Source organism: Rhodococcus sp. AG1013, assembly GCF_003350365.1.
Classification (GTDB): Bacteria; Actinomycetota; Actinomycetes; order Mycobacteriales; family Mycobacteriaceae; genus Prescottella.
Genome location: NZ_QQAT01000014.1, coordinates 1 through 115,343, shown reverse-complemented (window position 1 = coordinate 115,343; position 115,343 = coordinate 1). Strand labels below are relative to the sequence as shown.

Sequence of the window (115,343 nt, the reverse complement as noted above, 5' to 3'; positions counted from 1 at the left end):
CCGTCCTCGGCGACATCCGCGTAGACGACGTCCGCGCCGAGTTGCGTCGCGGCGCGGCACAGATGGTCGCGTTCACGCCCGGCCGGAACCGATGCCGAGTCGACGACCACGTGGTCGACACGGAATTCGGGCGCGTGCTGGCACAGTACGTGCAGATGACGTTCCGCGGAGAATCCTGCGGTCTCGCCGGGTTCGGGCGCGAGGTTGAGGATCAGCACCTTCCGCGCAGACGAACGCATCAGACCGTCGAGCAGGTCCGGCACGAGAACGTGAGGAATCACACTCGAAAACCACGAACCGGGTCCGAGCACGGCGACATCGGCATTCTCGATCGCGGCCAGGGCGTCGGGGCACGCGGGCGGGCTCGCCGGCAGCAGCCGCACGCGGCGCACCTTTCCCGGTGTGGTCGCGACCGCGACCTGTCCGCGGATGCACCGGCTCACCCGTGGATCGGACTCCAGTCCGACGACGTCCGCCTCGATCTCCAACGCCACCGGTGACATCGGCAGCACCCGGCCCTCGACGTCGAGCAGTCGCGCCACGGTGTCGAGCGCCGCGACGGTGTCGCCGAGGACCTCGGTGAGACCGGCGAGAATCAGGTTCCCGACCGAGTGGCCCGCGAGGGCGCCCGTGCCGCCGAAGCGGTGCTGGACGGCGTCCGTCCACGTCTGGACCTGTGGTTCCCGCGACGCGAGCGCGGCCAGTGCCATCCGCAGATCGCCCGGCGGGATCACGCCGAGTTCACCGCGCAGCCGTCCCGAGGAACCTCCGTCGTCGGCGACCGTGACCACCGCGGTCACGTCCGAACTCAGCCGCCGCGCGGCGCTGAGCGTCGCGTACAGACCGTGGCCTCCACCCAGCGCGACGATTCGGGGTGTGCGGCCGTTGCCGTGCAGTCGATCGTCGCTCATTCGCGCCCCACATCACGGTGCACGACGCGGACGGCGAGGCCGTCTTCCTTCTGCAGACGCGCCGCGAGCGCCTCCGACATGGCAACACTGCGATGCTTGCCGCCGGTGCATCCGACCGCGATGGTCATGTAGCGCTTTCCCTCCCGGCGGTATCCCGCCGTCGTCAGTTCCAGCAGGCGCAGGTACGTATCCAGGTACTCCTGGGCCTCGTCGCGGGACAGGACGTAGTCCCGAACCGCCTCCTCCAGTCCGGTGTGCTCGCGCAGTTCGGGAATCCAGTGCGGATTCGGCAGGAACCGCACGTCGCACACCAGGTCCGCATCCATCGGCAGACCGTGCTTGAACCCGAACGACTGCACGGTCACCTGGATCTCGGAGCTGCCCTCGCCGCCGAAGGCCGTCTCGATCTTCTCGCGCAGCTCGCGGACCGCGAGCGAGGACGTGTCGACTACCAGGTCGGCCGCGGCCCGCACCTGAGCCAGCTTCGCCCGCTCGGCGGCGATCCCCTCCGAGAGGGTGCCTTCCTTGCTGTCGCTCTGCAGCGGGTGGCTGCGTCGCACGTGCTCGAACCGGCGGATCAGGACCGAGTCGTTGGCCTCGAGGAACAGCACCCGGATCTGCACGGGCATCGCCTCGAGCGCGGTCACGACCCGGCCCAGGTCGCCGGAGAACGGGCGGCTGCGCACGTCCATCACCACTGCGAGCCGCCGGATCGGCGGATCGGACTCGACCCCGAGGTCGACCATCCGGGCGATGAGCTCGGGCGGCAGGTTGTCGACGACATACCAGCCGAGGTCCTCGAGGACCTTCGCCGCCGTGCTCAGCCCCGCACCGGACAGTCCGGTGACGAGCGCAACCTCCATGCCTTGCCCACCAGAATCCTGCAGGTCGTTCACTCGCGAGTGTGTCCTGTTCGTTTCGAAGCGCCGATGTCCGTCACATCATCCCCCACGACGGCGCTGCCCGCAGCGACATCCGATCCGGCATCGCCCGGTGCAGGCGCCGGATCGGCCGCCGGATCGGACCCCGCGAGCGCCTCGAGGACCGCCTGTGCGGTGGCGGTGCCGATCCCCGGAACGGCGGTGATCTCCTCGACGGTCGCGCTGCGCAACCTGGCCACGGACCCGAAATGGGTGACGAGTGCGGTCCTCCGGGTCTCCCCCAGCCCGCGCACCGAGTCCAGGGCCGACGCGGTCATCCGCCGTGATCGCTTGCTGCGGTGGAACGTGATCGCGAAACGGTGCGCCTCGTCGCGGACCCGCTGCAGCAGGTACAGCGATTCGCTGGTCCGGGGCAGGATCACCGGATCCTCCTCCCCCGGCACCCACACCTCCTCGAGGCGCTTCGCGAGTCCGATGACCGCGACATCGGTGATGCCGAGCTCGTCGAGCACCTCCGCGGCGGCCGCGACCTGCGGGGCACCGCCGTCCACGACGTACAGGTTGGGCGGGTACGCGAACCTACGGGGCCGCCCGGTCCGGGGGTCGAGCGCGGCCTCCGGCGCGAGATCGCCACCGTCGGCCCCGTCACCGTCGATGTCGGCGCCGGGGTTCGCCCCCGCAGCGACGTCCCGGTTGTGCCGCAGGAACCGGCGACGGGTCACCTCGGCGATGCTCGCGACGTCGTCGGAGCGGCCGTCACCGGCGGCCTCCTTGATCGCGTAGTGGCGGTAGTCGGACTTGCGCGGAAGACCGTCCTCGAACACGACCAGCGACGCGACGACGTCGGTGCCCTGGACGTGGCTGATGTCGACGCACTCGATCCGCAACGGGGCCGAATCCAGGTCGAGCGCCTCCTGGATACCCTGCAGCGCAGCCGATCTCGACGTGAAGTCGCCGGCACGCTTGAGCTTGTGCTGCGTGAGCGCCTCCTTGGCGTTGCGCTCGACGGTCTCGGCGAGCGCCTTCTTGTCGCCGCGCTGCGGGACCCGCAACTGCACGGATGACCCGCGCAGCGTCGAGAGCCACCGCTGGATCTCTTCGGCGCCCCGCGGCAGCACCGGGACGAGCACCTCCCGGGGAACGGCGTTGGCCGGCTGGTCGGTCTGTGCGCCGCCGTCGCCCAGGGCGGCCTGCTCGCCGTAGAACTGGGTGAGGAACTGCTCCACCAGGATCGCCTCCTCCGAGGCGCCGGGGGCGCCGGCGGCATCGGCGGCATCGAGGGCGACCGCGTCCCGCTCGATCACGTCGCCCGCCTTCTCGACCACCCAGCCGCGTTGGCCCCGGACCCGGCCGCCGCGGACGTGGAACACCTGCACCGCCGCTTCGAGGTCGTCGGACGCGAACGCCACCAGGTCGGCGTCGGTGCCGTCACCGAGGACGACGGCCTGCTTCTCGAGCGCCTTCTTCAGTGCACCGATGTCGTCGCGCAGCCGAGCGGCGGTCTCGAAGTCGAGTTCCTCCGCGGCGTCCTGCATCCGGACCTCGAGCTGGCGGACCAGCCGATCGGTGCGCCCGGACAGGAAGTCGCAGAAGTCCTCGACGATCTCCCGGTGCTCCGCGGCACTGACCCGGCCGACGCACGGCGCCGAGCACTTGTCGATGTAGCCGAGTAGGCACGGCCGGCCGATCTGGCTGTGCCGCTTGAATACTCCGGCCGAGCACGTCCGGGCAGGAAAAACCCGCAGCAGCAGATCCAGCGTCTCGCGAATGGCCCAGGCGTGCGAGTACGGACCGAAGTAGCGCACTCCCTTGCGGCGCGGACCGCGGTAGACGAACAGTCGCGGGAACTCCTCGTTCAACGTCACCGCGAGGACGGGGTACGTCTTGTCGTCGCGATAGCGGACGTTGAACCGTGGATCGAACTCCTTGATCCAGTTGTATTCGAGCTGCAGTGCCTCGACCTCGGTGCTGACGACCGTCCACTCGACACTGCCCGCGGTGGTGACCATCTGCCGGGTCCGCGGATGCAGCGACGAGACGTCCGCGAAGTACGAGTTCAGTCGCGACCGCAGACTCTTCGCCTTGCCGACGTAGATGACCCGGCCGTGCGGGTCGCGGAACTTGTAGACACCCGGCGCCGCCGGGATGGTTCCCGGGGCGGGGCGATACGTCGAAGGATCAGGCACGATTCAAGGTTAGTCGGCGGTACCGACGGCACTCAGGCGGCGCGCGAGCCCGTGTACTTCGCTTCGAGCTCGCGGAACCGGCGGACCGCCCGCACCGCGTGCTCGCCGTCGTTGGCCTGGATCGCCATCACCGGCACGTACTCGTCGTCGGGCAGCTCGATCCGGGCCCACGGCGCCCCGTCCGGGAACGACATGCCCTCATCCAGATCCCAGTCGACGATGCGCTCACCGAGGATGTTGCGGACCGCGATGCCCCGCGGACCGACCCGCAGGCGCGGACGGGTCAGCAGCAGCACGCCGCCCGCCAGCAGGATCCCGATGCCCGCCATCGCGAACTGGTCCACCACCCGGAAGTACACACCGGTCGCCGACGTCCGGAGCAGGACGCCGAGCGTCACGTGCACCACCACCAGCACGGCCGCGGCGATCATCGCGTAGCGCGGCGACTTCTTGGAGCGGACCTCGAACTCCCAGTCCTCGTTCGCGCTCATCGGGTCGACTGCTCCGTCCGCATGCGTCGGAGCTGCGCGAGCGTGACCGCGGTGTCGATCGCCGCCGCGCACGCCTCGCCGCCCTTGTCCTCGACCGAGCCGGGCAGGCCCGACCGGTCCAGTGCCTGCTGCTCGGTGTCGGTGGTGAGCACGCCGTTGCCGACCGGGGTGCCCTCGTCGAGGGACACCCGGGTCAGGCCGGCCGTCACGGCGTCGCACACGTACTCGAAGTGCGGTGTGCCGCCGCGGATCACGACGCCGAGCGCGACGACGGCGTCGTGCGAGCGCGCCAGTTCCTGCGCCACGACGGGCAACTCGATCGCGCCCGCCACGCGGATCAACGTCGGCTCCTCGATCTGAGCCTGCTTGGCGACGCGCCTGGCGCCGGCGACGAGCGCCTCACTGATCTCGGGGTGCCACTGGCCGGCGACGATCGCGAGCTTGAGATTCTTGGCCATGCCGAGCTGGAGGTCGGGGCGTCCCTCGCCGCTCACAGTGCGTCCCCGGCCTCGAACTCGTCCAGACCGATCATGTCGTGGCCCATGCGATCCCGCTTGGTGCGCAGGTACGTGAGGTTCTCGGCGTTCGCGCGCAGCGGCATCGGAACCCGGTCGGTGATCTGCAGGCCGTAGCCGTCGAGGCCTACTCGCTTGGCCGGATTGTTCGTCAGCAGCCGCATCGACTTGATGCCGAGGTCGACGAGGATCTGCGCGCCGATGCCGTAGTCGCGGGCGTCCGCCGGCAGGCCGAGCTGCAGGTTCGCGTCGACGGTGTCCGAGCCCGCGTCCTGCAACTGGTACGCCTGCAGCTTGTGCATCAGGCCGATGCCGCGGCCTTCGTGTCCGCGCATGTACAGCACGACACCGCGGCCCTCCTGCGCCACCATGTCGAGTGCGGCATCCAGCTGGGGGCCACAGTCGCAGCGCAGCGAACCGAAGACATCGCCGGTGAGGCACTCCGAGTGCACGCGGACCAGCACGTCGCTGCCGTCGCTGTCGGAGAGGTCGCCGCGGACGAGCGCGACGTGCTCGACGTCGTCGTAGATGCTGCGGTAGCCGACGGCGGTGAAGTCACCGTGACGGGTGGGGATCCGGGCCTCGGCGACACGCACGACGTGCTTCTCGTGCTTGCGGCGCCACGCGATGAGGTCGGCGATCGAGATCAGGGCCAGATCGTGGTCGTCCGCGAACACCCGGAGTTCCTCGGTCTGGGCCATGTGGCCCTCGTCCTTCTGGCTGACGATCTCGCAGATCACGCCGGCCGGACGCAGGTCCGCCATGCGGGCGAGATCGACCGCGGCCTCGGTGTGACCGGGGCGACGCAGGACGCCGCCCTCCTTCGCGCGCAGCGGCACGACGTGGCCGGGACGGGTGAAGTCGTTCGCACCGCTGTCCGGGTCGGCCAGCAGACGCATCGTCGCGGCACGGTCGGAGGCGGAGATGCCGGTGCCGATGCCCTCGCGCGCATCGACGGTGACCGTGTACGCGGTGCCGTGCTTGTCCTGGTTGGTCGCGTACATCGGCGGCAGGCCGAGACGGTCGCAGTCCTCGCCGTCGAGCGGGACGCAGAGGTAACCCGAGGTGTAACGAACCATGAACGCCACGAGTTCGGGGGTGGCCTTCTCCGCCGCGAAGATGAGGTCGCCCTCGTTCTCGCGATCCTCGTCGTCGACTACGACAACCGCTTTACCTGCGGCGATGTCAGCGACTGCGCGCTCGATGCTGTCGAACCTGGTCACGTGCTTGGGCTCCAAATTCTTGAACTGGTGTGCTCGAGTATGTCCCGGCGCATCGCTTCAGATGCACCTCAACAGTACGACCTCGCGATACGAGGTCGTTATTCCGGCTATCGGCCGCCGGCGGTGTGCAGGCGTTCGACGTACTTGGCGATGACGTCCACCTCCAGGTTGACCGGGGTGCCGGGCTCGGCCGAGCCGAGCGTGGTCAGGCCGAGGGTGGTCGGGATCAGGGAGATCTCGAAGTACTCGTCGCCGGGCTGTCCGCCCAGCGCGGACACGGTCAGCGACACACCGTCGACGGTGATCGAGCCCTTCTCGACGACGTACCGGGCGATGCTCGACGGCAGCGAGATCCGCACCACGGTCCAGTTCTCGGACGGGCTCCGGCTGATGACCTCGCCGGTGCCGTCGACGTGGCCCTGAACGATGTGCCCGCCGAGCCGGCTGTTCACCGCGGCGGCACGTTCCAGGTTGACCCGGCTGCCCACATCGAGGGCGCCGAGGCTCGACCGCACGAGGGTCTCGCGCATCACGTCGGCCGTGAACGATTCCCCGTCGAGGACGTCGACGACGGTCAGGCAGACGCCGTTGACGGCGATCGAGTCGCCGTGCCCCGCATCGGAGGTGACCAGCGGTCCGCGCACGGTGAACCGAGCGGCGTCCGCCAGGTCCTCCTTGGCGACGATCTCGCCGAGTTCCTCGACGATTCCGGTGAACATGTCTTCGCTCACTCCTTCGGATCCCGGAGGGATCGGTTCAACGGTGATCCCGGAGGGATCGGTTCAACTTCGGATCCCCCGCGGGATCAGGTTCAACAACAGGTCGTCGCCGATCGTCTCGACGCTCTCCCGCCGAAACCGTAGCGCCTCGGCGATGGTGTGGACCCCCGCGTCTTCCACTGCGTGGGACCCTGCGCCCAACACGACGGGCGCGAGGTACGCCTGGACCCGATCGACCCGTCCGGCGGCGAGGAACGCCCCGGCCAGCCGGGGGCCGCCCTCGATCAGGACATCGTCCTGATCGGCGAGGGCGACCAGCACGTCGTCGACGTCGTGGGTGCGCAGTACCAGCGTGGGGGCTGCATCGTCCAGGACCTTCGCGGTGGGCGGGATCTCGCGCGTCCCGACCACTACGCGCAGCGGCTGGTGCGGGGCGAGCGAGCCGTCGGGCAGGCGCGCGGTGAGCCACGGATCGTCGGCCAGGACCGTGCCGGTTCCGACGACGATGGCGTCGAGCCGCGCCCGGTCGGCGTGCACCCGTGCCCGCGCCTCCGGCCCGGTGATCCACTGGCTGGTGCCGTCCGCGGCGGCGCTGCGACCGTCGAGGGTGGCGGCGAACTTCCACGTGACGTGCGGACGTCCGTGACGCTGCCGGTGCAGCCACGCGCGCAGTGGGCCGTGTTCGACGTCGTCGGCCGACAGGCCCGCCGACACCGTCACGCCCGCTTCCCGGAGCCGCTGGGCGCCGCCCGCCGCGGCAGGGTTCGGGTCGGACACGGCGTAGTGCACGGCCGCGACCCCGGCGTCGATCAGCGCCTGCGAGCAGGGACCGGTGCGGCCCTGGTGGTTACACGGTTCGAGCGTGACGACCGCCGTCCCTCCGCGGGCCCGCTGCCCGGCCTCGGCGAGCGCGACGACCTCGGCGTGCGCACCGCCCGGGGGCCGGGTGGCGCCGATACCGACGACCGCGCCCGACGCGTCGAGGATCACGGCGCCGACGGGCGGGTTGGGGCTGGTGGTGCCCCGCACGCCGTGCGAGGCGTCGATCGCCAGCCGCATCGCGGCCTCGAGGGCACGCGCAGAGGTCGTCACGGACGGGTCCGTCAGATCGACAGCGTCAGGTGCGGGGACGCCTTGGCCGCCTGCTCACGCAGTCCGCGGACTGCGGCGGCGGGGTCGGCGGCGCCGTAGACGGCGGAACCGGCGACGAAGCAGTCGATGCCGGCCTCGGCCGCCTGCTCGATGGTGTCGACGTTGATGCCGCCGTCGATCTCGACGAGCAGACGCAGTTCTCCCGCGTCGACCAGTTTGCGCACGGCCCGGGCCTTGTCGAGCACGGCCGGGATGAACGACTGGCCGCCGAAGCCGGGCTCGACGCTCATCACGAGCAGGGTGTCGAAGCTCTTGAGGATATCGAGGTACGGCTCGATCGGCGTGTTCGGCTTCACGCTCAGGCCCGCCTTGGCGCCGGCCGCGCGGATGTCGCGGGCGACCGCGACCGGATCGTCGGTGGCCTCGGCGTGGAAGGTGACGTTGTGGGCACCTGCCTCGGCGTACGGCGGCGCCCAGCGGCCCGGATCGTCGATCATCAGGTGGCAGTCCAGCGGAATGTCGGTGGCCTTGAGCAGGCTCTGCACGACGGGCAGGCCGAGCGTCAGGTTCGGCACGAAGTGGGCGTCCATGACGTCCACGTGCAGCCAGTCGGCGCCGGCAACGGCGTCGGCCTCCTCGGCGAGGCGTGCGAAGTCTGCGGAGAGAATGGACGGAGCGATCATCGGGGTTGCCACGGCAGCGAGTTTAGTTGTTGCCGCGTGGGGTGGGTGTGCGCGGTTCGGGTGAGGGCCGCAGGGGTTCCGGCAGTGCCGCAGGGGTTCTGCAGACGGAGAACCCGTGCGACGGCGGGAGAACCCCTGCGACAAACACTCCCGTCTCGCCATCGGGCCACCGACACACCGGGAGCATCCACCCACGTCCGCGGGATCACCGCACGATCATCCGCCGCTCCCCCGCCGCGCGGGCGCCCGCCCCGGCGGCTGGGTCACGACCGGCCCCGCCGGCGGATGCACGGTCGGCATCACCCGAACATCGTTGCGGCGCAGCGTGATCGGGGTTCCGTCGTGGTACAGGGTCAACTCGTCGCCCTCCGCCAGCCGGTACCGCGTCTCGACCCGGTCGATCTCGACGCGCAGCCGGCACCCGGCGGCCGCCACACCGAACGCGAGCCGATCGATCCCCCGTGGCAGCGCCGGCCGGAACGTCAGCCCGGCTCGCCGACGGCGGGCACCGCCGAAGCCCTGCACCAACGCGATCCAGATGCCGGCCAGCGACGCCAGGTGCAGCCCGTCGCTCGTGTTGTGTTCGAGATTGAGCAGATCGATCAGCGCGGTCTCGCCCAGGTAGGCGTACGCCAGGTCCAGTGCGCCGACGTCGGCGGCGACCACGGCCTGGCTGCACGCGGACAGCGACGAGTCCCGCACCGTGAGCCGTTCGTAGTAGGCAAAGTTGCGTGCCCGCTCCTCCGCGGTGAAGGCGTCGGGCACCCACTGCATCGCAAGCACCACGTCGGCCTGTTTGACCACCTGCTTGCGATACAGGTCGAAGTACGGATAGTGCAGCAGCAGCGGATAACGCTCCGGGGGCGTGCCGGCGAAATCCCACACCTGCCGATCGGTGAAGCCCGACGACTGCGGGTGCACGCCGCGCCGGGCGTCGTAGGGCACGAACATGCGATCGGCCGCGGTCCGCCACCCGCCGATCTCCTCGTCCGTGACGCCGAGGTCGGGCATCCGGTCCCGGTGTCGCTCGACGATCTCGACTGCGGCGGTCAGGTTCTCGCGGGCCATGAGGTTGGTGTAGAGGTTGTTGCGGACCAGCGCGCTGTACTCGTCGGGGCCCGTCACCCCGTCGATCCGGAAGCGGCCGTCCTCGTCGAAGTAGCCCAGCGAATGCCACAGGCGCGCGCTCTCGACCAGCAGGTCCAGGCCCACCGTCAGCTCGAAGTCGGGGTTGCCGTCGGCCCGCAGATACCCGCTCACCGCGTGCGCGACGGCCGCGTTGACGTGGAAGGCGGCGGCCCCGGCCGGCCAGTACCCGCTGCATTCCTTGCCGGTGATGGTCCGCCACGGGAAGGCCGCGCCGTCGAAACCTAGTTGCCGCGCCCGCGCCCGCGCCATCCCGAGCGTGGAGTGTCGCCAGATCAGCGCGTCGCCCACCGCATCCGGCAGCACCGACGTGAGGACCGGCAGCACGAACATCTCGGTGTCCCAGAAGGCGTGGCCGTCGTATCCGCGTCCGGTCAGGCCCTTGGACGCGACGGCCGTCCCCTCGGCCCGCGCCGACGCCTGCAGGATGTGGAACAACGCGAACCGCACCGCCTGCTGCACCTCGGGGTCGCCGTCGACGGTGACGTCGGCGCGCGCCCAGAACGTGTCGAGGTAGGCGCGTTGCTCGGCGGCCAGTCCGTCCCAGCCGCTCTCGCGGGCCAGTGTCAACTCCCCCGCGACCTGGTCGCGCATCGCGGGAGCTGTCCGCCGCGCCGACCAGGCGTGCGCGACGTACTTGACCATGCGCAGGGCCCGGCCCGGCCTCGTGTGACCGGTCACGGTGACCCGCCCCTGGTCCGGGTAGCTCTCGGTCTCGACGTGCACGTCAGGCCCCGACACCTCGTGGTCCATCGCGACCGCGATGCGCAGGCCGCTCTCGCCGGTCGTGTGCACCAACTGGACCAGCGCGTCGTGGTCGAAGTGTTCCTCCGCGATCAACGGCTCCGCGAGCACCGCCGCCGCCCGGGGATCCGCCTCCGCGTGCGGCATCGGTTCGTTCGCGACCAGTTCCGATTGCAGCACCACCCGCGCCGGCCCGTCCAGCGGCTCCACCTCGTACCGGATCGCACCGAGCGTCCGCTGGGCGAACGACACCAACCGCACGGTCGACACCCGCACCGTCCGGCCGGCCGGGGACTGCCACTCGACGACCCGGCGCAGCACACCGGCGCGCATGTCGAGTTCCTGCTCGTGCTTGACGACGTGTCCGCGGCGCACGTCGAACGGCTCGTCGTCGACGAGGAGCCGCACGATCTTGCCGTCGGTGATGTTGATGATCGTCTCGCCCGAGTCGGGGTATCCGTAGCCGGGTTCGGCGTACGGCATGGGTCGGACCTCGTAGACACCGGCCAGGTAGCTGCCCGGCAGCCCGTGTGGATCGCCCTCGTCGAGGTTGCCCCGCCACCCGAGGTGACCGTTCGCGAGGGTGAACAGCGACTCGGTCTGCGCGAGCACGTCGAGGTCGAGGCTGGTGGCGCGCAGGCTCCACGGGTCGACGGTGAAGGCGGGATGGGTGATCATGGCGGCCGTCCTCCCACTCGCGGGCGCGGGCCGTCCGAACGCACCCGTCAGTCCACGCTAGGACACCCCCGGCGTTCACGGCGCCGGTTCACGGGACGAGCACCGCGGCTCCCCCGAACACGCCGCCCGCCAGATCCGCGAGCGCCCGGTCGGCGGCGTCGAGCGAATATCGGTGGGCGCTCACCCGGAGCCGGTGCTGCTGCGCGAACGCGAGGAACTCCCGCGCGTCCTTCCGCGTGTTCGCGGTGACACTGCGAAGCTGCCGTTCGCGGAACAGGTGCCGCTGATAGTCGAGGGGCGGAATGTCGCTCAGGTGGATGCCGGCCAGTGCGAGCGTGCCGCCGGCGTCGAGCGCCTCCAGCGCGGGCGGCACGAGGTCACCGGTCGGCGCGAACAGGATGGCCGAATCCAGCGGTTCCGGCGGCGGGTCCGCGGCGCCCTGCACCGATGCCGCACCGAGACTGAACGCCAGCTCCCGGGCCTCCTCCCCACGCGTCATCACGTGCACGCGCGCGCCGCGCGCCAGCGCGACCTGCGCGGTGAGATGCGCACTGCCGCCGAACCCGTAGATGCCGAGCCGGCCACCCTCGGGCAGATCGGCGCGCAGCAGCGACCGATAGCCGATGATGCCCGCGCACAGCAGCGGCGCGAGTTCCACCAGCGGATAGCCGGTGGGCAGTTCCAGCGCGAAGTCGGCCGGCACGGTGGTGTACTCGGCGTAACCGCCGTCGGCGTCCCAGCCGGTGTACGTCGAATAGGGACAGAGGTTCTCGTCTCCGCGCACGCAGTAGCGGCAGTGTCCGCACGTGCTGCGCAGCCACGGGACGCCGACGCGCTGTCCCGGCGTGAACCGTCCGGCGTGCTCGCCGAGGTCCTCGCCGACGCCCACGACCTCGCCGATCACCTCGTGCCCCGGTATGACGTTGAGGCGGTGCGGCGGCAACTCGCCTTCGACGACGTGCAGATCGGTGCGGCACACACCGCACGCGAGCACCCGGACCAGCAGTTCGCCGCTGTTCGGTCGGGGCAGCAGTTCCCGGCCGATCTGGAGCGGGCGATCGGTGAGTGGACCCGGTCTCGTCGTCCGCCAGGCGCGCATCATGGTGGTCGACGTCGTGGTTCGTGAGGTCCGCGAGTTTTCAGTCCGCATACGAGATCCGTACTTCGTGTCGTCGGCGCCGGCCGGAACCGGTGCGCGGCACCTGTGGACGATGCCGGTGTCGCTTCTTCCAGGATGCCTGGTTCGGTGGCCCGGCGACAGGGGCAACCGGAGGTACCGGTCAGTGTGGGCCCACCCGCGGGTCGGCCCTGGCAAATGGAGCCGACAACCGTCAGGATGGAGAGACCTTCGCCTCGACCGGAGGAGCCGATCCGTGGACGAGCACCCGACCGACGACGATCTCGAACTGCTCCACCGGTACTGGATGGCGGCCAACTACCTGACGGTGGCCCAGATCTACCTGCGCGACAACGTCCTGTTGCGACGCCCGCTGGTACCGCCCGACATCAAGCCGCGACTGCTCGGACACTGGGGCACGAGCCCGGGCCTGTCCCTCGTCTACGCCCACCTCAACCGGCTGATCCGGCGAACCGGCGCGGACGTGCTGTTCGTGGCCGGTCCTGGTCACGGCGGACCCGCCGTCGTCGCAAACACCTATCTCGAGGGCACGTACTCGCAGTTGTACCCGGAGGTGAGCCCCGACGAGGCCGGACTGCGCCGACTGGCTCGGCAGTTCTCGACGCCGGGCGGGATCCCGAGTCACTCCGGCGTGGAGACCCCGGGTTCGATCAACGAGGGCGGTGAACTGGGCTACTCGCTGGCGCATGCCGCGGGCGCCGCGATGGACAACCCGGACCTGATCGTGGCGTGCGTCGTCGGGGACGGTGAGGCCGAGACCGGCCCGCTGGCCGCGTCGTGGAAGGTCCCGTTCTTCCTCGACCCGACCCACGACGGCGCGGTACTGCCCGTTCTGCACCTCAACGGCTACAAGATCTCCGGCCCGACGGTCCTCGGACGACGCACCGACGACGAGGTTCTGGCTGTGCTGCGCGCGATCGGCTGGGACGCGGTGGCGGTCTCCGGTGACGACCCGATGCAGGTACACCGCGACCTCGCGGAGACGCTCGATCGCGCGCACACCGCCATCGCGCGGATCCGGGACGATGCGCGCCGGTCGGGGCTCACCGAGCGGCCGCGGTGGCCGGCGATCGTGCTGCGCACGCCGAAGGGCTGGACGGGACCGGACATCGTCGACGGCGTGCAGGTCGAGGGCACGTTCCGAGCGCACCAGGTACCGATCGCCCACGTACGCGACGACCCCACGCACCTGCAGACGCTCGAGCAGTGGATGCGCTCGTATCGGCCCGAGGAACAGTTCGACCCGCAGGGCCGCCTGGTCCCCGAACTGGCGGCGCTGGCACCGTCCGGTGACAAGCGGATGGGTGCGAACCCGCACGCGAACGGCGGGCGACTCCTGCGCCCGCTGGATCTGCCCGCACCCGACCGGTACGCCGTCGAGGTGCGCGTGCCCGGCGCCGTCCACCACGAGACGACCCGTCCGCTCGGCGAGATGCTGCGCGACATCTACTCGGCCAACCCCGACGACTTCCGGTTGTTCTGCCCGGACGAGACCAACAGCAATCGGCTCGGCGCCGTCTTCGAGGTCACCGACCGCTGCTTCGTCGGCACCCTGATTCCCGGCGACGACCATGTCGGGCACCACGGCCGGGTGATGGAGGTGCTGTCGGAACACCTGTGCCAGGGCTGGCTCGAGGGCTATCTGTTGACCGGCCGGCACGGGCTGTTCGCGACGTACGAGGCGTTCGCGATGGTGAGCGCGTCGATGACGATCCAGCACACCAAGTGGCTCGAACGCGCCCGCTCCCTCGACTGGCGGGCCCCGGTCGCGAGCCTGAACATCCTGCTCACCTCGACGTGCTGGCGCAACGACCACAACGGGTTCTCGCATCAGGGGCCCGGGCTGATCGACACGATGCTGTCGCTGTCCGGTGGTGTCACCCGCGTGTATCTGCCACCGGACGCGAACTCGCTCCTGATCGTCGCCGAGCACGTCTTCGCCACCCGCGACTGCGCGAACCTGCTGGTGGTCGACAAGCAGTCGCACCCGCAGTACCTGACGCTCGAGCAGGCCCGGGAGCACGTCGGGGCCGGGGCGTCGGTGTGGGACTGGGCCGGAACCGAGACCGGCGACGGCGCGGCACCCGACATCGTGCTGGCGTGCGTGGGTGACGTCCCCACCGAGGAGACGCTGGCCGCGGCGGCACTGCTGCGTGGGCACGTGCCGGGGCTGCGGGTCCGGGTGGTCAACGTGGTGGACCTGATGTCGATGGCGCCGCCCGACGTCCATCCGCACGGCCGTTCGCACGAGAACTTCGCACGCCTGTTCACCGAGGATGTGGACGTCGTCGTCGCGTGGCACGGCTACGCGCGGTCCTTCCACCAACTGCTGCACGGCCGGATGAACCCGGACCGGTTCCACGTGCGCGGCTACACCGAGCAGGGGTCGACCACCACGCCGTTCGACATGGTGGTGCTCAACCACATGAGCCGCTACCACCTGGCGATCGAGGCGCTGCGCCGGTGCCGACGGGAACCCGACGGCGCCGCGGATCTCACGGGCTACTGCGAGCGGATGCTCGAACGGCACCACGGATACGTCCGCGAACACCTCGAGGACATGCCGGAGGTGTGCAACTGGGTCTGGCCGGAACCGGTGTGAGGCGGGCCGGCCGGGCGGTCAGATCCCCAGCTTCATCCCCGCACCGGCGTCCACCCGCAACTGTTGGCCGGTGACGAAGCGCGACTCGTCGGACGCGAGGTACACCACCGCGTGCGAGATGTCCTCCGGTTCGACCCACGGCGTCGGCATCGCCTGCATGAACGGGAACGTCACCTTCGCGTCCTCGGCCGTCGGGTTCTCGAGATCGGGCCGGAACGTCCTGTACATCGGCGGGCTCTGCAGCATGTCGGTGTTGACGTTGGTGGGGTGGATCGCGTTGACGCGGATCGAACTGGGACCCAACGTCAGCGCCAGGGACTGCGTGTACGTCCAGATCATCTTCTTCGCCAGCCCGTAGCCGTCCCCGCCGGGACCCTGCATCGCCTGCTGGCCGTTGATCCCGATCTGCGGCACCAAACCCGCGACCGAACCGGTGGCGATGATCGACGCCCCGGCGCCCAGGTACGGCATCGCGGCGTGGATGGTATTGACGACGCCGACGAAGTCGACGTCGAACGCATCGACGAAGCCCTGCACCGGCACGTCATTGCCCAACGGGCAGATTCCCGCATTCGCGACCACGACGTCGAGCCGCCCGAGCTTCGAAACCGCTTCGGCGAGTTCACGTTCCAGAGCGATACGATCCCGGACATCGACCTTCGCGGCAACGACACGGCTGCCCGCCTTCTCGACGAGCCGCGCCGTTTCCTCGAGATCGGCCTCCGTGGCCAGCGGGTACTCGTTGCTCTCGATGTCGGCACACACGTCGAACGCGATGATGTCCGCGCCCTCGTCGGCGAGGTGGACGGCGTGGCTACGGCCCTGCCCGCGCGCGGCGCCCGTGATCAGAACGACTTTCCCGGCAACCCGATTCATCAGTCCTCCTCCGTGCCTGCCCACAGTGGGTGACGGGCCGCCACCCACTGTGGATTACAACACGTTGCAGTGTTAATCGGAACACATTCCGAGCCGCGGGCCCGGGCCGGAATCAGGACCCGGAGGCCCCGGCGTCGTCTGCAGGCCGCTGCAGCGCCGCCATGAACATCGCATCCGTCCCGTGCCGGTGCGGCCACAGCTGGACCCCGGGCCCGTCGCCCAGGCCGGGCACCCCGGGCAGCAACTCCCGCGTGTCGAGCGGGATCGCCCCGTGCCGGCGCACGGCGTCGGCGACCACGGCCACCGTCTCCGACACGTGCGGCGAGCACGTCGAGTACAGCACCACCCCGCCGGGCCGGACCAGCTCGAGCGCCGACGCCAGCAGCTCGCGCTGCAGCTTCACCAGACCCGCCACGTCCGCTGGCTGCCGCCGCCACCGCGCCTCCGGACGTCGACGCAGGGCGCCCAGCCCGGTGCACGGGGCGTCGACGAGAATCCGGTCGTAGCCGCCGTCCAGACCGGGGTCGCGACCGTCCGCGACGTGCACGTCGACGGGCAGCTCGCGGGTGGTCTTGCGGATCAGGTCGGCACGGTGCTCGACGGGCTCCACCGCGTCGAGGCGTCCGCCCTCGATCCCCGCCAACGCACCGAGCAGCGCGGCCTTGCCGCCCGGGCCGGCGCACAGGTCGAGCCAGCGTCCGCTGTCGGGCCCGTCGATCGGCGCGAGCGTGAGCGCGCGGGCCACCAGCTGGCTGCCCTCGTCCTGCACGCCCGCCAGACCCTCGCGGACCGCATCGAGCAGACCGGGATCACCACCGTCCAGGTGGACCGCGTACGGCGAGTACGGTCCCACCTCGCCGCCGGTGATCAGAGCCAGCTCCTCCGCCGAGATCTCACCGGGCCGGGCGACCAGGTGGACCGCCGGACGGGCGTCGTCGGCAGCGAGGACGGCCTCGAGCTCGCCCGCATCGGCGCCGAGGGCGTCGGCGAACGCCTGCGCGATCCACGTCGGGTGGGCGTACCGGAAGGCGAGGTGTCCCACCGGGTCCACGGCGGCGTCCGGGGCCAGTTCGGCCACCCACTGGTCCTCGGTCTTCTCCGACACCCGGCGCAGGACGGCGTTGACGAAACCCGCCTTGCCCGAACCCGCCTCGGCACGAACGAGATCCACCGACGTCGCGACCGCGGCGTGCGATGCGATGCGGGTGCGCAGCAACTGGTAGGCGCCGAGTTGCAGGACGTCGAGCAACGGGCCGTCGATCTCCTCGATCGGGCGGCCCGCGCACTTCGCGATCACGGCGTCCAGCAGACCGCGGGCGCGGGCGGCGCCGTACGCCAGCTCGGTCGCCAGGGCCGCGTCGCGGCCGTCGAGCCGTCGTTCCCGGAGCAGCCCCGGCAGAACGAGATTCGCATAGGCGTCGCGTTCGCGCACCGCGCGCAACACGTCCCGGGCCGCGCGCCGCGACTGGTCGACCGACGCCTGCGCCGGATCCGGCCGCTTCGCCTGCCGCGGCCGGTTGTTGTCACCGCTCCGGCCGCCCTGACCACCGCTGCCGCCGCGGCCCCCGGTGCGGCGGCCGCCCTGGCCGCCGCCCTGTCCGCCGCCGGACCTGTTGGGTCGCCTCGACTCGCTCACTGTGCCCGAACCTCTCCGTCGAGACGCGCACCGCGCGCCCAGTCGACCGCTGCCATCTGCTTCTTGCCCTGCGGCTGGACCTGATCGAGCCGGACCGCCGTCGTGGAGGTGCCCACGTAGAAGCCGTCCTTGCGGACCTCGATCTGCCCGGGCCGCAACGTCTCCTGCGCCAGCGTCACGGGTCCGACCTTCACCCGCAGATCCCCGATCATCGTCCACGCCCCGGGAGCGGGAGTCACCGAACGCACGTGCCGGTGGACGGCGAGAGCCGGCTGGTCCCAGCGGATCCGGGCAGACTCGACCGACACCTTCGGCGCATGGGACACACCGTCCGGCGGCTGCGGGACCGCGTGCACGGTGCCGTCCTCGACACCGTCGAGCACCGATTCGAGGAGCAGCGCGCCGCTCTCGGCGAGGCGCCCGAGCAGGGCCCCCGCCGTGTCGGTCGTGCGGATCGCCTCGGTCACGACTCCATACACGGGTCCGGTGTCCATACCCTCGTCGAGATCGAAGACCGTCGCGCCCGTCATCTCGTCGCCGGCGTTGATCGCGGCCTGCACGGGAGCGGCACCCCGCCACGCGGGCAGCAGCGAGAAGTGCAGGTTCATCCAGCCGTGCCGCGGAACGTCGAGCACCGGGCGCGGCAGCAGGTTGCCGTACGCGACCACCGGGCACGCGTCGGGCTCGAGTTCCCGCAATCGCGCCAGGAACTCCGGGTCCGACGCCGACGCGGGCGTGAGCACCTCGATGCCGTGCTGGTCGGCGAGCTGCCCGATGGGCGAACGGACCAGCTTCCGCCCGCGACCGGCGACGGCGTCGGGCCGGGTCACGACGGCGACCACCTCGTGACGTTCGGAGTCGATCAGCCGCTGCAGCGACGGCACGGCCGGTTCGGGCGTCCCCGCGAAGACGATGCGCATCAGCTCCGGGCCTCCAGGTGGTCGGAGCGGGTGGGCGAGGTGTTCACGAGGGCGGCTCCCGGAGCATCGAATCCCGGCGGTGCCGGAAGAAGGTTCACTCCGGGATTCTACGGACCCGAAGGAGCAGCTCAGCCACCGGTCAGCGCCGCCTCCACCCGCTCGGTGTCGGCGTCGGACCAGCCGTCGGGCTGCAGGATCCGGGCCCACATGCCGGCGGCCTCCGGACCGTACGAGTGCCCGTGGCCTGCCGGGACGTCCGCGGAGAAGATCATGTCGAGCGTCACCTGCCAGAAGGTGACCAGCGGCAGCCAGGACATGTTGGGATCGACGTCGCGTCCACGCGGTTCACGCAACCAGTCCGGCTCGTTGAACAGCAGCGACGGCGACCACCACACGATCGGGTCGCTCGCGTGCTGCCAGTACACGACCCGCCGCGGACCCCACTCGGCGTCGAGGTCCAGGTCGCCGGGCTCGGACGCGAACCGGACCGACCTCCCGTCCTCGACGATCGGAAGGATCTCCGGGGATCCCGGGTCGCGGTCCGCGGTCACCTCCCGCCACTGCGGCGTGAAGTTCGGCGTCCCCACCCACAGGGCACCGTCCACCCGCGTCGCCATGTCCTGATAGCCCGCGAACGCGTTCTGGCCGCCGTACGAACCGAGACTCTCCCCGAACACGACAAGCTTGGGCCGGGTCTCGACGGGCAGGTCGATCCAGCGCGCGAACACGGCGTTGAACAGGGCCCGACCGGCCACCTGCGGGGTCTCCCGGTCGGCGATGAAGGCCAACGGGCTCGGCAGGAAGGAATACTGCATCGACGCGATCGCCGTGTCGCCCGCTTCGATGTACTCCAGCGACGATGCGACGTTCTGGTTCACCCAGCCCCGGCCGGTGGTGGTGTTGACCGCGAGCACTCTTCGTTCCCACGCCTTGGTGCGATCGAGTTCGGCGACGACGAGATCGGCGACGCCGGCGACGGAGTCGGCCGATTCACGGCCGGCATAGACCCGGATCGGCTCCTTCGCGGGCCGCCCCGTCACCTCGGTGATCCGGTCCGCGCCGGGGCCGCGGCCCACGAAGGTGCGGCCCTCCTGCCCCAGGGTGTCCCACGCCTGGGCGGACGCCGGTGATCCGCTCCGCTCGGGCACTGTCGGTTCCTCGACCCCCTCCGCAGTCGCGGTGTCGGCGCCCGAGAAGCTCCAGTTGGCGAACGCGATCAGGCCCTTGTAGAGCGCACCGTTGACGACCAGGACGGCGATCACGACGGCCACCAGCAGGCCCGCCACGTTCGCCGCGGGCCGGGGCACCAGGCGTCGGGCCAGGTCGGTGAGTTTGCGCGTCCCCTTCCGGATACCGCGCCCCGCCTCGAGGAGCACGAACCACACCGCGACTGCGATGAGGAACACGAGCAGGATGTTCCCCTGGTTGGTGTGTTCCAGGCCGACGAGATCGCGAACGTAGTTCTGCCACACCGCCCCGAGCACGAGGAACACCGGAACGAGGATCACCGCGGCGACTCCGAGAATCCACCACCCGATCCGGCGCGTCCGCGCCGACCACGCCGGCTCGACGCCGCACGAGCGCACGATCCACGCCGCGAGGCAGCCGACGCCGTACCCGAGCGCGACCGAGATGCCGGTGGCCAGCCCTTGCAGATACCAGGCGCGCGGGAGCAGCGACGGGCTCATCGACCAGGTGAAGAACACGAGAGCGACGGCCAGGCCCACCGGATTCGAGCGACGCACACAGCCGCGCAGTTGGGTCCAGAACCGTCGGATCACCGGCCGTACAGGATCGGCGACGCCTTCGGGGGCTCGCTCGGGGGCGGTTGTCATGCGCGGAACGATATGCGCGACGATGCCACGAGCGCTGGACCGGCCCTCCCGCGGCGTGTACACCGGAACTACGGGTCATCCCTGTTGCGCCCCTGGAGGCAGACATGTCCGGCATCGCAAGCAAGTTCGACAAGGCATTCGAGTCCCGGCCCGTCGACGACCTGGCCGATGCGCCGGTCACCGCCCTACGCGGCTTGAGCGAGTCCGATGCCGAGCACCTACGGGCGGCCTTCGGGATCAGCACTGTCCGGGATCTCGGCACCAACAAGTTCTTCCGCTGGGCCCAGGCGATCGCCGAACTCGCCGAATAGCACGAGCACCCCGGTTTCGACGCAGGTAGACGTCACCGCACATACCGGAACATCGACCCAGGCGTCCGATACCACGGGTTCGCCCCAAATTTCGTGCGCCACGCCGATTCTCGCGAATCATATTTTTGCGATTACAGCGCGAAAGCGAACTTGCTCGAGGTAACTTTCGACTCGACCCCACTGCCCCAGCACCCCGGCAGGACAGGGCATCTCACGGGCCACCCCAGCAAACCGGTGGCTTCACATTCTCGGACCAGCGCCTCGATCAGCCCAGCGTCGGACAGATCGGCGAGACTGGAACCAGATCTCTAATAGGCACGAAAAACATTGTGCGACAAGATGATCTGATCCTTCACCAGCACCTGATCGGGTCGGCGGCGGTCTTGGATCACCACGCGCCGGCCGATTCACCGCAGCCCGAGCACCCACGACTTCTCCGTAAGGGGTACCGCCATGCTATTGAGGGATACGAAGCCCGGCCACACTGACACGATCGGAATGGATCTACTCGAAGGCGCCGCGTCCGCGACCCGAAAGGGGTTCGCGTTCGATGTGGCGATCATCGGCCTGGGGTATGTCGGGCTTCCGACTTCACTGGCGTTCCACGCCGCCGGTTGCAGGGTACTCGGCATCGACATCAGCGAGAATCGGCTCGACATCGTCCGCCGACAACGCGCCGATCTCGTCGACGCGGACCGTCGTCGACTCGCGGACGCGCTGGAGGACCCGGGATACGCGACGACCGGCGAGATCGCGCGCCTCTCCGACGCCGCCGCGGTGATCGTGTGTGTCCCGACCCCGGTCGACGAGCACCTCACCCCCGAGCTCGGCATCCTTCGCAGGGCATGCAAGTCCGTCGTCGAGCATGCCGTACCCGGCCAGGTCCTCATCCTCACCTCCACGACGTACGTGGGCAGCACACGCGATCTGCTCGCCACCGAGTTGAGCGCGAAGGGGTTGAGGGTCGGAACCGACGTGTTCGTCGCCTTCAGCCCGGAGCGGATCGACCCCGGAAACGAACGGTTCCCCCACGAGGAGGTTCCGCGCGTCGTCGGGGGCACAACGGCATCGTGCACCGAGGCCGCGACCGCGGTACTGCACCGCTGTACGAAGAATGTCCACGGCGTCGAATCGACCGACGCCGCCGAGATGACAAAGCTCGTGGAGAACACTTTCCGAGCCGTCAACATTGCGCTCGCGAACGAGTTCGCGGAGATCTGCCGATCGCTGCGTCTCGACGTGATGGACGTGATCAAAGCCGCCGCGACCAAGCCCTACGGATTCATGCCCTTCTTCCCCGGGCCGGGAGTCGGTGGGCACTGCATCCCCTGCGACCCGCACTACCTGCTGTGGCAGTTGCGCAAGAAGCGGCTGAGCACGCCACTGATCGAACAGGCCATGACCGGCATCGCGGCCCGGCCTCACCAGGTCGCCGAACGCGCCCGGCAGACGCTCTCCGAGCAAGGCTGCGGGATCGTCGGTGCCCGAGTCCTCGTCGTCGGAGTCGCCTACAAGCCCAATGTCGAGGATCTGAGGGAATCGCCGGCGCTGGAGATCATCGCCGCCCTCCTCGAGATGGGCGCCGCGGTGGCGTACCACGATCCGAACTTCCCCATCCTGACTCTGTCCGACGGCACGGTGCTCACCGATGTGGCGGACCCGGGACGTTTCGAGGCCGATCTCGTGATCGTGCACACCGCACACGACGTCGTCGATCTCGACTGGCTGGCCACGGCGCCGGCGGTCCTCGACACCACCTATCGGCTGGATCGTCTCCCGCGCCGCGTCGCCCTGTAGCGAACGAGCCCGAAACCCCGGCGAACGAAAGGGATTGCGCACGATGAGAACCACAGTGACCGGAGGGGCAGGCTTCATCGGCAGTCACCTGGTCGAATACCTACTGCGGCAGGGCGACGAGGTCGTGGTGCTCGACGACCTCTCGACCGGCAGACTTGCCAACCTCGAATCCGTATCGGGCGCCGACGGATTCCGCTTCATCGAAGGCTCGATCCTCGACCGCGGCGCCGTCGACAGCGCGATCGGCGGCGCGGACCGGGTGTTCCATCTCGCGGCGGCCGTCGGCGTCCGGTTGATCGTCGACCGTCCGCTGGAGAGTCTGCGCACGAACATCCACGGCACCGAGACCGTCCTGGACGCGTGCCTCGACGCAGGATCGGTCCTGCTGCTCGCGTCGACCAGCGAGATCTACGGCAAGAACACCGCCGATGCACTGTCCGAGGATGCCGATCGCATCCTCGGCTCACCGCTCACCGCCCGATGGACGTACGCGGCCGCGAAGGGGATCGACGAGGCGTTCGCACACGCGTACTGGCGCGAGTTCGGACTACGAGTGGCGACAGTTCGATTGTTCAACACGGTCGGCCCGCGCCAAACCGGCCGATACGGAATGGTGGTCCCGACACTGGTCGGACAAGCCCTGCGAGGCGACCCACTCACGGTCTTCGGGGACGGCCGTCAGACGCGATGCTTCTCGTTCGTCGAGGACGTCGTACCGGCGATCGTCGCGATTGCCGGCGAGCCCGCAGCATACGGCCGAGCCTTCAACCTCGGTGGAGCGCAGGAGATCTCGATCATCGAGCTGGCCGAGCGGGTGGTCGAGGTACTCGGCTCCGACAGCTCGATTTCCCTGGTGCCGTACGAGCAGGCGTACGCGGCGGGATACGAGGACATGCGACGCAGGGTTCCGGACAACCGGGCCGCCCGCGAGCTGGTGGGCTTCGAGCCTGTCACCGCCGTGGACGAGATCATCGCCCGCGTCGCCGCTGCACTGCCGGACACGGACACGGCCGGACGAGCGGTGGGCGCGCGCCGATGACCCCCCGAATCACTCTGCGGGATCGTCCACGGACGTGCATGACCGTCGCACTGGCCGCGACGGCCGCGCTCTCGCAACTCCATGCGGACGCGCGGGTGGTCGATCGACCCCAGTTACCGCTGGTGATCGGGGCGATTCCGTACTGGGACCGAAGCGCCGCGCTGACCTCGATGCGCACGTACGCCCGCTACATCGACGTCGCCTCTCCCTGGTCGTACTCGGTGTCCGCGGACGGCACGCCGACGGTGGCCGAGGGTACGAGTCCGGACGCCGATTCCGAGCTTGGCACGCATTCGGGCGACAGCAGTATTCGGACGATTCCCACGATCACGAACACGACCGACGGTCGATGGGACCGCGAGACCATAGCGAAGGTCCTGCTCGATCCGGCATTGCGCCGCGCCCATGTCGAGGCACTCACCGGCCTCGTCGAAGAGTACGGCTTCGACGGCGTCCAGATCGACTACGAGAACCTGTCGGCCGCCGATCGTGACAGCTTCTCCACCTTCGTCCGCGAATTGGGCGACGCGCTGCACCGGATCGACCGGGTGCTCTACGTCGCAGTTCACGCCAAGCCGAACGATACGGGCTACGGACCGCACAACGAGGCCCAGGACTACGCCGCGATCGCCGCGGGCGCCGACAGAGTGATCGTGATGGCGTACGACCGGCACTGGGCGACCAGCACAGCGGGGCCCATCGCCCCGTACGACTGGGTCGAGGAGGTGATCCGCTATGCCGTCACCAGGATTCCGCGGGAGAAGCTCGTTCTCGGAGTCGGGCTCTACGGCTACGACTGGGTCGGCTCGGCGGCAACACCGCTCACGTGGGCCGAGGTGATGTCGGTCGCGGAGGTGCACCGGTCGCCGATGCATTGGGACGAGACCAGCCTGTCCACCCACTTCACCTATGTCGTGGACGGGATCACCCACGAGGTGTGGTTCGAGAACGCACGCAGTGTCGAGGCCAAATCCGCACTCGCGCGGCGTCACGGTCTCGCCAGCATCGCGTTGTGGCGTCTCGGCGGGGAGGACCCGTCGATCTGGCGGCTCGGCCCGTGACCACATGCCGGGCACCGTCCGGGAGACCGGACGCTTCGGACCGCGGTTCGACGCCGGAGCACCCGGCGACATCTCGTCATACGACCGGCCCCGCCGGCGCGTTCCCTCTGGCTTCGAAGGATCAGCAATGTGCGGAATTATCGCTTGCCGGACCAATGGTCCCGCCCTCGACTACCTACTACCGGCACTGAAGCGGCTCGAATACCGCGGCTACGACTCGGTGGGTGTCGCCGTCCGCACCGACGACGGCGATATCGCCCGCCTACGGACGATCGGGCGTATCGGCGCTCTCGAGCAGCAAGTGACGCGATGGAACGGACCCGAGCTCGACGGACTCGGGATCGGGCACACGCGCTGGGCCACCCACGGCGGCGTCGACGAGGCCAACGCGCACCCACACCTGGACTGCACCGGTCGAATCGCAGTGGTGCACAACGGGATCATCACCAATGCCGAGGAGCTGGAGCGGGAACTCCGCGCGACCGGACATCAGTTCGCATCCCAAGTGGACAGCGAGGTGGTGACCCACCTCATCGAGGACTGTCTCACGGTCTCGGGCGACCTGTTGACAGCCGTCCAGCAGACGGTGGACCGGCTCTCCGGTTCGTGGGCGCTCGCGGTCCTCGAGCAGGGCACCGGCCGCCTCGTCGCCGCCGCGAACCGATCGCCCCTGCTGGTCGCTCGCGCCAGAGGTTGTGCCTTCGCCACGAGCGACTCGGCCGCGATCGCGGACTGGGTCGACGAGTTCCGCACTCTCGACGACGGGGACGTCGTCGAACTCGGTGACGTCTTCACCTGGAGCCACCACGGACTGCGGTGCTCACCGCCGCCGCTCAGGCGGCAGGCGTGGGACCGCACGGACATCAGTCTCGGCCGGCACACCGACTTCATGAGCAAGGAGATCGCCGAGCAGCCGGAGGTCGCCGCGCGCCTGCTCGCACAGATCGGCGGCGGCGTCGCCGACGGATCGCTGTGGTCCGGGCTCGGCCTCCCCCACTTCGACCGACTGCGCGTCGTCGCGTGCGGCACCTCGCTGCACGCCGGTCAGGTGATCGGCAACTGCGTGCGCGGGGCCGGCGCGATACCGTTCACCGCAACGGTCGCCAGCGAAATGCTGCGAGAGCACTCGGACCCGAACACGCTCACGCTCGCGATCAGCCAGTCCGGCGAAACCGCTGACGTCCTGCGCGCGCTGGACCTCCACGCCCCCGGCGACGGACCGCTGCTCGCGTTGACCAATTCCACACATTCGACGCTCGCCCGTCGCGCAGACGCGGTCCAGTCCTGTTCCGCCGGTCCCGAGATCGGCGTGGCGGCCACGAAGACTTTCGTATGCCAGGTCATATCGGGAGTCGCGCTCATGATGTCCGCAATGGTGGCGACCGAACGACTCGCTCCGGACATCGCCTCTCGGCTGATGCGATCTCTCAACGGCATCCCCGCGCGACTTGCGGCCGCGACCGAGGCGGCGCAGCAGCTGATCCCGCCGATCGTGGACGAACTGACCACATCGACCGGATTCGTTTTCCTCGGGCGCGGAGCCGGTGTGCCCTACGCCGCCGAGGGCGCGCTGAAGCTCAAGGAACTCACCTACCGCTGGGCCGAACACCATCCGGCCGGCGAACTGAAGCACGGGCCGCTGGCCGTGATCGAGTCGGGGACCCCGGTCGTCGTCGTCGACCACGGTGACCCGCGCATCGCCGCGAACATCGCCGAGGTCCGGGCGCGCGGCGGGCGAATCATCACCATCGGCATCGAGGGAAGCACGGTTCCGGTGCTGCACCCGGGACCGGCACCGTGCGGTCCGCTCGAATCAGTCGTTCCGATGCAGGTGCTGGCGCGCGAGCTCGCCCTCGCGCTCGGCCGGGACGTCGACAAGCCCCGCAATCTCGCCAAGTCAGTGACCGTCGAATGATCCGCCGAACCGAAAGGCACAGTATGAACAGTCACAACTGGATATGCCCGGCCCGTCCCGGATCCCGGCATCCACGACCTCAACGACCTCCCGCCCGGCGCCGCCGCATGCTGGGGCTGGTCAGCGCCCTGGCCCTCCTCCTCGCCCCGACCCTGATCTCGGTCGGCGCCGGCGCGCCCGCCGGCGCCGCCGGAGCACCCACAGTGGTGAGCCTGACGTTCGACGACGGCAATGCGAATGCGACCGTGGCCGCCCAGACACTGCAGGCCAACGGACTGCGCGGGACGTTCTTCGTCCCGTCGGGCTACATCGATCAGCCCGGCTACATGACGCAGGCCGATCTCCACGGGATCGAAGCCGGAGGCCACGAGATCGGCGGTCATTCCGTCACGCACCCGGACCTCGCCTCGATGTCACGGGACGAGGCAACGAGACAGATCTGTAACGACCGCGTGAACCTCACCGGCTGGGGTTTCGACGTCACCTCGTTCGCGTACCCATTTGCGTCGGCGTCCGCCGAGACCGAGGCAATCGCGCGGCAGTGCGGATACAACAGTGCACGCGGGCTCGGGGATATCGAGACTCGATTCGGATGCCAGGGATGCGACCGCGCCGAAGCTATTCCGCCCCAGAACCCGTTCTACACGCAGGCGCCGGACCAGGTGGACAGCACCTGGACCCTCGCGGACCTGCAGAATGTCGTCACCAACGCGGAGAACAACGGCGGCGGGTGGATCCAGTTGACCTTCCACCATGTATGCGCCGGCAACTGCGATCCGGGCGGCCTGTCGGTCTCACCGGAACTACTCGATCAGTTCGCTGGTTGGCTTGCTGCACGGTCGACCGCCAACACGACGGTCAAGACCGTGCGTGAGGTGATCGGCGGCGCGGTGGCACCGACTGCACCCGGTCCCGTCGTGCCTGCCGCCGCCCCGGGCGTCAACGGAGCACCGAACCCCGGCCTCGAGACGGTCGGCGCCAACGGACTGCCCACCTGCTGGATGGCGGGCGGCTACGGCGTCAATTCACCGACGTTCGCCACGGTCCCCGAAGCACACGGCGGCAGCATTGCCGAGCGCTTGTCGATGACCGGCTACGTGGACGGCGATGCCAAACTGTTGCCCGTACTCGATCTCGGTGAATGCTCACCGGGAGCCGTTCCCGGCCACACCTATGCGCTGTCGGCCTGGTACAAGTCCACCGCCCCGACGCAGTTCGCGGTGTACTACCGGACCGCGGTCGGCACGTGGGCGTACTGGACGTCGAGCCCCTGGTTCGAGACCGCGGCCGACTATACCGAGGCCACGTGGACCACGCCGGCGGTTCCTGCCGGCGCGACCGGAATCAGCTTCGGGCTCAACCTGTTCGGTGACGGCCAGCTGCATACCGACGACTACTCGCTCACCGACACCGCGGTGCAGCCGTCCACGGGATCCTGGACGCTCGGCGGTGGCTCGGGCGCCGCAGCACCGGGCGATGTCGCGGCACCGGAACGCGGGATCAGGACGAGCCCCGACACCGACCGGATCGATCGGCGCGGGCCGATCGATCCCCGGCTCCACTACGTACCGGGGCCGGATGAACTGAAGCCCGGTCAGACCTTCCTGCCGGACGCAGGTCCGCTCGGGGACTAGTCCCGGCGTCCACCAACCACCGCCGACCGGCCCGAGGGTCGAATTTCGGACCGGTCGGCCCCTGGCGGGGACCGGCTGTCAGCACGACGAGGGAAATCCGAGCAGAAGGAGAACCACATGGCCCCCCACACCGTCACCAGGTTGCTGGGAGTGGTAGCGGTCGCAGGTGCGGCCGCCGTGACGGGTTGCGCGGCTGACGCGGCCCATGCCGACGATGCCGCCGAATACCCGTGGCACACCGACATCGTCGCGACGACGTTCTGGGTCGGCGAGATCTTCGACCCCACGGCCGAGGACGGCAGCCAGGTGATGTCGACGTACGACGCGAACTGGATCGAGAGCTACGGCGGGTGCGACGGCGTCTCGGCGGACGGGGACTGCCGGACGGAGCCCCGCACCGCCGACACCGGGTACTTCCCCAAGAACATGACGCCGCGGGAGAACCCCTTCTATCTCGATCTGCCCTTCGACGACGTCAACGACGAGACCGCCTTCGCGCAGCGCGGTGAGGTGATTCCCTGGGCCGACGAGTCTCCCTACCGCGAGCACGTCTCGGACCCCGCGTTCAGCCTGATGAAGAACCGCTGGGTGCGTCTGAGTAGCGGTGAAAATACGTGTTACGGCCAGATTGAGGATGCCGGGCCGGCGAACTACCACGATGCCGACTACGTGTTCGGCTCGGACGATCGCAGACCCGCCGACAACGAGTTCGACGGCGCGGGACTCGATGTCTCCCCGGCGCTGAACGGCTGCCTGGGATTCCGCGAACTCGACGGTCTGGGCGACCGCGTCGACTGGCAGTTCGTCGACGAGGACGACGTCCCTCCGGGCCCCTGGCGCACGATCGTCACCACCAGCGGCGTGCAGCAGTGATCGGTTCCGCTCTACACGACCCACTCATCCTTCGACACAAGGGGTTTCGATGGCGACTCTCATCTTGATCATGGTGCTCGTGTTCGGGATCAACACCCTCTTCTGGACGTCGGTCGGGATAGGGCGGGCGTTCACGTCCTGGTGGACCCGCTGGCGTGGAAGACCCTCCTCCGCCGCATCCGGTCCCCCGCCGCCGAATCCGGGCGACGTGGCCGTGCTGATCGCGGCGCACAATGAGGAACTCGTGATAACCGAGACGATCGACTCCGCAGGCTCGCTGGTCCCCATGTCCAACGTCTTCGTCATCTCCGACGGATCGTCCGACCGCACGGTCGACATCGCCCGTGCTGCGGGCGCCCAGGTCCTCGAGCTGAACCCGAACCGGGGCAAGGCCGGAGCGCTCGCCGCGGGACTCGAGCATTTCGGCCTGTGCCGGCGATTCGAGGTGGTGATGCTGCTCGACGCGGACACCGATCTGGCGCCGGACTACCTCACCACCGGTCTCGCCCAGTTCGCAGAGCCTGGAGTGGTCGCCGTCGCGGGCCGGGCCACCACGATCGCCACGCCGGACCCGCCTAACTGGCTGGGTCGATTCCTGGTGGCATACCGCGAGCGGGTGTACATCGCGGTGCAGTACCTGCTCAAGTACGGTCAGGCCGCACGCTGGGCCGATGCCGTCACAATCGCGCCCGGCTTCGCCAGCATGTACCGCACGTCGGCACTGGAACACATCGATGTGAGCGCTCCCGGACTCGTCATCGAGGACTTCAACATGACCTTCGAGGTCCACGCAAAGCGTCTGGGCCGCATCGCCTTCCATCCCCGCGCCGCAATTGCCTACACGCAGGATCCCGACAGTTTCCGCGACTACGTCAAACAGATCCGGCGCTGGACCCTCGGGTTCTGGCAGACGCTGCGTCGCCATCGGCTCCACGCCGGCCGATTCTGGGTGGCACTGGCGGCATACGTCGCCGAATTGGTCACCAGCAGCATCCTGTTCGTGCTCCTCGTACCACTACTGGCTCTCTCGGTCACCGCACAAGTCGTCGGGAACCTCGGGATCGGAACCTGGCAACTGGCGCAGGTGCTGCAACCCCAGACGCTACTCCTCGGCGTACTGGTTCCCGACTTCGTGCTGACTGTGTTTGCCGCCGTGATCAGCCGCCGTCCCCACTACCTGCTGTACGCCCTCGCCTTCCCTCTCATGCGTGTCGTCGATGCCGCGGTCTGCTTGAGGACACTGCCGCTTGCGTGGAGCAGTCGAGACTCCGGGGTGTGGCGTAGTCCCGCAAGGCGTTCACGATCTGAGCCACCCGCCGACGACGTAGCGGCGACCTCGACGACACAGACCACACCACCGCGACTGCGCGTGGTCGGAGACCACCAACACGAGCATCAGTTCCGAGGCGAGATCGCCTGACGACCTCCGGCACTGCGAGCACAGCGCACGACCGCCCATATCCGCACTACAGGTTAGGAATGTCGCAATGAATTCGGTGTCAATCCAAGCTCGTCCTCGGCGGTCCGCCGCCTGGTCGGCAGCCGCACTCCTCCCCCTGGCGGCCGCGTTGGCCCTCGTCACGTCGGGTGCCGCGGAGGCAAGCGAACGAACGGCGCCCACCCCGGCCGGCACGTTGACCGTGACGCTGGCGAACGATGTCGTCGAACCGGTTCCGGGTCTCACACTGATGCCGACCTCGAGGGAGGGCCTCGTCTCGATCTCGGCCGTCGCCACCGCAACGGGTGCCGGTTCCCAGGACATCACAAGCGGCAACCTCGACGTCGGCTACCAGGTCGGCTGCGCGGTCGATGTGTCCGGTGGCGTGCAGCTCGCGATCGAGATGCTGGCCGGCCCGGCGATCACGTTCCTTCCCACGCCCGGATTGGGCATGAACTTCGGTGTCGGACCATCGATCCTGATCAACCCCAAGCTCGGTACCTCTCAGGACGTTTCACTCGGCAAGCAGGTGTCGTACGGGCCGGAGTCCGGCGTGTCGCTCGATGCGGCACGCGTGAAGATCGACGGATGCCTCGGTGACGTCACGATTCGGCCGTACGCCGTCTACACCGTGACCACCGATCGGGGAAGCCACTCGGTCGCGACGTACGGGACCTCGCGCCTCCTGTGACCAACACCGACCAACACCGACCAACACTGATCAGCTCCGGCCGGCTCCAGCCGGCGCTGCTGGCCCGCATCGGACAGTGCGGGCGAGCAGCGCCGGCTGCAACCATTGGCGCCGAGGCGCTGCGACCGCGGATCGAAGCGGCTACACGCGCAGCTCGAGAGTCACGATCGCTTCCGCGACGGTGCGCACGGTGGCATTGTGCGAGCGGGCGTGACTCCGGATGAGCTGGTAGGCGGCATCGACGCCGATACCGTTGGCGTTCGAGATGATCCCCTTGGCCTGCTCCACGACGACGCGGCTCGTCAGCGCCCGTTCGAGTTGTCCGGACAGTTGCTCGAAGTGACGTACCGCCGACCTCTGGGCCAGGTAGACGGACGCCATGTCGGCCAGCACGCCGACCATGGAGATCTCGTCCTCGAGCCAACACCGCGGCCGATCCGAAATCAGGACGAGCACACCGAGTGCGCGCCCGTCGTGCACGAGCGGGAACAGCGCCAACGCCGCCACACCCGATCGTCGAGCCTCCGCGACGAACAGCGGCCAAGACTCCCGGTGATCATCGACTGCCGCGATGTGCAGAACTCTCCCGCGGGCGATGGCATCTACACCCGGACCGTCCGACACCAACTGAGCCAGACGGTCGAGGGGAACGCCCCTGCTGGTCGTCGAAGTCGGCAGCCCGTCCAGATCGGCCACGACTCCGCCGCCGGTCAGGGCGAGCAGATCCGAAACCAGATCGACCAAACCCGCCAGCACACGGTCGGTTTCGGATGACGCCGCCTGCAGCTTCGTGAATCTCTCCACGACGGCCACAAAACAACCTTGATCAAACAATCGACAGTCCCCCTGTTCGAGAATAAGACACCCCGACATTGGAAGATCCGACAGCCACCCACACACAGGAGTGGCGCTGACACACATTCCAGCCGATTCGTAATAGCCTCGAGATACAGATCCGAACGAGCTGTTTCCTGCCCCCGCCTCAACAGCCTCTCCCCCGTCCCGATGACGCGACGTCCACCGAGAACGAGGAAGCCCTGCAGGATAAAGCCTATCGGGTTCAGCATGGATCCCGGAACCGATTCGGAGCGCATATTTGAAGCATCAAGGACCGGACACTCACACCGAGAAGTCCGCGAATACTGTAACAATTGTTCACATTCACCTGGAGCAACGAAGGCTTGGCTGACCAAATTTGATCTTGTTTATCCAACCTTGATCCGGAAGACATAATTGACGGCCCGGCAACTTTCGTCGAGTCCGCAGGCTTCGAAAATTCTGGCAACTAATGATCGACTGGAAAAACCGATCGACACCCGCGTTCGATCACGAATTGCTTTCGACGATCATATCGACAATTCCGGCACCGAGGGGCACCGGCGCACACGCGGCCGCAGGAACCGTCGGGTCGAGGCTCTGCAGAACGAGACCGAGCGCGAATGGGTCGTAGACCATATTGAAGTGCCCGCCCCGGTTCTCCGGACACAGGTCCTGGACCGACAGATTCACCGCCCCGGGGTCGCGAAGGGCGATATTCGTGTGGGGCTGGATCATCTCGTCGTAGCGCGACCCGATGGTCGTGTACTCCACTCCCGGCACGGTGTCGCCGCCGGCGTTGAGCGCGGCCAGGAACGACGATCCCTGCATCTGTTGGCTGATCGCCTCGGAGGTGAGAAACTCGGCGATCCGGTCGGGGTACGGAAGCATTCGCAACAGCGGCACGAGTCCGAACATGATGCCGCCGTAGGTGGGTGAAGCCACCCCTACCCAACGATTGACCGCGGCGGCGCCGTCGAGGCGATTGACGAAGTACCGTGCCACAGTGGCGCCCTGCGAGTAGCCGACCAGATCGACCTCCACCGCTCCGGTGGCCTCGCGGACCTGCTCCACGAACTTCCCCACCTCACGTGCGCTGTGGGCGATGTCGGCGCGGGCGTACTTCCCCGGTTTGCCGTCCGAACCGTAGTTGAGGCTGAACACGCAGAATCCTCGTTCGACGAGCATCGGCGACAAGGCCGCCCAGTCGGAGTACGAGTCCGAGTCGCTGCCGTGGACGAGGACCACCGGATTGGGGTGATCGCTTCCCGGACGGCAGCGAAAATCGTTCGCGCCCAGTGGAGCCGAGCCCGGATGTTCCTCCGCGTACCGCAGCGCCTCCGCGTGCCGGGTCTGGATCGGCCCCGGATCCACCGGCACCACGAAGGTGGGCGCCGAACCGTCGACGTCCGGCGCCGGGGCCGCCTGGGCCCCCGAGACCGTGACGACCGCCGCCGTCACCGCCGCCGCGCCGGTGGCGAGCACTCTCCCGAAAAGTTTCACCGCACACCTCACTTCGCCCGAACGACCGGTCGTGCCACTGCAGCGTGTCTAGCAAGATCACGCCCACTCCGCACGGCGGGCAGGCGCACCGACGGATAACGGTCTCGCCACGAATCTCCGCGCGAACGGCCCCGGGCACCGGACGATCACGGTCGCGCAATGGCGCACGAATCCACTTCCACATGGTGGAATTGGGGTCCATCGCCGACCGAACGGGGCCCGGATGACCATCGTGGACAACGCCGTCTACGTCGACGGCGCGCGGGTGGACAGCCCGACGTCACTGGACAACACCTACCGCACGATGCGCCGATTGGACGGGATGGCGTGGATCGGACTGTATCGCCCCGACGCCGCCGAAGTGGAGTCGCTGGCACGCGAGTTCGACCTGCACCATCTGGCCGTGGAGGACACGATCGCGGCGCACCAGCGCCCCAAACTCGAGCGCTATGACAAGACCTTGTTCGTCGTGCTCCGCCCCGCCCGGTACCTCGACGACGTCGAGAAGGTCGAGTTCGGCGAGGTGCACGTCTTCGTCGGACCCGACTTCGTCGTGACCATCCGACACGCCGAGGCCCCCGATCTCGCCCAGGTGCGCCGACGGCTCGAGGCGACGCCCGAACTGCTGTGCCTGGGCCCCGAGGCGATCCTGTACGCGATCCTCGACCAGGTCGTCGACGAGTACCTGCCGGTCGCGGCGGGACTCGAGAACGACATCGACGAGATCGAGAACCAGGTGTTCACCGGCGATCCGGCCGTCGCACGGCGCATCTACGACCTGTCCGGCGAGGTGATCGACTTCCAGCGCGCGACGCACCCGCTGGTGTCGATGCTCGAGGCTCTCGAACGCGGTTCCGACAAGTACCACGTCGATGTCGAACTCCGGCGACACCTGCGTGACGTCCTCGACCACACGATCCGGGTGATCGAGCGCGCCGACTCGTCGCGCGCGCACCTGCAGACCGCGCTCACCGTCCACGCGACACTCGTCGCTCAGAAACAGAACGAGGAGATGCAACGGCTGACCATGACCAGCCTCGCCCAGAACGAGGAGGTCAAGAAGATCTCAGCTTGGGCCGCAATCCTTTTCGCACCGACACTGGTGGGCACCGTCTACGGCATGAACTTCGAGGACATCCCGGAGCTGAGTTGGCAGTTCGGGTATCCGATGGCGGTCCTGCTGATGGTCGCGACATCGGTGACACTGTTCTTCGTGTTCAAGCGTCAGCACTGGCTCTGACCCGCTTTCCGGTGAGCGAGATCACAGCTCGCCCCGGTGATGCTGAGCGACATAGGGTCCCGTCATGATCAAGGCCGTCGCACTGCTCGCCCGCAAACCCGGACTGTCGCACGCCGATTTCGTCGCGTACTACGAGGACAACCACTCGAAACTGATCCGACGTCTGCTGCCGCAGATCCGTGAGTACCGCCGCAACTATCTCGACCGCGACTCCGGGATCGGCGCGGACGGTGCAGCCGACCCGGACTTCGACGTGATCAGCGAGTTCGTATTCGACGACCGGGTCGCCTACGACGCCATGCTCGCCACACACGCCCGACCCGACGTCGCGGCGGCGATCGAGGCGGACGAGGCGAACTTCCTCGACCGCTCGCGCACCCGGATGTACGTCGTGGACGTGCGCGAGAGCTAGGGCAGGTCGACGCCCACGGGACCGGGCCGGGGCCGCAGCGTCAGCAGCGCCAGGCCCGCCGCCATGATCATCAGCACCGTGCCGATGCCCGAGGTGAAGCCGACGCCGGTGTCGAACGCGTGCCCGGCGGACTCGAGCAGCGCGGCGCCCTGTTCCGCCGGAAGGCCGGCCGCGACCTGATGGGCGCCGCCGAGGGTCTCGCGCGCGGTCTCCGCAGCGTCTGCGTCGACGCCCTCCGGAACGACGAGATTCGAACGGTAGGAGGCGCTCAGGATGGTGCCCAGGATGGCCGTGCCCAGGACCGCGCCGAGCTCGTAGGCGGTCTCCGATACCGCGGACGCGGCGCCGGCCTTCGTCGCGGGCACGCTCGAGACGATCAGGTCGTTGGAGATCGTCTCCGCCGCGCCGATACCGGCACCGAGGAGCGCGAACGCGACGAGGATCGGCGCGACCGAGCTCGGTGACGCGAACGCGAACACGGCGGCGTAACCGAGGGCCGACACCAGCAGCGCGACCACCACGACGGTCACCGGCTTCACCCGGCGGACGAGCGGGACCGCTGCCAGTCCCGAGACCACCATGACCGCCAAGCCCGGAAGCAGGCTGATGCCGGCCTGCATCGGGCTCTGGCCGATCACGAGCTGCAGGTGCTGCGAGACGAAGAACAGGAAGCCGACGAGCGAGAACACACTGAGCAGGTTCACCACCACCGCACCCGAGAAAGTGGGCACCGTGAACAATCGCACGTCCAGCATCGGATCGGGCCGCCGCAGCTGACGCCGGATGAACAGCGTCGTGGCGGCGACGCCGACGATCGCGGGCACCAGGGTGTACACGAGCGAGCCGTCCTTGGCGATGTTCTTGATCGCGTACACGATCGGCGCCAGCGCGAGCAGTGACAGCGCGATGCTGACCGGATCGATCCGGCCCGGGTTCGGGTCCTTGGATTCGGGCACGAAGATCGGCGCCAGGATCAGTAGCGGGACAAGCACCGCGATCGCGAGCAGGAACACCGAGCCCCACCAGTAGTGCTCGAGCAGGAACCCGCCCACGATCGGACCGAGAGCAGCACCGGCGGCGAAGCACGCCGCCCACACGGCGATGGCGAGTCGGCGCTGCGTGGCGTCGATGAAGATGTTGCGCAGCAGCGACAGCGTCGAGGGCATCAGCATCGCGCCGAAGAACCCGAGCGCGGCCCGCGCCGCGATCAGTGTCTGCGGGTCGGGGGCATAGGCGGCGAACGTGGACACCGCGGCGAAGCCGGTGGCACCGATGAGTAGCAGCCGCCGACGGCCGAACCGGTCGCCCAGGCTGCCCATCGACACGAGTAGGCCGGCGAGGACCAGCGGGTAGATGTCGATGATCCACAGCTGCTGCGCGGCGGAGGGGCCCAGCGTCTCCGTGATCGACGGCAATGCGAAGGCCAGCACCGTGTTGTCGACGGAGACCAGCAGCACCGGGAGCATGAGAACCGCGAGCGCGATCCATTCCCGCGGGCCGGCCAGGGCGGCGGGCTGGGCTCGTTCGATGCGAGTGTCGGTCGACATGAAAGCTTCCTGATCGTGGGGTGAGCAACGCCCGTTACTGTACCAGCCGGACGGTGCAGTAACGAGCGGCTATCGTTCGTCTCATGCCACCGCCACCCGCCGCCCGCGCCAAGCTGTTGGACGCGTTCATCCAGATCCTGATCGAGCAGGGGGAACGCGCAGCGACGCTCGAAGCCGTCGCCGCGGCCGCGGGCGTGTCCAAAGGCGGTCTGCTCTACCATTTCGCGTCGAAGGACGCCCTGGTGGCAGGGTTGGCCGAGCACCTCGAGGGATTGGGTGCGGCCGACGTGGAGGCCATGCGCACCGCGCCGGAGGGCCCGGCCGCCTACTACGTACGGACCTCGAACTATGAGGACACGGTTCTCGACCGGGCCATCGTCGCGACGATCTGTCTGAGTCAGGGTGCCAATACCCGCGCCCAGGACGCCCTGCTTCGAATCCGCGACTGCTGGATGGACGCGATGGCGGAGGAGATCCCCGACCGCGCGATCGCGCAGACGGTGATGTTGATAGGCGACGGCCTGTACTACAACGCCGCGATGTCCGGCACACCGAGCATCGTCACCGACGACGAGATGAACGAACTACTCACCATCGTGCGACGCATCATCGGTGACGCCCGTGCCGGCGCGGAGGGCCGCTCCTAGCCGATCCGAAGCGGATCCACCTGGACGCGCACCGGTCCGGCGGACCTGCGGGCGCTGCGGACGGCCTGCGCCTCGGCCAGGCCTTTCGCGAGCTCCCGCCCCGCACTACGGGGCACGCGAACGAGCATGCGCTCCACGTCCTCCGGCTCGGGCTCGTCACTCGAGAACGGCAGCCGCTGGCCCGGCGGTAGCGGCACCGGGCCGAGCACCTCGGCCGAGTCGGGCAGCGAAGCGAGTTCCAGAAGCTCGGCGACCGACGCCGCCGTACCGTCGACCGCCGCCATGTGCGCCGCCGGCGGAAAACCCACCTCGGCACGCTCCGCGAGCTGAGCCTGCGCGTGCCACAACGGGTCCCACCGAACCAGCGCCTGGACGGTCGGAATCCCGGAGTCGGCGACCACCACCACCTCGCCGCCGTCCTGATGCGAACGCACCAGCGCCGACGCGGTCATCCACCGCCGCAACGTCTCCTCCGCGGCCCGCAGGTCGGCGCGGCCGAGCAGAGCCCAGCCGTCGAGCAGCAGCGCCGCGCCGTAACCATCGGGCATCACCGGTTCGGCGCCCACGGTCGAGACAACCAGTTTGGGGCCCGGCGCGATCTCGGCCTTGACGTCGGCACCCCCCGAAGTGTGCACGGCGACACCCGGAAACGCGCGTCCGAGCTCCTCGGCGGTCCGTCCCGCTCCCACCACCACGGCCCGCAGCGCCCGCGCCCCACACGCGTGGCACCGGTGGTTGGCGTCAGCGACACCGCACCAGCGACAGGTCGGGGTACCGGCACCGTCCGGTCCGGTGGCCGCCGGTAGCGACAGCGGGCCGTTGCAGCGGCGACAGCGCGCGGGTGCACGACACTTCGCACACGCCAGCGACGGAACGTACCCGCGGCGTGGAACCTGAACCAGCACACCGGCACCCGCGGCGATCGCCTGTCGCGCCGCCGCGAACGCGATCGCCGGCAGGCGGGCCGCCCGCGCGCCCGGATCGCGGGCCAGGGCGTGGTCGCTGTCGGCGAGGGCCGTCACCTTGGGTGACCGCGCGCGCACCACGTCACGCGGGGCGACCAGGTCGTGCGCCCAACCCGAATCCACGAGGGCCTGGCCCTCCGCGGTGCGCGAATGTCCCGCGAGCACCAGCGCGCAACCGGTGCCGTGCGCCCGCAGCAGCGCAACCTCTCGCGCGTGCGGGTACGGCGAGCGCGGCTCGGACAGGTTGTCGTCGCCGTCGTCCCACACGATCATCAGGCCGAGGTCCGGCGTCGGAGCGAACACCGACGCGCGGGTACCGACGACCACCCGGGCGGTTCCCCGCAGCGCGGCCAGCCACCGCCGATACCGGGCGGACGGACCGAGACCGGCCGCGAGACCGACCACGTCGTCCTTCCCGATCACCGACTCGCACGCGGCGAGCACCCGGTCCAGGTCGCGCTGATCGGGCACCACCAGCACCACACCCCGCCCCGACGCCGCGACGACACCGGCGAGTTCGGCGATCCGGGTGGCCCAGTCCTCCCCCGGCAGGGCCTGCCACACCGCGCGTGGGCCGCGCCCCGATTCGAGGGCCTCGACGAAATTGAGACCGTGCACGTACGCGGACCACGCGTCACGGTCGACCTTCGGCGCCTCGGGGACGGGCCGCTCGGCGGCCTCCTCGGACTCGACCTTCGCGTGCCGCGGCGGCACGGCCAGGCGCAGGACGTCCGCACGGGTCCCCGCGTACCGCTGCGCCACCGCGTCGACCAGGCCCCGCACCTCGGGGGTGAGGACGCGCTCGGCGGACACCACCTTGTCGAGCCAGCCGAGCTTGCCGGTGTGGTCACTGGAATCGGCCCGTTCGAGCAGGAAACCGTCGACGAGCCGCCCGGCGAACCGCACCCGCACGCGCACCCCGGGTCGGGCCTGCTCGTCGAGGTCGGCGGGAACGAGGTAGTCGAACTCCCGATCGAGATGGGCGAGAGGAAGCAGCGGCAGCACTCGCGCCACGGGCGCGTGTGCTGCCGCTGTCTTGTCGGTGCCGCTCAGCGAGCTGACTTGTCGTCGACGGTCAGAGACCGGCCGCCGCGCGCAGCTTCTCGGCGCGGTCGGTGCGCTCCCACGGCAGATCGATGTCGGTACGGCCGAAGTGGCCGTACGCCGCGGTGCCCGCATAGATCGGGCGCAGCAGGTCCAGGTCGCGGATGATCGCGCCGGGGCGCAGGTCGAAGACCTCGCTGATCGCGGTCTGGATCTTCTCCGGGTCGGTCTTCTCGGTGCCGAACGTCTCGACGAACAGACCCACCGGGGCCGCCTTGCCGATCGCGTACGCGACCTGGACCTCGATGCGGTCCGCGAGGCCCGCCGCGACGGCGTTCTTGGCGACCCAACGCATCGCGTACGCCGCGGAACGGTCCACCTTCGACGGATCCTTGCCGGAGAACGCGCCACCACCGTGCCGGGCCATGCCGCCGTACGTGTCGACGATGATCTTGCGACCGGTCAGGCCGGCGTCGCCCATCGGGCCGCCGAGCACGAACTTGCCGGTCGGGTTGACGAGCAGGCGCACGTCCGAGGTGTCCAGCTCGATGTCCAGCTCGGACAGCACGTGGCCGAGGACCTTCTCGCGCAGATCCGGGGTGAGCAGATTGTCGAGGTCGATGTCGGCCGCGTGCTGCGTCGAGATGACGACGGTGTCGAGGCGGACCGGGCGGTCACCGTCGTACTCGATGGTGACCTGGGTCTTGCCGTCCGGACGCAGGTACGGCAGCACGCCGGTCTTGCGGACCTCGGTGAGGCGACGCGACAGACGGTGCGCGAGCGCGATCGGCAGCGGCATCAGCTCGGGGGTATCGGTGCAGGCGTACCCGAACATCAGGCCCTGGTCACCGGCGCCCTGACGGTCGATCTCGTCGTCGGTGGCACCACCGACACGCGCCTCGTGCGAGTGATCGACGCCCTGCGCGATCTCGGGCGACTGCGCGCCGATCGCGATGTTGACGCCGCACGAGTTGCCGTCGAAGCCCTTGGCGGACGAGTCGTAGCCGATCTCGAGCACCTTGTCGCGAACGATCTTCGGGATGTCGACGTAGGCGGAGGTGGTCACCTCGCCGGCGACGTGCACCTGCCCGGTCGTCACCAGGGTCTCGACCGCGACGCGGCTGCGCGGATCCTTCTCGAGCATCGCGTCGAGGATGGAGTCACTGATCGCATCACAGATCTTGTCCGGATGACCTTCGGTCACGGACTCACTGGTGAATAGCCGCTTGCCGGACGTGCTCACAGATCTCCCTCTCGACGTTCTGTCCAGGGTCCGTGTCCCTCGAATCCGACGACGCGAATTCGGTTGGCCCCGATACGACACCTGAGCTGATTTTCGTTTCTACTTCTATTCAATACCGCGCTCGACCCTAGTGCCAGAAAGCGGGTCCCGGCGGCGATCGCCACCGGAGTGTGTTACTCGGGAACGAGCAGCGCTGCGAGTGCATCGAGCACCCGACTGGCCATCAGTGACTTCGACCCGGGCTCGATCGCGGACTCGGTACCGTCGGCGCCGAGCAGCCAACCGTCGTTGTGGTCGACCTCGAAGGCCTTACCCTCACCGACAGCGTTGACGACGAGAAGATCACAACCCTTGCGTGTCAACTTCGTTCGCGCATGATCGAGAACACTGCCCGACGCGTCACCGGTCTCGGCCGCGAAACCGACGATCGCGGTCGCGGTATCGACGGTTCCGTCCCGTCGAGCCTGCACGAGACCCGCGAGAATGTCCTCGTTTCGGATCAGCGGAATCGAATCGGGTTCGTCGGCGCCCTTCTTGATCTTGCTGGTGGCGACGGTGGCCGGCCGGAAGTCCGCCACCGCGGCCGACATGATCACGGCATCCGCATCGACGGCGTGCTTCATGACCGCCTCGCGCATCTGCTCCGCGGTCCGCACATGGACGACGTCGACGGCAGCGGGATCCGCGAGTTCGGCCGTGGCACCCGCCACGAGCGTCACCTCGGCGCCACGCTGGGCTGCGAGGCGCGCGAGCGCGTACCCCTGCTTACCGGAACTACGGTTCCCGAGGAACCGCACCGGGTCGAGGGGTTCGCGGGTACCGCCGGCCGAGATCACGACCCGTCGCCCCTCGAGATCCCGGGGCAACGCGGCCGGTCGCTCGAGCAGGAGCGACGCGAGCGCGACGATCTCCTCGGGATCAGGCATCCGGCCCGCGCCGGTGTCCTTGCCGGTGAGCCGACCGGACGCCGGTTCGATCACGGTGTTGCCCCGCTCGCGCAGGGTCGCGACGTTGCTCACCGTCGCGGGGTGCTCCCACATCTCGGTGTGCATCGCCGGAGCGAACACGACCGGACAACGCGCGGTCAGCAGCGTCGCGGTCAACAGATCGTCGGCACGACCGGAGACGGCCCGGGCCATGAGGTCCGCGGTGGCCGGCGCGATGACGACCAGGTCGGCCTCCTGGCCCAGACGCACATGCGGCACCTCGGGCACGTCGGCGAACACGCCGGTGTGCACGGGGTTGCCGGACAGCGCCTCGAAGGTGGCCCGACCGACGAACTGCAGCGCAGACTCGGTAGGAATCACCCGGACGTGGTGACCGCTCTCGGTGAAGCTGCGCACGATCGCACAACTCTTGTAGGCGGCGATCCCGCCGCCGACACCGACGACGATCCGCTTGGGGCCCTCGGATGCCGTGCCGGGTTCGCGCTCAGGCACGGACGTTGCTCCGCTCACTCGCCTTCGGTGTGCTCGAGCAGGTCGGCGTGGATCTCGCGCAGCGCGATGGACAGCGGCTTCTCCTGCAGACCCGGCTCGACGAGCGGGCCGACGTACTCGAGGATGCCGTCACCGAGCTGGTTGTAGTAGTCGTTGATCTGCCGGGCGCGCTTGGCCGAGTAGATGACCAGCGCGTACTTGGACGACGTGCGCTCGAGGAGCTCGTCGATCGGCGGGTTGGTGATGCCGAGCGGGGTGTCGTAGGCAGGCAGGGCACGACCTGCGGTGTCGGACACTACTGCTTCGGTGCTGCTCACTCGGTTCTCCTGAACTTGACTGGAAACTGTCAAATTGAATGTCGGAATTAGGGGCAACGGCACTTGGTCAGGACCGGAAAGGACCTAGACCTGTCGTCCAGCCAACAAGGATACCAACTCATCGCAGGCCTGGCTGACGTCCTCGTTCACGATGACCGTGTCGAACTCGTCCTGGGCCGCCAATTCGACCTTCGCAGTCTGCAGGCGGCGCTCGACGACGTCGGCCGGTTCGGTACCGCGACCGGTCAACCGCGAGACCAGAACGTCCCAGCTCGGCGGTGCCATGAACGCCAGGATCGCTTCCGGCATCGACGCCCGCACGGAGCGGGCACCCACCAGATCGACCTCGAGCAGCACCGGCTTGCCGTCCGCGAGCGCCTGGCGCACCGGCTCGGCCGGAGTACCGGAGCGCTGCAGGCCACCGTGGATCTCGGCCCATTCGAGCAGGTCACCGGCGGTGATCATGCGGTCGAACTCTTCCCGCGAGATGAAGTGGTAGTCCTGTCCGTCCACTTCGCCCGGCCGCGGGTCCCGGGTGGTCACCGAGACGCTGAAGACGATCTCGGGCATACGTTCACGCAGCAACCGGACAACGCTGGACTTACCCACGGCCGAGGGGCCGGCCAGTACTACCAGCCGGCCCCTCCGCACTGCGCTGCCATCCTCGGTCGAGGCCGAGGTGGCGTTGCTGCCTGACACTTGTTGTGCGTCAGCAATCACTTGTCGCGCTCAGGCCTCGAAATCGAACCTGGCGAGCAGAGCCTTGCGCTGCCGATCGCCGAGGCCACGAAGGCGACGGGTCGGAGCGATCTCGAGCTCGGTCATGATCTCCTGCGCCTTGACCTTGCCAACCTTGGGCAGGGCCTCGAGCAGAGCCGACACCTTCATCTTGCCGAGGATCTCGTCCTCTTCGGCATCCTTCAGGACCTGCTTCAGGTCGGTGCCGCCGCGCTTGAGGCGCTCCTTGAGCTCAGCCCGGGCCTTACGGGCGGCAGCCGCCTTCTCCAAAGCAGCAGCGCGCTGCTCGTCGGTCAACTGGGGAAGGGCCACGGTTCCTCCGTCTCGTCGTGTGCAAATGGTCTACAACCACTGGATAACCAGCGGCGATAGCGACCGTACTCACGCCGGGCGCCGATTGCTAACCCACCCCCCGACGTCAGCGCCCGATTCGGGTGGGTTATGCGTTCATTCGACGGTGCGTTCGAAGGGACCGCGTCCGGGCACCCACATCCGCCGACCGCCGGGCGCCGACACCCCGAAATCTCCCTGTCTTCGCAGGTCGACGGACATTTATCCCGATCGGAAGCGCCGCCGGACCGGCCCCGCGACGTGGCATGTCCCACAGTTCGTCCGGTGGGAGGCGCCAGGTCGGAAAAATTTGGAAAAGATTACGAAAACTTCCGTGCGTCAGCGCGTGTCGTGCAATCGCCGGGTGGCCCGAGCCGGCCGTCACGACGACGAAGGCCGGGTTCGGGCCGAGCCCGAACCCGGCCTTGCCGGAGATTGCACGACGCGCGCCGGCGCCTAGTCCTGCAGGAACGCGAACGCGTCGACGGAACGCGCCACGGCCTCCTGGATCGCCGACACCGACGGCCCCGCCCGCAGCACCTCGCGCGACACGCTCGGCACCACGGCACGCAGGCTGTCGCCCGCCAGCCGCCGGACGTCGTCGGCGGTGCCGCCCTGATGGCCCACACCGGGCATCAGGATCGGCCCGTGCAGGCCGCTCAGGTCGGGGGCCTGCGTGAGCGTGGCGCCCACGACGACACCGACCGAGCCCAGGACGTCCGCGCCGGCATTGCGGGCGGCGGCTTCGTCGACCATCACCTGACTGACCTTGCGGCCGTCCACGGCGGTCGAGAGCTGCACCTGCGCGCCCTCCGGATTGGACGTCGCCGCCAGCACGAACAGTCCACCGTCGTTGCGCTCGGCGAGCTCGAGCACGGGATCGAGCGACCCGAAGCCCAGGTACGGCGACACCGTCACTGCGTCGGACGCGAGCGGCGAGCCCTCCCCCAGCCACGCCTGGGCGTACGCGCTCATCGTGGAGCCGATGTCGCCACGCTTGGCGTCGGCCAGGACGAGCGTGCCGGCCTCCCGCAGGACCGTGATGGTGCGTTCGAGGACCGCGAAGCCACCGGAGCCGTACGCCTCGAAGAACGCGACCTGAGGCTTGACGAGGGCAACCCGGCCGACGAACGCCTCGACGCAGATCTCACTGAACTGCTCGAGGCCCTCGACGGTCTGCTGCAGGCCCCAGGCCTCCAGCAGCTCGGGGTGCGGGTCCACGCCGACGCACAGCGGGCCGTGATGGCCCAGTGCCGCGTGGACCCGCGCCCCGAAGGACGTGCCCGACGTCTGCTCCGACGTCACTGCTGCGAGTCCCGCAGACGCGAGTGCAGCTCCTGCAGCGACTGGACGCCGATGTCGCCGCGGATGGCGGCCTCGATGCCCTGCACGGCTGCGGACGCACCCTGCACGGTGGTGATGCACGGGATGTTCTTCGACACCGCGGCGCTGCGGATCTCGTAGCCGTCGACGCGCGGGCCGGAGTTGCCGTACGGAGTGTTGATCACCATGTCGACGTCGCCGGCCTTGATCTGCTCGACGATGGTCTGCGCACCCTCGGGCAGGTCCTCGCCGGACTGCTTGTGGACCTGCTCGCACGTGATGCCGTTGCGGCGCAGGACGTCGGCGGTGCCCTCGGTCGCGAGGATCCGGAAGCCGAGGTCGGCGAGACGCTTGACCGGGAAGATCAGCGAACGCTTGTCCTTGTTGGCGACCGAGACGAACACCGAGCCGCTGGTGGGCAGCGAGCCGTACGCGGCGGTCTGGCTCTTGGCGAACGCGGTACCGAAGTCCGCGTCGATGCCCATGACCTCGCCGGTGGACTTCATCTCGGGGCTCAGCAGCGTGTCGACGCCGGTGCCGTCGGCGCGACGGAACCGGTTGAACGGCAGCACCGCTTCCTTGACGGCGACCGGTGCGTCCATCGAGACCGTTCCACCGTCGCCCTCGGCGGGCAGCAGTCCCTGGGTGCGCAGTTCGGCGATCGACTCGCCGAGCATCACCCGGGCACACGCCTTCGCCAGCTGCACCGCGGTGGCCTTGGAGACGAACGGCACGGTCCGCGACGCGCGCGGGTTGGCCTCGAGGACGTACAGGATGTCGTCCTTGAGCGCGTACTGCACGTTGAGCAGGCCCTTGACGCCGATGCCCTTCGCGAGCGCCTCGGTGGAACGACGGACGTTCTCCAGGTCGGCGCGGCCGAGGGTGATCGGGGGCAGCGCGCACGCCGAGTCACCGGAGTGGATACCGGCCTCCTCGATGTGCTCCATGACGCCGCCGAGGTATACCTCGGTGCCGTCGCACAGGGCGTCGACGTCGATCTCCACCGCGTCCTCCAGGAAGCGGTCGACCAGCACCGGCCGGTCGTCGGAGATCTCGGTGGCGCGGGAGATGTAGCTCTCGAGCGCCTTCTCGTCGTACACGATCTCCATGCCGCGGCCGCCGAGGACGTACGACGGACGCACCAGCACCGGGTAGCCGATGCCGGACGCGATGTCGCGCGCACCCTCGAACGTGGTGGCGGTGCCGAACTTCGGAGCCGGCAGGCCGGCCTCGGTCAGCACGCGACCGAACTCGCCGCGGTCCTCCGCCAGGTCGATGGCCTCGGGGCTGGTACCCACGATCGGCACACCGGCCTCCTTGAGGCGCTTCGCCAGGCCCAGCGGGGTCTGGCCGCCGAGCTGGACGATGACGCCCGCGACGGTGCCGGACTCCGACTCGGCGCGGTAGACCTCGAGCACGTCCTCGAACGTGAGCGGCTCGAAGTACAGGCGGTCGGCGGTGTCGTAGTCCGTCGAGACGGTCTCCGGGTTGCAGTTGACCATGACGGTCTCGTAGCCGGCCTCGGACAGCGTCTGCGCGGCGTGCACACACGAGTAGTCGAACTCGATGCCCTGACCGATGCGGTTCGGGCCCGAGCCCAGGATCAGCACCTTGGGACGCTCGGTCTGCGGCGCGACCTCGGTCTCCGCCTCGGGATCGAGCTCGTACGTCGAGTAGTGGTACGGCGTCTTGGCCTCGAACTCGGCGGCGCAGGTGTCGACGGTCTTGTAGACCGGGCGCACCTTCAGCTCGTCGCGCAGCGCGCGGACCGCGTCCTCCGCGGCCTGGCCCTCACCGAACTCGGGGCGCAGTGCCGCGATCTGCCGATCCGACAGGCCGTGGTACTTGGCCTGACGCAGCAGCCGCTCGTCGAACTTCTCCGCAGCGCGGATCTGCTCGCCCAGCTCGTGGATCTGCTGCATCTGATCCAGGAACCACGGGTCGATCGCGGTCGCGTCGAACAGCTGCTCGATCGTGGCGCCCAGCGCGAACGCCTTCTCGATGCCGTACATGCGGCCGTCGTGCGGAACCTTCAGCTCCTCGAGCAGCGACTCCAAGTCCGTCGCCTCCACCTCGGGGCCCGTCCAGTAGCCGGCGCGCTTGGTCTCGAGCGAGCGCATGACCTTGCCGAACGCCTCGGTGAAGTTGCGGCCGATGGACATGGCCTCACCGACGGACTTCATCGTGGTGGTCAGCGTGCCGTCGGCGCCCGGGAACTTCTCGAACGCGAACCGCGGCGCCTTGACGACGACATAGTCGAGGGTCGGCTCGAAGCAGGCCGGGGTCTCGCCGGTGATGTCGTTGACGATCTCGTCGAGCGTGTAGCCGATGGCCAGCTTCGCGGCCATCTTCGCGATCGGGTAGCCGGTCGCCTTCGACGCCAGCGCCGACGAGCGGGACACGCGCGGGTTCATCTCGATGACGACGAGGCGACCGTCGGTCGGATCCATCGCGAACTGGATGTTGCAGCCGCCGGTGTCGACGCCGACCTCGCGCAGGATGTCGATCGAGAGGTCGCGCATCTTCTGGTACTCGCGGTCGGTGAGCGTCATGGCCGGGGCCACCGTCACCGAGTCGCCGGTGTGGACACCGACCGGGTCGACGTTCTCGATGGAGCAGATGATCACGACGTTGTCGCGACCGTCGCGCATCAGCTCGAGCTCGTACTCCTTCCAACCGAGGATGGACTCCTCGATCAGGACGTTCGCGGTGGGCGACGCGGCCAGGCCGCCGCCGGCGATGCGCTCGAGATCCGCCTCGTCGTACGCCATGCCGGAGCCCAGGCCGCCCATCGTGAACGACGGCCGCACGACGACGGGGTAACCGAGCTCGGCGACCGTGGCCTTGACCTCGTCCATCGTGTAGCAGACACGCGAGCGCGCGGACTCGCCGCCGACCTTCTCGACGATGTCCTTGAACTTCTGGCGATCCTCGCCGCGCTGGATGGCGTCGAAGTCGGCACCGATCAGCTCGACGTCGTACTTCTCCAGGATGCCCTGGTCGTGCAGCGCCACGGCGGTGTTGAGCGCGGTCTGGCCACCGAGCGTCGCCAGCACGGCGTCGATCTTGTGGCCCTTCTCCGCCTCCCGGGCGATGACCCTCTCGACGAACTCGGCCGTGATCGGCTCGACGTAAGTGGAGTCGGCGAACTCGGGGTCGGTCATGATCGTGGCCGGGTTGGAGTTCACCAGGGAGACGCGCAGGCCCTCCTCGCGGAGAACCCGGCAGGCCTGGGTGCCCGAGTAGTCGAACTCGCAGGCCTGTCCGATGACGATCGGCCCGGAGCCGATCACCAGGATGTGCTCGAGATCTGTACGACGTGGCATTACTTCTTGACTCCCTCGAGCAGGTTGGCGAAACGGTCGAACAGGTACGCGGCGTCGTGCGGGCCGGCCGCGGCCTCGGGGTGGTACTGCACCGAGAACGCGGAATCGTCGAGCAGGCGGACGCCCTCGACGGCGCCGTCGTTGGCGCATGTGTGGCTCACGACCGCGCGGCCGAACGGGGTGTCGAACTCCTGGCCTGCTTCACCCTCGAGCGCGAAGCCGTGGTTCTGCGCGGTGATCGCGATGCGTCCGGTCTCGTGCTCGACGACCGGGATGTTGATGCCGCGGTGGCCGAACTTCATCTTGTAGGTGTTCAGTCCCAGCGCGCGGCCCAGGATCTGGTTGCCGAAGCAGATGCCGAACAGCGGCAGCCCCTGGCCCAGGATCTCCTTGGTGAGGTGCACGGCACCGTCCGCGGTGGCCGGGTCGCCCGGGCCGTTGGACAGGAAGACGCCGTCGGCCTTGATGTCCAGGATGTCGTGCAGCGTCGCGGTGGACGGCAGCACGTGCACGCGCATGCCGCGCTCGGCGAACATGCGCGGCGTGTTGGTCTTGATGCCGAGGTCGATCGCCGCGACGGTGTAGCGGGCCTCGCCGCCGGCCGGCTCGACGATGTAGCCGTCCGGGGTCGACACCTCGCCGGCCAGGTCGGCGCCGAGCATCGTCGGCTGGCTCTTCACCCGATCCAGCAGGACATCCACGTCGGCGAGCGCGTCGCCCGAGAAGACGCCGGCGCGCATCGAACCGCGGGTGCGCAGGTGCCGAACCAGGGCGCGGGTGTCGATGCCGGCGATGCCGACGACGCCCTGGCGCTCGAGCTCGTCCTGCAGCGACCCGGTCGCCCGCCAGCTGGAGGTGCGGCGCGAGGGGTCGCGCACGACGTAGCCCGCGACCCAGATCTTCGACTCCGACGACTTACCGGTGGGGCCGACGGACTCGTTGTCCTCGTCGTTCCAGCCGGTGTTGCCGATCTGCGGTGCCGTCGACACCACGATCTGACGGTGGTAGCTGGGATCGGTAAGGGTCTCCTGATAGCCCGTCATGCCGGTGCTGAAGACCGCCTCGCCGAGGGTCTGCCCCACGGCACCGAACGTCGTTCCCCGGAAGACACGGCCGTCCTCGAGAACCAGGACCGCCGTATTGCTGTCAAAGCCGCTCATGCGTCTTCTCCGTTCTGCTCGACCTCACCAGAGCCCGCCGCATTCGCTGTGTCATCACTGTCTGTGTCGCGCACCCACTCGGGGTACACCGTCTTGTCGTCTCCGCGGAATCCCGTGTCGATCTCGGTGCCGGTGGGCAACTCCCACCGGATCACCAGGACTCCGTCCTTCGTCATCACTTTTCCGGCAAGGCCGCGCTCGGTGCGGATCGCCCGGATCGATCCCTCGGGAATCCAGATCGCCGACGCGCCGTCCCGCTCGAGCAGGATGCCGCCCGTCCAGCGGCTGAGCGCACCGGTCGCACGGAAGCCGATGTCGCCGACCGCGATGCGGTCCTGCCAGCTCGGGGCGATCGTGCTGCCCACGTACAGGCCGGTGCTCGGGGCGATCAACTGCTTGCCGAGGTCCGCGGGAACCTGCGGCAGCTCACCGATCCGGTCGGCCTGGCGCCTGGCCCGACCCTTCCAGCCGCGGTACATCAGGAAGATCGCCAGCGCCCAGACCGCGATGCAGCCGACCACCCACAGAATGCGCTCCATCAGTACACCTCTCCCAGTGGCCGGACCTTGCCGTCACGTGCGGTGACGCGGCCGCGCAGCACCGTGGCCGTCACCCTCGCGGGCAGCGTCATCGACTCGTACGGCGTGTTGTTCGCGACGCTGGCCAACTCCGGGCCGTGCACCGTCCACTCCGTGTCGGGGTCGACGAGCACCAGATTGGCCGGCTCGCCCACCTCGATCGGGCGACCCTGGTCGTCGAGTCCGACGATCTCGGCGGGCCGCTCGCTCATCACGCGGGCCACGCCGCGCCAGTCCAGCAGGCCCGGACGGACCATCGTGTCCACGACGATCGACAGTGCCGTCTCGAGCCCGAGCATGCCGGGGCGGGCCTGCGAGAACTCGCAGCACTTGTCCTGTTCGGCGTGCGGCGCGTGATCGGTGGCCACGCAGTCGATGATCCCCTCGGCCAGCCCACGGCGCAGCGCCGCGACATCGGAGGCCTCGCGCAGCGGCGGGTTGACCTTGTTGACCGCGTCGTACGTCTCGAGGCGCGAGTCGTCGAGCAGAAGGTGGTGCGGGGTGACCTCGGCGGTGATGGAGATGCCCTGACCGCGCGCCCACTTCACGAGCTCGACGGAGCCGGCGGTCGACGCGTGGCAGATGTGCACGCGGGCGCCGGCGTCACGGGCCAGGAGCGCGTCGCGGGCGACGATCGACTCCTCGGCGGCGCGCGGCCAACCGGTCAGTCCGAGTCGGGCCGCGGTGGGGCCCTCGTGTGCGACTGCACCCTCGGTCAGGCGCGGCTCTTCCGCGTGCTGCGCAATCAGGACGCCGAGCGACGCGGAGTACTCCAGCGCGCGGCGCATGATCAGCGGGTCCGCGACGCAGTGGCCGTCGTCGGAGAACAGCTTCACCCGGCCGACACCGGCCGCCATCGTTGCCATCTCGGCGAGCTGCTTGCCTTCGAGGCCGACCGTGACCGCACCGACCGGGTGCACGTCGACGAGCCCGACCTCCTGGCCGCGTCGCCACACGTGGTCGGTGATGACGGCGGAGTCGGCCACCGGGCTGGTGTTCGCCATCGCGAACACCGCGGTGTAACCGCCGAGGGCCGCCGCAGCCGAACCGGAGTCGATGGTCTCGGTGTCCTCGCGGCCCGGTTCACGCAGGTGCGTGTGCATGTCGACGAAGCCGGGCAGCAGGATCTGCCCCTGCCCGTCGATCACCTCGGTGTCGTCGCCGGCATTCAGTCCGGCACCGATTTCGAGGATCTGGCCGTCGCCCAGCAGCAGGTCGGTCGGATCGCCCTCGCCGTACACCAGAACGTTCTTGATCAACACGTTCCCGCTCGCGGACATCTGCGGCGCCACCTTCTCGTTTCTCGTCTTGTCGTTACTCGTTGTGTTCAGGTCGCTCACGCGACCTCTTCCGTTCCCACCAACAGCCGGAACAGCACTGCCATCCGGACGTGGACACCATTGGTGACCTGCTGCAGCACAGCCGTTTTCGGCGAATCCGCGACCGACGACGCGATCTCCATGCCGCGCAGCATCGGACCGGGGTGCAGCACCACCGCGTGGTCGGCGAGCAGGCCCAGGCGCTTCTCGTTGAGGCCGTAGGTGATCGAGTACTCGCGCGGCGACGGGAAGAACCCGCCGTTCATCCGCTCGGCCTGCACCCGCAGCATCAGGACCGCGTCGAGTCCGGGCAGTTCGGCGTCGATCGAGTGCGACACCCGCACCGGCCACGTCTCGACCCCGGCCGGCAGCAGCGTGCGCGGCGCCACCAGGACCACCTCGGCACCGAGCATCGACAGCAGCAACGCGTTCGACCGCGCCACCCGGCTGTGCAGGATGTCGCCGACGATCGCGATCCGCCGACCCTCGATGCCGCCGAGCCGCTGACGCAGCGTCAGAGCATCGAGCAGGGCCTGCGTCGGATGCTCGTGGGTGCCGTCACCGGCATTGATGATCGACGGACCGCCGTCCTCGGCGGCACCGGTCCACGCCGCGATCTGATGCGCCGCACCCGAGGCCGGGTGCCGGACGATCAGCGCGTCGGCGCCGGCCGCGCGCAGCGTCATCGCGGTGTCGCGCAGCGACTCGCCCTTCGACACCGACGAGCTGGACGCGCTGACGTTGATCACGTCGGCGCTCATCCACTTGCCGGCCACCTCGAACGACACCCGCGTGCGGGTGGAGTTCTCGAAGAACACCGTCATCACGGTCCGCCCGCGCAGCGTCGGGAGCTTCTTGACCTCACGCCCGAGTAGCGCCTGCTCGAACCGTTCGGCCTCGTCGAGTAGCTCGGTCGCGGAATCCCGGTTCAGATCCGCGATGGAGAGCAGGTGCTTCACTTCTCGTTCTCCTCTGCGTGCCCGCTCGACAGCACCACACCGTCACGGCCGTCGTGCTCGGCAAGGAGCACGGCAACATCCTCGGTGCGTGCGGTGGGCACGTTCTTGCCTACGTAGTCGGCGCGCAACGGCAGCTCACGATGTCCGCGGTCGACCAGGACCGCCAACTGGACCGCACGCGGGCGGCCGAGGTCACGCAGCGCATCGAGCGCGGATCGGACCGTCCGGCCGGAGAACAGGACGTCGTCGACGAGCACGACGAGCGCGTTGTCGACACCGCCTTCCGGAACCGAGGTCCGCTCGAGCGGGCGGTGCGGCTTGGTCCGCAGATCGTCGCGGTAGAGCGTGATGTCGAGGGAGCCGACCGGCGGGCGGACACCCGCGAACTCCTCGATCTTGTCGGCGAGGCGTGCGGCGAGCGTGGTGCCTCGGGTGGGAATCCCGATCAGGACGACGCGAGGTGCGGAACCATCCGTGGCGTCGAGCGCGGTCTTCTCGATGATCTGATGCGCGATGCGGGCGATGGTCCTGCCGACGTCGGCCGGGGACAGCAGTTCGCGCGCGTTCGCGGGGGGAAGACCGGATGAGGGCCCTTCGGGCATACGCATAGAGCGACCTCCTTCTCCGCCTCTCTGGACGGATCGTTAAAGGATGTCTGACGCCGGTCAGCCTATCAGCGGCGACCACCGCGCCAGATTCCGGGTAGGCCGAGTCCTCGAAGTGTGCCGAACGCGCTGCCGCCCACCCCGAAATCGGGATGGGCGGCAGCTTGTCCACTTCAGGACTCGGAATCTTCACCGCCGGCAGGGCCGGCGGGGGTGTCAGCGTCGTCGGCGGTGTCCGCCTTCGCGCGCTGCGAGGTCGCCGCGGCCGCGGCCCGGACCTGCGGGGCCACCAGCACGACCTGACCCAGCACTCCGTTCACGAAGCTGGGCGAGTCGTCGGTGGACAGCTCCTTGGCGAGTTCGACAGCTTCGTCGACGGCGACGACGGGCGGGACGTCCGTCGCGTGGAACAGCTCCCACACGGCGATCCGCAGGATCGCCCGGTCGACCGCAGGCAGACGCTCGAGCGTCCAGTCCTGCAGATGCGACTCGATCACCTGATCGAGCCGGTCGAGGTTCTCCGCGACACCCTGCACCACCGTCACCGTGTACGGGGCCACCGGGGCAACGGAATCGTCGCGGGTCGCGAGCTGCGCCCGCTCCTCCGCGAGATCGACCGGGTCGACGTCACGCGCCTCGGCCTCGAACAGGAAATCGACGGCCCGCTTGCGGGCCTTGTGACGTGCTCCGAGTTTCTTATGCGTACCCGACACTCAGGAATTCACGCGCCCGAGGTAGTTGCCGTCACGCGAATCGACCTTGAGCTTGTCGCCGGTGTTGATGAACAGCGGGACCTGGATCTCGGCGCCGGTCTCGAGGGTCGCAGGCTTGGTGCCACCGGTCGAACGGTCACCCTGCAGGCCCGGATCGGTGTGCTTGACCTCGAGCTCGACCGTGACCGGGAGCTCGACGAACAGCGGGGCATCCTCGTGCGTCGCGACCTGGACCTGCATGTTCTCGAGCAGGAAGCGCGCGCCGTCGCCGACGGTGGCCTCGCCGATCGGGATCTGGTCGTAGGTGTCGCCATCCATGAAGATGTAGTCGCTACCGTCGTGGTACAGGTAGGTCATGTCGCGGCGGTCGACCGTAGCGGTCTCGACCTTGACACCCGCGTTGAAGGTCTTGTCGACGGTCTTGCCCGACAGGACGTTCTTCATCTTGGTGCGGACGAACGCAGGGCCCTTGCCCGGCTTGACGTGCTGGAACTCGATGATCTGCCAGAGCTGGCCCTCGATCTTCAGTACGAGCCCGTTCTTGAAATCACTGGTGTCTGCCACTTAGTTCGCGTCTCCTTCAGACGATTACGAGATCCTTGCTGGTGAGAGTGAGGAGTTCCGGCCCCTGCTCGCGAACGACGAGCGTGTCCTCGATCCTGACGCCACCGCGCCCGGAGAAGTACACACCCGGCTCGACGGTCACCACCGCACCGCAAAGCAGTGTACCGGTGCCGAGCTTGCCGATCCCGGGTGCTTCATGGATCTCCAGCCCCACGCCGTGGCCGAGTCCGTGCAGGAACAGGTCGCCGTATCCGGCGCTCTCGATCACCGACCGGGCCGCCGTGTCCACCGCGCCGACCTCGGCGCCGGGCGCGAGCGCTGCCCGACCCGCCGCCTGCGCCTCCCGAACCAGGTCGTAGAGGTCCCGCTGCCACCGCGAGACCTTCTCCAGCACGTACGTCCGGGTCATGTCGGAGTGGTAGCCGCCGATCTGCGCACCGAAGTCCAGTTTGAGGAGGTCGCCGGACCGCAGGACGGCGTCGGTGGGTCGATGGTGCGGGATCGCCGAGTTCGGGCCGGCGGCGACGATCGTCTCGAACGAGATTCCGTCGGCACCGTGGTCGAACATGAGCGACTCGAGTTCGCGACCCACCTCGCGTTCGGTCCGCCCCGGGCGCAGTCCCCCGCGCTCGATCAACGCCGCGAGGGCATCGTCGGCCGCCGCGCACGCCCGACGCAGCAGGTCGATCTCGCCCTCGTCCTTGACGGTTCGGAGTTGCTCCACCAGACGCGGGGCGCGGGTGAAACCGATCTCCGGTGCCGCCTCGACCCAAGCGGCGTGCTGGTCGAACGTCACGACGTGGCTCTCGAAGCCGAGCTTGCCGGCGCCCCAGGCGACGGCGAGCTCGAGCAGGCGCGGCGCGCTCGCGCGGGCGATCTCCGCCCGCAGGTCCGGCACCTGCTCGGCGACCTGCACCAGGTATCGACCGTCGGTGCAGATGACGGTCCGGTCCTCGGCACCCGACTCGTCGGCGGCGGTCACGAGCAACGCCGCATTCGAGCCGGTGAATCCGGTGAGGTAGCGGATGTTGAGCAGGTCCGTCACCAGCAGCGCGTCGAGGCTGTGCTCCCGCAGGAGAGCACGAAGTCGGCCGCGGCGCGCGGCGGTCGAAGCGGTCACCCGGTGGATCGACATGCCTCCGAAACTACCCTGCAACTACCCTGCGCCCACCCTCCTCCCCCAGCGCGACAGACGTGTCCGACGCCTCTTCGACCCGTTTGTGTGGGTTAGGACACAAGTGCCGAACCCTGCTGGTTACGCTGTGTCACATGAATGGGTGGGTCGTACGCGGTCTCGGTCTGGCATTGGTACACGTCGTGGTGCGCACTTTCCTGGGAGCCGCGGTGACGCAGTGGCCCCAGCAGGGCAGCATCCTGAGGTGGTTCTCGTTGATCCTCGTGATCCTCGCGGCGTTCCTGTGGGGCGCGCTCGACGGCATCCGCGACCGTCGCGCCAATCCCGACCCGGACGAGTCCGCGGATCTGACGATGATGTGGCTCAAGGCCGCCGCCGTCGCCGGCATCCTCGCGGGCGCCGCGGCCTGGATCCTCGGACTGATCTTCGACATCGCGATCACCAACGGCTCGCTGTTCTTCGAGGTCACCTCCGGCGCAGCCTTCACCATCCTGCTGATCTTCATCCCGGCGACGATCGGCGTCGCCCTCGGCCGGTTCCTCGTGGGACGCGATTCCGCGAAGGCACGGGCCGCCGGCGCAGTCGCGTATGCGGACGACGCCGATGTCGACGTCGAAGAGTCCGCCGCCGAGAACTACGCCGGCAGCGAGTGGTCGTACGAGCACGGCACCGAGACCGGCTACGGCTACACCGACAGCGCCGCGGGAGACGGGAGCGGCGAAGGCGCGGTGCCCGCCGACAACACCGACACCGAGGTGTTCGCGCCGGTCGACCCGGACGGCAAGCCCGGTGGGGCGCACCGGGCCGACACGTAGACCGCGCAACGAACTCGCACTGAGAGACGAACGGGCCGGGGCGGATGATCCGCCCCGGCCCGTTCTGTCGTGCCAGGCTTCCCGACTCGCGTCGAGGCGCAGCTGTGTCAGCCGCGCTCGGCCAGGAACCGCAGCGCCAACGCATAGCCGGCGACGCCCAAGCCGACGATCGACCCGGTAGCCACCGAACTCAGGTACGAGTGGTGACGGAACTGCTCCCGCGCATGGACGTTCGAGATGTGCAGTTCCACCAGGCCGGCGGTCAGCTCGGCGCACGCGTCGCGCAGCACCACCGAAGTGTGGGTGAGCCCGCCCGCGTTCAGGATCACCGGCTCGCGGGCGTCCGCCGCGTCGTGGATCCAGCCGAGCAGTTCGCCTTCGCTGTCGCTCTGCCGGACGACCACCTCGATACCGAGGTCGGTGGCGGCCTTCTCACAGAGTGCAACCAGGTCGTCGTGCGTGGTCGAGCCGTAGACCTCGGGCTGCCGCTTGCCGAGCCGACCCAGGTTGGGTCCGTTGATGACCTGCACCCTCACAGCAGTACCGCCCCGCCGCTCGGGCTCTCGTCGCGTGCGACAGCCGAGTAGGCGGCGGCGAGCAGCGACGGATCCGGCCCCTCGAGCCGACCCGGCTTGGCGAGTCCGTCGAGCACGACGAAGCGGAGCAGGCCGGCGCGGTTCTTCTTGTCGGTCTGCATACCCTCGAGAAGCTGCCCGAACGCGTCGCCGTCGTACGTCGTGGGAAGACCGACCAGCTGCAGGATCGAGCGGTGCCGGTCGGCGGTGGCGTCGTCGAGTCGTCCGGCCAGGCGGCCGAGCTCGGCGGCGAAGACGAGTCCCACCGACACGGCGGCACCGTGGCGCCAGCGGTACCGCTCGCGGCGCTCGATCGCGTGGCCGAGGGTGTGGCCGTAGTTGAGGATCTCGCGCAGGTTCGACTCGCGCAGGTCGGCGGCGACCACCTTCGCCTTGACCTCGACCGAGCGGCGGATCAGTTCGGGCAGCACGGTGCCCGTCGGGTCCAGCGCGGCGGCGGGGTCGGCCTCGATGAGGTCGAGGATCACCGGGTCGGCGATGAATCCGGTCTTGATGACCTCCGCCATGCCCGCGACGATCTCGTTGTGCGGCACCGTCTCGAGCGTCGCCAGGTCGATCAGGACCGCCGACGGCTCGTGGAACGCACCGACCAGGTTCTTGCCGGCCTCCGTGTTGATCCCGGTCTTGCCGCCCACTGCGGCGTCGACCATGGCCAAAAGCGTCGTCGGGACGTGCACGATCCGCACGCCGCGCATCCACGTCGCGGCGACGAAGCCCGCGAGGTCGGTAGCGGCGCCGCCGCCGAGGCTGACGACCGCATCGCTGCGCGTCAGTCCGATTCGACCGAGCACCTCCCAGCAGAAGCCCGCGACCGCGAGGTCCTTGCCGTCCTCGGCGTCGGGGATCTCGACACGGTGGGCGTCGATTCCCTTCTCCGCCAAGGCTGCGCGCACGGCCTCCGCGGTCTCCGCGAGCGGCGGCTGGTGGAAGATGGCCACCGTGCGGGTGCCCTCGAGTTCCTCGACGAGCTCGCCGAGCAGACCTCGCCCGATGATCACGGGGTAGGGATCGGCCGTGGCGACCTCGACGCGTACCGGTTCGGTCACTTCTCTACTGCTCCGCTTCTGTGTCGTCTCTTGCCGGGTCGCCTGCGGCGGCCCCGTCGGTCAACTTGGTCACCAGCTGCTGGACGACCCGGCTGGGACTCCGGCTGTCGGTGCGTACCCGAATGGTCGCCACCTGCCGGTACAGCGGGCGGCGGCGACGCATCAGGGCGTGGTACTTGGCCTTGGGGTCGGCGCCGGCCAGCAGCGGTCGCCCCGTGTTCGCTCCGGTTCGCTTGAGCCCCTCGGCGACACTGATCTCCAGGTACACCACGGTATGCCCCGCCAACCGGGAACGGGTGCGTTCGGACAGGATCGCGCCGCCGCCCAGAGACAGGATCCCGTCGTGCGACTCGAGGGCCTCCCCGACCACCCGCTCCTCGATCTCCCGGAAGAAGGGCTCCCCATCCGTCTCGAAGATCTCCGGGATGGTGCGCCCGGTCTCGCGCTCGATCTCGGTGTCGGTGTCGAGCAACTCCAGATCGAGTGCCTGCGCGAGACGTCGGCCGATGGTCGACTTTCCCGCGCCCGGCGGCCCGATCAGGACGGCGCGCGGCGTCATCGCATCACCGCGACAGACGGGCCGCAATGCCGTCGACGTAACGCTGGTAGTTCGAGCGGGTCTCCGCGAGGGAGTCGCCACCGAACTTGTCGAGCGCGGCCTGGGCCACCACGAGCGCAACCATCGCCTCGGCCACGACACCGGCGGCCGGAACCGCGCACACATCCGAACGCTGGTGGATCGCCACGGCCTCCTCGCCGGTCGACATGTCGACCGTGGACAGCGCGCGCGGGACCGTCGAGATCGGCTTCATCGCGGCGCGCACACGCAGCGCCTCACCGTTGGTCATGCCGCCCTCGAGGCCGCCGGCGCGGTTGGTCGAACGCAGGACGCCGTCGGGGCCGGGACGCATCTCGTCGTGCGCGGCGCTGCCGCGGCGGCGTGCGGTCTCGAAGCCGTCACCGACCTCGACGCCCTTGATCGCCTGGATGCCCATCAGGGCGGCGGCGAGCTTGGAGTCGAGCCGGTCCGCGCCGCTGATGAACGAGCCGAGGCCGACCGGCAGACCGTGGACGATCACCTCGACGACACCGCCGAGGGTGTCGCCGTCCTTCTTGGCGGCCTCGATCTCGGCGATCATCGACTCTTCCGCGGCCTTGTCGCAGGCACGCACGGGGCTGGCATCGATGGCGTCGAGCGCGTCGGCGGCGGGACCGGGGCCGACGTAGGGGTCGGAGGCGCCGATCGAGATGACGTGCGAGACGACCTCGACGCCGAACAGCTGGCGCAGGAACTGACGGGCCACGGTTCCGGCCGCGACGCGGGCCGCGGTCTCACGGGCGCTGGCGCGCTCGAGGACGGGGCGGGCGTCGTCGAAGCCGTACTTGAGCATGCCCGAGTAGTCGGCGTGGCCGGGGCGCGGACGGGTCAGCGGCGCGTTGCGGGCCTGACCGGCGAGCTCCGCCTCGTCCACCGGGTCGGCGGACATGATCGTCTCCCACTTGGGCCACTCGGTGTTGCCCACCTCGACCGCGATCGGACCGCCGAGGGTGCGACCGTGCCGCACGCCACCGATGATCGTGACCTTGTCGGCCTCGAACTTCATGCGGGCACCGCGGCCGTAGCCGAGGCGACGGCGCGCAAGCTGCGCCGCGATGTCGTCGGACGTCACCTCGACGCCGGCAACCATCCCCTCGAGCATGGCAACGAGGGCGGGACCATGGGACTCTCCAGCAGTTATCCAGCGCAACACATCCAGCATCTTTCCACGAGCACGGCGTCCGGTACGACAGCGGGCCGTCCGCCGCTCCCGTCACACCGGCCACATCGCCAACGCGGTCGCCGCGCACATCGACGGACCGTGGGCGATCATCCCATCCGCTCTCCCCCGCAACACGCCCACCACGGCGGTGAGGACTGGCGCGAGGGCGGCGGCCGCGAGCCACGTCTGGGCCCCGCCGAGGCCCGCCGCGGCGCCCAGACCGAGCGCCAGTTTGACGTCGCCCGCACCCATGGCCGCGGGCGCCGTCAGGTGCACGAGCAGGTACAGCCCCGACAGCATCAGGCCGCCGACGACCGCCGTCCGCCACTGCCCCGTGGCGGTCGCGAAGCCCACGATCGCCACCGCGCCCGGAAGGGTCAGGACGTTGGGGAGACGGCGCACCCGCAGGTCGACGACACCGGCCGCGATCGTCCACCACACGAACAGCAGCGCCGGTGCGAGGGTGGGCACGAGCCCGTTCCGCACCGCGACCGCCGCGAACCCGAGTGCACACACGACCTCGCACCATCCGGCGGGCACCGGCGACTCGCGCGCGAGCCGTGCCACGACGCGCCTGGTTCCGGCCCCGGCGGCGACACCCGCCGCAACGCCCACCACACCGATCCACCACATGCCGAGAGCATGCGGTGCGGCCAGGACGCCCGGCCCCGGGAATCGGCGGCCGCGAACAGATCTGTGGATGCGTGTGCGGCTGTGGAGAACCGCGGACCGGGTCCGGGCTCAGCGCGGCAGTGCCGCCGCCATCGCCTCTCGCGGTGCGGGCATGCCGGTGAACTGCTCGACCTGCCCGTACGCCTGGTTGAGCAGCATCGCCAGACCACCGACGACGGTTCCGCCGGTGCGCTCGACCGCGTCCGCCAGCGGGGTGGGCCACGGATCGTAGATCGCGTCGAGCACGAACGGGGCCCGACCGATCGCGTCGGCGAACGGCGCGGCGGCCCCCGCGGGAACGGTGCTCACCAGTGCAGCCGACGCGGTGCAGACGTCGGCCAGTCGCCCGTCGTCGAACGTCAGGTGCCGCACGGACAGCCCCACCGCCTCCGCGCACTCGAGCGTGGGCCGAGCGCGGTCGGCATCACGCGCGACGACCGTCACCGATGCCACGCCCATGTCGGCGAGCGCGACGAGAGCCGGGCGGGCGGTTCCGCCGGCGCCGACCACGACGGCCGCGGCACCGGCGAGGTCCCCGATCCCGCCCTCGACGAGGGCGCCGCGGACACCGTCGACGTCGGTGCAGTCGGCGCGCCAGCCGCCGTCGATGCGGACGAGGGTGTTCGCCGAGCCGATCGTGACCGCCCGCTCGGTGCGTTCGGTCGCGAACTCGAGGGCCGCGACCTTGCCGGGCATCGTCACCGACAGTCCCACCCATTCGGGGCCGAGGCCCGCGACGAGACCGGGCAACTGCTCACCGGTGCATTCGATGCGCTCGTACGTCCAGTCCGTCAGCCCGAGCGCGCGATACGCCGCCAGGTGCAGATCCGGGGACTTCGAGTGCGAGATCGGACTGCCGAGAACGGCGGCCTTACGCGCGGCCACTGCGATCACCTTCCACTGTCGAGGATGCCACTCTGCTGCGCCAACCCGATGTTCGCGAGGTGCTCGTCGTAACTCCGGGTGAACAGCGTGGTGCCCTTCTTGTCGATCGTCACGAAGTACAGATAGTCACCGGGAGCCGGATTCTCCACCGCGCGAAGAGCATTGATGCTCGGCGACGAAATCGGCGTGGCCGGCAACCCCGGGCTGGCGTAGGTGTTCCACGGCGTGACGCGGGCGCGATCGGCGTCGGTCGTGGCGACCTCCGTCGCGTCGAGCGAGTAGTTCACCGTCGAGTCGAACTGCAGCGGCTGGTTCACCGCGAGCCGGTTGACCACGACGCGGGCGACCTTGTCGAAGTCCGCGGGCAGCGCCTCGCGTTCGACGAGCGACGCCACGATCAGCATCTGGTACGGGTCGAGGCCGACGTTGCCACCGGCCGTCTTGATACCGGTGGACTCATAGCTCTCTGCACTCGAACTGACCAGGTGCTCGAGAATCGCGACGGGCGACTCGGTGGGATCGAAGTCCCAGCTGCCGGCGGCGATCAGCCCCTCGAGCTGGCGGTCGCGGTCCGGGACGTTCGCCACCTGCTTACGCGCCCAGTCCGGGACGCCCAGGGCGGCCAGATCCGAGCTCGCGCCGGCGGTGTTGAGGTCGTCGTAGCTGATGCACTTACGTGCCTCGGTCGGGCCGACACAGCTGGCCTCCGAGATCAGCGTGTAGATGCCCTTCTTGATCGCACCGGTCTGCACGTCGCGGGTGTCGTGGAGTTGACGGCCCTCCGAGATCACCGTCTGACCGACGCGCGCGGACGGCGACACGAGCGCGGACACCGCGTCGGCGCCCGAGATCTTCGTGGCGACCGCATAGAAGCCCGGTTGCAGGGAGTTCATGGCGTCGTTGCGCAGCGCTGCCCGGTAGAACGCGGACTCGCTCGCGACCACGTCCTTGTCTGCCATCGAGTTCGCGATCTCGTCGGCGGTATCGCCCGCGTGGACCTGCACCACCACCTCGGGCCCGGCGGGCCCGGCGTAATCGGCGAAGTCGCTGCCGCTCAGCTTGCCGTAGACGGCGACGGCAGCGGCGCCCATGCCGCCCAGCAGCACCGCTCCGGCGAGGACGCCGATGACCCGGCCCCGACGCTTGCGCCGCGCGGCCGCACGCTCCCGCCGGACCTCACCGCGGCTCAACGGTTGCGCGCCGACCGCGGTCGGCAGTGCCCGTCGGGTGGAGTCGTCGTACGTGTAGTGGTCGAACTCCGGTTCGTAACCGTAGTCCTGACCGGTGGGGTAACCGTGCTGTGCCTGGTAGCCGTCGTGGTCGTCGCCGTAGACGCCTGCGGTGTCGTAACCGGGGTCCGAGTAGTAGCCCTGCCCGGGATCGTCCTCGTACCCGTCGTTGTAGCGGTGATCGTCGTAGCCGGGAGCCGACTCGAACTCGGGACGCCCCGGCTGCCGATGATCGTTCACAGGCCGTCCTCCGTGGGTCGGCCGCTACCGTCCGAGTCCGTTACGTTCACCGCTCTGCTCCGCTCGTCCAACCATCCCTGCAAGATCGCCACAGCGGCGGCCTGATCGATCATCGGCCGCTGTCCCTTCGCACTGACGCCGCTCTCGCGGAGTGCACGCGACGCCGTGACCGTCGTCAGCCGCTCGTCGGCCATCCGCACCGGAATCGGATCGATGCGGCGGCGCACCCTCTGCGCGAACGCGGACGCGAGGCCCGCGGCCTTCCCGCGTTCCCCGCGCAGAGTCTGCGGCAGACCGACGATAACCTCGACGGCCTCGTACTCCTCGACAAGCTCGACAATCCGCCGGATATCCGGCGCGTCGGGCCCCTTCTCCTTCGAGCGGGGGACGGTCTCGACCGGCGTCGCGAGAATGCAGTCGGGGTCGCACGAGGCCACCCCGATCCGCACGCTTCCGACGTCGATGCCGATCCGACGGCCGCGCCCGGGATCGTCGACTCCGGGCCGATCAGGCCCCGGCTGTGCGGGACGGTCGGGACCCGGCTGTGCGGGACGGTCGGGACCCGGCTGTGCGGGACGGTCGGGACCCGACGGGGCCGGGGGCACCGCTAGGAGTTCCCGGCCAGCTCGGCGACCCGACCCCGGACACCCTCGAGTGCTGCGGGGATACCGGAGACGTCGGAGCCGGCGCCCTGGGCCATGTCGGCCTTGCCGCCGCCGCGGCCGCCGATCTGGGGTCCGAAGCTCGCGACGAGGTCGCCGGCCTTGATGCCCAGGTTCTGCGCCGCCTTGGTGGTGGCCACGACGAACGGGACCTTGCCGTCGGCGCTGCCGAGCAGCACCACGACCGCGGGCTGGGTGCCGAAGCGGCCCCGGACGTCGGTGACGAGGCTGCGCAGGTCGTTACCGGCGACACCCTCGGGCGCCTGCTCGGCGACGAGCAGCACCTCACCGAAGCGGTGGGCCTTGTCGACGAAGGTTCCGGCGGACGCCAGGACCGCGGCGGCCTTGGTGGCCTCGAGTTCCTTCTCGGCCGCGCGCAGACGCTCGACGATCGCCTCGACACGGGCCGGGACCTCGTCCGACGGCACCTTCAGCGACGACGCCACACCGGCGAGCAGCGCCCGCTCCTTGGCCAGGTAGCGGTACGAGTCGAGTCCGACGAACGCCTCGACGCGACGCACACCGGAACCGACCGACGACTCACCGAGGAGCGTCACCGGGCCGATCTGCGCGGAGTGCTGGACGTGCGTGCCGCCGCACAGCTCCATCGAGAACGGTCCACCGATCTCGACGACGCGGACCTCGTCTCCGTAGTTCTCGCCGAACAGCGCCATCGCGCCCATCTGCTTCGCGCGGTCGAGATCGGTGACGAACGTGTTCACCGGGTGGTTCGCGGCGACGGCCTCGTTGGTGACGACCTCGATCTCCTGCTTCTGCGACTCCGACAGCTGGCCCTGCCAGTTGAAGTCGAAGCGCAGGTAGCCCGGCTTGTTGAGCGAGCCGGCCTGAACGGCGTTGGGGCCCAGCACCTGTCGCAGTGCCGCGTGCACCATGTGGGTGCCGGAGTGGCCCTGCGTAGCGCCCTTGCGCCACTCCGGGTCGACCTGCGCGAGGACGACGTCGCCCTCGGTGATCTGCCCCTCCTTGACGGTGACCTTGTGGACCCACACCTTCTTGGCGATCTTCTGCACGTCGTTCACCTGCACGCGCAGGCCCGCCGCCGAGATCGAGCCGATGTCGGCGATCTGGCCGCCGGCCTCGGCGTACAGCGGGCTGCGGTCGAGAATGACCTCGACGTCCTGACCGGCCGTCGCGGTGGGCACGCGAACACCGTTGGAGATGAGCGCGAGCACGTGCGCTTCGGAGACCAGCTCGTTGAAGCCTGTGAACTCGGTGGGGCCGCGGTCGACGAGCTCCTTGTAGACCGACAGGTCGGCGTGGGCGTGCTTGCGCGCCTGCGCATCCTCCTTGGCGCGCTTGCGCTGCTCGGCCATGAGGGAGCGGAAGCCGTCCTCGTCCACGTTCAGGCCGGCCTCGGCCGCCATCTCGAGGGTCAGGTCGATCGGGAAGCCGTAGGTGTCGTGCAGGACGAACGCCTCGTTGCCGCCGAAGACCGTCTTGCCGGCCGCCTTGACCTGGTCGGCCTCCGCCTCGAACATCTTCGAGCCGGCCGCGATCGTGCGCAGGAACGCGGTCTCCTCACCGACCGCGACACCCACGATGCGGTCGAAGTCGGTGGCGAGCTCCGGGTACGACGGCGACATCGTGTCGCGCACGACGGTGACGAACTCGCGCATGCTCGGCTTCTCGGCGCCGAGCAGCTTCGCCGAGCGGATGATGCGGCGCAGCAGACGACGCAGCACGTAGCCGCGACCCTCGTTGCCGGGGTTGACGCCGTCGGCGATCAGCATGACGGCGGTGCGTGCGTGGTCGGCGATGACTCTGAAACGAATGTCTGCAGCAGATCCGTCCGGGCCCTCGGCGCCGTACGTGCGGCCGGAGAGCTCCTCGGCCTTGGTGATCACGGGGCGGACGAGGTCCGTCTCGTAGACGTTGTCGACGCCCTGCAGCAGGAACGCGACGCGCTCGACACCCATACCGGTGTCGATGTTCTGCTTCGGCAGCGGGCCGAGGATCTCGAAGCTGTCCTTGCCGGTGCCCTCGCCGCGCTCGTTCTGCATGAACACGAGGTTCCAGATTTCGAGGTACCGGTCCTCGTCGGCCTCGGGGCCACCCTCGGCGCCGTACTCGGGGCCGCGGTCGTAGTAGATCTCCGAGCACGGTCCGCACGGGCCGGGGATGCCCATCGACCAGTAGTTGTCGGCCATGCCGCGGCGCTGGATGCGCTCGTCGGGGATGCCGGCCTCTTCCATCCAGATGTCGCGGGCCTCGTCGTCGTCGAGGTAGACGGTCACCCACAGCCGCTCGGGGTCGAAGCCGTAGCCGCCGTCCGAGGTGCTGTTCGTCAGCAGCGCCCACGCGTGCTTGATAGCACCGCGCTTGAAATAGTCGCCGAAGCTGAAGTTGCCCGCCATCTGGAAGAACGTGTTGTGGCGCGTGGTGATGCCGACGTTCTCGATGTCACCGGTGCGCACGCACTTCTGCACGCTGGTCGCGGTGTCGTAGGGCGGCGTCTGCTGGCCCAGGAAGAACGGCTTGAACTGCACCATGCCGGCGTTGACGAACAGCAGGTTCGGGTCGTCGAGAATCAGCGAGGCGCTGGGCACCTCGGTGTGGCCCGCCTTGACGAAATGGTCGAGGAAGCGCCTACGGATCTCGTGGGTCTGCACCTGTGTTCGTCCTAACGTATGTCCGTCGAAATTCACTGTGTCCGGCCGCCGATAACGCCTCCGAGACGCGAAACGACCATTGGCAAGCTTAACGCCCCCGCACCAATCGTTTATTCGGCGCACGTGATGCCCCGCTGGTTCCCGGCGTCACCGTGACGAGCCCCACGCGACCGGACGACGTTCTCGCCGACGGCGCAACAGGTCTCAGCGGCCGCGCACGATCCGGCGGAGCTTGCCCACCCGTCCGGCGATCTCCCGCTCGGCGCCGTGGGTGGTGGGCTCGTAGTAGTCGACACCGACCAGTTCGTCCGGCGGGTACTGCTGAGGCAGGACGCCGTCCTGGTGGTCGTGCGGGTACTTGTATCCGACGGCGTTGCCGAGCTGCGCCGCGCCCGCGTAGTGGCCGTCCCGCAAGTGCGGCGGGACCAGGCCCGACTTGCCGGCCGCGACGTCGGCCATCGCGGCACCCAGCGCGGCGATGACGGCACCGGACTTGGGTGCGGTCGCGAGGTGGATCGTGGCCTGCGCGAGGGCGAGCCGCGCCTCGGGCATGCCGATCAGCTGCACGGCCTGAGCCGCGGCGGTCGCGGTCTGCAGCGCGGTCGGGTCGGCCATGCCGATGTCCTCGCTGGCGTGCACGACGAGGCGGCGGGCGATGAACCGCGGGTCCTCCCCCGCCGTGATCATCCGGGCGAGGTAGTGCAGCGCGGCGTCGACATCCGAGCCGCGAATCGACTTGATGAACGCGCTGATCACGTCGTAATGCTGGTCACCGTCACGGTCGTAGCGGACGGCGGCCTTGTCGACGCTGGACTCGACCGTCTCGAGGTCGACGACCGCGGGGCGTTCGTCGGTGCGGTCGAGCGCGGTACCGGCGGCGGCCTCGAGCGCGGTCAGCGCCCGCCGCGCGTCGCCTGCGGCCAGCCGGACGAGATGCTCGAGCGCGTCGTCGGTGAGGTCGACGGACCCGCCGAGGCCGCGCTCGTCCTCGCGGGCGCGCTCGATGACGCTGCGGATGTCGTCCGCGGTCAGCGACTGGAGTTGCAGCACGAGCGACCGCGACAGCAGCGGCGACACCACCGAGAACGACGGGTTCTCAGTGGTCGCGGCAACCAGGAGCACGATCCGGTTCTCCACGGCCGCCAACAGCGCGTCCTGCTGGGTCTTGGAGAAGCGGTGGACCTCGTCGATGAACAGCACCGTCTGCTCGCCTTGAAGGAGGCGGCGGCGGGCCAGTTCGATGACGCCGCGCACCTCCTTGACCCCGGCGGACAGCGCGGACAGCGCCTCGAATTTCCGGCCCGTCGCACCCGAGATCAGCGATGCGAGCGTGGTCTTGCCGGTTCCCGGCGGCCCGTAGAGCAGTACCGACGATGCACCGGAGCCCTCCACGAGACGCCGTAGCGGCGCCCCGGGACCCAACAGGTGCTGCTGACCGACCACCTCCGACAGCGCGGCCGGACGCATCCGCACCGCAAGCGGCGCCCCCGGACTCGGCGATGCGGCCTGCCGTGGCACCGACGTCAGCGGCTGCGACTCCGAGTCGGGCTCGGCCGCGGGAGCCTCGAACAGACCCGCCCCGTCGCCCGCGGTGTCGATGTCGCCGAAGAAATCAGTCACGCCCCGACGCTACTAGCCGCCACCGACGGCGGGCGACGCCGCTCGCGTCGCGGTCAGCGCCCGAACAGCGACTTGAAGAACCCCGGCTTGGCCGGCTGCTCACACTTGCACCGTTCGGCGGCCGGCACCGTGCGCATGACGCTGTCGACGTGCTGGCCACAGCCTCCCCAGGTGGTCTTGTTGCAGGTCCGACAGGTAACGGGGTAGCACACGATGAATCTCCTCGAGCGTGGGTTGCAGGTGGCACCCACAATACCCCCAGGGGTATCTACTTCAATGTGCCGATCCCCACACTCGACCAGATCGGTCAGCGGTCCACCCGCACCCCGGCCAGCCATCCGGTCAGCAGCGGCAGCACGACGTCCGCACCCATCGCGCTCATGTGATCCCGGCCGGGCATCACCTCCACCACCCAACCGCGGGCTTCGAGGTCCGCGCGACATTTCAGCAGCGGCTCGGCCACCTTCACCGTGACGTCACCCCAGCCGGGCCCGTAGGCGATCTCGTCGGCCGCACCGGCGAAGCACAGCCGCGGAACCGTCGGTACTGCCCCGGGCGCGGTGTCGTCGAATGCCCGCAGTGCCTCGTACAGCGTCACGAACTGCCTGGTCTGCGCCTCGGTACTGGTGACCGCGACGGCGTCCCAGTCCCCGGCCTCGACCGATGCGTGGGTCGCAGACGGCGCGGCCGCACGGGTGACAGCGAGCATCTCCAGGTACGGGGCAGGGTGCGCCATCCGGTGTCCCTCGTAGTCGGCGGCGATCACCGCGAACGAGTACCGGAATCCGGGTGCCGTCGTGAAGCACCGCCTCATCGTGCCGTTGCCCCATCTCCAGCACTCCTTACGACGTATAGTGCAATGGACCAGGAACTATACAATGTAAGGAACGGAAATGGGTCCTATCACCGGGCGCGGGGATGCGGCCCGCACACTGTCCCTGCTCTGGGAATCCCCCACCGCCGGATCCGACGCCGGCTCGGGACTCACGCTCGACTCGATCGTCGCGGCGGCTACCGCCATCGCCGATGAACGCGGCGACGCGTCCGTCCCCCTGCGCGCGATCGGCGATCGCCTCGGGTGCACCGCGATGGCGCTCTACACGTACGTCGGCGGGAAGGCCGAGTTGCTCGACCTCATGTACGACCGGGCCTACGCCGGCTTCGCGGCGACCCGACCGATATCGGTGACGGAGTGGGCCGAGCATCTACTCGAGCTGTACGTCGAGCACCCCTGGATGCTCGACCTCGCGCACGCCCGACCGGTGCTGGGCCCACACCAGCAGGACGCGTTCGAGTCGCTTCTCGGAACCCTGCTGCCGATCGGACTCCACCACGCCGACGTGGCCGCGATCGCGTCGTCCGCGTTCTCGCTCGCGGCGGCCGCCGCCCGCACCGTCGTCGACGCCCGCCGGGCACCGTCGGTGACCGGCGAGGGCGACGAGCAGTGGTGGGCCGACAGGATGGACGCGCTGGCCGCGGCGGCCCCTGACTTCGCCGACCGTTACCCACTGTCCAGCAGATTGATGGGCGGGGACGAGTCGGCCGTTCCTCCCCCGGGCGACGACGCCCCGATCATGGAACGTGCGGCGCGCGCAAACCTGCGCCGCGCACTCGAGTTGCTGCTTGCGGGCGCCGCCGGGTCCGACCGGGACTGAGTCGGATCAGCCGAGGCGTTCGCGCAGGCGCTCCAGCACCTGCGACGCGTGCTCGGCGACGGCGTCGTGTCCCGACCGCTCCGCGAATCGGGCCAGGCCCTCCCACCGCGCCGCGAGCGCCTCGTTCCGGGGCGCCGACAGATGGTGCTCCCGCACTGCGGCGATCCGCGTGTAGTCCTCGGGCAGGAACAGGAACGTGCTGAGCCACACCCACACGAGCTGCGCGTCGATCACCCGTTCGGTGAGGAATTCGTCGTCCGCCAGCACCGGCCACATCCCGACGACCTCGGCCCGCCACGCCTCGGTCATCGCACTCGCCCGCTCGTACGACAGGTCGATGCTGCACAGGCACGCCGGGAACGACACCAGCGCGTACGCGAGGTCCAGCGTCGCGTCCCGGAAGCCACCCCACTCGTAGTCCAGGAACCGGACACCCTCGTCGTTGACGATGATGTTGTCCGGGCACAGATCGGACGGGCTGAAGGCGCGGAACCGACCGCCACCGAAGAGCCTGCCGGCGCGTGCCGCGATCGCGAGCACCTCCGGTGACACCTCGACGTCGAGGTGCTCGGCGAGTAGTCCCGGCACAACCTCGAGCGAGGCCGCCGCCTGCTCGGCGACCACATCGCCGCAGTGCGCCACCTCCGCACGACGCAGCAGGGCGGTGAAGTCCTCCTCGCGCCCGACGGTCGCAGCATGCATCCGCCCGAGCGCCTGAGCCATCGCCATCAGCGAGTTCGTGACGGTGTCCGGATCGGCATTCTTGAGCAGCGCCGCGAACGGAGTGGAGTCGCCGAGGTCACCCAGGACGAGCAACCGGGTCTCGAAGTCGTACGCCAGTAGTTCGGCGCCCGGACGGCTCTCGGTCGCGAGCGCGGTCGCGAACTGGTAGGAGACCGCCTCGCGGAGGAAGGCGACGTCGACCGTGGCGGTGTCCGCCATGCCCTCGAACTCGATGCGTCGCGGATCGGCCTTGCGTGACGTCTCGCGAACCTGCTTGATCACCAACGTCCGTGGCAGCGAGAACGGGTTCTCGGCGACCCGGACGCGGAGGACGACGGTGCGGCCGCTCCCCCCGAGATCGACGGGGTCGACGAGTCGGACCGGTGCCCCGGTCCGACGAGTGAGCAACTTCTCGGCTGCGGCAACTACCTCGGAGAGGGGTTCCGCCAATATTGCGGTCATCGATCACCAACCTACCCGGCGCGGCCCCTCACGGCCCGACATTCATCGCCCGCCCCGCCATCCGGATCTCATCGACCTGGGGGAATACAGGGTTGCAGGTCGGTTACGGCCGTTTTCGGCGCGTCGGCTGAGCACGGTTCGACGACGGAGCCCCGCGCCACGGCGATGTGCGTGGCGCGGGGCTGCGACGAACTGCGTGGCTACTTGCCTTCTGCGCCGACCGGCTCCGGCTTGACGTCGATGCCGGACTCCTTGCGCTGCAGCTCGGTGATCGCCGCCGGCGCGTCGGTGAGCGGATCGACGCCGCCACCGGACTTCGGGAACGCGATGACCTCGCGGATCGAGTCCACGCCCGCGAGCAGGGCCGTGATGCGGTCCCAGCCGAAGGCGATGCCGCCGTGCGGCGGGGCGCCGAACGCGAAGGCGTCGAGCAGGAAGCCGAACTTCTCCTCGGCTTCCTCGTGCGAGATGCCCATCACCTTGAAGACGCGTTCCTGGATGTCCTTGCGGTGGATGCGGATGCTGCCGCCACCGATTTCGTTGCCGTTGCAGACGATGTCGTAGGCGTAGGCCAGCGCCGAACCCGGATCGGTGTCGAAGGTGTCGATCGACTCCGGCTTGGGCGAGGTGAACGCGTGATGCACCGCGGTCCAGGCGCTGTAGCCCAGGGCCACGTCGCCGCTGGCGGTCGCGTCGGCGGTGGGCTCGAACATCGGCGCGTCCATGATCCACACGAACGCCCAGGCATCCGGGTCGATCAGGTTCTGCTTGCGCGCGATCTCGCCGCGGGCCGCGCCGAGCAGCGCGCGCGAGGACTTGGTCGCACCCGCACCGAAGAAGATGCAGTCGCCGGGCTTGGCGCCGACGTGCGCGGCGAGACCCGCGCGCTCGGTGTCGGTCAGGTTCTTCGCGACCGGACCGGTCAGTGCGCCGTCCTCGCCGACCAGCACGTAGGCGAGACCCGGCGCGCCGCGCTGCTTGGCCCAGTCCTGCCAGCGGTCGAGCTCGCGGCGCGGCTGGGCGGCCCCGCCCGGCATGACCACCGCGCCGACGTACTCGGCCTGGAAGACGCGGAACGTGGTGTCCTTGAAGAACTCCTTGCACTCCACGAGTTCGACGCCGAACCGCAGGTCGGGCTTGTCGGAGCCGAAACGGCGCATGGCCTCGGCGTAGGTCATCCGGGCGATCGGCGTGGTGATCTCGTGACCGATGAGCTTCCAGACGGCGTGCAGGATCTCCTCGGCCAGCAGGATGACGTCCTCCTGGGTCACGAAGCTCATCTCGATGTCGAGCTGCGTGAACTCGGGCTGACGGTCCGCACGGAAGTCCTCGTCGCGGTAGCAGCGGGCGATCTGGTAGTACCGCTCGATGCCGCCGACCATGAGCAGCTGCTTGAACAGCTGGGGGCTCTGCGGAAGCGCGTAGAAGTTGCCGGGCTGCAGGCGCGCGGGCACCAGGAAGTCACGCGCACCCTCGGGGGTGGACCGGGTCAGCGTCGGGGTCTCGACCTCGACGAACTCGTGGTGAGCCAGGACCGAGCGGGCCGCGGCGTTGGCCTTCGAGCGCAGCCGGATCGCGTGGCCGGGGCCCTCGCGGCGCAGGTCGAGGTAGCGGTACTTGAGCCGCGCTTCCTCGCCGGCCTGGTCGTCGAGCTGGAACGGCAGCGGGGCGCTCTCGTTGAGAACCTCGAGCTCCGTCGCGTTGACCTCGATGGCACCGGTGGGGATTTCGAAGTTTTGGTTCCCCTCGGGGCGGACCTCGACGACGCCGGTGACCTTGACGCAGTACTCGGCGCGGAGGCGGTGCGCCTGCTCGAGCACGTCGCCCGCGCGGAACACGACCTGGGACACGCCCGAGGCGTCACGCAGGTCGATGAAGATCACCCCGCCGTGATCGCGCCGCCGCGCCACCCAACCGGTGAGGGTGACGGTCTGCTCAGCGTGCTCGGGTCGTAGCGAGCCGGCCAGGTGGGTGCGCAGCACGGGATTCCTTTCACAAACTTCCAGCACAGTTGTCGATCCGTGCTTCCAACACGGTGTTCTGTCTGCTGCGATCCTACGGAGGCACCGCGTGTTATCGCCAAACGCATGCCGGATTACTGGAAAGCTGTAACGACCAGCACAGGTGTTTCGGACAGGGAGCCAGCGCAATGACCTTCAACGACGATGTCCGCATCAACGCGGAGCGCGTCTCCGTCGGTGGAGGCGGAGGCGGCGGGCGCGGCGGCAAGTTCGTCCTCGGCGGCGGCGCCGGAGGCCTGATCGTGCTGATCCTGGCGCTCCTGCTCGGGGGCGATCCGGGCTCGATCCTCGGCGGTCTGAGCGGGGCGACAGGAACACCCCTGGACTCCGGCACCAGCGCGGTCAGCGGCGCGGCCCTCGACGACTGCGAATTCGGCACCGACGCGAACCGCGACATCGGCTGCCGCATGGCGGGAACCGCGGAGAGCCTCGATGCCGCGTGGGGCACCCAGCTGCCCGCGCAGACCGGGGTGAAGTACGTCGCGCCGAAGGTCGTCCTCTTCTCCGGCTCCGTCAACACCGGATGCGGATACGCCACGAGTGACGTGGGCCCCTTCTACTGCCCCGCCGATTCGACCGCCTACTTCGACACAAGCTTCTTCCAACTCCTCGTCGACCAATTCGGCGCCAATGCCGGTCCGCTGGCGCAGGAGTATGTGGTTGCCCACGAGTTCGGCCACCACATCCAGAACCAGCTCGGTGACATCGGACGGGCGCAGCAGGATCCACGTGGTGCAACCTCGCAGGCCGTGCGCACCGAACTGCAGGCCGACTGCTACGCCGGCATCTGGGCGCACTACGCATCCACCCAGCCAGGCCCGAACAGCTCCCAGCCGTTCCTGAAGCCGCTCACCGAGAACGACATCCGCGACGCGTTGTCGGCGGCGTCGGCGGTGGGCGACGACCGGATCCAGCGGTCCGCGGGCGCCCGTGTGAACCCCGAGGGCTGGACCCACGGGTCGTCGGACCAGCGTCAGGCCTGGTTCCTGGCCGGCTACAACACCGGGAAGGTGAGCGCGTGCGACACCTACTCGGCGCGCAGCCTGGACAATCCCCCGGCACTGCGCTGAGAGCCTGCCGCATAGCCTGTCTTCGACACTCGCAGTAGATCGTTCGAAGGAGGCCGCCGTGTCGACCGTGCACCGCGAACGTGCGCTCAGCGCACCCGACGAGGTCGCGTTGCGCGACGGCCGCGCCGAGTTGTCGTGGGCGGACGTCGAATCGGTCGTGAACCGGGTCGCGAACGCGCTCCGCGATGTGGTCGTCGGCCCCGATCGCCGGGTTGCGGTGTTCGCCCGCAACTCGGCCGAGACCATCCTGGCCCACGTCGGCATCATCTACGCGGGCAGCTCACCGGTGCCGGCGAGCTATCACCTGACGGCCCGGGAGTTGACCTACATCCTCGAGGACTCGAACGCCGACGCCCTGTTCGTCGGTCCCGAGACGGCCGCGATCGGTGCGGCGGCGGCCCGCGCGGCGGGGGTACCGCTGGTCGTGGGCTGGCGGGTGCCCGGCGAGGCCGTCGTCGACTGGGACGAGTGGCTCGCAGCGGCGTCGGATGCCGCTCCCCCGACCGAGGTCCCGGCGATGCCGTTCCTGAGTTACACGTCGGGCACCACCGGCCGCCCCAAGGGCGTCAACAGCCTGGCCGGGAGCCCCGATCCGGGCGCGACCGTCGACGACTACGTCCGCTCGATGGGCACGCTGCCGCTGGCGCAGTGGCCCGGACATCTCGTCGTCGGCCCGCTGCACCACACCGGCCCCCTCGCCGGTGTCCGACTGGTCGCGTCCGGCAGGCCGGTCACGGTCCTCGAAAAGTTCGACGCCGAAACCGTGCTCGCGACGATCCAGCGGCATCGCATCGCGACAACGCTGATGGTGCCCACGCATTTCCACCGTCTCCTGTCGTTGCCCGCCGCAGTCCGCGCCCGGTACGACGTGAGCTCGCTGCGGCTCGTCACCCACACCGGCGCACCGTGCCCGCAGGACGTGAAGCGCGCCATGATCGACTGGTTCGGGCCGGTGCTGTTCGACTCGTACGGTGGCAGCGAATCCGGGCCGCTGTGCGGGATCTCCAGCGCCGACTGGCTGGTGCGGCCGGGCAGCGTCGGGCGGGTGCGACCGCCGTTCGTGCGGGCGGTGGCCGTGGACGACGACGGCCGCGAACTGCCCGCCGGAGCCGAGGGACGGCTCGCGTTCGAGGAACGGGACGGACGAGCAGTGGCCTATCTCAACTCGGCCGACAAGACGGCCGAGGCCCTGATCCGACCGGGACTGTTCACCCTGGGCGACGTCGGGTACGTCGACGACGAGGGCTTCATCTTCATCACCGATCGCGAGACCGACATGATCATCTCCGGCGGCGTCAACGTCTACCCGGCCGAGATCGAGCAGGTCCTCATGGCGCATCCGGAGGTCGCGGACGTCGCGGTCATCGGGGTTCCGGACACCGACATGGGCGAGTCGGTGCGGGCACTGGTCGTGCCGCGGGACGTCGACCACCGGCCCGACCCTGATGCGCTCCTCGCCCACTGCCGAAACCGGCTGGCGGGCTACAAGATTCCCCGGACGATCGAGTTCCGAGAGTCGCTGGGACGCAGCAACATGGGCAAACTCACCAAGCGCCTCCTGCGGGCGCCGTACTGGACGTCCGCGAACTCCCGGTGACGGCCCCGCCCCGGCAACCGTGGACATCGGCCCCGTCGGTTGGTATAGATTAATTATCTAACCAATTAAACCGTCGATCCGACACCGCTCGCGACGACGGCGACCGAGGAGGTCGGGCCATGACCGAGGCATACGTAGTCGATGCGGTTCGCACCGCGGTGGGCCGCCGGAACGGCGGCCTGTCCGGCGTCCATCCGATCGACCTGGGCGCGAGCGTGATCCGGTCGATCGTGGACCGGACCGGCATCGATCCGACGGCCGTCGACGACGTGATCTTCGGCTGTGTCGACGCGATCGGCGGCCAGGCAGGCAACATCGCGCGCACCTCCGCGTTGGCGGCCGGCCTGCCCGAGACGGTCCCGGGAGTCACCGTCGACCGCCAGTGCGGCTCCAGCCAGCAGGCGCTGCATTTCGCGGCGCAGGCAATCATGAGCGGCACAGCCGATCTGGTCGTGGCGGGCGGCGTGCAGAACATGAGCCGGATCCCGATCTCCTCGGCGATGACCGTCGGACGGCAGTTCGGCTTCGAGGATCCGCATTCGGGCTCGATCGGATGGGAGCGCCGCTACGGTGCGGAGGAGATCTCCCAGTTCCGGGGCGCGGAACTGATCGCCGAGAAGTGGGATATCAGCCGCGAGCAGATGGAGCACTGGGCCCTGCGCAGTCACGCGCGGGCGAACGACGCGATCAGCGCGGGACGGTTCGACACCGAGATCGTCCCGGTCGGCACGTTCGCGGTCGACGAATGTCCCCGCGACACGAGCCTCGAAGCCATGGCGGCACTTCCGACGCTGCGCGAGGGCGGACGGCTCACCGCCGCGCTGGCGAGCCAGATCTCGGACGGCGCCAGCGCCGTACTGGTCGCGTCCGAGGCGGCCGTCGAGGCGCACAACCTCGTCCCCCGCGCCCGGATCCATCACGTCAGCGCCCGCGGCGCCGACCCGGTCTTCATGCTCAGCGCGCCGATTCCGGCCACGGAGTACGCGCTGCGCAGGACCGGGATGCGCATCGACGACTTCGACGTGATCGAGATCAACGAGGCGTTCGCATCGGTAGTGTTGTCGTGGGTGTCCGAGACCGGAGCGGATCCGGAGCGCGTCAATGTCAACGGCGGCGGAATTGCGCTCGGTCATCCCCTCGGGGCCACCGGAACCAAGCTGTTCACCACGCTCCTGAGCGAACTCGAACGCCGCGGCGGACGGTACGGCCTGCAGACCATGTGCGAGGGCGGCGGCACCGCAAACGTGTTGATCGTCGAGCGACTGGGCTGACCGCAGCACTCAGAAGAGGGTCAGTGCGGGCGCCGCGCCGGCCCCCACCAACTCGCGGCGGTCCGGCGCGGGCACGGCACGATGCTCGGAACGCCCGCCGAGACCGTACTTCTCGACCATCGGTTCCACCCGCGCCCGGAGCCATGCCTTGTACTCGGGGGTGACGTAGGCACCGCGACCGTAGAGCTGCCGATACCGCCGGACGAGGGCGGGATGCTCGGACGCGAGCCAGTTCAGGAACCAGCCACGGGTGCTGCCCCGTAGATGCATCGGGAAGATCGTCACCCCGGCCGCGCCGGCCTCGGCGATGGCCGACAGCAGCCCGTCCAGGTGCGCCGTCGAGTCGGTCAGATACGGGATGACCGGGGCCACCATGACGTTGCACGGCAGCCCGGCATCGGTGACCGCGCGGATGAGGTCGAGCCGCGCCCGCGGCGACGGTGTCCCCGGCTCGACGGCCTTCTGCAACTCCGGGTCGTGGATCGCGAGCGACACCCCCACGCCGACCGACACGCGCTCGGCCGCCTGCCGCAGCAGCGGCAGATCCCGGCGCAGCAGCGTGCCCTTGGTCAGAATCGAGAAGGGCGTGCGCGATTCGGTGAGCGCGCCGATGATGCCCGGCATCAACCGGTAGCGCCCCTCGGCGCGCTGGTACGGGTCGGTGTTGGTGCCGAGCGCGACGTGCTCCCGCTTCCACGATCGACGCGACAGCTCGCGCCGGAGCACGGCGGCGATGTTCATCTTCACCACGACCTGCGAGTCGAAGTCGTGCCCCGAATCGAGGTCCAGATACTCATGGGTCGGACGGGCGAAGCAGTAGCGGCACGCGTGACTGCATCCGCGAAAGGCGTTGACGGTGAAGTCGAACGGCAGCGACGCACCCTCCGGCACCTTGTTGAGCGCGCTCTTGCAGAGCACCTCGTGAAAGGTGATTCCCTCGAACTCCGGCGTCTGAATACTCCGCACCAGGCCTGCACGCTCGAGACCTGGAAGTGCGCCGTCGTCCGCGTCGAGCGTCTGACCCTGCCACCTCATGAACCCAGTCGAACATCTGTACTAAACCATGTCAACCAATTCTTCGAAGAAATGTTCGAGACATCCGGACGGAGGCCAGGCCACATGCCCGAAACATTGGACTGCCAGAATCTCCGACCATGACCAGAAAGAACATCTCCTCCGGCTCCGAATGGGAGCCCAAGATCGGCTACTCCCGCGCAGTGCGGATCGGGAACCAGATCGCGGTGTCCGGCACCACCTCCCCCGGCGCGACGCTCGAGGAGCAGACGCGCGGTGCCCTCGCGACCATCGCGGCGTCGTTGACCGAGGCCGGCGCGTCGCTGAACGACGTCATCCGCACCCGCATGTACCTGCGCGACATGTCGAAGTGGGAGGAGGCCGCCCTCGCCCACGGTGAGGTCTTCGGCGAGATCCGCCCCGCCACCACGATTCTCGAGGTGAGCGCGCTCATCGATTCCGACCTGCTGATCGAGATCGAGGCCGACGCCGTCGTCACCGACTGAGCGCACGGCGAAGCCGTCTCGGGCCGCACCATCGAGGTCTCCTCGGCGGTGCGGCCCGAACCGTCCGACGACCCGGTCATGTCCCGGTCATGTCCCGGTCGGGTCAGAACATGCGTCAGAACATGAGGACGCCGCGCATCGCCAGCCAGGCGATGGGGTCGGTCTTGATTCCGCCGGGCAGGTCGACTTCGAAGTGCAGGTGCGGGCCGGTGGAGTTTCCACGGTTGCCGACGTTGGCGATGCGCTGGCCCGCGGACACGCGCTGACCGACCGAGACGAGGTTGGCGTCGTTGTGGCCGTACGTGGTGATGGTGCCGTCGTTGTGCCGGATCCGGACCCACAGACCGAAGCCCGACGCCGGACCGGCGTTGATGACGGTGCCGTCGGCCACCGCGTAGATCGGCGCCCCCATGTTGGCAGCGATGTCGATGCCCAGGTGCCCGCCGCCGAAACGGGTGGTGATCGGACCGGACGCCGGCTTGACGACGCCGCCGAGACCACCCAGGCTGCCGAAGGGCAGTCCCGAACTGGAGCCGAGGTCGAAGCTCTGGAGCGCTCCTGCAACGTTGTTCAACGTGGAGGCTGCATCGTTCAGAAACCGCGCCACGTCAGCCGATCCTGGTAAGGGTGGAAGCGCGGGTTGCGCCGATGCGGTCGATGCGGAACCGATAACGAGGGCCGTCGTCAGCCCTGCACCTGCTAACGCACCTGCAATCAACCGCCGGAATCCCAACCGCAACTTCGCGCTTCCCATGCGTGCACCCTTCTCGAAGGTCGAATCAGATCCGAATCGGATCGGTGGAACCACAAGAAAATGAGCCCGTTCGATCACGGGTGGAACAGGATCCGACGTCCCCGGGAATCAGTCGTCGAGCCGTACGGAGACGCGGCATCGACATCATCTGCGCGGGTCCGCCTTTCGTTGGGGATGGCGCAACCCCGCGCACCAGTCCTGTCGGTTTCCTTGTGTGCGGTGACGGTAGCAATGACTGAGCGATCCGGCGACCGATTCGTTTCAGTTCCTCCGGCATCCGACGCGCACACGCGAATTCGGCTACCGTATTCGCGCTGCTCGAGCGCGTGCGCCCGGCCGGCACGCGGCGCCGACCCCGAATCGCGCCGAAAACGGAAGCCGGACGCGACCGTTCGCGGATCCGGACGCGGCGCACTGCGGTGCAATCGGCGGGCTAGATTCCCATCGACCGAGCGATCGCCGGCCAGTTGTTGTGCAGGTCGTCCTGCCAGTAGCCCCACGAATGGGTGCCGCCCGGCTTGAAGTCGAACGTCGCCGGGATGTTCAACTGGGCGAGACGGTTCGCCAGATTGTGAGTGCAGTAGTTGGTGGCCGCCTCGAGCACCCCGCCGACGATGACCTGGTTCGCGAGCGTTCCCACCTGCCCGTTGATACCGGGCCCGTTCAACGTCTCGTGCGGGCCGGGCAGCCCGGAACCGGTGGTGATGTAGAGCTCGGTGCCCCGGAGCTTCTCGGCGTTGACGACAGGATCGTTGTCCACCCAGCCGGGCCCGTCGAGGGGACCCCACATGTTGGTGACGTCGACACCGCCGCGCACGCCGGTCACGATCTGGATGGCGTTCTTGCCTGCCCAGGTGCTGGTCTCGGCGCAGCCGCTGTAGGAGCCGACGCTCTTGTAGAAGCCGGGCTTGGCGATCGCGTAGTTGAGTACCGAGGTCGCCGTCATGGAGATCGCGGCGATGGACTGCACCCGGTTGGTGTCGAAGGCCTCGTCGATGACCGGCGGGAGTTCCTGCGTCATGAAGGTCTGCCACTTCTGGCGACCGAGCGTCGGGTCGTCCTTCACCCAGTCGGTGTAGTAGCTGAACGCACCCTCGAGCGGGGTGACGACGTTGACGTTCTTGTCCCGGAAGAAGTTCATGACATCGGTCTTGCGCTGCCAGGTGGCCGAGTCCTCGCCGCCGCCTGCGCCGTTGAGGAGGTAGAGCGTCGGGCGCGGCTGGCTGGCGTCCGCGGGAAGGATGACCTCGAGCGGGATCTTGCGGTCCATCGCAGCCGAGTACACCGAGATGGTGACCTTCCGGTCGGAGTTCTTCGTGGTGCTCACCAGGTAGGGAGCCGAGACGTCCGACGCGGCGGCGGCTCTCGTACCGGAAGCGTCACCACCGGCGGACGCCGTCGCCGGCACCGCGAGCAGTGAAGCGGACACGGCCACCGCGGCGGCCAGGACGCGGGCGCACCCGAGTGTCGAACTCCCCATGCGAATTTCCTCCCCTGAGAACCTGCAGACGCCGCGTGCTGCTGGACGTGCGCACGGACGGCGATCGATCCGGATGCCTGGTCGCTCCCCCTGGACACGGCATCGGTGGTGGACCATACCGATGGAAAGGCCCCGAGTGTCCGGATCGGAGATGTCGGCTCGAGATTCACCCGCGGTTTCACCGTGTGCTCCGGGAAGGACCAGGGGCGTGTAACGCCGCCGCTCCCCGAATCGAGAAACACACCAACTACGACTGTTGTGGGGGGGTCGGATGAAGTCTTCAGGGTTTGTCGCCGCTGGGGTACTCGCAATCGGACTGAGTAGCGTTCTCGCTCCGGCAGCAGCGGCTCAGGATTTCGGCAGCTTCGGGCAGTATCAGCCCTGCAGCAATCAGTTCCGACTCCCGTGGGAGCCGGACACCCCCACCAAGAATGTCGTACTCAGCCCCTTCGGCACTGCCGACATGCACTGCGCGTCATGGCACGGCGTCACCGAGATCTATCAGATCGACCCCTGGGGCAACAAACACCGCATCAACCGCGCGCAGATCGTCGTGCCGCTGCCGTTCTTCGTCTGGAATCCCGCAACGTTCTGACCATCGTCGTGGCCTGGTTGATCCAGAGACCTCGCAGCTCAACGCTTCCCCTGACTTCCCCTGACTTCCCCTGCCTTCCCGACACCGACCAGAACGGGAAATCTCGGATGCTCAATACAGCAGGACCGGGGTAGCTTGACGTCCGTGAACGGACGAGTGATCATCCTGACCGGCCCACCCGGAGCCGGCAAGTCGACACTCGCCGCGAAGGTTGCCCGCAGTTACAGCAAGGGCGTTCATCTGCACACGGACGATTTCTGGCACTACATCGTTACAGGTGCCATACCTCCGTACGACCCCGCGTCGGATGCACAGAACCAGACGGTGATGGATGTGATCGCAGGTGCCGCCTACACCTATGCGCTCGGCGGCTTCGCCACGGTGATCGACGGAATCGTGGGGCCCTGGATGCTCGGGCACTTCCGAACCCACGCAGCGCAGCACCCGGACCTGGCGGTCCACTACGTCGTGCTCCGACCGCGGCGCGACATCACGCTGAAGCGAGCCCAAGCCCGGACCGCTCCGAGCGCCTTGATCGACGAGGGACCGATCCTCACGATGTGGGATCAATTCTCCGACCTCGGCGAGCTCGGTGGCCACGTCCTCGACACGTCGGAAGAAGCGGAAGAGCGCAGTGTCCGGCGGGTGACAGAGGCAGTCGGTGATGGTCGTTTCCGACTGTTTACGAGTTAGTTGCTGGATTCGCAGAAGAATGTCGTCGGACGCCACGAGCGAGGTGACCGATCGCGGCCTACGGCCGGTCGATCCTGTCGATGATCGACTGGACCACCGCGCCGTAGCGTCGGACGAGCTCGTCGCTGTCGAGTGCGTCCACCGGCAGCAGGCCGACCGTGCGCAGTCCCGTCGCGAGCCCGAGGAGCACCGAGACCACCATCTGGGTGGGCAGTCGATCCTCGGAGGTGTCGCCGATCTTCGACGAGATGGCGCCGATGTAGCGTTCCCGCGCCTCGGCCTGGGCGGCGTCGCGATCGGGCGCCTCGTGGATGAGCAACGGCATCATCACCCACGGCTCGGACGCGTCGGCGTCGCGCCGTTCGACGATGTTGCGCACCAGCCGAAGACCCACCGACTCGTCCTCGCACACGTGCGGATCATCCGCGGCAGACGGCAGCGACGGCGCTGCAGCCGAGTACAGCTCGGCCTTGCTCCCCAACAGCTTCATCACCATCGCGGGCGAGCACCCGGCACGTTCGGCGACGTCCTTGATCGTGGTGGCCGTGTAGCCGCGGTCGGCGAACAGGGCACGCGCCGCGTCGATGATGTTCTCTCGCGTGGACTTTCCGCTCACGTGGCCAACCCTAGTCACGACGCTGTCTCCACCCGCGCCTCGGCGGACGCCTCCACAACCGTGGACACCGGCACCTTCCGTGCCGTCCGCGGGATGAACCACGCGACGACGGCTGCGAGGATCGCCATGCCACAGGCGACGGCGAACACCGTCTGGAAGGCGGCGAGCGTGGGCAGTTGGACCCCGGCGACGTCGAGCGTCATCGCGGTCAGGAGGGCGGTGACCACCGCACTCGAGGTCGAGGTTCCGATCGAGCGGAGCAGCGAGTTCAGGCCGTTGGAGGCGGCGGTCTCCGAGATCGGCACGGCCTGCATGATGAGGATCGGCATCGCCGAGTACGTGATCGCCGTACCGATGTTGACCATCATCGAGCCCAGGATGATCAGCTCGATCGAACCGTTGAACAGGACCCGGACCACGTACGCGACGGCGAGGATCAGCGCGCCGGTGATGAGCGTGATCCGGGCGCCGAATCGCGTGGTGATCTTCGCGGACAGCGGCGAGAAGACCACCATCGCCAGACCTGCCGGCACCATGCACAGTCCGGCGGTGAACACGCTGAGCCCGAAGCCGTAGCCGGTACCCTCCGGCATCTGCAACTGCTGGGTGGTCGAGAGCATGTTCGCGAACATCGCGAACCCGACGATCATCGATGCCAGGTTGGTGAGCAGGACCGGGCGCCGCGCCGAGGTCCGCAGGTTGACCATCGGATCCTTCACCCGCAACTGGTACGGCATCCAGATCGCGAGCACCACCACGGCGAGCACGAAGCAGCCGATCGTTCGGCTGCTGCCCCAGCCCCACGACCCGCCCTTGGAAATGCCCAGCAGGAGCGATGCCAGCGCGACCGACAGGATGAGTGCGCCCAGGAAGTCGAACCGTCCCGGCGTCAGCACCTTCGATTCGGGAACCACCAGCACCACGGCCACGAACAGCAGCGCCCCGGCCGCGGCGGAGATCCAGAAGATCGCATGCCACCCGAGGTTCGCGTAGATGACGCCCGCCAGCGGGAGTCCTAGTGCGCTGCCCAGGCCCAGCGTCGCGCTCATCAGCGCGGTCGCGGCCGGGACCTTCTCACGGGGAAGTTCGTCGCGCATGATCCCGATGCCCACCGCGATCAGGGACGACGCGAAGCCCTGCAGACCGCGTCCGATCAGCACAGCGACGAACGTGCCACCGAGCGCGGCGACCAGCGAACCGCAGACCATCATCCCCATCGCGACCAGCATCATGCGGCGCTTGCCGACCATGTCCGCCAGGCGCGAGACGATCGGGGTGGCCACGGCCGCGGTGAGCAGAGTGATCGTGACCAGCCAGAACGCGTCGTCGGCGCTCACTCCGAGGATGTCTCGGAGATCCGGTAGCAGCGGGACGACGAGGGTCTGCTGCAGCGACACGATCGTTCCGCACATGCACAGGACCGCGGTGATGAGCGCGCTGGAACGGCGGGTCGGGGACGGGGGCTGCGAGAGCGGCGCGGTCGCGGGTCGTGCTGACAATGGATCATCTCCGAGCTGCAGTGGCACAGTAAAGGCGGTGAATGGGCGTTCACCCCCGAGTGAACACCCATTCACCACCCCGCGGCAAATCGCCTCCCACTCCCAGGGACGTCAACCGAGCGGTTCATCCGCGCGCGAACTCGCCGGCTTCCGCCCACCGTCGCCGCTCGTCGCCGAACGCCACCGCTTGCCGTGCCCGGAATGCCTCGATCGAGTCGGAGTTGGTGTCGAGGAACGCCTCGTGTTCGGCCAGCGAGAAACTGCCGTCGCCGATCTCGATGCCGCCGCCGCGTCCCGCCGCGAGATCGGCCCGCAGGTCCAGCAACTCCTCGGGTTCGACCGGATACCAGGAGATCCGGTCGAAGAACCGGAGCAGCCACGGCGTCCCGTCTTCGAACGGACCCGACCGTTGCGGATGCCGGTGGTTCCACACCTGGGTGGTGCGGCCGACGAACTGGTAGCCCCCCGGGCCCTCCATGCCGTAGATGCACAGGTAGGCGCCGCCGATGCCCACCGCGTTCTCCGGGGTCCAGGTGCGCGCCGGGTTGTACTTGGTGGTCACCAACCGGTGCCGCGGATCCAATGGCGTCGCGACCGGGGCGCCGAGGTAGACGTCGCCGAGGCCCAGGACCATGTAGTCCGCGCCGAAGACTGTGTCGAAGACGTCGTTCACCGACTCGAGCCCGTTCATCCGGCGGATGAACTCGATGTTCCACGGGCACCACGGCGCGTCGGACCGGACGCCGTGCATGTACCGCGCGATCGCCTCCCGGGTGGCCGGGTCGTCCCACGACAGCGGCATCCGCACCGTCCGAGTCGGCACCACCAGTTCGTTCGCGGCCGGGATCGCGTCCTCGGCCTCGGAGAGCAGGCCGAGCAGCGTCGACACCGGCAGGACGTCGGGGTCGACACGGACCTGGAGCGACCGGATGCCGGGCGTCAGGTCCAGCAGTCCGGCGGTCGAATCCGCGGCGAGGTGCTGGTGCAGCGCGTGCACGCGGGCCCGCAGCGCCAGGTCGAGGGTCATGTCGCCATACTCGACGAGGACGTTGTCGTCGCCGGAGCGCCGGTACGTGACCGCGGTGTCGCCGTCGCGGCGGGCGATCACACCGTCGTCGCCGTCGCCGCCGGCCGAGAGCACCGCCGGTAGCGATGCCCGGCGGCCCAGGCCCAGCTCACGCCTCGACGCCGCATGCTCGGCCCGCACCGGCGCGAACCGCACCGTGTTGCCCGGTGCGAGCTGCCCCAGCTTCCACCGGTCCGCGGCGACGACCGTGACCGGGCAGACGAAGCCGCCCAGGCTGGGTCCGTCCGGGCCGAGCAGAATCGGGGTGTCCCCGGTGAAGTCCAGCGCGCCGACCGAGTACGCGTTGTCGTGGATGTTCGACGGGTGCAGTCCGGCCTCCCCGCCGTCCGGCCGGGCCCAGTCGGGCTGTGGGCCGATCAGTCGCACGCCGGTGCGGTCGGAGTTGAAGTGCACCTCGTAGTCGGTCCGGTACAGGGTCTCGATGTCGGCGCGGGTGAAGAACTCGGGTGCCCCGTGCGGCCCCTCCGTCACGGCGATCTCCCAGTGCCGAGACAGCGCCGGCACCGCTTCGGCGGGAACGGGATTCGGCCGCGCCACGGGTGTCTCGCCCAGCGCCAGGGTGTCGCCCTCGCGCAGCGTGCGGCCCTCGTGTCCACCGAACCGGCCCAGTGTGAACGTCGCCGCGCTGCCGAGGAACTCGGGGACGTCGAGCCCGCCCGCGACGAGCACGTAGATGCGCAGTCCCGGCCCGGAGACGGCACCGACGTCCAGCACTCCCCCGGCCGGCACCGCGACGGGGCGCCACTGCGGGACCATCACTCCGTCGACGGTCACCCGGGTGGGCGCACCGGTCACGCACACCTGAGTGGGCTCGTCGAAACGCAGCGCGGGGCCCGCCATGACCGCCTCGAATCCCGCGACCCCCTCCGGGTTTCCGAGGGCGACGTTGCCGAGACGGAACGACAGGTCGTCCATCGGACCCGACGGCGGCACCCCGATCTGCCAGTAGCCGGTGCGGCCCGGGTAGTCCTGGACGGTGGTGCCCATACCCGGACGGAGCACTGTGCACTTCGCGGTCATGACCGCACCTCCACGAGTCCGGAGGGTCGGGTGACGATCATCCGGACCGCGGTGGGATCGAACCCGTTGCAGGGGTTGTTGATCTGCGGGCAGTTCGAGACCAGCACCAGCGCGTCGACGTCGGCTCGCAGTGCGAGCCGCTTGCCCGGCGCGGACAGCCCGTCGACGATGCCGAGCGCGCCGTCCGGATCCACCGGCACGTTCATGAAGAAGTTGATGTTCGAGACCAGGTCCCGCTTGCCGAGTCCCCAGCGCGCGCCCTCGATCAGGAAGTTCTCGACGCACGCGTGCTGATGGCGGGTGTGGTGGCCGTATCGCAGGGTGTTCGACTCCTGCGAGCACGCGCCGCCGACGGTGTCGTGATTGCCCACCTCGTCGGCCACGATCGTCATGAGCGCGCCGCCGTCGTCGGCCCGCAGCACGCTGCCCGTGGTGAGGAACAGGTTGCGCTGCGCGACGACGGTCGCCGCGGCCGAGTACCTGCGGGAGTGCTCGTCGGCGGCGTAGACGAGGGTGTCGACGGCCTGGTTGCCGTGCAGGTCGACGATCGTGAGCACGTCGCCGGCCGCGATCACGGCCGACCACGGGCCGCGGGCCGCGACCGTCTCGTCGAGGACCACCTCGCCGGATACGAGGGCCAGGGTGTGGGCGGCGGGCAGCATGGTGGTCATCACGCGTCCTTTCCGGGGTGCAGCGCGGTCCAGGCGTCCTCGGTGTTGAGAACGGCCCGGCGGTACTCGGGGTCGTCGGTGGGGAGGGTGTCGAGGTCGTCGGGGGCGGACCACGCGAGAACCTCGAGGGCGGTGGTGGAGAACTCGGGGTCGGGATCGAGCGGGTGCGCCGCGTCGGCGATCAGCACGATCAGCGGAAGATGCAGCAGCAGTTCCACGTACGCTCCGGCGCCGGCGGTGCCGATGCTCGTCAGCGCGCCGTCGGTTTCGACGCGGACGCCGTGGAAGAACGACAGCGCCGGCGGCAGGTCCCGGGGTTCCAGTCCGTGCTTCGCGGCGGCGAGGGTCAGCAGCTCCCGGCCCGCGGGCGACGGCGAGTGCACCGACCCGGACCCGTACTTCGCGGTGTTCCCGGCACGACTGGTGGTACCGCACAGCGCATCGTGCCGACCGGAGGTGTCCGCGACCACGGTGGCCAGCACCCGGCCCGCGTCGGAGAGCAGCGGGTGCCCGACGCCGAGGTAGGCCTGCCACGGCACCTTGACCGTGTCGGCGACGTTGAGCCGCTCCCACGGGGCGTCGGCCCGGTACAGCAGGACGTTGGCGCAGGCCGCTCCGTCGATGTCGCGCAGCCGGATCCGGGTTCCGCGAGCGAGCACCTTGGAGGTGTAGCGTCCGCCCGGCACCGTCTCGGCCCACGTGAGGCGCTCGGCGGGGATACCGGCGGGTGGGGTCGGCCAGGCGGAGGCCGGGAGAATGGGCATCGAATCGGTGATGGTGCCGGCCTGGGCGCGGGCGTGCGCCCTGGCTCCGTTCGTGGTGGAGGTCGACAGCTCGGCGGGGCTGGTGGTGGTCACTTCAGGCTCCAATCGTGACGGGGTTCGGGACGGCCTTGCTGCGCGGATAGCAGAGCGCTCCGACGAGCACCACTGCCACCACGGTGATCGGCGCGGACCACTGGAGGATCGGGAATTCCCCTGTGGGGTTGAAGATTTCGGCGCGAGGCCAGGACAGATTGACGACCATCAGCAGCCCATAGGCGACGGCTGCGATGTTCACCGGGATCGCGAACACGCCGAGCGAGAACAACTTTCGCCCGTCCGCGTCGACCTGTGCGCCGCCGTTGGGCCACCCCTTCAGCCGGCGGACCAGAAGCGGAACGGTCACCATCAGGTAGGCGAGATAGATCAGCACGATGCACACGCTCGACAGCGTCGTGAAGATCGCCGAGTTACCGACGTTCACGGCGAGGACCACGATGCATGCCAGACCGATCAGCACAGACGGCGCGATCGGGGTACCGGTCCTGCCGTTGACCTTCGACAGCGCGCCGCTGGCGGGCAACCGGCCGTCGCGTGCCATCGAGAACATCAGCCGGGAGGCAGCGGTCTGGATGGCGAGCGTGCACACGAACACCGCGATCGCGACGTCCACCAGGAGCAGGGTTCCCCACGGCGAGCTCAGGATCGACGTCAGCACGTACGGCAGACCCTCGGCGGCCAGGCGGCCGTCGGTGAGACTCGGCGCCGCCATCAGTGCACCCACGATCATGAGGCCACCGCCGAGTGCGGACACCGACAGCGCCAACCGGATGGTGCGCGGGGCGACGCGACGAGGGTTCCGCGTTTCCTCCGCGAGTTCACCGGCCGACCCGAAACCGACCATGACGTACGCCGCCATCAGGCCCGAGACGATCCACGCCCAGATGTACCCGGGCTGGGTGCCGGCGGCACCCGTGTCGAACACGACCTCGGGCCCACGCTCGGCGTGGGTGAACAGCATGCCCACCACCGCGACGACACCGACGATCTCGCAGGTCACTCCGATGTTGTTGATGCGGGACATCCAGTTCACACCGACGCAGTTGATGGTGGTCGTCAGCACCAGCAGGATCGACCCGAGCAGGACGGCGTTCGTGGCACCGCTCGGCGACGTGAGCGCCGAATCCTCGCCGATCACCTGGAAGCCTCTCCAGACGGACGGCAGCACCACCTGCAACGCGATCGCGGCCGCGGACGCGGTGACGATCTGCGCGAGGATCATGAACCAGCCGGCGAACCACCCGACGATCTCGCCGCCCATCCGACGCGACCACTGATAGACCGCTCCCGAGATCGGGTAGCGCGCCGCGAGTTCCGCGAAGCACAGCGCGACCATGAACTGGCCGAGGAACACCACGGGCCACGTCCAGAAGAAGGCCGGACCGGCGAATCCGAAACCGAGACCGAACAATTGGAAGATCGTGGTGAGGATCGAGACGAAGGAGAAGCCCGCCGCGAAGGACGCGAACTTCCCGAGGGATCGGTGCAACTGCTGCTCGTAGCCGAACTCGGCCAGGTCGCCCCGGTCGTTCGACGCTGTCGGCGCGGTAGTCGTCATGAACTCTCCTGCAGAGGACGGAAGCGTCACCTCTCCCGGGCCGCCCCGGGTACCGGTTTCTGTCACTCGACAGTTTTCCGAGCCAAATGACGCGGTCGATGTCGCCGACGTTGCAAACGTGAGTCCAGGTGGACGTCTTCGGTTGCAGTCCCGTGTCATCGGTTACCTGCGGATGACGAACCACTCACACGCGCAGGTCACGGGCGCGGCGACCCGGGCGCGGGGGTACCACTGCCAGGATGGACATCGTGGACGAACAGGTGGACCGGCGTCCGTCGGTGGCGACCAGCCCGGCGATCCGGCCGGTGGGCGAGCTGTTGCGGGGACGCGCACCGTTGTGTCCGGCGACGGCGACCGTCCGCGACGCCGCCGTTCTCATGACAACTACGCGCCGGCGATGCGTTCTCGTGCCACTGGCCGACGGATCCCACGGCATCGTGACCGAAGGCGACCTCACGCGGCGGGTCGTCGCCGCGGGCCTCGGCCCGAACACGCCCGTCACCGCCGCGATGACCAGCCCGGTACACACGTGTCCCGCCGACCGACTGGGCGCCGACGCCCTGCGCGACATGCTCGAATGCGGGGTTCGCACGATGCCGGTGCTCTCGGCACGGGGCGAGGTGCTCGGCATCGTCGAGGACGCCGATCTCCTCGCCGGCGCAGCGCGCGGCGGCTTCCTGCTGCGCGGCGCCGTGGCGCGCGCCGCCGACACCGATGAGCTCATCGCCACCGCAAGGCAGATCCCCGCCCTGGTCCTGGACCTACATCGAGCGCGGGTGGCACCGACCGACGTCAGCGCAATCCTGTCGGTGATCGTCGACGCGACCGTGGCACGAGCACTCGATCTGGTGGCCGCGCGCGCCGCGCCGGACCTCACCTGGCTGAGCCTGGGCAGTGTCGCGCGGCGCGAGGCGCTACCGAACTCCGATCTCGACACCGCGGTCGTCGTCGGAGCCGACATCGAGACCGACACCGTCACCGCGCTCGCCGCTCGGGTTCACGATCTCCTGGACTCGTGTGGGCTTCGCGCGGACGCCAAGGGCGCGACCGCCGACCGCACCCGGTTCTCCCGATCGCACCAGCGCTGGCTCGGTGCGGTGGAGGGGTGGATCGCCGACCCGTTCACCGATCGCGGTCTGGTGATGCTGTCGATGCTCGCGGACAGCCGGGAGACCTGGGGAGATGGGCGTCCCCACCTCGCCGAGTGGGTGGCGACTCGACTGCGCACCGCCCCCGCCGCGACGAGGCTGCTGCTGCGCCAGGCCGTGGACGAACCCGCGCGCCTGCACCCGCTGCGCCGCCTCCTGACCCGCCGCACGGGGAACATCGACCTCAAGGCCGATGCGGCGATGCCCGTCGTGAACATCGCGCGATGGGCGGGGATCTGCGCCGGCGTCAGCGACCGCTCGACGACCGAACGCCTGCGGGCGGCGGCCGGCACCGGACTCTTGCTCGACGACGATGCCCGCGTACTGTCCGAGTCGTTCGAGGTCGTGCAACAGATCCGGCTCCGACACCAGTGCGAGCTCCTCGAACAGGGCCACGCCGTCACGGACGAGATCGCGGCCGGGTCGCTCACTCCGCTGTTCCGGAGCCTCTTGTCCGAGGCGGTCCGCGAGATCGCCGGCGTGCAGCGACGGCTGTCGTATGCGGGCCCACCCGCCGACTGACCGCGCTTCGCGAATCGCACTGCGTCGCTTTCCTGTAAGGATGGATCCATGACGACAACTGGTGCCGGCCGGCCGAGACTGTCGACGCGCAAACGGCCCGGCGCGACCGCACGCGAGGAGATCCTCGACGCGGCGGCGGAACTGTTCACCACCCGCGGCTTCACGGGAACGTCCACGCGGATGATCGCCGACGCCGTCGGGATCCGGCAGGCGTCGATGTACCACCATTTCGCCACCAAGGACGACATCCTCGCCGCCCTCCTGCTCGGGACCGTCGCGGCTCCGGTGGAGTGCGCCGAACAGCTGCGCCGGGACTGTGACGATCCCGTCGTGGGCATGTACGCCCTCGCGCTCTTCGATGCCGGGCAGCTCGTCGCGTCCCGCTGGAATCTGGGCGCCCTGTACCTACTGCCCGAGGTGACCACGGAGCGGTTCGCCGAGTTCCGCGGACTGCGGGCGGACCTCATGGCGCGGTACGCGGCGTTCGCGCACGACGCCCGCGACGCGATCGCCGGCCCCGACTGCGGTTCCGTCCCCCTCGAACTGCCGTTCCGGCTCGTCGAGGCGACCATCAGCTCTCGTTCGGACGCCGCGGTGCACCACACCACGTCGCCGCTCACCCCCGACGCGGTCGCCGACGCGGCCCTACGGGCCCTGGGCTGGACCGGTCAGACGGACGAGATCGCGAGACGGGCAACGGCCCTCCTCGACCGAATACCCGAAAGCTGATTGCCGAGAGTTGTCCACAGCCCGGCCCCGACGCTGCGCGCACGCCCCACCGCCTCCGCTACAGTGTCACCGGAATCACTGACTGGGGGGTCGACATGGACGGATTCACGGCTGCGCCGGACGAGATTCGCGCGTACGGGGACATAGCGGCGGAGACTGCCGCGAACATCGGAGCGGCCGGCGCGTTCGACGCCGCCGCCAACGTCGTGGCACTGGCGCCGGTGTTCGGTGTCATCGGCGCCGACTTCCTCGCGACATTTGCCACGACGCAGGTGACGCACGCGAGATCGGTTGCGGCCCTGGCGAACGTGTACGCGGGCACGAGTTCGGTCGCGCACACCATCGCGGCGGCCTACGACGGCGCGGACCGGTCCACCGGTGCCGCACTCGGCGCCGCACGAGATGCTCTGGGGGAGAACGCATGACGGCCTCGGATTCGACGGCATTGGGGAGCGATCAGCCGACGGTGCTGGATCTGTTGCAGGCGTCACCGGTCGCACCGGTGCTCGACATGCCGGTCCCCCGCACCCCGATGGAGGCGCTCGCCGCGTCGCCGCTCGGGCCGCTGCTGGACACACCGTTCACCGACATCGCGGCGGGCGCCCTGCCGCCGCTCCCACCACTGCCCGCACTACCGCCGCTTCCCACGCTGCCGCCGCTGCCGGGTCTGGATCAACTGCTGCAACCGATCTCCGAGCTCGCCGGCGCGTTCGGCACCGGAACGGTCGGCGGTTTCGATCCGACGGCGTTGCTGCAGCAGTCGTCGTCGATCATCGACACCGCACTGTCCGTGGGGCTGTCCGGACTGAAGACCCTCGATCAGGCGTGGGACGGTCGGGCCGCGCTCGCCGCCCAGTCCCAGGGACAGCAGGCCCAGCTCGCCGGCGAGCAGCTCAGCCGACGCGGAAACGAGATCGCCACGGTCACGCAGGAAGCCGCGGGCTCAGTGGCTCGCGGCAACGCGAAACTCGTTGCCGTCGCCGAATCGTTCGTCGCGACCGCCGTTGCTGCCGGGCCGGTGGCTCTCACCCCGCCGGGACAGACCATGCTCATCGCGGCCGCTGCCGATCATCTCCAGCGCGCGTTGACCGTGATCGCCGAAACCCGCGCCGAACTCGCCGGGCACCAGTCGGCGATGGCAGCACTGGGGGCCGAGATCCCGGTTCCGCCGGCGCCCGCTCCCGCAGCCGGTCTCACGCCCGGGGGCGGGCCGTCGCCGATCGCGGTCGCGAGTTCACTTCTCGAATCGGTCGGAAAACCCCTCGTCGGGACGCTCACCGGACAGTTCGGGGATTCCGTCGCGGCGCCCACCCTGGCCGCGGGCATCACCGGGGGCGCCGGGGACTTCGCGGCCACCACGACCGCAGCGCCGACAACCCCCGCCGGCGGCGGTGTCGGAGGTGGCGGTGGCTCAGGCGGTTCCGCCACGTCCGGCTTCCTCGGAAGCATCGGAAGCGGCAGCGCTGCGGCCGCCGGTTCGGCGGGGCGCGGGCCGGCTGCCGCACAGGTGCCGGCCGGCACTCCCGCCGCCGGACCTGCGAATCCGACCGCACCGGCCCTGGGCGCCGCCGCGTCGGGAACGGGCAGCGGCTTCGCGCCCGGCGGAATGGGCTCCGGGGCTCGCAGCGGCTACGACGACACCGTGGATCGCAGCACACCGAGCTACCTCGTCGATGCGGCGCGGAGCAACGACGTTGTCGGCGACCTGCCGATGGTGGCCCCGGCGGTCATCGGCGGCGTCGACCCCGGCGAGCTGGGGGCCGACGAGTTCGACCCGCGCTGATCGCCGTTCGTGCGCTCGGCCCGTCGTCAGATCAGGCCGAGCGCGCGGACCGCGTCCCGTTCCTGCTCGAGTTCCGCGACGGACCGGGCGATCCGTCCGCGCGAGAAGTCGTCGATCTCCAGGTCCGGGACGATGGTGAACTCACTGTTCGCGCAAGTCACCGGGAACGAGCTGATCAGACCCTCCGGGACGCCGTACGAGCCGTCCGAGCACACCGCCATCGAGACCCAGTCTCCGTCGGCGGTTCCGCGGACCCAGTCCCGGACATGATCGATCGCCGCGCTCGCGGCGCTCGCCGCCGACGACGACCCACGGGCCTGGATGATGGCAGTCCCCCGCTGCTGCACGGTGGGAACGAAGTCGTCCTCGATCCAGGCAGGATCCGAGACCGCATCGTCCGCGGGCTTGTTGCCCACGAAAGCGTGGAACAGGTCCGGGTACTGAGTTGCCGAGTGGTTACCCCAGATGGTCATCCGACGAATGCTGGCGGCCGGCTCACCGGTCTTGTGCGCGAGTTGCGCGATGGCCCGGTTGTGGTCGAGCCGGGTCAGGGCCGAGAACCGGGTTCGCGGCACGCGGGGAGCATTGTTCATCGTGATCAGCGCGTTGGTGTTCGCGGGATTGCCCACGACCAGTACCTTGACGTCGTCCGATGCGCGGGCCTCGATCGCCCGGCCCTGCGCGGTGAAGATCGCGCCGTTCGCCGACAGCAGGTCCGCGCGTTCCATGCCCTTCGTGCGGGGACGCGCCCCGACCAACATCGCGATGTCGGACCCGTCGAAGCCGACGAGTGGATCGTCGGTGATCTCGATTCCGTCGAGCAGAGGGAACGCACCGTCCTCGAGTTCCATCGCGACACCCTCCGCGGATCTGACCGCAGCGGGAATCTCCAGCAATCTCAAGCGAATCGGGGTCTCGGGACCGAGCATGTCGCCGGCCGCGATCCGGAAGAGCAAACCGTACGCGATCTGCCCGGAGGCCCCGGTAACCGTGACAGTGGCTGGTGCGTTACCGACAGGTGCAGTGCTCATGCCGCCTCCTCGCGTCGTCATCGACACTTCCCACCGTAGCCACGAATCCGGCAGCGAGAGAAGGAGATCGGTCACACCACACGTCGATCGACGATTGTGGAACGGCTCACACCTGGACGAGCTTGGCGAGGTCGCTGCGGTGGCTCAGCGCCAGCTTCTCGCACGCCCGGTAGATGTGGCCCTCGACGGTGCGCACCGACAGCACCAGTCGGCTGGCGATGTCCTTGTTCGACAGTCCGCGACCGACCAGAACCGCGATCTCCCGTTCACGATCGGTCAGCGGCAGCGGGCGGGCCGCCTTCGCCAGGGCGGGCGTGGTCGCCCCGTCACACCGCGACGACAACCAGTGCGCCTTCGCCGCCGCCGACAGTTCACCCCGGCGGTCGCTCGACCGCGAGTACGCGGTGGCGGCCTGCGCGTACATGTCCGCCGCCGCGATCAGGGCGCCGACGCGCTCGAACTCGGCGGCGAGCCGGTCGAGCGCGGGTCCGTCCGCCTTCGCCAGCGCGCGTGCTCGCTCGGCCGCCACCTTCGCGAACGGCCCGTCCACGACCGACCCGAGCTCGACGAGCCGCTGGACGGTGGAGTAGTCGCCGAACGTGGTCGCGACGTCGAGCGCGAGCGCCTCCACCGCGAACTGGCCGGACTGCGCAGCCCGGTCCGCACCGCGGCGCGCCGCATGGACCGCGGCGGACACCTCCCCCGCCGCCCCCGCCACCCACGCCCGGGCGATGTCGATGAGCGGGTCGAAGAAGGCCAGTTCGGGGCCGGAATGGCGTTCCGCGATCGCGAGAGCGGCGGTGGCGTCGTCGGGCTTCCCCTGCGCGGCCCGCACCTCGCACAGGCTCACGGCTGCGAGCAGCATCCATTCCGATCGCGTCTCGCGGTCGAGCACCGCGAGGGCCTCCGTCAGGTGCTCGGCGGCATCGTTGAGCCTGCCGCTCGTCAGTTCCACGACGCCGGACGCCACGTCGGCCAGGGCCGCGCTGTTCGGCTGTCCGGCGGCCAGGTCGCGGTACCGGGCGGCCGTCTGCTGCGCCGCCGACAACCGACCGACGAGCGTGAGTGCCTGGACCTCGAAGTAACCGATGTGGAATCGCAGCAGGCCGTCGCCGTGCGAGATCGCTTCCCACGCGGACGAGGCCAGCGCGCCCACCTCGAAGCCGCGGCCCGACACGGTCAGCGCCGCGACACCCGCGAACACCGCGCTGGCACGCGCCCACGGGTGGGCCTCCGGCGCCGCCCCCACCTGCCGGGCCAGTGCGATCGCCTCCGCGGGCCGACGGTCGTACAGGTGCAGGACCGCGTCCAGTGCCACCACCGACACCGCGAGCATGGGGTCGGTGATCCGGCCCCGTTCGCGCTCGAACAGCGCGACCGCCTCCTGCGGGCGACCGGCCTCCAGATACAGGCTCGCGACGCGGGTCAGGAGCCAACGGGCGACGTCGTACTCGCTCAACGCGTCCGGGTCGACGGCCTCGAACACCTTCTCGGCCTCGTCGCCCCGGCCCTGCCACATCAGGGCCCGACCCAGCGCGAACGACGCGTCGAAGCCGGCTCCGCGCCGGACGGCGGCACCCGCGAGGCGCGCACCGAGATCGAGGCTGGCCATCGCGATCGCGTCCTCCGCACCGCGCACCAGCAGATCCGGATCCGGGTCCATTCCGGACTCCATCGCCAGCTCGGCGATGCGCATCGAGGTCACCACGCCCGGATCGGGTGACGCGCGCAGCACCTCGACGAGTCGCCGCTTGATGCGCTGCGCGGCGAGCACACCGGCACGATCGCGGATCACCTCACCGAAGAGCGGATGTGCCAGGCGCACGACGTGCGCGTTTCCCACGTCCCGGATGCGCACCAGATCCAGCCGCTCGGCCTCTTCGATCGACCGCCGGCTCACCAGTTCGCTGAGTACCTCGAGCTCGAGTGGCTCGCAGAAGGCGAGGTAGTCGACCACGTCGAGGGCGTCGCGCGGTGTCCGCGCGAAGCGCGACTCGAGCAGCGACGCGAGGGCCGCGGACACCCCGGGGCGACCCCGCAGCTGCCACACACCCCCCGATTTGCGGAGTGTGCCGCCGTCGAGCGCGCCCTCCACGAGGTGCCGCAGGAACAGCGGATTGCCCTCCGACGCCTCCCAGATCTCGTCCGCGCTGAACCGCTCGACCGGAGCGCCGAGAACCGCGTGCAGTTCCTCGTCCATCTCCTGCCGCGTGAACGGCGGCACCACGAACGGGGTGAGCAGGCCGTCCTTCCACAGCGCCTCGATCGCCCCCGGCACGGGAGCACCGCTGCGGACGGTGACGACCAGCCGGGCATCGCGGCCGACCGCCAACTGGTGGACCAGTCCCGCCGAGAACTCGTCGAGCAGGTGCGCGTCGTCCACCCCGATGATCCCCACCCAGCCGTCGGGAGCCGAGCCGTCCTCGGCGAGCAGGTCGCGCACCGCGCGCAGCGCGACGACGGGGTCGCGCGACGTGGTGCGGGCCAGGTGCGGCGCGAACGCCCCGAGGGGAATGGACTGGGTGGACTCGGTGCCGACGATCCATCGGGCGTCACCGGTGAGCGAACCCACCAACTCCCGCGCCATCGTCGTCTTGCCGACCCCGGCGGTACCGACCAGCACCACTCCGCACGACGTGCCGTTGCGGAGCAGTTCCTCTGCGTCCTCGAAGACAGCCTTGCGATCGAGGACGGGCCAGAGTCCGACCATGCTTCGAACGATAATCCTGTCCGGCGGCGCAGCGAAGCGAACGGCCGAACCCGCAACCAGGGAGTTACCGCCCGGTCAGTCCGTCTCGGCGCACGGACGTCAGATCGACAGGGTCGCGACTTCCTGGTCGGTGAGCACGGTCTGCGGGACCCGGCCCGCATCGCGGACCAGTACGACCGCTCGATACAGCGGGCGCTCCTCCAGACCGGCACCCCGGGCCTCCGCTCGCAACTGCTCGATGAGCAGCGATGCCGCGGCTGCCGCGGGTGCCAGTTCGCTCGCGGAGAGGGCATCGGCGAGCTTGCGCAACCCGAGCACCTCGAGTTCGCGCCCGCCGTCCGCGGTGTAGAGCGCGAGCGGCACGGTCTGCGCAGCCCGGCCGTCCCCGATCCGTACCGCGACCTGACTGATCCGCCCGGCCCGGACGACGAACTCGACACTGACCGCCTTGCCCACCTCGATCCGACGGTGCCGGAGCCCGTTCGATGCGTGGATCACGGTGCCGTCCAACCACATTCGGCGCCGGGTTGCCAGCAGCGCCGACAGCGCGGTCGGCAGGCCGATCACGGCGCCGATGGCGACGGCGACCAGCGGGTCGGCGAAGAACGCCACCACGGCGCCCACCACGATCCCGATCACGATCGAGACGACGGCGATCCGGCGCATGCGGGGCGCCAACATCGACGCCGGGATGAGGTCGAGGGAGAACTGCTCCCCACCCGCACCGTCAGGCGTCGGCAAGAATCGAACCGATCTGCGCGACAACACCTTCCAACGGGACCGAGGTCTGTTCGCCGGTGCCCAGGTTCTTGACGCCGATCGTGTCGGCCGCGAGGTCCTCGTCGCCGAGCACGAGCGCGAACCGTGCACCCGAACGGTCCGCCGCCTTCATCGAGCCCTTGATCCCGCGATCGCCGTACACCATGTCGACGCGGATGCCGGCCGCCCGCAGGTCCCGCGCGATCGTGACCATCCGCGCCTTCGCCGCGTCACCGATCGGCACGCCGAACACCTCGCAGCGCGCGGGGTTGCCGGCGGACTTGCCCTCCGCCGCGAGCGCCAGGATGGTGCGGTCCACACCGAGGCCGAAGCCGATACCGGACAACGGCTGACCGCCGAGCTGCTCCATGAGGCCGTCGTAGCGACCACCGCCGCCGATGCCGGACTGTGCACCGAGACCGTCGTGGACGAACTCGAACGTGGTCTTGGTGTAGTAGTCGAGGCCGCGCACCATGCGCGGATTCACGACGTAGGGCACACCGAGCGCGTCGAGGTGTGCGAGGACCTGATCGAAGTGCGACTTCGCACTCTCCGAGAGGTGATCGAGCATGAGCGGGGCGTCCGCCGTCATCTCGCGGACCTCCTTGCGCTTGTCGTCGAGCACGCGCAGCGGGTTGATTCGGGCTCGTGCCTGCGTTTCTTCGTCGAGCGGCAGCGCGAACAGGAACTCCTGCAACCGCTCCCGGTACTGCGGGCGGCACGTCTCGTCACCGAGCGAGGTGATCTCGAGCCGGAAACCGTCGAGTCCGAGGGACCGGAAACCGGCGTCGGCGATCGCGATGACCTCGGCGTCGAGCGCCGGATCGTCCACGCCGATCGCCTCGACGCCCACCTGCTGCAGCTGACGGTAGCGGCCCGCCTGGGGGCGCTCGTAGCGGAAGAACGGGCCGGCGTAGCTGAGCTTGACCGGAAGTTGGCCGCGGTCGAGGCCGTGCTCGATCACGGCGCGCATCACACCGGCGGTGCCCTCGGGCCGGAGCGTCACGGAACGATCGCCGCGGTCGGCGAACGTGTACATCTCCTTCGACACGACGTCGGTGGACTCACCGACGCCGCGGGCGAACAGACCCGTGTCCTCGAAGATCGGCAACTCGATGTGTCCGTAGCCGGCCAACCTCGCCGCGCGGGTCAGCCCGTCGCGCACGGCGACGAACTCCGCGGACTGCGGCGGGACATAGTCGGGAATGCCCTTGGGGGCCGAGAAGGTGCTGGACTTACTCACGTTGCTTACTTTTCCTTACTGGGAGGCGGTCAGTCCAACGAGGAACGGGTTCGCGGCACGCTCCTGGCCGATCGAACTAGATCCACCGTGGCCGGGCAGGATTGCGGTGCTGTCGTCGAGCACGAGCAACTTGCGCGCGATCGAGCGCAGCAACTGCTCGTGGTTGCCCCCGGGGAGGTCGCTGCGGCCGATCGAACCCTGGAACAGCGTGTCTCCGGTCAGTGCGACCTGCAGCGGTCCGTCATCGGTCGACAGTTCGGTGCGAAAGACGACCGAACCCTGCGTGTGCCCGGGGGTGTGGTCGACCACGAAGTCGATCCCGGCGACGGAGAACTCGTCACCGTCGGCGAGTTCGATCACCTCGGCCGGCTCACGGAACTCGACCCCGGCGATGAACTGGTTCATGGTCGGTCCGATCCCCCGCGCGGGATCGCTGAGCATGTACCGGTCCTCGGGGTGGATGTAGGCCGGAATGCCGTACCGCTCGCAGACCGGCTGCACCGACCACGTGTGATCGAGATGGCCGTGTGTCAACAGCACCGCCCGGGGCTCGAGCTCCGACTGGGCGAGGAACTGCGCCAACGGTTCGGCCGCGTCCTGGCCGGGATCGACGACAACGCAGTCCGTCGAGTCGTCCTGCGCGAGGATGTAACAGTTGGTCTGGAACATCCCGGCCGGGAATCCGGTGACGAGCACGGCGGCAGCTCCTAAAGTACGGGTCGATTACGGGGTCCGTTGCGGACCGCATACAGCCTAGGCTGTCGTCGCGCCAGGATCTTCTCAGGTTGGAATGGCAGACTCGCCCGAAGCCCTCGGGCGGCGACGGGTGCCACGAGATATTCCGGAACAAACCGAACGAGACGTACGGGAGGACTACCGCAGTGCCGAGCAATCAGCAGCGCCGGGAAGCAGCGAAGAGAAAGCTGGAACGCCAGCTCGAACGGCGCGCCGCGCGCGCACGAAAGCGCAAGCAGTTGACGATCGCCGGTTCGATCGTCGGCGTCATCGTCGTGGTCGCGGTCGGGGCCGTCGTGGTGACGCTGAGCGGCAAGGACGAGGACAAGTCCTCCGAGAACACCGCGGCCTCCCCGACGCAGACCGCCGGCGCGTTGCCGGCCGGTCGCGCCGAGGCGCTCCCGAATCTCGTGAACTGCACCTACACGCCCGACGGCAGCGCGCCGTCGAAGCCCAACACTCCGCCGCGCACCGAGGGCATCGACACCACCGTCGCGACCGTCAGCGCCAGCATGGAGACTTCGCAGGGCAACATCGGCCTGACGCTGAACAACGGCGAATCGCCCTGCACGGTCAACAATTTCGTCAGCCTCGCCTCGAAGGGCTACTTCGACGCCACCAGCTGCCACCGGCTCACCACCGGTGACAGCCTGCAGGTCCTGCAGTGCGGCGACCCCACCGGGACCGGGACCGGCGGGCCCGGCTACGGCTTCGCCAACGAGTTCCCGACCGACCAGTACGCCGAGGGCGATCCCGCGTTGAGCACGCCCGCGCTGTACCCCCGCGGCACCCTGGCGATGGCGCACAGCGCCGTGCCGAACAGCAACGGCAGCCAATTCTTCATGGTCTACGGCGATTCGCAGCTGCCGCCGGACTACACCGTGTTCGGCACGATCGACGAGACCGGCCTCGCGACCCTCGACAAGGTTGCCGCGGCCGGAAACGACGCGTCCAACCAGCCCGGTGACGGCAAGCCGAACCTGCCCGTCGAGATCACGAGTGTGAGACTGGACTGATGAAGCGCACAGCATTAGCCGCAGTCGGACTGGGCGTGGCACTCGTCCTGACCGGGTGCTCCTCCGACAACGACAGCTCCACCGACACCTCCACGAGCGCATCGAGCACCTGGACGACACCGGCCGCGCCGTCGATCGACATGTCCCGTTTCGCGGCCCTGCCCGCGGCCGCCGCACCCGCCGCGCCGACGGTCGACTGCAGCTACGCCCCGGCCGGTCCGGCCGCGAAGGACGTGAAGGCTCCGAACGGAACGGGTGTCTCGACCGAGGGCACCGTCCCGGTCGCTCTCGCCACCGATGCGGGTCCGATCGGCCTCACCCTCGACCGCGCGAAGGCACCCTGCACGGGCAACAGCTTCGTCAGCCTCACCGAGCAGGCGTACTACGACGGCACCCCCTGCCACCGCATCTCCACCGTCCCCGGCCTGGGCATGCTGCAGTGCGGTGACCCGTCCGGACGCGGCAGCGGCGGACCCGGCTACCAGTACGCCAACGAGTACCCGACCAATCAGTTCGCCGCGAACGATCCCGCGCTGAACAACCCCGTCGTGTATCCCCGCGGCACCGTCGCGATGGCCAACGCCGGCGCCGACACCAATGGCAGCCAGTTCTTCCTGGTCTTCGAGGACTCGCTGCTCCAGCCGAACTACACGGTGGTCGGCACGATCTCGGACGAGGGGCTCGCCACCCTGGACAAGATCGCCGCGGCCGGCGTGAAGGGCTCCACGTCGCCCGGCGACGGCGCCCCGACCAACCCGGTCACCATCGAGACCGCCAAACTCGGCTGACACGCCTCCCCTGCACAGCTGAAGGGGCCCTTCGTACGCTCACACCGCACGAAGGGCCCCTTCAGCCCGTTCCGGAGGCTCGAACCCGCTAGGCGGCCGACGTCACGCGGTAGACGTCGTAGACGCCCTCGACGTTGCGCACCACGTTCAGCACATGACCCAGGTGCTTCGGGTCGCCCATCTCGAACGTGAACTTGCTGACCGCGACCCGGTCCCCCGACGTAGTCACCGACGCCGACAGGATGTTCACCTTCTCGTCGGCGAGAGCCTTGGTCACGTCCGACAGCAACCGATGCCTGTCGAGTGCCTCGATCTGGATGGCCACCAGGAACACCGACGACGGCGACGGCGCCCACTGGACTTCGATGATCCGCTCCGACTGCTGTCGCAGCGAGGCCGCGTTGGTGCAGTCCGTGCGGTGCACGCTCACCGCACCGCCGCGCGTCACGAAGCCCATGATCTCGTCGCCCGGCACCGGGGTGCAACACTTCGCGAGCTTGGCGACCGTGCCCGGCGCTCCGGGCACCAGCACGCCCACGTCGCCGGTGCCACGCGGGCGGGTGGGGATGGTCGACGGCGTCGACCGCTCGGCCAACTCCTCCTCGACGGCGCCGACGCCGCCGAGATGCGCGACCAGGCGCTGCACGACGTGCTGAGCCGAGACGTTGTGCTCGCCCACCGCGGTGTAGAGCGCCGAGACGTCGGCATACCGCAACTCGTGCGCGATCGCCGTCATCGACTCGGCATTCATCAAGCGCTGCAAGGGAAGTCCACCGCGGCGAACCTCCTTCGCGATGGCGTCCTTGCCGGCTTCGAGCGCTTCCTCGCGGCGTTCCTTCGCGAACCACTGCCGAATCTTGGTCTTCGCCCGCGGCGACACCACGAACGACTGCCAGTCCCGACTCGGCCCGGCGTTGGCCGCCTTCGATGTGAAGACCTCGACGACCTCACCGTTCTCGAGCGTGCGCTCGAGCGCCACCAACCGGCCGTTGACGCGGGCACCGATACATCGGTGTCCGACCTCGGTGTGCACCGCGTAGGCGAAGTCGACCGGCGTCGAGCCGGCGGGCAACGTCACCACATCGCCCTTCGGCGTGAAGACGAAGATCTCCTTGACCGCGAGGTCGTACCGGAGCGACTCGAGGAACTCACCGGGATCGGCGGCCTCCCGCTGCCAGTCGAGCAGCTGACGCATCCACGCCATGTCGTCGACCTCGGCGACATCGCCGGAGTGCCGCCCCTTGGTCTCCTTGTAGCGCCAGTGCGCGGCGATACCGAACTCCGCCGTGCGGTGCATGTCCCGCGTGCGGATCTGCACCTCCAGCGGCTTGCCCTCGGGGCCGATCACGGTGGTGTGCAGCGACTGGTAGACCCCGTACCGCGGCTGCGCGATGTAGTCCTTGAACCGGCCCGCCATCGGCTGCCACAGCGAGTGCACGACGCCGACCGCGGCGTAGCAGTCGCGGATCTCGTCGCACAGGATCCGCACGCCCACCAGGTCGTGGATGTCGTCGAAGTCGCGGCCCTTGACGATCATCTTCTGGTAGATCGACCAGTAGTGCTTGGGGCGGCCCTCGACGACGGCATTGATCCGTGACGCCGACAGGGTCGCGTTGATCTCCGCCCGCACTTTCGCCAGGTAGGTGTCGCGCGACGGTGCCCGGTCCGCGACCAGCCGGACGATCTCCTCGTACTTCTTCGGATGCAGGATCGCGAACGACAGGTCCTCGAGCTCCCACTTCACGGTCGCCATGCCGAGTCGATGCGCCAGCGGCGCAATCACTTCCAACGTCTCGCGGGCCTTGCGCGCCTGCTTCTCCGGCGGCAGGAACCGCATCGTGCGCATGTTGTGGAGCCGGTCGGCGACCTTGATGACCAGCACCCGTGGATCGCGCGCCATCGCGATGATCATCTTGCGGATCGTCTCGCCCTCGGCAGCCGATCCCAGGACCACCTTGTCCAGCTTGGTGACGCCGTCGACGAGGTGCGCCACCTCCTCACCGAACTCGGCGGTCAGTTCCTCGAGCGAATACCCGGTGTCCTCGACGGTGTCGTGGAGGAGCGCCGCCACCAGGGTGGTGGTGTCCATGCCGAGTTCGGCGAGGATGTTCGCGACCGCGAGCGGATGGGTGATGTACGGGTCGCCGGACTTGCGGAACTGCGTGGCGTGCCGCTGCTCGGCGACGTCGTACGCCCGCTGCAGCAGCGAGAAGTCGGCCTTGGGGTACAGCTCGCGGTGCAGGGTCACCAGCGGTTCGAGCACCGGGCGGACCGGGGCGTTGCGCTGACCGGTGATGCGCCGTGCCAACCGGGCGCGCACCCGTCGCGACGCGGAGGTCGGTACGGGCGCGGGTGCGGACTTCTCCGCAGGTGGCGTCGCCCCTGTACCGGGTACACCTGTGTTCTGAGACCGATCAAGATGCTGGGTCATGCCGTCACCTCCTGCCACCGCGCTGCGGGCGGTCCCTCGGGACCCGGCGGCACTGCAACACCACCAGGCACAACTGTAGTCCTCAGACTCGCACGAGCGACGTCAGCGGGTACCGCTCGAACCGCTCCCGGCCACCCAGTTCCTCGATCTCGAGAACCACCGCGACGCCGACCACCTCGGCACCGGCCCGGGCCAGCAGTTCGGCGGCCGCCAACAGCGTTCCGCCGGTGGCGAGGACGTCGTCGATCACGAACACCCGCCGGCCCTTCAGGTCGGGCGCGTCGCACGGGATCTCCAGCGTCGCCGCGCCGTACTCGAGCGCATAGCTCTCCGCATACACCGGCGGCGGCAGCTTGCCCGCCTTGCGCACCGCCAGCACACCACAGCCCAACTCGAGCGCGACGCCGCCACCGAGCAGGAAGCCCCGAGCGTCGACGCCCGCGACGAGGTCGGCACCGGTGCCCGCCGCCGCGAGACCGTCGATCACGGCGCGGTAACCGGGACCGTCCGCGAAGACCGGAGTCAGGTCGGCGAACCGAACCCCGGGCGTCGGGAAGTCGTCACACCAGCGCGTCAGACGCGACACCGCTTCGCCGGCCTTCTCCAGCGCAGTCGCGAGGTTCGGCGTGGCAGCTTCAGGCGCATCCATCTGAGAAATCACCTGAGAAGTATCCACCTGTCCATGTTCCACCCGGCACCGGACCTCGTAGGGTTCGGCACCACCGCGTGCATCCCCTTCGAATGCGCGGTCGTCCGCGGCTGGTCGAACAGCGGAATCGTCGGCATCTCGTTCCAGAGGATCGCCTCCGCCTCCCCCGCCAGCGACATCCGCGCCGCCAGGGAACCGTCGACCGCGAGCTGATCGGCGATCTGATCGAAGCGACCATTGGCGAACCCGCCGAAGTTGTCGCCGTTGCCCGAGTGCAACGCGAAGGCCGCGTCGGTCGTCGCGCTCACGCCGGCGGCACCCGCCGCCGAACCCGTTCCGGCGAGCACGGCATCGACCTGGCCCGCGCCGAGGGCCGTCGGCCGGAAGTCGGGCGAGCCGGCGTCCTCGACGGTGATCCCGGCACCCGCGCACGACGCGGCGATCTCCTGAACGGTCTGCGCGCGCCGCTCGTCGGGTCCGAGGTAGCCGACACGCACCGTGAGGTGCTGCTGCCCCGTCTCCTCCCGCGCCGCAGTCGCGCCGGGGATGTCCGGATCGGTGTAGATCCCGCCCTCGGCCGCGACTGCCGACGCGTAGAAGAGCGTGTCGGGCGCCGTGATCCGGGAGTCGACCACGCCCGAACCCAGCCCGGTCGGCACGTCGAAACCGGGATGACCGAGTTGGTCGAACAACTGCTGACGCGGCAGACACAATGCCAACGCCCGCCGGGCCTCGACCGAGCCGAGGGTGCCGCGCGTAGCCAGCACCAACTGCTCGACGCTGCGCGACGGCTGGTCCACGACGTCGAAGCCGTCGCCCAGATTCAGGCCCTCGATCGATCCGGAACCGATGTCGACGACCTCGATGTCACCGTCGTCGATGCGGGACTGCACATCCGAACCCTTGGGCCACACCACGATTCGGGACGTGGCGGGCTTGTTGCCCCACCAGCGCTCGTTCTCGACGAGCACCAGCCCGCCGTCGGCGGTGTAGGAGTCGATCCGATACGGACCCGACGACGGCAGTCTCGTCAGATCCGGTTCACCAGGCGTCAGTGTCCAGCCCGTGTTCCAGAAGTCGGCGATGCGACCGACTGCGTCGGCATCACCCGAATGGACTGCACCGACCAGGTCCGGCACACCCGCGGCCTGCGCCGCGACGTGAGCCGGCATCACCTCGGTCGCCCCGAACAGCGAACGCCAGTCCAGGTAGCCGCGGCCGGGCTTGAAGACGACGGTGGCGTCCTTCGATCCGGGTTGGCAGTCGACGCGGTCGATGTCGGAGTAGCCGGCCCTCGTGGCCGCCTCGAACATCGGTCCGGTGCCGCCGTCACCGGGCCGGGTGAACCGTCCACTGCCCGCCGCCCACGTCAGCACGAGGTCGTCGCAGGAGACGGGCACACCGTCGGAGTACACCGATGCCGGGTTGAGCCGGTATTGCACGGTGAGCACGTCGCCGGGAAGCACGCTGGCCGTGCCGAAATCGGTGTCCGCGACCGGCCCACCGGCGGGACCGGTGTAGCTCATGCCGGTGAGCACCCGGCCGAGCGCCTGCCGCGCACCCGTCGCCGCGCCCTCGACGGTGTTGCCGTTGTAGGTCGTCACGACGTTGTCGATCGCGAAGCCCAGCGACGGCACCTGATCGGCGGGCTCGCCGCAGGCGGCGGTCGCACCGACCGCCGCCGCGGCCGTCAGGGCAACGATCGACCTGACGACGCGGCGGGTGGGACGGGGGGCACGACGGGAGGTTTTCGCATCCGGCATGTCAGTGCCTCTTCTTGTTGCGCTTTCCGGTCGGCGTGGCTCCCGGCCTGGGCGCACCGCCCGCGGTCGGACGCACCCGCGGCTCTACCCGCTCGGCCGAAACACTCTTCACACCGGACGCCGCCTCACGCTTGGCCAGCACCTTCTTGGTGTGTGCGGCGACGGGACCCCACCGCTCCTTGATGCTCACCAGCATCGGGGTCGCGGTGAAGATCGACGAATAGGCACCGACCAGGATGCCCACGAGCTGCACCAGCGCCAGGTCCTTCAGCGTGCCGACACCGAGGAGCCACACTGCGACGACCATCAGGCCGAGCACCGGCAGGATCGAGATCACCGTCGTGTTGATCGACCGCATCAGGGTCTGGTTGACGGCCAGGTTGGCCTGTTCGGCGTAGGTACGGCGGTTCAGGTGCAGGATGCCGCGGGTGTTCTCCTCGACCTTGTCGAACACGACGACGGTGTCGTAGAGCGAGAAGCCGAGGATCGTCAGGAAACCGATCACCGTGGCGGGCGTGACCTCGAAACCGATGAGCGAGTACACGCCGGCGGTGACGATCATGTCGAAGAACAGCGAGATGATCGCCGCGATCGCCATGTCGCGTTCGAACCGGACCGCGATGTAGATACTGACGATGATCAGGAACACCACGAGCGCTATCAGCGCCTTCTGGGTGATCTGGCCGCCCCACGTCTCACTGACGTCCGCGACACTGATGGCGTTCTTCGACGGGTTGCCGTTGCTGTCCTCGGGATGGAACGCATCGAACAGCGCATTCTGCAGCGTGGCCACCTGCGCGACGTCGAGTGCCTCGGAGCGGATCTCGATCGACGAACTGGAACCGGATCCCACGGTCTGGACCGACACCGGCTCGTTGCCGAGGCTGTCCGAGTACACCGTCTCGACCTGCTCGGTGGTGACACCGGCCGGCGTCGGGAACTGGATGCGAGTGCCACCCTCGAACTCGATTCCGAGTGTGAATCCACGAACGACGATGCTCAGCAGCGACAACGCGACGATCGCGCCGGTCAGCAGGTAGTAGAACTTCCGGCGACCGATGACCTCGAAGCCACCGGTGCCGGTGTACAGGCGCTGGAGCCAGCTGTGGTGCGGCAGCAGTGCCTGGTTGACGCCGGCGTCGGTGACGTTCGTGTCGACGGCGGAGGTGTTCGACTCACTCATTGCTTCATGCCTCCATGTCGGACGATGCGGAGGTCGACGCGGCGACCATCTTGCGTTCGCGGGCGACCTGCTGGACGGCCCCGAGCCCGTTGACGCTCGGCTTGGACCAGAAGCGCGACTTCGACGCCATGTAGACCAGCGGCCACGTCACCAGGAACACCACGACCACGTCGAGGATCGTCGTGAGGCCGAGCGTGAACGCGAAGCCACGCACCTGGCCCACAGCGAGGGCGTACAGCACCGCGGCCGCGATGAAGCTGACCGCGTTGCCGGACAGGATCGTCCGACGTGCGCGCGCCCAACCGCGGGGCACCGCCGAACGGAAGCTGCGGCCCTCACGCATCTCGTCCTTGATGCGTTCGAAGAACACCACGAACGAGTCCGCGGTCATACCGATACCGATGATCAGACCCGCGATGCCGGCGAGGTCCAGGGTGAAGCCGATGTACCGGCCCAACAGAACCATCACCGCGTACACCATGACGCCCGACAGCACGAGCGAGAGCGCTGTGAGCACGCCGAGCATGCGGTAGTAGACGAGGCAGTAGACCAGCACCAGCACGAGACCGACGGCGCCCGCGATCAGACCCGCCTCGAGTGACTGGAGGCCGAGGGTCGCGGAGACGGTTTCGGCCTCCGACGCCTCGAACGACAGCGGCAGCGAACCGTACTTGAGGGTGTTGGCGAGCTCCTGCGCCTGGGTCTGTGTGAACTGACCGGTGATCGACGTCGAGCTGCCGACCGGGGTCGCGCCCTGCACGACCGGCGCGCTGACGACCTTCGAGTCGAGCGTGAAGGCGGCCTGCTTACCGATGTTCGCCGACGTGAACTGCGCCCACGTGGAGCTGCCACTGGACTTGAAGCTCAGGCTCACCTCGTAGCGCGACTGCTGCGCGTTGAAGCCGGACGACGCGTCGGAGATCTCCTGGCCGTCGATGATGCTCGGGGCGAGAAGGTACACGGTGGTGCCGTCAGTGGAGCACGCGACCAACGGCAGCGCCGGATCGTCGTTGCCCTGGAGCGGGTCGGGCGCCGAGCAGTCGAGCGTGGCCATCGCCTGCTGCTGGACCGCGGGGTCCTCGCTCTGACGGGTGGCCTTGGCCTTCGAGATCTCCGCGGCCGCGGCCGCGGGCGAACCGGGCTCCGGCGCCTGGGTGGCAGGAGCCTCGGGTGCCGGAGTCGGCGACGGTGCCGGCTCGGTGGGATTCTGCGCCGGGAACGGGCGCTCCTGCGCCGCCGGCTCCTCCGCCCCCGGAGTCGTGTTCGGCTCCGTCGGAGCAGGGGCCTGCGTGTTCGGCGCCTGCTCCGGCGCGCCGGGCGCGGCCGCGGGCTGCGAGCCGAGCACCGGACGGATGTACAGACGCGCGGTCTGTCCCAGCGAACGGGCCTGCGAGCTGTCGTCGCCGGGGACCGTGATGACGAGGTTGTCGCCGTCGATCACGACCTCGGAGCCCGAGACACCCAGGCCGTTGACGCGGGTCTCGATGATCTGCTGTGCCTGACGCAGGCTGTCCTGGCTGGGAGTGCTGCCGTCAGGCGTTCGCGCGGTGAGTGTGACTCGTGTCCCACCTTGCAGGTCGATCCCCAGTTCCGGGGTCGGGGACTTGTCTCCGGTGAAGAAGACCAACGCATACAGCGCGGCGACGATCGTCGTGAAAACGGCGAGCGCGCGCACTGGATGCACCGATCCTGTCGAAGGTGCCACGGTCTGTCTGTCTCCTCGGTACGTGCGGTTCAGGTGAATGACGCAATGGGCCGCAGATTCTCACTGCCCCTCGGCGAGCCAGGCGCGAACACGCCCCCGCCGGCAGGCTTGAACCTGCCTACGGGGGCGGCCGACGCACTACTCGCCGTTCAGACGACGCTGCGTTTCATCGGGCGTCTCGTCAGACTCGTCGACCACGTCGTCGCCGGCGGCGTCCTCGTCGACGAGGTGCTCACGGATGACCATGCGCGACCACGTCGTGACGACACCAGGAGCGATCTCGAGGTCGACGGTTCCGTCGCCGAGGCCGGCGACGGTGGCGTGCAGCCCCGCCGTCGTCATCACCCGGTCACCGATCTGCAGAGAATCCTGGAGTTCAGCGGTCTTGGCCATCTCCTTCTTCTGGCGCCGGATGCCGAGGAACATCGGCACCAGCAGAGCGAGAATCAGAACGGGAAACAGCAACTCGAGCATCGGAAAGTCAGTCCTCAGGGTTGTCACACACGTCTACGGCACGGATCCGGGTCGGTGCCGCGCCACCCACCAGTGTGCCATTAGCAGGGCCGTCGAAAGGGAATTCGGCACCGATCCCATTTCGCTCATATCGAACAAGCGTCACGGGAGCGCCGGACGAACCCGCTCAGCGTTCCTCGGTGTCGGGCTCCCCCGAGTCGAACAATCCCAGCTGCGGCTCCCGGGCACGCACCTCGATTCCGCCGACTGCGGCATCGGGTGGCGGGGTCAACCCCAGCTGCGCCCACGCCGCCGCGGTCGCGACTCGACCGCGAGGGGTCCGGGCGATCATGCCGGCCCGCACCAGGAACGGCTCGCACACCTCCTCGACCGTCGCCGGCTCCTCCCCCACCGCGACGGCGAGCGTCGAAACACCGACCGGTCCGCCGCCGAAGCTCCGCACGAGTGCGCCGAGCACCGCCCGGTCGAGACGGTCGAGACCGAGAGCGTCCACGTCGTACACCGCGAGGGCCGCCTGGGCCACCTCGCAGGTGACGATGCCGTCGGCCCGCACCTCCGCGTAGTCGCGGACGCGACGCAGCAGACGGTTCGCGATACGGGGTGTGCCCCGCGATCGGCCGGCGATCTCCGCGCTCGCCTCGGGTCCGAGATCGACGCCGAGAATGCCCGCCGACCGCAGCAGGATCTGCTCCAACTCGGCGGGCTCGTAGAAGTCCATGTGAGCGGTGAAGCCGAACCGGTCGCGCAGCGGGCCGGTGAGCGCGCCGGACCGCGTCGTGGCCCCGACCAGCGTGAACGGCGCCACCTCGAGAGGAATGGACGTCGCACCCGGCCCCTTGCCGACCACGACGTCGACCCGGAAATCCTCCATCGCCAGGTACAGCATCTCCTCGGCGGGACGCGCGATCCGATGGATCTCGTCGATGAACAACACGTCGCCCTCGACGAGATTGCTCAGCATCGCCGCGAGATCGCCGGCACGCTCGAGCGCCGGCCCGGACGTGAGGCGCAGCGACGTCCCGAGTTCGGCCGCGATGATCATCGCCATGCTGGTCTTGCCCAGCCCGGGCGGACCGGAAAGCAGGATGTGGTCCGGCGTCCCGCCGCGCATCTTCGCGCCGGTGAGCACCAACTGAAGCTGTTCACGCACCCGCGGCTGGCCGATGAAATCGGTCAGGCTCTTGGGCCGCAGGCTGGCCTCGATCTCACCGTCCGACGCGACGAAGTTGGCGGTGACCTCGGAACCGGCAGACCCGTCGGCGTGGATGTCCGACGCTTCGTCGCCGTGCCCGGCGTCGAAATTCATCGTGTCTTACCGAGCAGCGCCAGCGCGGAGCGCAGCACGACCGACGTCGTGGCGGTCGGGTCGGCGGCCACGACCGTGTCGGTCGCCTTCTCGGCCTGGTCGAGCCGGAAGCCGAGGCCGGTGAGCGCCTCGACGACGTCATCGCGCACGACACTCGGAGATCCGCCCGGCGCCGCGCCCGGCAGGTCCCCGGCAGCCGGGACGGCCTCGACCTTGTCCCGCAACTCGACGACCATCCGCTCCGCGCCGCGCTTGCCGATGCCGGGCACCCGGGTCAAGGCCGTGACATTGCCCTCGGCGAGTGCCTTGCGCAGGGCCACGGGCTCGAGCACCGCGAGGATCGCCATCGCCAGCCGTGGGCCGACACCGGACACCGTCTGCAGGAGGCCGAACAGATCCCGGGATTCCGCGTCGGCAAAGCCGTACAGCGTCATCGAATCCTCACGGACGATCATCGCGGTCAGCAGTCGTGCATCGTCACCGCGGCGCAGCGTCGCCAACGTGGCGGGTGTGGCGTTGACGCGATAGCCGACGCCCGCGGCCTCGATCACCGCGTGGTCCAACCCGATCTCGAGGACCTCACCCCGTACCGAAGCGATCACCGTGTTCCTGCCTTCCCCGCGGCGACTTGCTTCAGCCGCATTTCGTACCGTCGCTTCTGTTCGGCGGCGGCGGCCTCGGCCGCGGCCATCCGATCGAGCATCGGAGCGCGCCAACAATGGCAGATCGCGAGCGCGAGCGCGTCCGCCGCGTCGGCCGGTTTGGGCGCGGTATCGAGCCCCAGGATGCGGGTGATCATCGCGGTCACCTGCTTCTTGTCCGCGGTTCCGCTGCCCGTGACGGCCGCCTTGACCTGGCTGGGGGTGTGGAAGCACACATCGATCCCCCGCTTGGCCGCAGCCAACGCGACGACCCCGCCGGCCTGCGCGGTCGCCATCGCGGTCCGCACATTGTGCTGCGAGAACACCCGCTCGACGGCGACGACGGTGGGCCGGTACCTGTCGAGCCACTCGTCGGCGGCATTCGAGATCCCCAGCAGGCGCTGGGACAGCTCCATGTCCGGCGGCGTGCGAACGACGTCCACCGCGACGGGTATCACCGCACGACCTCGACCGGAGTCCACGACGCCGAACCCGCACCGCGTCAGGCCGGGGTCGACTCCCAGAACACGCACGCGCCCACCTCTCGCCATTTCCGAACAGCTGTTCGATCATAGCGGGAGGTGGGCGCGGGTGGATGTACCAACACGCAGCCGGGCGCCGGAGCGTCCGCTGCGCGAGGTGGAACTACGCGTCGAGTTCGGCGAGAACCTCGTCGGAGACGTCCACGTTGGTGTAGACGTTCTGGACGTCGTCGGATTCCTCGAGAGCGTCGACCAGCTTGAACACCTTGCGGGCGCCCTCGACGTCGACGGGGACCTCCACGGATGCCCGGAAGTCGGGGTCGGCCGACTCGTAGTCGACGCCGGCATCGACGAGCGCGGTGCGCACGGGGATCAGGTCCCCGGCCTCGCACACGATCTCGAACGAGTCACCGAGATCGTTGATCTCCTCGGCGCCGGCCTCGAGCACGATCTCCAGAAGATCGTCCTCGGTGCGACCGTTCTTCTCGAGCACCACGACGCCCTTGCGGGTGAAGAGGTAGGACACCGAGCCCGGATCGGCCATGTTGCCGCCGTTGCGGGTCATCGCGGTACGGACCTCACCGGCCGCACGGTTGCGGTTGTCGGTGAGACATTCGATGAGCACCGCGACACCGTTCGGGCCGTAGCCCTCGTACATGATGGTCTGCCAGTCCGCGCCGCCCGCCTCTTCACCGGCACCGCGCTTGCGCGCACGCTCGATGTTGTCGTTGGGAACCGAGGTCTTCTTGGCCTTCTGGATGGCGTCGTACAGCGTCGGGTTGCCCGCCGGGTCACCGCCACCGGTACGAGCCGCCACCTCGATGTTCTTGATCAGCTTCGCGAAGGCTTTGCCGCGCTTGGCGTCGATCACGGCCTTCTTGTGCTTGGTGGTGGCCCATTTGGAGTGGCCGCTCATTCGTGGGAGCCCCTTCCTGCAGTGCGCCGTGGCAGATACGACAAATCCCACGACGAAATCGACTGCACATTTGTCGGATGTTCGATGCTACCTGCATACCTCTCCACGCCGGATACACCGCCTCCGAGCGAAGGTCACGATCCGATACCTCTTGATAGGTTCGGTGGACAGTCCGTCCGGTTCGTTGGAAGCCTTCCAGGGACATCCGTGACTGGACATCGATGACGACGGAACGGCATTTCGCGCGGGGGCGCACACGACAACATGCCAGGCCGTTGGGGGAAAGGCGAACGAATGCGCACTGACAGAGCAGGTTTCTCGAAGCGACTGAAGAAGCGTCTGATCGGTGTCGCAGCAGCGGCACTCGCGCTTCCGCTGTTCGCGGCCATCGCCGGGGCCCCGGTCGCATCGGCCGCGCCGGCGGGCGGCTACGAGGAAGTGTTCGTCAATTCGGAGATGGGCCCGATCAAGGTCCAGATCCAGTGGGCGTCGCGCGGCGGGAACGCCGCGCTGTACCTGCTCGACGGCATGCGCGCCCGCGACGACGCGAACGCGTGGAGCTTCGAGACCAACGCGTTCGACCAGTTCCGCCTCGACAACGTCACCCTGGTGTTGCCGGTCGGCGGCCAGTCCAGCTTCTATTCGGACTGGTACGCGCCCAGCAACTTCAACGGGCAGAAGATCACTTACAAGTGGGAAACATTCCTCACCCGGGATCTGCCCGCGTACCTCGAAACCCGCGGCGTCTCGCGCAGCAACAACGCGGTGACCGGTCTGTCGATGGGCGGCTCGGCCGCACTGACCCTCGCCGCGTATCACCGCGACCAGTTCAAGTTCGCCGGTTCGTACTCCGGCTACCTCAATCTGTCGGCTCCCGGCATGCGCGAGTTGATCCGCATCGCGATGCTCGACTCCGGTGGCTACAACTCCGACTCGATGTGGGGTCCGCCCTGGAACGGGGCCTGGATGCGCAACGACCCGTTCGTGTTCGCACCGCAGCTTCGCGGCCTGTCGCTGTACATCGCGTCGGGCAACGGACTGCCCGGACAGTACGACGCCCCAGGTGCGCTGCTCGGCTCACTGGGATCGTCCGACCTGTCGGGATCGCTGGGCTCGTCCGGCTCGGTGACCTCGTTCAACACGTCCAACGCCATGGGACTCGAGACGATCGCCTTGGCGAACACGCGCTCATTCCAGGTTCGGTTGGACAGCCTCGGTATTCCCGCGACGTACGACTTCACCCCCCGCGGCACCCACGCGTGGGGGTACTGGTCGGAGGAACTGTGGAAGTCCCGTCCCCAGATCCTGGACACCCTGAACGCGTGGTGACGGTCGCCCGCCGGTGACCCGGTGCGGGGGGTCAGTTCCCCCGCACCATGTCCACGAACAGCCCGTGCACACGCCGGTCCCCGGTGACCTCGGGATGGAACGACGTGGCCAGGACGGTGCCCTGCCGCACCGCGACGATGTGTCCGGCGGCAGGGCCTTCCGGTACCCGCGCCAGCACGTCGACGCCGGGACCGACCCGCTCCACCCACGGGGCGCGGATGAACACGGCGCGTACCGGGTCGCCATCGATACCGTCGAAATCGAGATCGGCCTCGAACGAATCCACCTGGCGACCGAAAGCGTTGCGCCGCACCGTCATATCGAGACCGTTGAGGTGCTCGGCGTCGGGCCGCGTGTCGAGGACTTCACTGGCGAGCAGGATCATGCCCGCGCACGAACCGTAGGCGGGCATGCCGGCCTTGAGTCGGGCACGGAGCGGCTCGAGCAGTTCGAAGACCGTCAGCAACCGACTCATGGTCGTCGACTCACCGCCCGGAATGACCAGTCCGTCCACGGATTCGAGTTCCGCGAGCCTGCGCACACCGATCGCTCGCGCCCCACTCGATTCGAGTGCCGCGAGGTGTTCGCGAACGTCGCCCTGTAGTGCGAGCACGCCGATCGTCGGTTGATTTGTCACGAGTGAAATTCCTGCACTATTCGAGGCTATTGACCCCGGAAACGCTATCAGCCGCGCGAGGACGCCGGTGCACGCGCCGGACGCCCGCGATCAGTCCCGCCGCAGGAACCGGGTGAGCCCTTCCTGAACCACCGCGGCCACCAGAACACCTTCGCGGTTGAAGATGCGGCCCTGGGTGAGCGCGCGCCCGAAGCCCGCCGACGGCGACGACTGGTCGTAGAGGAGCCAATCGTCGGCCCGGAACGGCCGCATGAACCACAACGCGTGATCGAGTGACGCGCTCTGGATCTGCGCGTCCGGATGGGTGGTGCTCGCCGAGGCCAGCAGCGTCATGTCACTCATGTACGCGAGGGTGCAGATGTGGAAGACGGGGTCGTCCGGGAGCGCCTCGCGGGACCGGAACCACACCTGCTGCTGCACCGGCACCCCGCGACGGCGCTGGATCTGCTCGGCCGGCACGTATCGCAGGTCCCAATCGGCCCACTCGCGGAACTCCCACGACTGCTCCTCCGACGTGAGGGTCGACGCGTCCGGCAGGTCCTCCGGATCGGGCACCGGCGGCATCTCGTCCCGGTGCTCGATTCCCTCGTCGAGGACGTGGAACGAGGCGGACATCGTGAAGATCGCCTGGCCGTCCTGAACTGCTGTGACCCGCCGCGTCACGAACGAGCGGCCGTCCCGGATCCGGTCCACCAGGTAGACGATCGGCATCACCGGGTTGCCCGGGCGCAGGAAGTACCCGTGCAGCGAATGGACGTGGAACTGTTCGTCCACGGTGCGCACCGCGGACACCAGCGCCTGGCCGGCCACCTGGCCGCCGAAGGTCCGCGGGAGCATCGTCTCGGTTGCGATACCGCGGAAGATGTCCTTCTCGAGTCGCTCGAGTTCCAGGATCTGTTCGATCTTCGCCATGACGGTCCCTTTCGCCGATGGATCAGGCTAGCAACGCGCAAAGAGAAACGCGGTGAGGGCCGCTTCGGGCCCTCACCGCGTCAGAGATCTCGATCGACCGAAGTCAGATCACCAGCCGCGCTCGGCGAGGCGGTGCGGCTGCGGGATGTCGTCGACGTTGATGCCGACCATGGCCTCGCCGAGTCCGCGGGAGACCTTGGCGAGCACGTCGGGGTCGTCGTGGAA

At 69.0% G+C, this 115,343-nt stretch carries 101 protein-coding genes and 2 pseudogenes (1 of these 103 running past the window's edge); 28 read left to right on the top strand and 75 right to left on the bottom strand.

The window, feature by feature from the left end; genetic code table 11:
• From yvcK to DEU38_RS17635, 11 genes are all read right to left on the bottom strand, one after another.
• Positions 1-911, bottom strand: the 5' portion of a protein-coding gene (gene yvcK, locus DEU38_RS17685; protein ID WP_114722707.1) for a uridine diphosphate-N-acetylglucosamine-binding protein YvcK. It extends 151 nt beyond the left edge of the window; the window shows 911 of its 1,062 coding nt (coding positions 1-911); it begins with the start codon at positions 909-911; its stop codon lies beyond the left edge, outside the window.
• Complete coding sequence (gene rapZ / locus DEU38_RS17680) at positions 908-1,774, bottom strand: RNase adapter RapZ (protein WP_114722756.1); 867 nt, start codon at positions 1,772-1,774, stop codon at positions 908-910. The genes yvcK and rapZ overlap by 4 nt, the downstream gene beginning before the upstream one ends.
• Positions 1,775-1,803: 29 nt before the next feature.
• A complete protein-coding gene (gene uvrC, locus DEU38_RS17675; RefSeq protein WP_114722706.1) occupies positions 1,804-3,978 on the bottom strand; it encodes an excinuclease ABC subunit UvrC in 2,175 nt (724 codons plus the stop codon).
• A 32-nt stretch (positions 3,979-4,010) separates the two neighbouring features.
• On the bottom strand, positions 4,011-4,469 hold the full coding sequence (locus DEU38_RS17670; protein ID WP_114722705.1) for a PH domain-containing protein: 459 nt from the start codon (positions 4,467-4,469) through the stop codon (positions 4,011-4,013).
• Positions 4,466-4,963 (bottom strand): 6,7-dimethyl-8-ribityllumazine synthase, encoded by a 498-nt coding sequence (gene ribH, locus DEU38_RS17665; RefSeq protein WP_114722704.1) that lies wholly within the window; start codon positions 4,961-4,963, stop codon positions 4,466-4,468. The genes DEU38_RS17670 and ribH overlap by 4 nt, the downstream gene beginning before the upstream one ends.
• A complete protein-coding gene (locus tag DEU38_RS17660) occupies positions 4,960-6,207 on the bottom strand; it encodes a bifunctional 3,4-dihydroxy-2-butanone-4-phosphate synthase/GTP cyclohydrolase II (RefSeq protein WP_114722703.1) in 1,248 nt (415 codons plus the stop codon). Before DEU38_RS17660 ends, ribH begins: the two co-directional genes overlap by 4 nt.
• Before the next feature lie 107 nt (positions 6,208-6,314).
• Positions 6,315-6,926 carry a riboflavin synthase gene (locus tag DEU38_RS17655; protein ID WP_114722702.1) on the bottom strand — a complete coding sequence of 204 codons (612 nt, stop codon included), beginning with the start codon at positions 6,924-6,926 and terminating at the stop codon, positions 6,315-6,317.
• 63 nt (positions 6,927-6,989) lie between these two features.
• Positions 6,990-7,985, bottom strand: a complete 996-nt coding sequence (gene ribD / locus DEU38_RS17650; protein ID WP_114722755.1) for a bifunctional diaminohydroxyphosphoribosylaminopyrimidine deaminase/5-amino-6-(5-phosphoribosylamino)uracil reductase RibD — start codon at positions 7,983-7,985, stop codon at positions 6,990-6,992.
• 44 nt (positions 7,986-8,029) lie between these two features.
• Positions 8,030-8,713 (bottom strand): ribulose-phosphate 3-epimerase, encoded by a 684-nt coding sequence (gene rpe, locus DEU38_RS17645; RefSeq protein ID WP_114722701.1) that lies wholly within the window; start codon positions 8,711-8,713, stop codon positions 8,030-8,032.
• A gap of 204 nt (positions 8,714-8,917) precedes the next feature.
• Positions 8,918-11,269, bottom strand: coding sequence for a glycoside hydrolase family 65 protein (locus tag DEU38_RS17640; RefSeq protein ID WP_114722700.1), 2,352 nt, complete (start codon positions 11,267-11,269; stop codon positions 8,918-8,920).
• Positions 11,270-11,357: 88 nt separating this feature from the next.
• On the bottom strand, positions 11,358-12,368 hold the full coding sequence (locus DEU38_RS17635; protein ID WP_114722754.1) for a zinc-binding alcohol dehydrogenase family protein: 1,011 nt from the start codon (positions 12,366-12,368) through the stop codon (positions 11,358-11,360).
• A 274-nt stretch (positions 12,369-12,642) separates the two neighbouring features.
• On the opposite strand from DEU38_RS17635, the gene DEU38_RS17630 reads away from it, so the two are divergent.
• Positions 12,643-15,009: a phosphoketolase gene (locus DEU38_RS17630; protein WP_114722699.1), complete on the top strand. Its 2,367-nt coding sequence runs from the start codon at positions 12,643-12,645 to the stop codon at positions 15,007-15,009.
• Between the two features lie 18 nt (positions 15,010-15,027).
• On the opposite strand, the gene DEU38_RS17625 is transcribed toward DEU38_RS17630, so the two are convergent.
• From DEU38_RS17625 to DEU38_RS17610, 4 genes are all read right to left on the bottom strand, one after another.
• The gene (locus DEU38_RS17625; protein ID WP_114722698.1) at positions 15,028-15,885 is read right to left on the bottom strand and encodes a mycofactocin-coupled SDR family oxidoreductase; all 858 of its coding nucleotides are present in this window, start codon (positions 15,883-15,885) and stop codon (positions 15,028-15,030) included.
• Positions 15,886-15,997: 112 nt separating this feature from the next.
• Positions 15,998-17,521, bottom strand: coding sequence for an RsmB/NOP family class I SAM-dependent RNA methyltransferase (locus tag DEU38_RS17620; RefSeq protein WP_114722697.1), 1,524 nt, complete (start codon positions 17,519-17,521; stop codon positions 15,998-16,000).
• Positions 17,518-18,441 (bottom strand): methionyl-tRNA formyltransferase, encoded by a 924-nt coding sequence (gene fmt / locus DEU38_RS17615; protein ID WP_114722696.1) that lies wholly within the window; start codon positions 18,439-18,441, stop codon positions 17,518-17,520. The genes DEU38_RS17620 and fmt overlap by 4 nt, the downstream gene beginning before the upstream one ends.
• Before the next feature lie 128 nt (positions 18,442-18,569).
• The gene (locus DEU38_RS17610; protein WP_181818831.1) at positions 18,570-20,276 is read right to left on the bottom strand and encodes an alpha/beta-hydrolase family protein; all 1,707 of its coding nucleotides are present in this window, start codon (positions 20,274-20,276) and stop codon (positions 18,570-18,572) included.
• Positions 20,277-20,380: 104 nt separating this feature from the next.
• Here DEU38_RS17610 and DEU38_RS17605 point away from each other — a divergent pair, with 104 nt between their 5' ends.
• The 9 genes from DEU38_RS17605 (at position 20,381) to DEU38_RS17565 (ending at position 31,035) form a co-directional block, all read left to right on the top strand.
• Positions 20,381-20,587 (top strand): hypothetical protein, encoded by a 207-nt coding sequence (locus DEU38_RS17605; RefSeq protein WP_114722695.1) that lies wholly within the window; start codon positions 20,381-20,383, stop codon positions 20,585-20,587.
• Positions 20,588-21,085: 498 nt separating this feature from the next.
• Positions 21,086-22,384, top strand: a complete 1,299-nt coding sequence (locus DEU38_RS17600) for a nucleotide sugar dehydrogenase (protein WP_181818830.1) — start codon at positions 21,086-21,088, stop codon at positions 22,382-22,384.
• A gap of 43 nt (positions 22,385-22,427) precedes the next feature.
• Positions 22,428-23,423 (top strand): dTDP-glucose 4,6-dehydratase, encoded by a 996-nt coding sequence (locus tag DEU38_RS17595; RefSeq protein WP_114722693.1) that lies wholly within the window; start codon positions 22,428-22,430, stop codon positions 23,421-23,423.
• 38 nt (positions 23,424-23,461) lie between these two features.
• The gene (locus DEU38_RS17590; protein ID WP_181818829.1) at positions 23,462-24,484 is read left to right on the top strand and encodes a glycosyl hydrolase family 18 protein; all 1,023 of its coding nucleotides are present in this window, start codon (positions 23,462-23,464) and stop codon (positions 24,482-24,484) included.
• A gap of 127 nt (positions 24,485-24,611) precedes the next feature.
• Entirely contained in the window at positions 24,612-26,399 is a 1,788-nt protein-coding gene (gene glmS, locus DEU38_RS17585) for a glutamine--fructose-6-phosphate transaminase (isomerizing) (RefSeq protein ID WP_114722752.1), read from the top strand.
• Positions 26,400-26,506: 107 nt separating this feature from the next.
• On the top strand, positions 26,507-28,033 hold the full coding sequence (locus tag DEU38_RS17580; RefSeq protein WP_220181933.1) for a polysaccharide deacetylase family protein: 1,527 nt from the start codon (positions 26,507-26,509) through the stop codon (positions 28,031-28,033).
• 117 nt (positions 28,034-28,150) lie between these two features.
• Positions 28,151-28,906 carry a hypothetical protein gene (locus tag DEU38_RS17575; RefSeq protein WP_220181932.1) on the top strand — a complete coding sequence of 252 codons (756 nt, stop codon included), beginning with the start codon at positions 28,151-28,153 and terminating at the stop codon, positions 28,904-28,906.
• Positions 28,907-28,955: 49 nt separating this feature from the next.
• Positions 28,956-30,326: a glycosyltransferase gene (locus tag DEU38_RS17570; protein ID WP_114722689.1), complete on the top strand. Its 1,371-nt coding sequence runs from the start codon at positions 28,956-28,958 to the stop codon at positions 30,324-30,326.
• Between the two features lie 67 nt (positions 30,327-30,393).
• Entirely contained in the window at positions 30,394-31,035 is a 642-nt protein-coding gene (locus DEU38_RS17565; RefSeq protein WP_114722688.1) for an MspA family porin, read from the top strand.
• Between the two features lie 141 nt (positions 31,036-31,176).
• Here DEU38_RS17565 and DEU38_RS17560 read toward each other — a convergent pair whose 3' ends face one another.
• Positions 31,177-31,839 carry an ANTAR domain-containing protein gene (locus tag DEU38_RS17560; protein ID WP_181818828.1) on the bottom strand — a complete coding sequence of 221 codons (663 nt, stop codon included), beginning with the start codon at positions 31,837-31,839 and terminating at the stop codon, positions 31,177-31,179.
• Between the two features lie 522 nt (positions 31,840-32,361).
• The gene (locus tag DEU38_RS17555; RefSeq protein ID WP_114722686.1) at positions 32,362-33,336 is read right to left on the bottom strand and encodes a triacylglycerol lipase; all 975 of its coding nucleotides are present in this window, start codon (positions 33,334-33,336) and stop codon (positions 32,362-32,364) included.
• A 241-nt stretch (positions 33,337-33,577) separates the two neighbouring features.
• Here DEU38_RS17555 and DEU38_RS17550 point away from each other — a divergent pair, with 241 nt between their 5' ends.
• Both DEU38_RS17550 and DEU38_RS17545 read left to right on the top strand, forming a co-directional pair.
• The gene (locus tag DEU38_RS17550) at positions 33,578-34,594 is read left to right on the top strand and encodes a magnesium and cobalt transport protein CorA (RefSeq protein ID WP_114722685.1); all 1,017 of its coding nucleotides are present in this window, start codon (positions 33,578-33,580) and stop codon (positions 34,592-34,594) included.
• A 64-nt stretch (positions 34,595-34,658) separates the two neighbouring features.
• The gene (locus tag DEU38_RS17545; RefSeq protein ID WP_114722684.1) at positions 34,659-35,006 is read left to right on the top strand and encodes an EthD domain-containing protein; all 348 of its coding nucleotides are present in this window, start codon (positions 34,659-34,661) and stop codon (positions 35,004-35,006) included.
• Here the strand turns inward: DEU38_RS17545 and DEU38_RS17540 are convergent.
• Positions 35,003-36,553, bottom strand: coding sequence for an MFS transporter (locus DEU38_RS17540; protein WP_114722683.1), 1,551 nt, complete (start codon positions 36,551-36,553; stop codon positions 35,003-35,005). The genes DEU38_RS17545 and DEU38_RS17540 overlap by 4 nt on opposite strands.
• A gap of 83 nt (positions 36,554-36,636) precedes the next feature.
• Between DEU38_RS17540 and DEU38_RS17535 the strand changes: the two genes are divergently transcribed.
• Complete coding sequence (locus DEU38_RS17535; RefSeq protein ID WP_114722682.1) at positions 36,637-37,200, top strand: TetR/AcrR family transcriptional regulator; 564 nt, start codon at positions 36,637-36,639, stop codon at positions 37,198-37,200.
• On the opposite strand, the gene DEU38_RS17530 is transcribed toward DEU38_RS17535, so the two are convergent.
• The 16 genes from DEU38_RS17530 to DEU38_RS17455 form a co-directional block, all read right to left on the bottom strand.
• Positions 37,197-39,179 (bottom strand): primosomal protein N', encoded by a 1,983-nt coding sequence (locus DEU38_RS17530; RefSeq protein WP_397484729.1) that lies wholly within the window; start codon positions 39,177-39,179, stop codon positions 37,197-37,199. The genes DEU38_RS17535 and DEU38_RS17530 overlap by 4 nt on opposite strands.
• A gap of 61 nt (positions 39,180-39,240) precedes the next feature.
• Entirely contained in the window at positions 39,241-40,452 is a 1,212-nt protein-coding gene (gene metK, locus DEU38_RS17525) for a methionine adenosyltransferase (RefSeq protein WP_114722680.1), read from the bottom strand.
• Positions 40,453-40,625: 173 nt separating this feature from the next.
• The gene (gene coaBC, locus DEU38_RS17520) at positions 40,626-41,909 is read right to left on the bottom strand and encodes a bifunctional phosphopantothenoylcysteine decarboxylase/phosphopantothenate--cysteine ligase CoaBC (RefSeq protein WP_114722679.1); all 1,284 of its coding nucleotides are present in this window, start codon (positions 41,907-41,909) and stop codon (positions 40,626-40,628) included.
• On the bottom strand, positions 41,906-42,187 hold the full coding sequence (rpoZ, locus tag DEU38_RS17515) for a DNA-directed RNA polymerase subunit omega (protein WP_114722678.1): 282 nt from the start codon (positions 42,185-42,187) through the stop codon (positions 41,906-41,908). Before rpoZ ends, coaBC begins: the two co-directional genes overlap by 4 nt.
• A 105-nt stretch (positions 42,188-42,292) precedes the next feature.
• Positions 42,293-42,859 carry a guanylate kinase gene (gmk, locus tag DEU38_RS17510; RefSeq protein ID WP_114722677.1) on the bottom strand — a complete coding sequence of 189 codons (567 nt, stop codon included), beginning with the start codon at positions 42,857-42,859 and terminating at the stop codon, positions 42,293-42,295.
• A gap of 78 nt (positions 42,860-42,937) precedes the next feature.
• On the bottom strand, positions 42,938-43,258 hold the full coding sequence (mihF, locus tag DEU38_RS17505) for an integration host factor, actinobacterial type (protein WP_007535578.1): 321 nt from the start codon (positions 43,256-43,258) through the stop codon (positions 42,938-42,940).
• Positions 43,259-43,732: 474 nt separating this feature from the next.
• The gene (gene pyrF, locus DEU38_RS17500) at positions 43,733-44,581 is read right to left on the bottom strand and encodes an orotidine-5'-phosphate decarboxylase (protein ID WP_114722676.1); all 849 of its coding nucleotides are present in this window, start codon (positions 44,579-44,581) and stop codon (positions 43,733-43,735) included.
• On the bottom strand, positions 44,578-47,925 hold the full coding sequence (gene carB / locus DEU38_RS17495) for a carbamoyl-phosphate synthase large subunit (protein WP_114722675.1): 3,348 nt from the start codon (positions 47,923-47,925) through the stop codon (positions 44,578-44,580). Before carB ends, pyrF begins: the two co-directional genes overlap by 4 nt.
• Positions 47,925-49,085 carry a glutamine-hydrolyzing carbamoyl-phosphate synthase small subunit gene (gene carA / locus DEU38_RS17490; RefSeq protein WP_114722674.1) on the bottom strand — a complete coding sequence of 387 codons (1,161 nt, stop codon included), beginning with the start codon at positions 49,083-49,085 and terminating at the stop codon, positions 47,925-47,927. The genes carB and carA overlap by 1 nt, the downstream gene beginning before the upstream one ends.
• Positions 49,082-49,624, bottom strand: a complete 543-nt coding sequence (locus tag DEU38_RS17485; RefSeq protein ID WP_114722673.1) for a transporter — start codon at positions 49,622-49,624, stop codon at positions 49,082-49,084. Before DEU38_RS17485 ends, carA begins: the two co-directional genes overlap by 4 nt.
• Complete coding sequence (locus DEU38_RS17480) at positions 49,624-50,943, bottom strand: dihydroorotase (RefSeq protein WP_114722751.1); 1,320 nt, start codon at positions 50,941-50,943, stop codon at positions 49,624-49,626. Before DEU38_RS17480 ends, DEU38_RS17485 begins: the two co-directional genes overlap by 1 nt.
• A gap of 56 nt (positions 50,944-50,999) precedes the next feature.
• Positions 51,000-51,941, bottom strand: a complete 942-nt coding sequence (locus DEU38_RS17475; RefSeq protein WP_114722672.1) for an aspartate carbamoyltransferase catalytic subunit — start codon at positions 51,939-51,941, stop codon at positions 51,000-51,002.
• Positions 51,938-52,549 (bottom strand): bifunctional pyr operon transcriptional regulator/uracil phosphoribosyltransferase PyrR, encoded by a 612-nt coding sequence (pyrR, locus tag DEU38_RS17470; RefSeq protein WP_114722671.1) that lies wholly within the window; start codon positions 52,547-52,549, stop codon positions 51,938-51,940. Before pyrR ends, DEU38_RS17475 begins: the two co-directional genes overlap by 4 nt.
• A gap of 170 nt (positions 52,550-52,719) precedes the next feature.
• Complete coding sequence (gene nusB / locus DEU38_RS17465; RefSeq protein ID WP_114722670.1) at positions 52,720-53,259, bottom strand: transcription antitermination factor NusB; 540 nt, start codon at positions 53,257-53,259, stop codon at positions 52,720-52,722.
• The gene (efp, locus tag DEU38_RS17460; RefSeq protein WP_114722669.1) at positions 53,260-53,823 is read right to left on the bottom strand and encodes an elongation factor P; all 564 of its coding nucleotides are present in this window, start codon (positions 53,821-53,823) and stop codon (positions 53,260-53,262) included. It lies immediately after the preceding gene.
• Positions 53,824-53,839: 16 nt separating this feature from the next.
• Positions 53,840-54,958 carry a Xaa-Pro peptidase family protein gene (locus tag DEU38_RS17455; RefSeq protein WP_114722668.1) on the bottom strand — a complete coding sequence of 373 codons (1,119 nt, stop codon included), beginning with the start codon at positions 54,956-54,958 and terminating at the stop codon, positions 53,840-53,842.
• Positions 54,959-55,092: 134 nt separating this feature from the next.
• Between DEU38_RS17455 and DEU38_RS17450 the strand changes: the two genes are divergently transcribed.
• Complete coding sequence (locus DEU38_RS17450; RefSeq protein ID WP_114722667.1) at positions 55,093-55,773, top strand: B-4DMT family transporter; 681 nt, start codon at positions 55,093-55,095, stop codon at positions 55,771-55,773.
• Positions 55,774-55,880: 107 nt separating this feature from the next.
• On the opposite strand, the gene aroQ is transcribed toward DEU38_RS17450, so the two are convergent.
• The 12 genes from aroQ to DEU38_RS17395 all read right to left on the bottom strand — a co-directional run bounded on the left by aroQ (position 55,881) and on the right by DEU38_RS17395 (position 67,927).
• Complete coding sequence (gene aroQ, locus DEU38_RS17445) at positions 55,881-56,309, bottom strand: type II 3-dehydroquinate dehydratase (protein WP_114722666.1); 429 nt, start codon at positions 56,307-56,309, stop codon at positions 55,881-55,883.
• Positions 56,306-57,415, bottom strand: coding sequence for a 3-dehydroquinate synthase (gene aroB, locus DEU38_RS17440; RefSeq protein ID WP_114722665.1), 1,110 nt, complete (start codon positions 57,413-57,415; stop codon positions 56,306-56,308). The genes aroQ and aroB overlap by 4 nt, the downstream gene beginning before the upstream one ends.
• Positions 57,416-57,419: 4 nt before the next feature.
• Positions 57,420-57,974 carry a shikimate kinase gene (locus DEU38_RS17435; RefSeq protein ID WP_114722664.1) on the bottom strand — a complete coding sequence of 185 codons (555 nt, stop codon included), beginning with the start codon at positions 57,972-57,974 and terminating at the stop codon, positions 57,420-57,422.
• 4 nt (positions 57,975-57,978) lie between these two features.
• Positions 57,979-59,166, bottom strand: coding sequence for a chorismate synthase (aroC, locus tag DEU38_RS17430; RefSeq protein ID WP_114722750.1), 1,188 nt, complete (start codon positions 59,164-59,166; stop codon positions 57,979-57,981).
• Positions 59,167-59,226: 60 nt separating this feature from the next.
• The gene (locus DEU38_RS17425; RefSeq protein ID WP_114722663.1) at positions 59,227-59,808 is read right to left on the bottom strand and encodes an A24 family peptidase; all 582 of its coding nucleotides are present in this window, start codon (positions 59,806-59,808) and stop codon (positions 59,227-59,229) included.
• A gap of 108 nt (positions 59,809-59,916) precedes the next feature.
• A complete protein-coding gene (locus tag DEU38_RS17420) occupies positions 59,917-60,732 on the bottom strand; it encodes a shikimate dehydrogenase (protein WP_397484728.1) in 816 nt (271 codons plus the stop codon).
• 5 nt (positions 60,733-60,737) lie between these two features.
• Positions 60,738-62,201 carry an endolytic transglycosylase MltG gene (gene mltG / locus DEU38_RS17415; RefSeq protein ID WP_114722661.1) on the bottom strand — a complete coding sequence of 488 codons (1,464 nt, stop codon included), beginning with the start codon at positions 62,199-62,201 and terminating at the stop codon, positions 60,738-60,740.
• Positions 62,198-62,671 (bottom strand): Holliday junction resolvase RuvX, encoded by a 474-nt coding sequence (gene ruvX, locus DEU38_RS17410; RefSeq protein ID WP_254622984.1) that lies wholly within the window; start codon positions 62,669-62,671, stop codon positions 62,198-62,200. The genes mltG and ruvX overlap by 4 nt, the downstream gene beginning before the upstream one ends.
• 137 nt (positions 62,672-62,808) lie before the next feature.
• Positions 62,809-65,493, bottom strand: a complete 2,685-nt coding sequence (gene alaS, locus DEU38_RS17405) for an alanine--tRNA ligase (protein WP_114722659.1) — start codon at positions 65,491-65,493, stop codon at positions 62,809-62,811.
• A gap of 204 nt (positions 65,494-65,697) precedes the next feature.
• Positions 65,698-67,113 (bottom strand): replication-associated recombination protein A, encoded by a 1,416-nt coding sequence (locus DEU38_RS17400; RefSeq protein WP_114722658.1) that lies wholly within the window; start codon positions 67,111-67,113, stop codon positions 65,698-65,700.
• 53 nt (positions 67,114-67,166) lie between these two features.
• Positions 67,167-67,325, bottom strand: coding sequence for a hypothetical protein (locus DEU38_RS28535; protein ID WP_181818826.1), 159 nt, complete (start codon positions 67,323-67,325; stop codon positions 67,167-67,169).
• A 95-nt stretch (positions 67,326-67,420) separates the two neighbouring features.
• The gene (locus DEU38_RS17395; RefSeq protein ID WP_114722657.1) at positions 67,421-67,927 is read right to left on the bottom strand and encodes a hypothetical protein; all 507 of its coding nucleotides are present in this window, start codon (positions 67,925-67,927) and stop codon (positions 67,421-67,423) included.
• A 79-nt stretch (positions 67,928-68,006) separates the two neighbouring features.
• Here DEU38_RS17395 and DEU38_RS17390 point away from each other — a divergent pair, with 79 nt between their 5' ends.
• Complete coding sequence (locus tag DEU38_RS17390; RefSeq protein ID WP_114722656.1) at positions 68,007-68,768, top strand: TetR/AcrR family transcriptional regulator; 762 nt, start codon at positions 68,007-68,009, stop codon at positions 68,766-68,768.
• A gap of 6 nt (positions 68,769-68,774) precedes the next feature.
• On the opposite strand, the gene DEU38_RS17385 is transcribed toward DEU38_RS17390, so the two are convergent.
• On the bottom strand, positions 68,775-69,953 hold the full coding sequence (locus DEU38_RS17385; protein ID WP_114722655.1) for a kinase: 1,179 nt from the start codon (positions 69,951-69,953) through the stop codon (positions 68,775-68,777).
• Between the two features lie 200 nt (positions 69,954-70,153).
• On the bottom strand, positions 70,154-71,935 hold the full coding sequence (gene aspS / locus DEU38_RS17380) for an aspartate--tRNA ligase (protein WP_114722654.1): 1,782 nt from the start codon (positions 71,933-71,935) through the stop codon (positions 70,154-70,156).
• Between the two features lie 167 nt (positions 71,936-72,102).
• Here aspS and DEU38_RS17375 point away from each other — a divergent pair, with 167 nt between their 5' ends.
• From DEU38_RS17375 to DEU38_RS17365, 3 genes are all read left to right on the top strand, one after another.
• Positions 72,103-73,044, top strand: coding sequence for a neutral zinc metallopeptidase (locus DEU38_RS17375; RefSeq protein ID WP_114722653.1), 942 nt, complete (start codon positions 72,103-72,105; stop codon positions 73,042-73,044).
• Positions 73,045-73,102: 58 nt separating this feature from the next.
• Entirely contained in the window at positions 73,103-74,641 is a 1,539-nt protein-coding gene (locus DEU38_RS17370) for an AMP-binding protein (RefSeq protein ID WP_114722652.1), read from the top strand.
• Positions 74,642-74,760: 119 nt separating this feature from the next.
• Positions 74,761-75,912: an acetyl-CoA C-acetyltransferase gene (locus DEU38_RS17365; RefSeq protein ID WP_114722651.1), complete on the top strand. Its 1,152-nt coding sequence runs from the start codon at positions 74,761-74,763 to the stop codon at positions 75,910-75,912.
• A gap of 9 nt (positions 75,913-75,921) precedes the next feature.
• On the opposite strand, the gene DEU38_RS17360 is transcribed toward DEU38_RS17365, so the two are convergent.
• Positions 75,922-76,947 (bottom strand): Rv2578c family radical SAM protein, encoded by a 1,026-nt coding sequence (locus DEU38_RS17360; RefSeq protein ID WP_114722650.1) that lies wholly within the window; start codon positions 76,945-76,947, stop codon positions 75,922-75,924.
• 119 nt (positions 76,948-77,066) lie between these two features.
• On the opposite strand from DEU38_RS17360, the gene DEU38_RS17355 reads away from it, so the two are divergent.
• Positions 77,067-77,432, top strand: coding sequence for a RidA family protein (locus tag DEU38_RS17355; RefSeq protein ID WP_114722649.1), 366 nt, complete (start codon positions 77,067-77,069; stop codon positions 77,430-77,432).
• A 115-nt stretch (positions 77,433-77,547) separates the two neighbouring features.
• Here DEU38_RS17355 and DEU38_RS29275 read toward each other — a convergent pair.
• Together DEU38_RS29275 and DEU38_RS17345 are read right to left on the bottom strand one after the other, a co-directional pair.
• A pseudogene (locus DEU38_RS29275) lies at positions 77,548-77,955 on the bottom strand (M23 family metallopeptidase); the annotation flags it as partial.
• A 664-nt stretch (positions 77,956-78,619) separates the two neighbouring features.
• Positions 78,620-79,666, bottom strand: a complete 1,047-nt coding sequence (locus DEU38_RS17345) for an alpha/beta hydrolase family protein (RefSeq protein ID WP_114722648.1) — start codon at positions 79,664-79,666, stop codon at positions 78,620-78,622.
• A gap of 271 nt (positions 79,667-79,937) precedes the next feature.
• Between DEU38_RS17345 and DEU38_RS17340 the strand changes: the two genes are divergently transcribed.
• Positions 79,938-80,261, top strand: a complete 324-nt coding sequence (locus DEU38_RS17340) for a hypothetical protein (protein ID WP_114722647.1) — start codon at positions 79,938-79,940, stop codon at positions 80,259-80,261.
• A gap of 144 nt (positions 80,262-80,405) precedes the next feature.
• A complete protein-coding gene (locus DEU38_RS17335; RefSeq protein WP_114722748.1) occupies positions 80,406-80,954 on the top strand; it encodes an AAA family ATPase in 549 nt (182 codons plus the stop codon).
• A gap of 58 nt (positions 80,955-81,012) precedes the next feature.
• Here DEU38_RS17335 and DEU38_RS17330 read toward each other — a convergent pair whose 3' ends face one another.
• The 6 genes from DEU38_RS17330 to DEU38_RS17305 all read right to left on the bottom strand — a co-directional run bounded on the left by DEU38_RS17330 (position 81,013) and on the right by DEU38_RS17305 (position 88,226).
• A complete protein-coding gene (locus DEU38_RS17330; RefSeq protein ID WP_258557968.1) occupies positions 81,013-81,570 on the bottom strand; it encodes a TetR family transcriptional regulator in 558 nt (185 codons plus the stop codon).
• 14 nt (positions 81,571-81,584) lie between these two features.
• Complete coding sequence (locus tag DEU38_RS17325) at positions 81,585-83,069, bottom strand: MFS transporter (RefSeq protein WP_258557967.1); 1,485 nt, start codon at positions 83,067-83,069, stop codon at positions 81,585-81,587.
• Positions 83,070-83,193: 124 nt separating this feature from the next.
• Entirely contained in the window at positions 83,194-85,176 is a 1,983-nt protein-coding gene (locus DEU38_RS17320) for a 5-oxoprolinase/urea amidolyase family protein (protein WP_114722645.1), read from the bottom strand.
• Positions 85,173-85,847 carry an urea amidolyase associated protein UAAP2 gene (locus DEU38_RS17315; protein ID WP_114722644.1) on the bottom strand — a complete coding sequence of 225 codons (675 nt, stop codon included), beginning with the start codon at positions 85,845-85,847 and terminating at the stop codon, positions 85,173-85,175. Before DEU38_RS17315 ends, DEU38_RS17320 begins: the two co-directional genes overlap by 4 nt.
• Positions 85,847-86,680, bottom strand: a complete 834-nt coding sequence (locus tag DEU38_RS17310; RefSeq protein WP_114722746.1) for an urea amidolyase associated protein UAAP1 — start codon at positions 86,678-86,680, stop codon at positions 85,847-85,849. The genes DEU38_RS17315 and DEU38_RS17310 overlap by 1 nt, the downstream gene beginning before the upstream one ends.
• A gap of 25 nt (positions 86,681-86,705) precedes the next feature.
• On the bottom strand, positions 86,706-88,226 hold the full coding sequence (locus DEU38_RS17305) for an amino acid permease (protein ID WP_114722643.1): 1,521 nt from the start codon (positions 88,224-88,226) through the stop codon (positions 86,706-86,708).
• Positions 88,227-88,465: 239 nt separating this feature from the next.
• Between DEU38_RS17305 and DEU38_RS17300 the strand changes: the two genes are divergently transcribed.
• The 4 genes from DEU38_RS17300 (at position 88,466) to DEU38_RS17285 (ending at position 92,408) form a co-directional block, all read left to right on the top strand.
• Positions 88,466-89,896, top strand: a complete 1,431-nt coding sequence (locus tag DEU38_RS17300; protein WP_258557966.1) for a putative nucleotidyltransferase substrate binding domain-containing protein — start codon at positions 88,466-88,468, stop codon at positions 89,894-89,896.
• 48 nt (positions 89,897-89,944) lie between these two features.
• On the top strand, positions 89,945-90,625 hold the full coding sequence (locus tag DEU38_RS17295; RefSeq protein WP_114722642.1) for a TetR/AcrR family transcriptional regulator: 681 nt from the start codon (positions 89,945-89,947) through the stop codon (positions 90,623-90,625).
• Positions 90,626-90,720: 95 nt separating this feature from the next.
• The gene (locus DEU38_RS17290) at positions 90,721-91,050 is read left to right on the top strand and encodes a type VII secretion target (RefSeq protein ID WP_114722641.1); all 330 of its coding nucleotides are present in this window, start codon (positions 90,721-90,723) and stop codon (positions 91,048-91,050) included.
• Positions 91,047-92,408 carry a hypothetical protein gene (locus DEU38_RS17285; RefSeq protein ID WP_114722640.1) on the top strand — a complete coding sequence of 454 codons (1,362 nt, stop codon included), beginning with the start codon at positions 91,047-91,049 and terminating at the stop codon, positions 92,406-92,408. Before DEU38_RS17290 ends, DEU38_RS17285 begins: the two co-directional genes overlap by 4 nt.
• Before the next feature lie 26 nt (positions 92,409-92,434).
• Here the strand turns inward: DEU38_RS17285 and DEU38_RS17280 are convergent, their stop codons facing one another.
• From DEU38_RS17280 to DEU38_RS17260, 5 genes are all read right to left on the bottom strand, one after another.
• Positions 92,435-93,439 carry a malate dehydrogenase gene (locus tag DEU38_RS17280; RefSeq protein ID WP_114722744.1) on the bottom strand — a complete coding sequence of 335 codons (1,005 nt, stop codon included), beginning with the start codon at positions 93,437-93,439 and terminating at the stop codon, positions 92,435-92,437.
• A 106-nt stretch (positions 93,440-93,545) separates the two neighbouring features.
• Positions 93,546-96,149, bottom strand: coding sequence for a LuxR family transcriptional regulator (locus DEU38_RS17275; RefSeq protein ID WP_114722639.1), 2,604 nt, complete (start codon positions 96,147-96,149; stop codon positions 93,546-93,548).
• 99 nt (positions 96,150-96,248) lie between these two features.
• The gene (locus DEU38_RS17270; protein ID WP_114722743.1) at positions 96,249-96,830 is read right to left on the bottom strand and encodes a hypothetical protein; all 582 of its coding nucleotides are present in this window, start codon (positions 96,828-96,830) and stop codon (positions 96,249-96,251) included.
• Positions 96,831-96,876: 46 nt separating this feature from the next.
• A complete protein-coding gene (gene hisS / locus DEU38_RS17265) occupies positions 96,877-98,151 on the bottom strand; it encodes a histidine--tRNA ligase (protein WP_114722638.1) in 1,275 nt (424 codons plus the stop codon).
• A 15-nt stretch (positions 98,152-98,166) separates the two neighbouring features.
• A complete protein-coding gene (locus tag DEU38_RS17260; protein ID WP_114722637.1) occupies positions 98,167-98,847 on the bottom strand; it encodes an MBL fold metallo-hydrolase in 681 nt (226 codons plus the stop codon).
• A gap of 185 nt (positions 98,848-99,032) precedes the next feature.
• Between DEU38_RS17260 and DEU38_RS17255 the strand changes: the two genes are divergently transcribed.
• Together DEU38_RS17255 and DEU38_RS17250 are read left to right on the top strand one after the other, a co-directional pair.
• Complete coding sequence (locus DEU38_RS17255; RefSeq protein ID WP_114722636.1) at positions 99,033-99,902, top strand: peptidylprolyl isomerase; 870 nt, start codon at positions 99,033-99,035, stop codon at positions 99,900-99,902.
• The gene (locus tag DEU38_RS17250; RefSeq protein ID WP_114722635.1) at positions 99,902-100,690 is read left to right on the top strand and encodes a peptidylprolyl isomerase; all 789 of its coding nucleotides are present in this window, start codon (positions 99,902-99,904) and stop codon (positions 100,688-100,690) included. The genes DEU38_RS17255 and DEU38_RS17250 overlap by 1 nt, the downstream gene beginning before the upstream one ends.
• Before the next feature lie 88 nt (positions 100,691-100,778).
• Here the strand turns inward: DEU38_RS17250 and DEU38_RS17245 are convergent, their stop codons facing one another.
• The 10 genes from DEU38_RS17245 to DEU38_RS17200 form a co-directional block, all read right to left on the bottom strand.
• Positions 100,779-103,121, bottom strand: coding sequence for a bifunctional (p)ppGpp synthetase/guanosine-3',5'-bis(diphosphate) 3'-pyrophosphohydrolase (locus DEU38_RS17245; protein ID WP_114722634.1), 2,343 nt, complete (start codon positions 103,119-103,121; stop codon positions 100,779-100,781).
• Between the two features lie 82 nt (positions 103,122-103,203).
• Positions 103,204-103,770 carry an adenine phosphoribosyltransferase gene (locus tag DEU38_RS17240; protein WP_114722633.1) on the bottom strand — a complete coding sequence of 189 codons (567 nt, stop codon included), beginning with the start codon at positions 103,768-103,770 and terminating at the stop codon, positions 103,204-103,206.
• 8 nt (positions 103,771-103,778) lie between these two features.
• A complete protein-coding gene (locus tag DEU38_RS17235; protein ID WP_114722632.1) occupies positions 103,779-105,533 on the bottom strand; it encodes an ABC transporter substrate-binding protein in 1,755 nt (584 codons plus the stop codon).
• A gap of 1 nt (position 105,534) precedes the next feature.
• A complete protein-coding gene (gene secF / locus DEU38_RS17230; protein ID WP_114722631.1) occupies positions 105,535-106,716 on the bottom strand; it encodes a protein translocase subunit SecF in 1,182 nt (393 codons plus the stop codon).
• A gap of 4 nt (positions 106,717-106,720) precedes the next feature.
• The gene (secD, locus tag DEU38_RS17225; RefSeq protein ID WP_181818825.1) at positions 106,721-108,421 is read right to left on the bottom strand and encodes a protein translocase subunit SecD; all 1,701 of its coding nucleotides are present in this window, start codon (positions 108,419-108,421) and stop codon (positions 106,721-106,723) included.
• A gap of 138 nt (positions 108,422-108,559) precedes the next feature.
• The gene (gene yajC, locus DEU38_RS17220; protein ID WP_114722629.1) at positions 108,560-108,895 is read right to left on the bottom strand and encodes a preprotein translocase subunit YajC; all 336 of its coding nucleotides are present in this window, start codon (positions 108,893-108,895) and stop codon (positions 108,560-108,562) included.
• 166 nt (positions 108,896-109,061) lie between these two features.
• The gene (gene ruvB / locus DEU38_RS17215) at positions 109,062-110,201 is read right to left on the bottom strand and encodes a Holliday junction branch migration DNA helicase RuvB (protein WP_254622909.1); all 1,140 of its coding nucleotides are present in this window, start codon (positions 110,199-110,201) and stop codon (positions 109,062-109,064) included.
• Entirely contained in the window at positions 110,198-110,803 is a 606-nt protein-coding gene (ruvA, locus tag DEU38_RS17210) for a Holliday junction branch migration protein RuvA (protein WP_114722628.1), read from the bottom strand. Before ruvA ends, ruvB begins: the two co-directional genes overlap by 4 nt.
• A complete protein-coding gene (ruvC, locus tag DEU38_RS17205) occupies positions 110,800-111,375 on the bottom strand; it encodes a crossover junction endodeoxyribonuclease RuvC (RefSeq protein WP_114722627.1) in 576 nt (191 codons plus the stop codon). The genes ruvA and ruvC overlap by 4 nt, the downstream gene beginning before the upstream one ends.
• Before the next feature lie 112 nt (positions 111,376-111,487).
• Positions 111,488-112,240 (bottom strand): YebC/PmpR family DNA-binding transcriptional regulator, encoded by a 753-nt coding sequence (locus tag DEU38_RS17200; RefSeq protein WP_114722626.1) that lies wholly within the window; start codon positions 112,238-112,240, stop codon positions 111,488-111,490.
• 294 nt (positions 112,241-112,534) lie between these two features.
• Here DEU38_RS17200 and DEU38_RS17195 point away from each other — a divergent pair, with 294 nt between their 5' ends.
• Complete coding sequence (locus DEU38_RS17195) at positions 112,535-113,569, top strand: alpha/beta hydrolase family protein (protein ID WP_114722625.1); 1,035 nt, start codon at positions 112,535-112,537, stop codon at positions 113,567-113,569.
• Between the two features lie 31 nt (positions 113,570-113,600).
• On the opposite strand, the gene pdxT is transcribed toward DEU38_RS17195, so the two are convergent.
• The 3 genes and pseudogenes from pdxT to DEU38_RS29270 form a co-directional block, all read right to left on the bottom strand.
• Positions 113,601-114,206, bottom strand: a complete 606-nt coding sequence (pdxT, locus tag DEU38_RS17190; RefSeq protein ID WP_114722624.1) for a pyridoxal 5'-phosphate synthase glutaminase subunit PdxT — start codon at positions 114,204-114,206, stop codon at positions 113,601-113,603.
• Between the two features lie 90 nt (positions 114,207-114,296).
• Complete coding sequence (locus tag DEU38_RS17185; RefSeq protein WP_114722623.1) at positions 114,297-115,118, bottom strand: acyl-CoA thioesterase II; 822 nt, start codon at positions 115,116-115,118, stop codon at positions 114,297-114,299.
• Between the two features lie 108 nt (positions 115,119-115,226).
• Positions 115,227-115,343, bottom strand: a pseudogene (locus tag DEU38_RS29270) (pyridoxal 5'-phosphate synthase lyase subunit PdxS); the annotation flags it as partial.

Bases quoted from the DNA above. Each gene is read 5' to 3' on its own strand.
- pyrR (WP_114722671.1), bottom strand. From the start codon at position 52,549: ATGCGTATGCCCGAAGGGCCCTCATCCGGTCTTCCCCCCGCGAACGCG.
- carA (WP_114722674.1), bottom strand. From the start codon at position 49,085: ATGAGCGGCTTTGACAGCAATACGGCGGTCCTGGTTCTCGAGGACGGC.
- DEU38_RS17565 (WP_114722688.1), top strand. From the start codon at position 30,394: ATGAATTCGGTGTCAATCCAAGCTCGTCCTCGGCGGTCCGCCGCCTGG.
- carB (WP_114722675.1), bottom strand. From the start codon at position 47,925: ATGCCACGTCGTACAGATCTCGAGCACATCCTGGTGATCGGCTCCGGG.
- DEU38_RS17360 (WP_114722650.1), bottom strand. From the start codon at position 76,947: ATGAGGTGGCAGGGTCAGACGCTCGACGCGGACGACGGCGCACTTCCA.
- DEU38_RS17635 (WP_114722754.1), bottom strand. From the start codon at position 12,368: ATGCGCGCCTGGCGGACGACGAGACCGGGTCCACTCACCGATCGCCCG.
- DEU38_RS17320 (WP_114722645.1), bottom strand. From the start codon at position 85,176: ATGACCGCGAAGTGCACAGTGCTCCGTCCGGGTATGGGCACCACCGTC.
- DEU38_RS17580 (WP_220181933.1), top strand. From the start codon at position 26,507: ATGCTGGGGCTGGTCAGCGCCCTGGCCCTCCTCCTCGCCCCGACCCTG.
- glmS (WP_114722752.1), top strand. From the start codon at position 24,612: ATGTGCGGAATTATCGCTTGCCGGACCAATGGTCCCGCCCTCGACTAC.
- ruvB (WP_254622909.1), bottom strand. From the start codon at position 110,201: ATGAATTTCGACGCCGGGCACGGCGACGAAGCGTCGGACATCCACGCC.
- DEU38_RS17545 (WP_114722684.1), top strand. From the start codon at position 34,659: ATGATCAAGGCCGTCGCACTGCTCGCCCGCAAACCCGGACTGTCGCAC.
- ribD (WP_114722755.1), bottom strand. From the start codon at position 7,985: ATGCGGCTGGCGATCGACGCCTCGCACGGCGTGCGGGGCACCACCAGC.
- DEU38_RS17275 (WP_114722639.1), bottom strand. From the start codon at position 96,149: ATGGTCGGACTCTGGCCCGTCCTCGATCGCAAGGCTGTCTTCGAGGAC.
- DEU38_RS17300 (WP_258557966.1), top strand. From the start codon at position 88,466: ATGGACATCGTGGACGAACAGGTGGACCGGCGTCCGTCGGTGGCGACC.
- DEU38_RS17195 (WP_114722625.1), top strand. From the start codon at position 112,535: ATGCGCACTGACAGAGCAGGTTTCTCGAAGCGACTGAAGAAGCGTCTG.
- DEU38_RS17290 (WP_114722641.1), top strand. From the start codon at position 90,721: ATGGACGGATTCACGGCTGCGCCGGACGAGATTCGCGCGTACGGGGAC.
- DEU38_RS17395 (WP_114722657.1), bottom strand. From the start codon at position 67,927: ATGAGGCGGTGCTTCACGACGGCACCCGGATTCCGGTACTCGTTCGCG.
- DEU38_RS17280 (WP_114722744.1), bottom strand. From the start codon at position 93,439: ATGAGCACTGCACCTGTCGGTAACGCACCAGCCACTGTCACGGTTACC.
- DEU38_RS17240 (WP_114722633.1), bottom strand. From the start codon at position 103,770: ATGGATGCGCCTGAAGCTGCCACGCCGAACCTCGCGACTGCGCTGGAG.
- DEU38_RS17605 (WP_114722695.1), top strand. From the start codon at position 20,381: ATGTCCGGCATCGCAAGCAAGTTCGACAAGGCATTCGAGTCCCGGCCC.
- DEU38_RS17365 (WP_114722651.1), top strand. From the start codon at position 74,761: ATGACCGAGGCATACGTAGTCGATGCGGTTCGCACCGCGGTGGGCCGC.
- DEU38_RS17550 (WP_114722685.1), top strand. From the start codon at position 33,578: ATGACCATCGTGGACAACGCCGTCTACGTCGACGGCGCGCGGGTGGAC.
- DEU38_RS17305 (WP_114722643.1), bottom strand. From the start codon at position 88,226: ATGACGACTACCGCGCCGACAGCGTCGAACGACCGGGGCGACCTGGCC.
- DEU38_RS17595 (WP_114722693.1), top strand. From the start codon at position 22,428: ATGAGAACCACAGTGACCGGAGGGGCAGGCTTCATCGGCAGTCACCTG.
- DEU38_RS17250 (WP_114722635.1), top strand. From the start codon at position 99,902: ATGAAGCGCACAGCATTAGCCGCAGTCGGACTGGGCGTGGCACTCGTC.
- DEU38_RS17435 (WP_114722664.1), bottom strand. From the start codon at position 57,974: ATGACGCCGCGCGCCGTCCTGATCGGGCCGCCGGGCGCGGGAAAGTCG.
- DEU38_RS17625 (WP_114722698.1), bottom strand. From the start codon at position 15,885: ATGAATCGGGTTGCCGGGAAAGTCGTTCTGATCACGGGCGCCGCGCGC.
- rapZ (WP_114722756.1), bottom strand. From the start codon at position 1,774: ATGGAGGTTGCGCTCGTCACCGGACTGTCCGGTGCGGGGCTGAGCACG.
- DEU38_RS17425 (WP_114722663.1), bottom strand. From the start codon at position 59,808: ATGTGGTGGATCGGTGTGGTGGGCGTTGCGGCGGGTGTCGCCGCCGGG.
- DEU38_RS17600 (WP_181818830.1), top strand. From the start codon at position 21,086: ATGGATCTACTCGAAGGCGCCGCGTCCGCGACCCGAAAGGGGTTCGCG.
- DEU38_RS17670 (WP_114722705.1), bottom strand. From the start codon at position 4,469: ATGAGCGCGAACGAGGACTGGGAGTTCGAGGTCCGCTCCAAGAAGTCG.
- DEU38_RS17245 (WP_114722634.1), bottom strand. From the start codon at position 103,121: ATGACCCAGCATCTTGATCGGTCTCAGAACACAGGTGTACCCGGTACA.
- DEU38_RS17285 (WP_114722640.1), top strand. From the start codon at position 91,047: ATGACGGCCTCGGATTCGACGGCATTGGGGAGCGATCAGCCGACGGTG.
- DEU38_RS17450 (WP_114722667.1), top strand. From the start codon at position 55,093: ATGAATGGGTGGGTCGTACGCGGTCTCGGTCTGGCATTGGTACACGTC.
- yajC (WP_114722629.1), bottom strand. From the start codon at position 108,895: ATGCTCGAGTTGCTGTTTCCCGTTCTGATTCTCGCTCTGCTGGTGCCG.
- DEU38_RS17185 (WP_114722623.1), bottom strand. From the start codon at position 115,118: ATGGCGAAGATCGAACAGATCCTGGAACTCGAGCGACTCGAGAAGGAC.
- DEU38_RS17485 (WP_114722673.1), bottom strand. From the start codon at position 49,624: ATGGAGCGCATTCTGTGGGTGGTCGGCTGCATCGCGGTCTGGGCGCTG.
- DEU38_RS17535 (WP_114722682.1), top strand. From the start codon at position 36,637: ATGCCACCGCCACCCGCCGCCCGCGCCAAGCTGTTGGACGCGTTCATC.
- DEU38_RS17375 (WP_114722653.1), top strand. From the start codon at position 72,103: ATGACCTTCAACGACGATGTCCGCATCAACGCGGAGCGCGTCTCCGTC.
- DEU38_RS17390 (WP_114722656.1), top strand. From the start codon at position 68,007: ATGGGTCCTATCACCGGGCGCGGGGATGCGGCCCGCACACTGTCCCTG.
- DEU38_RS17655 (WP_114722702.1), bottom strand. From the start codon at position 6,926: ATGTTCACCGGAATCGTCGAGGAACTCGGCGAGATCGTCGCCAAGGAG.
- DEU38_RS17355 (WP_114722649.1), top strand. From the start codon at position 77,067: ATGACCAGAAAGAACATCTCCTCCGGCTCCGAATGGGAGCCCAAGATC.
- DEU38_RS17570 (WP_114722689.1), top strand. From the start codon at position 28,956: ATGGCGACTCTCATCTTGATCATGGTGCTCGTGTTCGGGATCAACACC.
- fmt (WP_114722696.1), bottom strand. From the start codon at position 18,441: ATGCGCATCGTCTTCGCGGGGACGCCCGAACCGGCCGTGCCGTCGCTG.
- DEU38_RS17480 (WP_114722751.1), bottom strand. From the start codon at position 50,943: ATGTCCGCGAGCGGGAACGTGTTGATCAAGAACGTTCTGGTGTACGGC.
- DEU38_RS17200 (WP_114722626.1), bottom strand. From the start codon at position 112,240: ATGAGCGGCCACTCCAAATGGGCCACCACCAAGCACAAGAAGGCCGTG.
- DEU38_RS17610 (WP_181818831.1), bottom strand. From the start codon at position 20,276: ATGACAACCGCCCCCGAGCGAGCCCCCGAAGGCGTCGCCGATCCTGTA.
- DEU38_RS17385 (WP_114722655.1), bottom strand. From the start codon at position 69,953: ATGACCGCAATATTGGCGGAACCCCTCTCCGAGGTAGTTGCCGCAGCC.
- DEU38_RS17295 (WP_114722642.1), top strand. From the start codon at position 89,945: ATGACGACAACTGGTGCCGGCCGGCCGAGACTGTCGACGCGCAAACGG.
- DEU38_RS17345 (WP_114722648.1), bottom strand. From the start codon at position 79,666: ATGGGGAGTTCGACACTCGGGTGCGCCCGCGTCCTGGCCGCCGCGGTG.
- DEU38_RS17340 (WP_114722647.1), top strand. From the start codon at position 79,938: ATGAAGTCTTCAGGGTTTGTCGCCGCTGGGGTACTCGCAATCGGACTG.
- DEU38_RS17315 (WP_114722644.1), bottom strand. From the start codon at position 85,847: ATGACCACCATGCTGCCCGCCGCCCACACCCTGGCCCTCGTATCCGGC.
- DEU38_RS17455 (WP_114722668.1), bottom strand. From the start codon at position 54,958: ATGTCGATCCACCGGGTGACCGCTTCGACCGCCGCGCGCCGCGGCCGA.
- DEU38_RS17540 (WP_114722683.1), bottom strand. From the start codon at position 36,553: ATGTCGACCGACACTCGCATCGAACGAGCCCAGCCCGCCGCCCTGGCC.
- DEU38_RS17590 (WP_181818829.1), top strand. From the start codon at position 23,462: ATGACCGTCGCACTGGCCGCGACGGCCGCGCTCTCGCAACTCCATGCG.
- DEU38_RS17575 (WP_220181932.1), top strand. From the start codon at position 28,151: ATGGCCCCCCACACCGTCACCAGGTTGCTGGGAGTGGTAGCGGTCGCA.
- DEU38_RS17640 (WP_114722700.1), bottom strand. From the start codon at position 11,269: ATGATCACCCATCCCGCCTTCACCGTCGACCCGTGGAGCCTGCGCGCC.
- secF (WP_114722631.1), bottom strand. From the start codon at position 106,716: ATGAGTGAGTCGAACACCTCCGCCGTCGACACGAACGTCACCGACGCC.
- DEU38_RS17235 (WP_114722632.1), bottom strand. From the start codon at position 105,533: ATGCCGGATGCGAAAACCTCCCGTCGTGCCCCCCGTCCCACCCGCCGC.
- DEU38_RS17270 (WP_114722743.1), bottom strand. From the start codon at position 96,830: ATGTTGGCGCCCCGCATGCGCCGGATCGCCGTCGTCTCGATCGTGATC.